Origin of the sequence: Streptomyces sp. F63 (assembly GCF_018070345.1) — a bacterium.
Taxonomy (GTDB): domain Bacteria; phylum Actinomycetota; class Actinomycetes; order Streptomycetales; family Streptomycetaceae; genus Streptomyces.
Map to the genome: position 1 here is coordinate 230,687 of NZ_JAGPXX010000002.1, position 115,343 is coordinate 346,029.

Here is a 115,343-nt window from a genome sequence, read left to right on the forward strand (position 1 = left end):
AGGGAATGTGACTGGTGGCTGAGACGAGGTCGCCGCCCACGCCGTTGTAGGTGGCGGTCTCACGGGTCATCCCGGCGAACGCCTCGTGGTCGGTGGCCTCGTTGCCCTCGCCGTCGGGGACCTTGGCACCGGTGGTGCCGCGGAAGTAACGGGTCTCACTCAGCGTCTGGGTACCCTGCGCGGGGTCGCCGGCGCGCGTCTGGACGCGCTCGTATCCCTTGCGGTCTCCATAGGTCCGGTGCTTCGCCTTGGTGAACTCGTCGTCGCCCTTGGCCCAGGCGAGTCCGCCGAGGTAGGAGTAGTCGGTGCGCTTGACGGGCGCTCCCGCGGTGTTGTCGGACTCCAGGATCTGGGTGACCACATAGGAGTGGAACCAGTCCTGGTACGGCTCGTAGCCCGCGGCCGGGGCGTCCGGCGGGGACCAGATCACGGGGTAGCAGCGCTTGGTGTTCGAGGACGGTGTGGGCAGGTTGTCCGCCGCGCACTGCCGGGCCGAGTAGGTGACGCCGACGGTGCCTCCCGTCTCGGTGTCGACTCCGTACACGCGGTAGCGGTTGTACGGCGGTATCTCGTCGACCGCGCCTTCCACCCGGTTGGGGAGCTGCTGTCCGCGGAAGGAGACGGCAGGCAGTGTGACAGCGCTGTCCGCTGTATGGCCGGTGCGGGTGATCGACTTCAGCCACAGCGCCGGGTCGGTGCCGTCTCCCGCAGCGGGGAAGTCGTGCTTCAGCTCCCAGGAATCGACCTTCTTGTAGGCGCCGCCGTTCAACGCCGACGTGGTGACGCCGGTCAGGCGCTTGCGGGTGAAGTAAGAGGGCGACGAATTGCCTTCGCAGGTGGCGCCGGAAGCGCAGTACTGGTCGAACGGGACATCCGGCCACTTCTTGGCGTTGGCTTCGGTGAACTTGTCCGTAGCGCAGTCAAAGGTGTCCGTGGGCAGGCAGCGTTCGGCCACGGTGAACTCGGCCTTGGCCACTGCCTGGTCCGCGTACATGCGGTTGGACCGCAGGCCGTACTCGATCCGCTTGAGATAGCCGCCCCGGGTGTAGTCGGTCGGGGTGCCCTCGTACGAGGCGTTGATGTTGCGCTGGTAGCGGTTGCTCTCCTTGGACCAGTAGTACGCCATGGCGTTGGAGTGAGGGTCGACGACGTAGTCGAGGTGCCAGCGCCATGCCTGCTGGCACCAGGAGTCCTTGAACGTTTCGGCATGGCAGGCCTCGCCGGAGTGGTTGCCGAACACCGGAACGGTCCAAACGGAGTTGGTCTCCGGCTTGCCGTCGGCCCAGCCGGGCAGCCGGTTGTAGCCGAAGTAGTAGCGGGTGCCGTCAGGCGCGGTCACCCGCCAGTACTCTCCGTCGTTGTCCCCGTTGCCGCGGTTACTGCTCTTCAGCTGGGCGATCTTGGTGCCGTCGTCGTTCTTCTTCCGCCACTCGCCGGTGTCATCGTCCTTGACGAGCTCACTGGAGGAACCGCCGAGCGAGAGGGTGGCGTTCTCCTTCTTCCAGCACTGATCGCCTACCTTGTGGGAGGGGTTGTTGCCGTCCTTCTTGTCGTCCTCACAGGACACATAGCGGCGCTCGATGGACCCCGGCGAGAGCGACCAGCCGTCACCGATCCAGTTGGCCTGGTTGTTGGTGGTGGCGGTGCGGCCGTCGATCGCCTGGGAGGAGTACGACAGCCCGAGGTCCGGCTCCAGGCCGCCGGGCACCGCGGGGGTTTCCATGTCGTACGTCCACGAGAAGCCGCCCGAGGAGCCGCCGGCCTCCCACTTGCCCGAGGGAGCCAGCGAAGTGGCGGTGAAGTCGCCGGTAGCACCCGAGGGCGCTGCGGTCACGGCGAACAGTGTGGTGCCGGACGACACGGCGCCGCTGAGGGAACGGGCGCCGGCAGAGGATGACGCCACCGGGGCGTCCGGAGCCTGGGCTCCGGCCTTGACGACATCCGTCTCGACCTCAGCCGAAAGGGTGCCCTTCTCGCGGTCGTTACGGGTGCTGAGGATCTCCCCCGGCGCGCAGTCCTTGCTGCGGGGGGTGCTGAGCACGCAGTCGGGCATCTTGCGCAGGACGAGCCGGGAGGCCCAGTCACCGCCGTACATCCCGGCGAAGCCCGAATAGTCCAGTTCGATCCCGAAATCATCCGTGCCCTTCTTCGCACCCTGGGCCCGGACCGCGATCAGGACACCATCGGTCCCGACCCTGTCGGCGGCCTTGCGGTCCAGCACTTGGACCTGCACCCGTTCTGCGATGGCCCCACCCTTGCTCCGGGGCTTGTCCTCAGCGGCCGCCAGGGCCAACGGCAGTGAGCCGGCCTTGACCCGCTTGCCCTTCCCCGCGCCCGGCACTGCGGTCGTCACCGTGCCCGGCGCAGGCCACGCAGCCTTGCTGTCCGGCTTCCAGTCGTCCTTCGCGACCTCGTCCGGTTTGTTCAGGCGGCGCGCGTCAACCTCGGAGACGGGTACCGGGTCTGGCTGCTGAAGCTTCCGCAGCTGCAGCTCGGCGGCTACGGCCACCGGACCGGCGAGCAAACCGGCCAGAAGGTATGCCACAAGGGTCGCAGCGATCAGCCGTATACCACGCCAGGAATTCCGGGCAGTACGTGATACCGACTTCGGCGCGCCGGACACGTGACCGATCACCGTTCCCCCCACAGGGTCTTCATTAAATGCAAAGGAATCGTGAACGTAGCACCGCGGGTGACGCCTTCCAAGGGGCCAGAAGCACCTTGATCACTCCGTTACCGAGAAGCGTTGACCGAATACCCCTTTTCGGGCTCATTGAGGTTGGTCCGCACCCTTTGACGCTCCATCAGTCTTGTTGTTAGCCAAGCAGGTTGAAACAAGACCGCCCTGCCGGCCGACCGGTCGGCAGGGCGACCCCAAGGGTGATCAAGGGGACTTTTTGGGCATCTAGCTTTCCGGGCATTTCCGTCTAGGGTGGCTTCCCGATGGCCCACTCTGCTTCCATGTGGAAGAAAAGGAAATGAAAAGGATCTGCGATGAGGACACTTAAGAGAGGGCTCCCCGGCGATCCGCGAAGACGTCGTGGAGTCATCAGTTCGGCATTGGGGCTCGCACTGTGCGCGCCGCTTTTCGCCGTGCTGCCTGCCACAGCCGCCGAGGAGCAGGAGCCGGCCGTGGAGCGGTCCCTCACCGAGGAGGCGCAGGCTCTGGAACAGGCTTCCGACACCGGCGAACCGGCGGAGGTCCTGTCCCTGCGGACCGAGACCTCCCAGGTGTTCGCGAACCCCTCGGGAACCTTCACGCAGGACAGCTACGCCCTGCCGCAGTGGGTCAGGAAGGGCGGCAGACTCGTCGGCGTCGACACGACGCTGCACGAGAACGAGGACGGTACCTACTCGCCCAAGGCCACAGAAGTGGACGTGCGGTTCTCGGGTGGAGGCGGCGGACCGCTCGTGACCGTCATGCGTGACGGTCGAAGCATGGCATGGAGCTGGCCGCACGACCTGCCCGAGCCGGTGGTCGAGGATGACACCGTCACCTACCGCGATGTCCTGACCGATGTGGATCTGAAGCTCAAAGCCGGGTCCGCCGGTTTCGGTCAACTGCTGGTCGTCAAGACGGCGGATGCCGCCGCCGACCCCGCACTGGACCGGATCGACTTCGGTCTCGCCACAGACGGGCTCAGTGCCGAGGCCGACAACCACGGCAACCTCACCGCAATCAACCCGGCCGGCCAGGAGATCTTCACCGCGCCCACGCCTCTGATGTGGGACAGCACCACCACCGAGCAGGTCTCGGCATCCGGGACGGCAAGCCTGCGTACGGCAGCTTCCGCACCGCCCATTGACGAGTTCGAGGTTCCCCACGGTGCCCGTGACGCCGCCCTGGGCATCAAAATCAACGATGACACCCTCTCCCTGACTCCCGATCAGAGCGTGCTGAGAGGTGAGGAAACCCAGTACCCCGTCTACATCGACCCGTCTGTCTCCGGGTCGCGCTACGCGTGGACCATTGCCTACAAGAAGTACCCCAGCACCTCGTACTACAACGGCAACGGCTGGAAGAACTCAAACGGTTCGTATGGCACCACGACCGCGCGGGCCGGCTACGAGAACCACACCAACGGGCTGGCGCGCTCCTACTTCCGCATGAACACCAAGAATCTGTGGAGTACTGACAAGGTCGTCTCCAAGTCGACCTTCCGGATCAAGAACACCTGGTCCTGGTCGTGCACGGCCAAGCCGATCGAGCTGTGGCGTACTGCGGCGATCGGTTCGTCGACCACGTGGAACAACCGGCCGACCCGCCGCGAGAAGATGGCCACGGTCACCGACGCCAAAGGCTGGAGCAGCAGCTGCCCTGCGGGCAACCTCGCCTTCAACGTGACACAGGCGGCCAAGGACGCGGCAGCCAGTCACTGGAACACCGTCACCTTTGAGCTCGCGGCGTCCAACGAGTCCGACGTGTACGGCTGGAAGAAGTTCGACGCCAAGTCCGCCGTCTTCTCCACCGAGTACAACACCCGTCCGGGAGCACCCACAGGGCTGGACACCAGCCCCAGCACCAGGAACGACGAGGGTTGCGGAGACACGCCTCCGCACGGGTTGATCGGCAACACCGACATCTACCTGAAGGCCAAGGCCACGGACAAGGACGGTGGGACGGTCAACATCAAGTTCCATCTCTGGGCCACCGGACACCACCCCAACAGTGATCCGAACGGTGTCCTGATCGTCGACAAGACGGTCGCCGTGACGTCCGGCACCGTGGCGAAACTCAAAGTCACGAAGGGCACGCTCTCCCCGCATATCGCCACGGCGAGCGGCAACTTCTCCTGGAAGGCACAGGCCAGCGATGGCAAGCTGTCCTCCGACTGGACGCCGACCCTTGGTGCCCCGGGCTGCCGCTTCGTCTTCGATCCCGACCGGCCCAGCACCCCGCCCGGCGTCACCTCCACACAGTTCCCCGACGGCAGCGACGGCTGGCCCTCCGTGACGGGCTCCGTGCGGACGGAGGGTTCCTTTACGCTCTCCAGTGGTGGAGTGGCGGACGTCGCGAAGTATGAGTACTGGACCGACTCCGAGCCGGCTGTGCGCAGCGCATCGCCGAGCACTGCGGGCGGGAGCGTCACCGTCAAGATCACTCCGTCCAGTGCCGGGGCCAACGTCCTGTACGCCCGCAGCCTGGACAAGGTGGGCAACAGATCCGACCAGGTCGGCTATCTCTTCTACGCGAACGGACTCGCGGAAGCGGACAAACCTGGAGACATCAACGGCGACGGGAACCCGGACTTGTGGGCCGTGGACAAGGACGGCGTCCTGCACCGGTACTACGGCGCGGGGGACGGCACCGTCACGGACAACGCCAAAACCGCGTCCAACTTCCTGTGGAACGAGACAGGGATCACCCACCGCGGAGACTGGACCGGTGACGGCTACGAGGACCTCATCGCACTGCGCAGCGAGTCCGACGGGACCAGTCGTCTGTGGCTCCACCCGAACAACGGCTACGGTTTTGCCTGCACCAACTGCTCGGGCGAGGACAGCGACCGCAGGGAACTCACCGTCTACGAGGACGAGAACGACCACTGGCAGAACGCCGACCAGATCCTGGCCATCGGGGACGTCGACGGACCGCTCGACATCGACGGTGACGGCACAGCCGATCAACCCGGCTACCCCGACCTGCTCGTGAAGGAAGGCGACCGGGTCTGGCTGTACTTCGGCGCTCCCGACACCCGCCTGGACTCCGATCGCGAGCCCGTGCTGCTCGCCTCCGAAGCCTGGGCGGAACAGGACCTCATCGCTCCTGGTGACACCGATGGAGACGGCCGGGTGGATCTCGCCACACGTGACCGCGCCACTGGCGATCTCTTCGTTCATCGCGGTGTCGACGAGTACGGAGACTGGCTCACCGACGAGTCGCACAAGGTGCAGGCGGGCACCAGCTTCACTGTGGCGGCCAACCCGCTGATCACATCGCCCGGCGATGCCGATCACAGCGGGGAGTTCGACCTCTGGTACACGCGCAGCAGCACCAACATCCTCGTCGCCTATCTGGATCCCGGCACTGACCACAAGCGAAAGGTTGAGCTGGCGGGGGACTGGACGGGCTACCAGGCCATCAGCTGACGGCCCTCGCACAGCGCGCCGTGGGTTCCTGTCCGCATCGGGCGGGAGCCCACGGCGTCGGCATGCTCCGGTGCGGTTCAGCGTTCCACTACGCGTCGTCCCCGGACAACCCGCACGTCCTGCGCTCGGTGACCACCGCCGACGGCCCCGAGGACGGGACCACGGAAACCTTCACCTACGACGAGGCCGGCAACACCGAAAGCCGCACCGACGGCCCCCGGAACCAGCAGCTCACCTGGAGCCCGGAGGGCAGGCTCGCCACCCTCACCGAGAACGGCAAGACCACCGAATACCTCTACGACGAGACCCACCCGGTGACGCGCCGGGTGGAGGCGGCGCTGCTCGCCCGCTTCGGGGACCGGCGCATCCTGCTGACGACGAAGGACGGCCGGATCGTCCTGGTGGCACCCGGCAACCACGAGGAGGCGCTCACCGCCCTCGAACTGGCCGACCGCATGGACCTCCCGGGCCCCCTGCTGCGCGCCGCCGACCTGCTGGTGTACCCGGTGCTGAGCCGCGACCGGCAGGCGATGGCCGACCTGGTCCGCACCACCCTCGGCCCGCTGGAGAAGGCCCGCGGCGGCGCCGGGCCCATGCTGCGCACGCTCTCCGCCTACTTCGACGCGGGCTGCGTGGCGGCCGAGACGGCCCGCCGCCTCTCCCTCAGCGTCCGCGCCCTCACCTACCGCCTGGCCCGCATCCACGAACTCACCGGCTCGGACCCCTCCGACCCGATGCACCGCTACACCCTCCAGACGGCGGTGATCGGCGCCCGCCTCCTGGACTGGCCGGCGCAGAAACTCTGAGTCGGGCGCCCGGCGACGAACACCGGGAACTCGCTGTCGTCCGGGCACCGGACTGTGCCAGGATCCGGCGCATGCCCGTTCGATACCCGCGCCCCCTGCGTCCCGGTGACCGTGTCGGTGTTTCCGCTCCGTCCAGCGGAGTCGCGACGGAACTGCGTGAGCGGCTGAACGTCGCCGTGCGTCATGTGGAGGCGCACGGGTACGAGGTCGTCCTCGGCCGGTGCTTGGACGGCTCCGGCCACGTCAGCGCCTCGGCCGCCGACCGCGCGGGCGAACTGATGTCGATGCTGACCGATCCCGCGATCAGGGCCGTCGTGCCGCCGTGGGGCGGAGAGACCGCGATCGACCTGATCCCGTTGCTCGACTGGAACAGGCTGCGCGAGGCGGAGCCGACCTGGCTCGTCGGCTTCTCCGACATCTCGACCCTCATGACACCGCTGACGCTGCTCACCGGCACGGCGACCCTCCACGGCAACAACCTCCTGGAGACGCCCTATCGCGTACCCGAAGGGCTGCTGTCGTGGCTGGACATCGTCGCCGCACCCCCGGGCCACCGGTTCACCCAGACCCCGCCCGGCCGTCACCGGGCCGCGGGCTTCGACGACTTCGCCGTCTTCCCGGACGCCCGCGAGTACAAGCTCGACGCGCGGGGCACGTGGGTCCGGCTCGACGGCGGTGGCGCCGTGGAGGCCGAGGGGAGGCTGATCGGGGGCTGCATCGAGACGCTGTGCAATCTCGCGGGGTCGCCCTGGCTCGATGTCACGGCTTTCGCCCGGGACACGTCCCCGGAAGGGCTCCTCGTGTACGTAGAGGCAGCCGAGCATGACGCCTTCACCATCTGCCGGAACCTGCACGGCATGAGACTCGCCGGCTTCTTCGACCGCGCGAACGCGGTTCTCGTCGGCCGGACCGGCGCGCCCGACAGCAGCTCCCTCAGCCAGCACGAAGCCGTCCTCGACGCCCTCGGCTCCCTGGGCGTGCCGATCATCGCCGACCTCGAGTGTGGCCACGTCCCGCCCTACATGCCGATCGTCAACGGAGCCCGCGGCCGCGTCGTTCACTCATCGAGCCGGAGCGAGCTGACACAGACGCTGGACTGACGTACCCGTGCCCGTTCACCGAGGTGGACCGGGGCCCCGGCCCGCAGCGCCGCCCGTGCCGCGGCCCCGGCCAGGTTCCCCGGTCGGCGTCACCGGAACACCAGTGCGCCGCAGCTCTTGGATCGCTACCGTCAGCTTGCATGACTCCTCCTCGTCAGCGCCCTCCCTTCGCGGCGGATGAACGGACCCAGCTTCTCGGCTGGTTCGACATGCAGCGCGCGATCGTCCACCTGAAGTGCGAAGGGCTGTCGGACGACGACGCCCATCGCTCGCTGCTGCCGTCCTCACCGCTGATGACGATGGCCGGGATCGTCTCCCATCTGCGCTGGGCCGAGCAGACCTGGTTCGAGGTGCTGTTCCTCGGCCGCCCCGCCGACGGGCCGCAGTTCTCCGAGGACCCGGAGGACGCCGACATGATGGCCGAGGGCATTCCCCTGGCACGGCTCCTCGCCGACTACGAGCGGCAGTGCCGGATCTCCGACGAGATCATCGCCGCCCACTCCCTCGACGAGACCGGCCGCCACCCCGACTTCGCCTCGGCCCGGGCCAGCCTGCGCTGGATGCTCCTCCACATGACCGAGGAAACCGCCCGCCACGCCGGCCACATGGACATCATCCGCGAGCTGCTGGACGGCGGTAAGGGCTACTACTGACCGACGCCGGCCTGTCCGTCCGGCCCGGTGCCGCGGTCGTCCGGCACGGCGGTCAGCCGGCCCGCTGCACTCACCCGGGCTCGCCCGGGGCCACCGAGCGGCCCCGAGGAGCCGGCGACCGGGCCGGTCGGCGCGGGGCCTCGGCTCCCCGTCCGTGGCGGATCCGCCGCAGGACGTCGGCGTGGAGCGCGTCCAGACCGCCGGGCGGCAGCGGGGCGGGGCTGCCGGTGAGGGAGTACCACTCCTCCGCGCCGGTGTACTGGATCCGGACGTCGGCGAGACCGTCCGGCCGCAGGCCGGTGACCACGGTCAGATCACCCGTGATGACACCGACCTCGTCGGTCATGGCGCCGCCGCGCCCGGCGGTCACGTCGCTCCGGAGCCGCTCGGGCGCCGGCCCGCTGTCGGAAGGGGTCATGGGGTACAGGTATCCAGCATGTCGGTCAGCATGTCCTTCTCCTCCGCGGTGACCGACAGGCCGTACTCCGTCTTGACCGCGGTCCAGGCCCGGGAGTAGGTGCACCAGTAGGTCTTGGCCGGCGGCTGCCACTCGTCGGGGCCCTGGTCGCCCTTGGACCGGTTGGACGCCGCGGACACGGCGATCAGCTGCGGGCCGCTCAGGTCGTTCGCGAACTCTTCGCGCTTGTCCTGCGTCCATGAGCCGGCGCCGGAGCGCCAGGCGTTGGCCAGCGGCACCATGTGGTCGATGTCGAGATCCGAGGCGTCCGTGAACGTCTCCTCGTCGTACGCGCTGACCCACCGGCCGGACACCGCACGGCACTCGTCGTCCCGCTTCACCTCGGTGCCGTCGCGCTCCAGCACGGCCTCCCGGGTGTTGCAGCGCTCCCCCTGCGCGGACCAGTGCGGGAACTTCGAGCGGGAGTAGCCGGACATCGAGCGGTGCGGGGCCACCTCCAGGCCGGCGAGTTGCGTCCGCGCCTCCGCGGCGGACGGCACGCCCGGCAGCGTGCCCTCACCGGCGGCCCCGTCCTCCCCCGCGCGCGGAGGTGCCGAGGAGGCACCGCTCGGCGCGGAGGGCGTCCCGCCCGGTACACCGCCGGACGCTTCGCCGTCGAGGGTGCCCGAGCAGCCCGTCAACGCGAATATGGTCACCGCCGCCAGGCTCCGCCCCCACCACTGGTACCCCATGAGCTGCTGCATTCCCCTCACTCGACGGCCTGCGCGCGCAGCGTATCCGTCCCCGGCGGCCCGGCGGACCGGCCGGTACGACAATATCGGGGGCATCCGGAGCGGTTGCGGACGTCCGCCCGGCGCAGAGCCGGCACACCTGGGCCTGCCCGGGCCGCCGGGATCCGTTCCGGCGGCTGCCGTCCACGATCAGCGGGGTGCCCGGCCGCCGGCCACCGGGCGGTTCCGTACCGGCTCTCCCAACGGGTACCGGCCGGGCTCGGTGACCCGCGCGGCCCCGCCCCGCGGCCCCGTCAGGACACCACGTCCTTCGCGCGGAAGTGGCGGAAGGCCAGGGCGAACAGAACCAGGGCGTAGGCCGTGGAGACGGCGGCGCCGCGGGCCATGCCGCCCCACTCCAGTTGCGGCTGGAGGGCGTCGGCCCAGGCGAACTGCCAGTGCGCGGGCAGGAACTGGCGCCAGTCGCCGAGGGCCGTCACCGCGTCGAGGACGTTGCCCACGATGGTCAGGCCGACCGCGCCGCCCACCGCGCCCAGTGGGGCGTCGGTGACCGTGGAGAGCCAGAACGCCAGGCCGGCGGTGACCAGTTGGCCGACGAAGACGAACGCGACGACGATCCCCAGGCGGACCAGCGCCGTTCCCGGATCGAGCGAGCCCCCGGTCGGCAGCTCCAGGCCGCCCCAGCCGTACACCGCCGTGCCCGCCACCAGGCCGACCAGCGGCAGCAGGACCATCGCCGCCGCGCTGAAGGCGAGGGCCACGGTGAGCTTGCTCAGCAGCAGACGCGAGCGCGGCACCGGTGACGCCAGCAGATAGCGCAGCGACGACCAGCTCGCCTCGGACGCCACCGTGTCCCCGCAGAACAGCGCCACCGGCACCACCAGCAGAAAGCCCGCCGAGACGAAGACGCACGCCATGGCGAAGTTGAGGCCGGAGGCGGTGGCCGTGTCGATCAGGGAGATGCGGCCGTTGCCGCCGCGCTCGTCCGGGTCGCCGCCGATGGCGAAGGCGGCGATGAGGATGAACGGCAGGGCGGCCAGGATGCCGTAGACGACGAGCGTCCGGCGGCGGCGCAGTTGCCGTACGGCCTCCACCCGCAGGGGCAGGGTGTGGCGGGGGCGGTAGCCGGGGGCCGTCTCCGGGGCGGTGTCGCCGGTCCCGGGGGTCCCGGTTGCGGCGGGCCGCCGTTCCGCGGTGGCGGTGGCGGTGGCCCCGGCAGCCGTGGCCGTGGTTCCCTTCGCCTTCGCGTCGCCTGCCGTACCGGGCTTCGCCGTACCGGGCTTCGCCGGGCCGGAGCCCGGCGCCCCGGCGCGCGTCCCGCCGTTCGCCGTTCCCGTGTGCGGCGCTCCGCTGCCGTTCGCCGCCCCGGCGGGCGGCTTGCCGGCGTTCCCGGCCCCGGCGCCGTTCGCGCCGCCGTCGCCGTTCGCTGCGGTGGGGTCCGGAACCCCGCCGGACGGTCGTTCCGTGGGGCCGGTCACGCGGCACCTCCGATCAGAGTGAGGAAGGCGTCCTCCAGGCGGCGGTGCGGGCCGATCCGGTCGACGGGGACACCGAGGCGTACGAGTTCGGGGAGGAGCTGGGATGCGGTCATGCCGTCGAGCCGGACCAGCAGTCCCTCCTCGGCGCGGACCACGGAGCCGACGCCCGTGAGGGCCGCCACCTCGTCCACGCGCTCGTCGGACACCGGTCCGCCCGCGACGCCCACCAGCAGGGTGTCGCCCGAGCCGGTGATCTCCGCGACGGGTCCGGCGCTGACGAGCCGGCCCCGGTCCATGACGACCAGGTGGGTGCAGGTCTGCTCGACCTCGGCCAGGAGGTGACTGGAGACGATCACGGTCCGGCCGCCGGAGGCATAACGAACCATGACGTTCCGCATCTCCCGGATCTGTGGCGGGTCCAGGCCGTTGGTCGGTTCGTCGAGGATCAGCAGATCCGGCAGGCCGAGCATGGCCTGGGCGATGGCGAGCCGCTGCCGCATGCCCTGCGAGTACGTGCGGACGGCGCGCTCCAGGGCGTCGCCGAGCCCGGCGATCTCCAGGGCCTCGTCCAGGTGCGCCTCGTCGGCGGGGCGGCCGGTGGCCTGCCAGTACAGCTCCAGATTGGCGCGGCCGGAGAGGTGCGGCAGGAAGCCGGGACCCTCGACGAACGCGCCGACCCGGGAGAGCACGGGCGCGCCGGGCCGGATCGCGTGCCCGAAGACGCGGATCTCGCCCGCGTCGGGGGTGATGAGCCCCATGAGCATCCGGAGGGTGGTGGTCTTGCCGGCGCCGTTGGGGCCGAGGAGGCCGAGCACCTGGCCGCGTTCGACCCGGAAGGAGAGGTCCTGGACGGCGTACCGGTCGGCCGATTTGGCGTAGCGCTTGCCGAGTCCGGTGATCGTCAGCGGGACGCCGGCGAGCGCCGGGTCGGGCGCGGGGGTGGTGACGCGGCGGCGGCCGGTGAGCAGCAGGACGGCGCCGAGGGCGGCACCCGCGAGCGGCAGGCCCCAGACCCAGGCGGGCAGGCCGCTGTTCTCGCTCGCCAGACCGGGGGCGGTGGGCACGGTGAGACCGGTGTCCGCCAGGGAGACGCGGTACTCGGCGGGCTCCAGGGGCGAGGCATAGCCCATGTCGGTGGCGGAGAGGACGAGCCGCATCCGGTGCCCGGCCTCGAACTTGTGGTCGATGACGGGGAGGCGCAGCTCCACGGTGCGGCCGCCGTCCTCCCCCGCTCCCCCGACCCGTACGGGGGCGACGAGCTGGGAGGGCAGCAACTGGCTGCCGCTCGGGCCGACGTCGTACACCTTGGCGAAGAGCACCGCGTCCTCCGTGTCGGAGGCGACGCGCACCCGGGCCGTCGGAGCGCCGGTGACGCGAACGGCGGAGGCGAGCGGTTCCGAGTCGAACGCCGCCGACTGACCGGGGAAGTCCAGGGCCACGCCGGCGCCGAAGGCCGTCAGCTGGGCCGCCGCGCCGGAGAGGCCGGGGACGGAGGAGACGGCGGCCGGGGTGCCGCCCGCCGGACTGGTCACGGTCTGCGCGCGGCCGGCGAGGCGGACGGTGCGGGTCTTGTCGCCGTCGAGGCCGGGGTAGTGGTCGCCGACGGCGCCGCTCAGCTGCACCCGGCCGTTGGTGGAGTCGAAGCCGCCGGTGCGGCTGACGCGGAAGGCGGCCCCGGTGTCCGTCTCCTCGTCGCCCTTGAGGTGCCGGTCGAACCAGGCGCCGACGCGCTGCCGGACGCGTTCGGTCTCCTGGTCGCCGCCGTCGTGCCCGCCCGCGATCCAGTCGACGGAGACGGGCGCGCCGTTCTCCTTGATCTGGCGGGCCATGGCGTCGGCGTGGCTCAGCGGGAAGAGGGAGTCGGCCTGTCCGCCGATGACGAGGGTGGGGGCCTTGATGCGGTCGCCGACGGCGACGGGGCTGCGCTCCCGCAGCAGTTCCACGGCCTCGGCGTCCGGCTTCCCGGCGACGGCGACCCGTTCGTACATCTCGCACAGCGCCGTCTCGAAGCGCCCGCAGGAGCGGTCCCCCGTGAGCGGCTCCGGCCGGAAGGGCGCCTCGGGGGCCCGGCCCCCGCCGCCTCCGCCGCCGGTGGCGCCGCCCGTGTCACCCGCGCCGCCCGTGCCCCGGCCGGCTCCGCCGCCGTCCGGCGCGTCCTCGGGGGACGGGCCCATGTCGGTGGGGAAGGGGGTGGAGCCGGTGGTGAAGAAGATGCCGGACCAGAGCTTCTTGAAGACGCCGTTCGGGAAGAGCGCCTCGGAGAGGTCCCAGTAGGTGTTCTGGGCGGCGATGGCGTCGATGCGCCGGTCGTGGCCGGCCGTCAGCAGCGAGATCGCGCCGCCGTACGAGGCTCCGGCGATGCCGACGCGCGGGTCGCCGTCGGCGTCGAGCTTCACCTCGGGGCGCTTCGCCAGCCAGTCCACGAGCCGCCGCACGTCGGCGACCTCGTTCTCCCTGTCGTTGAGCCCGATCCGGCCGGTGGACTTCCCGAAACCGCGCGCCGACCAGGTGAGGACGGCGTAACCGTCGCGGGCCAGGCCCTCCGCCTGCTCGTGCAGATCCTTCTTGCTGCCGCCGAAGCCGTGCGCCAGCAGCACCGCCGGGCGCCGTCCGGAGGCGGGGCCCGCGGTGTAGAAGGAGGTGTCGATCCGCACGCTGCGGCGGGCCGCGGGCCCCTCGCCGTCGCCGTCCGTGTCACCGCCGGGGGCCGGCATCGTCAGATACCGGTCCTCGCGGTGCACGCCGGCCGGCTCGTCCGCGACGGCGGCCCAGGTGCCCGCGCCCGCGACGAGGGCCACCGCCACCGCCCCGGCGGCCAGCCGGCCCCGTCCGCGGGGCAGGGCGCGGGGCAGCCTGAGCCGCCCGGGGGTCCGGGGCTGTCGAGAATCCATGCCCCTGAGCCTACGCAGCACCGCCGGCTTCACACCTGTCCCGGGTAGGACCCGCGACCCCTCTCAGGGGCGTACATCCTGGACGCCGTGTACAGCGGACGCGGTATACGCAGCCCCCGAATGGGAACGTCCGTTCGGGCGGAAGAGGTACTTCCCCGCCCCTTCGGCGACCGCGCCACGCAAGCGGTGGGCCGGCAAAGACCAACCAAAGGTGCATCATGGGATGAATTTCACGAAACGGTACTGCCATCCGGTGGGCTGACGAGACCGTCCCCGGGCACCCCGCAGCAGCCCAGCGCGCCGAGACGCTCTCCCGGCGGCCCGGCCGGGTGCCGGTTCCGTTGTCCTCCGCAGAGCCGTGGGGCCGCACATGAACTGGTTGTCGTCACCGTTCCTCACGCAGTGGGCCCTGCCCGCCGGGCTGAGCGCGCTGGTGGCCTGGATCTGCCTGGTACGGCAGTACCACGGCAAGGGGCGGCTGCTGGGAACCTGGCGGTCCGCTCTGCTGTCGGCCGCCGTGGTCGGGGTCATGGCCGCGATCGCCCTGCTGGCGGTCGCCCTGCTCCCGCTGCTCGCCGAGGTGCCGGCCGCCGCCGTCGGAGTGGCCACCGGCGCCGGAGTGCTGCGCCGCGGACGGGCCGTGCAGCAGGACACCACCAAGCCGTTCCTGACCTTCCTCACCCTCGGCACCACGCATCTCCTGGAGCTGCTGGAGGCCCGGATGGAGACCGACTGCGCCGACTGGTGCGACGACATGGTGAGCGGGGTCGCTGACCCCCACCAGATGCGGATCTTCGTCCACGCCGTGCGGCTGCACCTGCTGGCCCGCCATGCGGACAAGGCGGGCCGCAAACTCGCGGAAGAGCGGTTCGCCGAGGCCGAAGCCGCGCTCCAGCGGGCCATCGAAACCGAAGCCCGGACCGGCGGACCCTGCCGGCCACCCGGCCGCGACGGCCTTCCCGAGCCGCGCCGCGACCGCCGCGACCGCCGCGACCACGGCGACCGCGGCGACCGCGGCGACCGCGGCGACCGCGGCGACCGCGATGACTGCGGCGAGGCGGAGCGGGTGGAGTGCCTGCGGGCCCGGGGAGAGGCGCTGCACAGCTGCAAGCTGCTGCTGCGGGTCGCCTATCTGCTCGGCCGGCGCTCCGACCGGTGGCGGCTGCTCGACCTGCTGGACGGGGCGGCACCCGCCGGTCGCCGCCGGGACGCCCCGCTGCCCACCCAGCGGCACCCCCACCGGCGGTGGTTCGGCCGGTCCGGCCGGGTCCGGAACGGCCTGGGCAGGCGTACGGCGCCGGGAGCGGAAACGGGACCGGGAGCGTCAGAGCCGCGACCGGACGACGCCACCGCGCAGGCTTGACGCGCCGTCGCCCCCGGTCTCGTCCGACCGCCTGGCGCTCTGCGGGCGCGGCGTATCGGTGAACCGGATCTCCACACGGGCGCCCATCGCGGCGGCGGCGCCCGCCAGGGACCGGACGGTGAGGTTGGCGTCCCCGGAGAGAATCTGGCTGACCCGGCCCGGGCTGACGCCCATGAGCCTCGCCAGGTCCGACCGGGAGAGCCCGCGGGCGGCCAGCTCGCCGGCCAGCGCGGTCGCCGCCTGCCGTGCCAGCTTCGCGGCGGCCGCGTCGGTCTCGCTCTCGCCACGCGCCATGAATGGCATGGTGTCAACCCCCCAGATCGGCATGTTCCTTGGGACGGCGAGGTCTCTGCCGCCAGCATGCCACCTTTAGCTCCGGCTGAACGGCGCTGCGAGGTGTTCCGACACGCGGACCGCCCGGTGTGGCCCTGGTGCACCGCGGGGCCACACCGCCTTTGAGCTGGAGAGATCACGGGTGGGTGAACCACCGCGCGGGGCCGGGGATTCACCCCGGCGCGGGCCCGCCATCCGCAGGCGCCGGTACGGCATCCGTGCGGTGTCCGGGCGGTTCCGGTGCCACGCGCGGCTCCGAACCGCGTCCGCCACCACGGCGGGGGACGGAGGCGGGATGTCCTGTGCCGCCGTGCTGTGAGCGCGTGCCATTGACGTCCGAGCGAGGGCGGGACGGCACGGCGACGGCGGTCCGCCTGCGTCAACGGCTCCAGTAGTCGCGGCGGGGCAGTTCCACCCACACATCCGGAGGTCCCACCACGGCACGGCTGTCGGCCGGACGCAGTCCCGCATAGGCGCAGGAAAAAGCCACGGCGTTGTACAGGTAGAGGTACGAGGCCAGCACCTCCTCGGAGGTGTCGTCCTCGCGCGGCCCCCCGCCCGGGTGCAGGTCCCAGCCCTCGACGACGCCATGCCGGGCGATGCTGCCCTGATTGCCGCTCTTGGGGTTGGCGTACAGGCCGTAGCAGAGCGTGCCGGCGGACAACCGGGTCAGCACACCCGGCATCTGCGGCGCGTATCCCCAGGGCTGTGTCACGACGCAACCGCCCGGCACGGACGTCACGCCGATGATCCGCAAGCTCTCGTCCATGTCGTACTCGTACGGATCCTCCAGCAGCTCTTCGATGACGTCGCCCTCCACCGGCGCCGCCTCCAGACGGCGCACCGCCTCGGCCGCGTCGATGCCGGCCACGCAGGCCAGCCCCATACCGTCGTGGTGGAATGCGCCCAGTGCCGTGATGAGCCGACCGGCCTCTTCCGCTGCCGCCCGCTCCGTGTCGGTCAGGCGTATCCCTTCCGGCACCGGGAACAGGTCAGGCGTCGGTCCGGCCAGACTCAGCCTCCCCGGTGACCAGCCGCCGATCGACGGCCGCCAGGGGTCGGCCCCGGCAGCGGCGAGGGCTCGTGCGTTGTCCGGCTTCCTGGACACGACGGCCTCCCAGAGCGCCGTCGCCCCGTTCTCCAGCGCGTCCACATCCGCAACCCGGGCGGCCAACTCCGCGACGACCGCCGGGGACCCGAACACCGCCGCGCGGTGCAGCGGCCGGCCTCCGCTCCATTTCTCCGGGTCGGCGCCTTCGTCGAGACGCCGGCGAATCTCGTCGGCATCCGTCCAGTCCCAGCCCATGCCGGTCCAGCCGTGGCCCTCTGCTGCCACCGATCCCCCTCCACCATGTCGTGTGTTCTCGCGCTACACGCTCGCACACGGGTCTGACAGCGGACACGGGAGACGGGGCGCGGAGCAGCGCCCCCGGGGGGACGAACTCGACCGACAGGAACGCGTTCGCGGGGACCGGCAGTTCGAGGTCCGGTGCCTCCGGCGACGCGAATCCGCGGCGCGGGCGGCTGGTGGCGGCCCGCGTCACAGGTACCGCCTGCGCGCCGCCGCGTGACGCTCGTACTCCTCGCGGGCTCTGCGGGCGGCCGGGCGGGTGGCGGTCCCGGCCACCGGTACGTCCCACCAGGCCTGCGCGCCCGGCACCCCGCTCTCCGTTTCCGTGCCCGCAGCCGCTTCCCTCTCCGGTACCGCCGCTTCCGGTTCCGCCGCGAGCTCCACATGGACGCAGACCGGCCGGTCGCACGCGCGGGCCACCGCCAGAGCCTCCCGCAGCTCCCCCGCCGTCCCCGCGCGCAGCACGTCCATGCCGAGGCTGGCGGCGTTGGCGGCGAGGTCGACGGGCAGCGGGTCGCCGGTGTAGCTCCCGTCGGCGGCCCGGAAGCGGTAGGCGGTGCCGAAGCGTTCGGCGCCGGTCGCCTCGGAGAGCCCGCCGATGGAGGCGTAGCCGTGGTTCTGGAGCAGCACGAGCTTGACCGGGATGCCCTCCTGGACCGCCGTGACGATCTCCGTCGGCATCATCAGATACGTGCCGTCGCCGACCAGCGCCCAGACGGGCCGGCCGGGCGCGGCCAGGGCCACCCCGATGGCGGCCGGGATCTCGTATCCCATGCAGGAGTAGCCGTACTCGACGTGGTACTGGCGCGGGGAACGGGCCCGCCACAGCTTGTGCAGATCGCCGGGGAGGGAACCGGCCGCGTTGATGACGATGTCCTCGTCCCCCACCAGCGCGTCGAGGGCGCCGAGGACCCGGGCCTGGGTGGGACGGGCGGCGGGATCGCCGTTCCCCGCGAAGGCGCGGTCGACGCGCTCCTCCCAGCGGGCCCTGGCGCGCCCGTACGCGTCCTCGTACGCGCGCTCCACGCGATGGCCGGCGAGGGCGTCCGTCAGCGCGCCGAGTCCCGCACGGGCGTCGGCGACCAGCGGCAGACCGCTCATCTTGTGGCCGTCGAACGCGGTGATGTTCAGGTTGACGAAGCGGACGCCGGGGGCGGCGAACAGGGTGCCGGAGGCCGTGGTGAAGTCGCTCCACCGGGTGCCGACGCCCAGGACCGCGTCCGCGGTACGGGCGAGATCGTCGGCGGTGGCGGTGCCGGTGTGCCCGATGCCGCCGACGTCGGCCGGGTGGTCGTGGCGGAGCGAGCCCTTGCCGGCCTGGGTGGAGGCCACGGGAATGCCGGTGGCGTCGGCGAGCGCCGCGAGCGCCTGCTCGGCCTCGCTGTGGTGAACGCCGCCACCCGCGACGATCAGCGGGCGGCGGGCGGCGCGCAGGACGGCGGCCGCCTCGGCCAGGGCCTCGGCGTCGGGCGCAGGACGGCGGACCCGCCACACCCGCTCGGCGAAGAACTCCTCCGGCCAGTCGTACGCCTCGGCCTGCACGTCCTGCGGGAGCGCGAGGGTGACGGCACCGGTCTCCGCCGGGTCGGCGAGCACCCGCACGGCCTGCAGCGCGGCGGGGATCAGCGCCTCGGGGCGCGTCACCCGGTCGAAGTACCGGGACACCGGCCGCAGGCAGTCGTTGACGGACACATCACCCGCGGACACCGCTTCGAGCTGCTGGAGCACCGGGTCGGCGGGGCGGGTGGCGAAGGTGTCACCGGGCAGCAGCAGGACGGGCAGCCGATTGACGGTCGCGAGGGCGGCGCCGGTGACGAGGTTGGTGGCGCCGGGGCCGATGGAGGTGGTGACGGCCTGCGCGGAGAGCCGGGCGGTCTGGCGGGCGTGGGCCACCGCGGCGTGCACCATGGCCTGCTCGTTGCGGCCCTGGAAGTACGGCATACGGTCGGCGCCGGTCTCCAGCAGCGCCTGGCCGAGGCCGGCGACGTTGCCGTGGCCGAAGATGCCCCAGCAGGCGCGGATGAGGCGGTGCCGCTCGCCGTCGCGTTCGGTGAACTGCCGCGCGAGGAAGGCGACCAGGGCCTGCGCGACGGTGAGACGGCGGGTCCGGCCGCTGCCGGTGGCGGTGCCGGTGCTCACGGGCGGTCTCCTTCGAGGGACGGGGACGGGGACGGGGACGGGGACGGGGAAGGGGCGCCGGCGCCGGGGAGGCCGGTGCCCGCGGGCCCGGGTCGCGCGCCGCCCGTTCCGGCGCCGGCGGTGGCGGTGGCGGTGGCGGTGGCGGCTCCGGCGGCGCTCGGCGCGGCGCCCGCGGGCGGGACCTCGGGCGCCCGGTGGAAGGGCAGCCGGGGGTCCGCGGGCTGTTCCGGCCACGTGGCGCGGACCCAGGCGTGGTCCGGGTGGTCGCTGATCAGCCAGGCCCGCTCGTCGGCCGGGCCCGCCATGACGTTGAGGTAGTACATGTCGTGGCCCGGGGCCGCGATGGACGGACCGTGCCAGCCGTCCGGGACGAGCACGGTGTCGCCGCCGCGGACCTCGGCGAGGAGGTCGCTGCCCCGGCCGCGCCCGGACGGACTGACCCGCTGATAGCCGAGCCCCGGGGTGCCGCGGGGCGCGGCCGCGATCTCGAAGTAGTAGATCTCCTCCAGCTCGGACTCCCGGCCGGGCAGATGCTCGTCGTGCTTGTGCGGTGGATACGAGGACCAGTTGCCCCCCGGGGTGAGCACCTCCACCGCGATCAGCTTGTCGGCCTCGAAGGCCCCGGCGGCGGCGAAGTTGTTGACCTGGCGCGAGCAGGTGCCGCCGCCCCGCAGCTCGACGCCGACGCCGGAGGCGGGCCCGTAGCGGGCGGGCAGCCGGCGTCCGCAGCGCGCGCCGGGCAGTGCGAAACGGCCGCCGGTGGGCGTGGTGATACGCGCCCAGGACTCACGGGGCACATAGGCGAAGTCGGTGACACCGCTGAACACATCGTCCCGGCCGTGCAGTTCGAACGTCTCGTCGAAACTCTCGCCGCCCGGGGTGACGGTGAGGATCTCGACGGTGCAGCCGCCGCTGAGCGGCAGGACGATCCACTCGCTGCCGCCCGCGTCGAACCCGTGGGAGCCGCCGGGCGGCAGATCGAGTACGCGCAGGCCGGCGAAGCCCCAGCCGGCCCGCTCCGGTTCGACGACGGTCGTGTACGGGCCGGTGGCCGTGACCCCGGCGGGGAGATGGAGACCGCCGGGAGGCCCGGGGCGGCGCCCGGGGTGGTCGGGATGGCCGGGGTGGTCCGGGTGGCCGGGGTGGTCCGGGTGGCCGGGATGCTTGAGGTGATCGGACGTCATGGTGCGAGTCTCCCCACGAGCGCGGGAGTATCCCGGACGGCCGGGACGCCCTGGATGCTCCGGATGGCCGGGGAGGCCCGGGACGGCCGCGACGGCTTCGGGCGCGGGATCTCCCGCGAAGCCCGTCACGGGGTGAGGGCCGCTTCGACCTCGGCGGCCGTCGGCATGGCCGCGGAGCAGGCCAGCCGGGAGGCGACGATCGCACCGGCCGCGTTGGCGTGGCGCATGGTGCGCTCCAGATCCCAGCCGGCGAGCAGTCCGTGGCAGAGCGAGCCGCCGAACGCGTCTCCCGCGCCGAGGCCGTTGACCACCTCCACGGGCACGGGGGGCACTTCGGCCGTGGTGCCGTCGCGGTGCATCGCGAGCACACCGCGCGGGCCCTGCTTGACGACGGCGAGTTCCACGCCGGCGTCGAGCAGCGCGCGGGCGCAGTCCTTCGGCTCCCGCAGCCCGGTGGCGATCTCGCACTCGTCGAGGTTGCCGACGGCGACGGTGGCGTGCGCCAGGGCCCGCGCGTAGTGGGGGCGCGCGGCGGCCGCGCGGGCCGCGCGTGCGGCCGGGCCCTCTCCCCCCGGGTCCGCGGCGGGGGCACCGGCGGGGCTTGCGCCGGGTGGGGGCCAGAACACCGGGCGCCAGTCGAGGTCGAAGACGGTGGCTCTCCCGGCGGTGCCGCCGGAGGTCCGGTCCGGGCCGCCGGCCGTCCCGGACGGGCCCCCGGCCGGCGAGGGCCCGGAGGCCGGGGGCCCGGAGCCGGCGAGCCCGGAGCAGGAGCGGGCCTCCAGTGCCGCCAGCGTCGCCGAGCGGCTCGGCTCCTCACACAGCCCGGTGCCCGTCACCCAGAACACCCGTGCGGTCCGGATCGCGTCGAGGTCCAGCTCACCGGCCACGATCTCCAGATCCGGGGCCTTCGGCTGCCGGTAGAAGTAGAGCGGGAAGTGGTCCGGCGGAAAGATCTCGCAGAAGGTCACCGGCGTCGGCAGCCGCGGCACGGCCGTCACCCACCGGTCGTCCACCCCGAACTCCCGCAGCGCGCGGTGGACGTACTCCCCGAACGGGTCGGACCCGGTGCGGCTGATGACGGCGGTGCGCCGGCCCAGCCGGGCGGCCGCCACCGCGACATTGGTGGCCGAGCCGCCGAGGAACTTCCCGAAGGTCTCCACCTCCGCCAGTCCCGCCCCGGTCTGCAGCGGATAGAGGTCCACCCCGGTCCGGCCCATCGTGATCAGCTCATAGGGGGCGTCGTCCGGGTCGGACGGTGTGCCGGTGGCCTCCGGCTCGGTGCGCTCCGGCATGGTGATCCCCTCGGCTCGGTGCGGGTCCGTCGCGGTCGCGCCCTCGTGTCCGGTTCCGGCCGCGCAGCGTGTCCATGTTCTGTCCTGACATGCAGTCGCCACCCCTCTGGGGGATTTGACCGTACGTCCGTATGTCCGGACCTTGTCTTGACACGCCTCCCGTCGGGCAGGAGGCTACCGGGCATCCCTGCCCGTCCCCTGTGCCGCCGACACGGGAGACACCGCCTTCTCCGGTCACCCCGCGACCGATGAGAGGAGAGCACGTCACATGACCGCAGGACCCCCCGCCTCCGCCACGCGCTCCGCCTCGTCCGCCCTGCCCCTCGACCGGCTCCGGATCGGCTCCGCCCCCGACTCCTGGGGGGTGTGGTTCCCCGAGGACGACCGCCAGGTGCCGTGGCGGCGCTTTCTCGACGAAGTGGCGGACGCCGGCTACTCCTGGATCGAACTCGGCCCCTACGGCTATCTCCCCACCGATCCCGTCCGCTTGCGGGACGAGACCCGGCGCCGCGGCCTGCGGGTCTCCGCCGGCACCGTCTTCACCGCGCTGCACCGTGGTCCGGCCGTCTGGGACGCCACCTGGGCCCATGTCTCCCAGGTCGCCGAACTGACCCGGGCGATGGGCGCCGGGCACCTCGTGGTCATCCCCTCCTTCTGGCGGGACGACAAGACCGCCGAGATCACCGAGGACCGGGAGCTGACCCCCGATCAGTGGCGGGACCTCACCAGCGGCATGGAACGCCTGGGCCGCGAGGTCCGCGACCGCTACGGCCTGGAGATCGCCGTCCACCCGCACGCCGACACCCACATCGACGGCGAGGAGAACGTCACCCGCTTCCTCGACGCCACGGATCCCGCCCTGGTCCGGCTCTGCCTGGACACCGGCCATTACGCCTACTGCGGCGGTGACAGCGTGCGTCTCATCAAGACCTACGGGGAGCGGATCGGCTACCTCCACCTCAAGCAGGTGGACCCGGAGGTCCTGGCCCGGGTGGTCGCGGAGGGCGTGCCGTTCGGGCCCGCGGTGGCCCAGGGCGTGATGTGCGAGCCCCCCGGCGGCGTACCGGCCCTCGAACCGGTGCTGAAGGCCGCACAGGGACTCGGCGTCGACCTCTTCGCCATCGTCGAGCAGGACATGTACCCCTGCGAGCCGGACCGCCCGTTCCCCATCGCGGAACGGACCCGCAGATTCCTGCGGAGCTGCGGGGCCCGGTAGTACGGCAGCCCCGCAGCCCGACCGCTCGGCAACCGGCGGCGCGGCAGCCGGCGTTGCCGCACCCGGAGCACCCGAACACCCGGCCGTCATCACCGGGAGGGCGGAGGACACATGACCGACCAGGGAACACTCGGCGTCGCCGTCATCGGCGCGGGGCGCATGGGCGCCGACCACATCCGGCGGCTGGACCGGACCGTCAGCGGCGCCCGGGTCGCCGCCGTCGTCGATGTCGACGCCGAGCGCGCCAAGCGGCTCGCCGACGGGATCGACGGCTGCGCCGCCCACACCGATCCGGCGGCCGCGCTGGTCTCCGAGGGCGTCGACGCGGTGCTGATCGCCTCCCCGGGGCCGGTGCACGAGGAGCAGGTGCTGCTGGCCCTGGAGCACGGCCTGCCGGTGCTCTGCGAGAAACCGCTGACCCCGGACGCCTCCTCCGCGCTACGGGTCCTGCGGGCCGAGAGCGCCCTCGGCCGGCGCCGGGTGCAGGTGGCCTTCATGCGCCGTTACGACAGCGAGTACGTACGGCTCAAGGCGCTGCTCGACACCGGCGAACTCGGGCGGCCGCGGATGCTGCACTGCCGGCACCGGAATGTCGCCAGCCCGCCCGGCTTCACCGAGCAGATGATGATCAGCGACTCGGTGGCGCACGAGATCGACGCGACCCGCTGGCTGCTCGGACAGGAGATCACCGCGGTGACCGTACTGCGTCCCGGCTCGGGCGGAGTGCACGAGCCGCACCTGGTGCTGTTCGAGACGGACGGCGGCGTGGTGGTCGATGTGGAGATCTTCGTCAACTGCGGTTTCGGCTACCAGGTGCAGTGCGAGGCCGTGTGCGAGGCAGGCAGCGCGCGGATCGGCGACGGGCACGCCATGGTGACCCATACCGCCGGCCGCTGGGGCGGGGAGATCGCCCAGGACTACGTGGTGCGCTTCGAGGACGCCTACGACCGCGAGGTGCAGCAGTGGGTGGACGCGAGCCGCCGCGGCGAGGTCACCGGCCCGAGTGCCTGGGACGGCTACGCGGTCGCAGCGGTCTGCGAGGCCGGGGTACGGGCGCAGTCCGGCGGAGGACGGCAGCCCGTCGCCCTCGCCGAACGGCCTGGGCTCTACCGCTGAGCCCCCGAGCCCTCCCGGGCGGGCCCGGTCCTCCCGGTCTCCTCCGCCCCGGCGGCTCCCTCGGCCCGGTCGGTTCCCGCATCCCCGCCGCTTCTCCCGGTCCTGTCCGCCCCTCCGGCCCCGGCGGCTCCCTCGGCCCGGTCGCCTTTCTCCTCCCCGGCGGCCGCCGCATCGGGGCCCGCCGTGGCGTCCCCCGCCGCCTTCCGCTCCGGGCGAGGGGCGCTCTCCCCCTCGCTCAGGCCGAAACGGGCGTGCAGTCGGCGCAGCGGGCGCGGAGCCCACCAGGTGGCCCTGCCGGTGAGCCCCATGACCGCCGGGACCAGCAGGGTGCGCACCACCATCGCGTCCATCAGCACGGCCAGGGCGATTCCGAAGCCGAGCATCTTGGTGTTGGTGACCCGGGAGGCTCCGATGGCGATCATCACCACGGCAAGGATCAGCGCCGCGGCGGTGATGAGCCCGCCGGTGCGGCTGAGGCCGAAGACCACCGCGTTCCGGTGGTCGCCGCTGCGGTCGTACTCCTCCTTGATCCGGGAGAGCAGGAAGACCCCGTAGTCCATGGAGAGGCCGAAGGCGACACAGAACATCAGCACGGGGAGTGTGGTCTCCATGTCACCCGTCGCGGTGAAGTCCAGCAGCCCGGAGAGATGCCCTTCCTGGAAGACCCATACCAGGGCACCGAACATCGCCGTCAGGCTGAGGGCGTTGAGCACCACGGCCTGGATCGGTATCAGCACACTCCCGGTGAGGAGGAAGACCAGCAGCAGCGTGGTGAGCACGATGATCGCCAGGGCCCACGGCAACCGGTCGGCTATGGCGTCCTTGGTGTCGACGAGGACGGCGGCGGTGCCGGTGACCGAGGCGTCGAACGGCGCCTTACCATTCTCGGCCCGCACCTCGCGCACCAGCTCCTGACTGGCGGTGTCCACCGCCTCGCCGCGCGGCAGCACGCTGATCTGGGCGGAGCTCCCGGCGGTGCGCGCCGCCTCGGCCGGGCCCGGCTCGCGGACCCTCTCCCCGCCGGCGTACTGCCCGGTGGGGCCGTCCACCCGCAGCACGTCGGGAAGCCGGGAGATCCGCGCGCTGTACGCGTCCAGCTCCCGGGCCGAGGGGCCGCCCTCGGCCAGCACCTCGACCGCCCCGCCGGGCGTGCCGGGGAAGCCGTTCCGCAGCTGGTCCTGTACAACGCGGGACTCGGCGGTGACGGGCAGCTGGCGGTCGTCGACCGTGCCGAACGTCGCCCCGGCGAAGGGGGCACCGAGCAGCACCAGGACGGCGGTGGTGCCGATCGCGAAGAACGGCGCCCGGCGCATCACCAGCCGGCCGGTACGCGCCCAGCCCTCGCCGGTCTCGGGTGCGGCCGGCCGGCCGCGGCGCAGCAGCCTGCGCAGGTCCAGGGCGTTCACCCGGTGGCCGAGCAGCACGAGCGCGGCGGGCAGCACGGAGAGGGCGGCCAGCGCGGCCAGCAGCACCACGGCGATACCGGCGTAGGCGAAGGAGCGCAGGAAGTACTGCGGGAAGACCAGCATCGCGGCCAGTGAGACGGCGACGGTGAGTGCGGAGAAGAGGACGGTGCGCCCGGCGGTGCGCAGGGTCCTGCCCATCGCGGGCCGGGGACCCGCGCCGCCGGCCAGCTCCTCCCGGTACCGCCGGACGATGAAGAGGGCGTAGTCGATGGCGAGTCCGAGACCCAGCGCCGTGGTGAGATTCTGCGCGAAGACGGAGACATCGGTGAGTTCGGTGAGCCCGCGCAGCACCGCGTTGGTGCCCAGGATCGCGACGACCCCGATGAGCAGCGGGAGCAGGGCGGCCACAGCGCTGCCGAAGACGATGATCAGCAGCACCAGGGTGACGGGCAGGGCGATGAGCTCCGCCCGGAGCAGGTCCTCCTGGACGGTGGTCTGCAGTTCGTTCTGCAGGGCGGCCCGGCCGCCGATCGACACCTCGACGGGGCCGTGCTCCCCGCGGAGTCCCGGAGCGATCCGCTCCAGGGTGCGATGGACGGCGTTCTCGTCGCCCTCGATCCGGGCGGTGATCAGAGCCTGCCGGCCGTCCTCGGCACGCAGCCCGGGCGAGCGGGTGGCCCAGTAGGAGGTGACGCCGGTGACGGACTTCTCCCCGCTCAGCCGCTCGGCGAGTTTCCGGCCCTCCGCGGCGACGGCCGGGGCGTCGACGGAGGCCCCGCCGCCGTCGACGAGCAGGAGCAGATTGGGCCCGGAGGCAGGGAAGCTCCGGTCGAGCGCCTCGGTGGCGGCGGTGGACTCGGCGTGCGGCGCCTCGAAGCCGCCGCTGCCCATCCGGTCCGCGACACCGCTCCCCGCGAACACGGCCAGGGCCGTGAAGAGAAGGGCGGCCAGCAGGGACAGCCTCGGCCTGGCCGTGACGAACCGGGTCCAGCCGCCGGTACGGCCGTTGTCAGCAGACATGAAGCAGGTGCCCCTTCCCCCCGATTGCCAATAGACTTGGCAAAGACGAGCGATCGCTCGCGTTCCCTAGAATGCGAGTGGGCGCTCGCATTTGTCAACCGCCGCCAGACAGGCAGAGAGTCCGGGGAAGACGCGCGTGTCCGAGAAGCAGCCGACGGCGCCGGGGGCAGCCGGCGAGGAGACCCCCGCCGGGCAGCGGCGCGACGGGGCCCGGCCCCCGGAGCGGCCCGGCACGGAGCGCCCGCCGGCCGCGGCCAGGCGACCGCGGCGCCGGCAGGCCCGCGGGGAGCGCCGCATCGAGCAGCTCCTGGAGGCGGCCGCCCGGGTCTTCTGCGACCACGGCTACAGCGGGGCCAGCACCAACGCCATCGCCCGCGAGGCGGGCGTCTCCCCGGGCACCCTCTACCAGTTCTTCCCGAACAAGGAGGCCATCGCCGTCGAGCTGGGCGGCCGCCTGCTGCACCGGATGCGCGAGGCCCACGGCCAGGTCTTCACCACGGAGAACGCCATGCTGCCGCTGCCCGAGGCCCTGGACCGGATCATCGACCCGCTGATCGGCTTCATCCGCCGCAACCCCGCCTCCCTCGCACTGATGCACGCCCCCGGACTGCCCCAGGACATCGCCGACGAGCACGAGGCCCTCGACGGCGCCTTCCGGGCCCGCACCGCCGAGCTGATCGCCCTGCGCGCCCCCGGCCTGCCCGCCGGACAGTGCGAACGCGCCGCCACCCTGGCCTTCACCTTCTTCACCGCGGGGATGGAGCTGGCCATGAGCCACGAGGGCGTGGAGCGCGAGGCCTACTTCGCCGAGCTGAAGGCCGCGCTGCACCGCTATCTCGCCCCGGTCGTCGGCGCGGGGGCGCCCGCCTCCCCCTGAGTGCCGACCTCCCCCTGAGAGCCCGCCGCCCCCTGAGCTCCGCCTCCCGTCGGCCACAGGAAACAGTTACCCCCTAGGGGTATAGGGTATGATGCCGGTGGAGCCCCCGGCGGGCATGGAAAGCGATCAACGATCACCCCTGCCGGCCTCCACCCCGCAGACGCCTACCCGAGGAGAAGACCATGAGCGCCACCGCCACGTACCGGGTGACCGGAATGACCTGCGGTCACTGCGAGGGAGCGGTGACCGAGGAACTGTCCGCGCTCGACGGCGTCAGCTCCGTCAAGGCCGTCGCCGCCACCGGCCTGGTCACCGTCACCTCCGAGGCCCCGCTGGACCACGAGGCCGTCCGCGCCGCCGTCGACGAGGCCGGTTACGAACTGGCCGGCCAGGCCTGACGGGCCCGGCCGCCCTTCCCTCGCCGGGCCGTGCCCCTCCGCCACCGCGGTCCCCGCACGGCCCGGCCCTCCCTCCCGGAGACCTTCATGACCAGCACGGCTCACCAGACCCCGCCGGAAGCCCCCGAGGAGCCCCGGCAGCGGGTCGAACTCTCCATCGGCGGTATGACCTGCGCCTCCTGCGCGGCCCGGGTCGAGAAGAAGCTCAACCGCATGGACGGCGTCTCCGCCACGGTGAACTACGCCACCGAGAAGGCGCGGATCGAGTTCGCCGACGGCATCGTCGTCGGCGACCTCATCGCCACCGTCGAGAAGACCGGCTACACCGCCGAGCGCAAGCCGGAGCCGCCCCCCGCGCCGGAGCCCTCGCTGCCCGCGGCCGCGAGCGGGCCCGCCGCGTCCCCCGGCGGCCCGCCCGCCCCGGCCGGCGGCGCGGCGGACCGGCACCGCGCCGAGCTCGAAACCCTGCACGAGCGCCTGCTCGTCTCCCTCGTCCTGTCGGTTCCCGTGGTGCTGATGGCGATGGTGCCCGCCCTCCAGTTCGACAACTGGCAGTGGCTGTCGCTCACCCTCGCCGCTCCCGTCATCGTGTGGGGCGCGCTCCCCTTCCACCGCGCCGCCTGGACGAACCTGCGGCACGGCGCCGCCACCATGGACACCCTGGTGTCCATCGGCACCCTGGCCGCCTTCGGCTGGTCGCTGTGGGCGCTGTTCCTGGGCGACGCCGGGATGCACGGGATGCGGCACGAGTTCAGCCTCGCCGTCTCCCGCTCGGACGCCTCCTCCGCCATCTATCTCGAAGTGGCCGCCGGGGTGACGACCTTCATCCTGCTCGGCCGCTATCTGGAGGCGCGTTCCAAGCGCAGCGCGGGTGCGGCCCTGCGGGCCCTGCTGGAGCTCGGCGCCAAGGAAGTGGCCGTGCTCCACCCGGACGGGCGGGAGGAGCTGATGGCGGCCGACCGGCTCACGGTCGGCACCCGCTTCGTGGTCCGCCCGGGCGAGAAGATCGCCACCGACGGTCTCGTGGTGGAGGGCAGTTCCGCCGTGGACGCCTCCATGCTCACCGGCGAGTCGGTTCCGGTGGACGTGACGGCCGGCGACACCGTGACCGGGGCGACGGTCAACGCGGGCGGCCGGCTGGTCGTGGAGGCGACCCGGGTCGGCGCCGACACCCAGTTGTCCCGGATGGCGGCACTGGTCGAGGAGGCGCAGAGCGGCAAGGCCGAGGTGCAGCGGCTCGCCGACCGGATCTCCGCCGTCTTCGTACCGGTCGTCATCCTGATCGCGCTCGGCACCCTGGCCGCCTGGCTCCTCGCGGGCGGCGGCGCCACCGCCGCCTTCACGGCCGCCGTCGCCGTACTGATCATCGCCTGCCCGTGCGCGCTGGGCCTGGCCACCCCGACGGCCCTGCTGGTCGGTACGGGGCGCGGCGCCCAGCTCGGCATCCTGATCAAGGGACCGGAGGTGCTGGAGTCCACCCGGCGGGTGGACACCGTGGTCCTCGACAAGACCGGCACCGTCACCACCGGGCGGATGACGCTGCACGAGGCCGTCCCGGCCGACGGCGTGACCGAGGAGGAACTGCTGCGCCTGGCCGGCGCGGTGGAGAACGCCTCGGAGCACCCGATCGCGCGGGCCGTGGCCGCCGGAGCCGTCGAGCGGGCCGGCACCCTGCCCGCCGTGACGGACTTCGAGAACGTTCCCGGCCTCGGTGTCCGCGGACGGGTCGGCGGCCGCGCCGTGCTCGTCGGCCGGGAGCCGCTGCCGGGCCGCGGCGGGGACGGGGACGGCGCGCTCCCGGCGTCCCTCGCCGCGGCGAGGGACGCCGCCGGGGCCGCGGGGCGCACGGCCGTCACGGTCACCGTGGACGGCCGGCCGGCCGGGGTGCTGACGGTCGCGGACACCGTCAAGGACAGCAGCGCCGGGGCCGTCGCGGAGCTGCGCGCCCTGGGGCTCACTCCCGTCCTGCTGACCGGCGACCACCCGGCGGTGGCCGAGGCCGTGGCCCGCGCCGTCGGCATCGACGAGGTGATCGCCGGGGTGCTGCCGCAGGACAAGGTGGCGGTCGTGCGGCGGCTCCGGGAAGAGGGCCGGACGGTCGCCATGGTCGGTGACGGGGTCAATGACGCGGCGGCACTGGCGACCGCGGATCTGGGGCTGGCGATGGGCACGGGCACCGACGCGGCCATCGAGGCCGCCGATCTGACTCTGGTCCGCGGGGATCCGCGGGTGGCGGCGGACGCGATCCGGCTCTCGCGCCGGACCCTGCGCACCATCAAGGGCAATCTCTTCTGGGCCTTCGGCTACAACGTGGCGGCGCTGCCGCTCGCCGCGGCCGGACTCCTCAGCCCGATGATCGCCGGGGCCGCGATGGCCTTCTCGTCCGTTTTCGTCGTCACCAACAGCCTGAGATTGCGTTCCTTCACAGCATCACCAGAAGCTGCATGAGACTCTCACCCCGGCGTCCGGATCTCCTTATCGGAGCCCTTGCCCTCATTGGCCCCTTATGGCATGAGACCCAGATCACATTCTTCGGGGGTAACCATTGAGGCGGGTCGTGAGTCTAACCGTGCGATGCAACACCTCCGGCGGGGTGCGGCATCCGCCTGGCGGACCCGTCTTGGGGGACGGATCCCGTCGTGCGTGGCCGGGGCGCGTGCCCGGGGAGCTTTGAGCGGCCCTCCCGTACGTGCTCGTCCCGGCAGGCACCAACCGGCCCCGGCCGGACAACCGAAGACAACCAGAGACCATCGAACAGAGCAGCACGAGCCGAAGCTTCCGGCCGCGGGATCCCGCGGCGGGCAGACCCCCGGCCGGATCCCGTGGGGGGAATCCGATCCGGGATTGGAGAGCGCTTCGCCGGCCGACCCGTGGGGGGATCGGCCGCGGGGCGCTCTCCACCTTTTCCGGGGCCGGTCAGCACTCCGGAGCACACCGCCGGCCGCCGGGCCCTCCCCGCGGCCCCCGCGCGCACGACCGGGGGCCGCCCCGCGACGGCTGCGGGCGGCCCCCGGTCCGGAACCCCCGGGACGCCCCGGGTCCGGTCGAACGGTCAAGCGGTAAAGCGGTAACCGCGGTCAGCGCTTCTCCAGCGGAACGAAGTCCCGTTCCACGACGCCCGTGTAGATCTGGCGCGGGCGGCCGATCCGGGACCCCGGCTCCTTGATCATCTCGTGCCACTGGGCGATCCAGCCGGGCAGCCGGCCGAGCGCGAAGAGCACGGTGAACATCTCGGTCGGGAAGCCCATGGCCCGGTAGATCAGACCGGTGTAGAAGTCCACGTTGGGGTAGAGCTTGCGCTCGACGAAGTAGTCGTCGGCCAGCGCGTGCTCCTCCAGCTTGAGCGCGATGTCCAGCAGCTCGTCGGACTTGCCGAGGGAGGCGAGCACATCGTGGGCCGCGGCCTTGATGATCTTCGCCCGGGGGTCGAAGTTCTTGTAGACACGGTGTCCGAAGCCCATGAGCTTCACACCGTCTTCCTTGTTCTTCACCTTGCGGATGAAGGTGTCGACATCGTTGCCGGAGTCCCGGATCCCCTCCAGCATCTCCAGCACCGACTGGTTGGCCCCGCCGTGCAGCGGACCCCACAGCGCGCAGATGCCCGCCGAGATCGAGGCGAACATGTTGGCCTGCGAGGAGCCGACGAGGCGCACCGTCGAGGTCGAGCAGTTCTGCTCGTGGTCGGCGTGCAGGATCAGCAGCTTCTCCAGCGCGCTGACCATGACCGGGTTCAGCTCGTACTCGGCGGCCGGCACGGAGAAGGTCATCCGCAGGAAGTTCTCGACGTAGCCGAGATCGTTGCGCGGGTAGACGACCGGGTGGCCGATCGACTTCTTGTACGCGTACGCGGCGATCGTGGGCAGCTTGGCCAGCAGCCGGATCGTCGAGAGATGGCGCTGCTCCGGATGGAACGGGTTGTGGCTGTCCTGGTAGAACGTGGACAGCGCGCTGACCACGGAGGACAGCATCGCCATCGGGTGCGCGTCGCGCGGGAAGCCGTCGTAGAAGCGTTTGACGTCCTCGTGCAGCAGCGTGTGCTGGGTGATCTCGTTCTGGAAGCCGGCGAGCTGGTCGGCCGTCGGGAGTTCACCGTTGATCAGCAGATACGCGGTCTCGAGGAAGGTGCTGTGCTCGGCGAGCTGCTCGATCGGGTAACCGCGGTAGCGCAGGATGCCCTGCTCACCGTCGAGATAGGTGATCGCCGACTGATACGCCGCGGTGTTGCCGTAACCGCTGTCCAGGGTCACCAGACCGGTTTGGTTGCGGAGCTTCGCGATGTCGAAGCCCTTGTTACCGACAGTGCTGTCGGCAATGGGGAACCGGTATTCGCCGTCCCCGTACCGCAGTACTACTGAGTTGTCGCTCACGTCATCCCTCACCGACGTTGTGCCTCTTCTTCGAGGTGCCCTGACTGCCTCTACCTTCCCCCATATGGCCAGAAGCCGTGCACTCGGGGTCGGCCGTCAGGCCTATTGGTGGCACGGCGTGCCGCGTGCGGGCCCATCCTGCTCCTCCCGGCACGACCGCGAAAGGCGGTGTCCAGGATTCAGATCGCGCCACTGAGCCGGTGGTCCAGAGCCGTGCAGCGCCGGCCGGCCGAGACGGTGCGGACCGCCTGGCCCAGGGCCCGCCGGGAACCGACCAGTACCACCAGTTTCTTGGCCCGGGTGACCGCCGTATAGAGCAGATTGCGCTGGAGCATCATCCAGGCGCTGGTGGTCACCGGGATCACCACGGCCGGGTACTCGCTGCCCTGCGAGCGGTGGATCGTCACGGCGTAGGCGTGCGCCAGCTCGTCGAGCTCGTCGAAGTCGTAGGGGATGTCCTCGTCCTCGTCGGTGCGGACGGTGAGCCGCTGGTCGTCCTGGCTGAGTGAGGTGACCACGCCGACCGTGCCGTTGAAGACGCCGTTCTCCCCCTTCTCGTAGTTGTTGCGGATCTGGGTGACCTTGTCGCCGACCCGGAAGATCCGGCCGCCGAAGCGCCGCTCCGGCAGATCGGGCCGGGCCGGGGTGACGGCCTGCTGGAGCAGGCCGTTGAGCGTGCCCGCCCCCGCCGGGCCCCGGTGCATGGGGGTGAGCACCTGGACGTCCCGGCGCGGGTCCAGCCCGAACTTCGCGGGGATGCGCCGCGCCACCACATCGACGGTGAGGCGGCCGGCCTCCTCCGCATCCTCCTCGGGGAAGAGGAAGAAGTCGGGCAGGCCCTGCGTGACCGGCGGAACGCCGGAGTTGATGCGGTGCGCGTTGGTCACCACCCCCGACTGCTGCGCCTGGCGGAAGATCCGGGTGAGCCGTACCGCGGGCACCGGGCTGCCGGGGGCGAGCAGATCCCGCAGCACCTCCCCCGCCCCCACCGAGGGCAGCTGGTCCACATCGCCCACCATCAGCAGGTGGGCGCCCGGCGGGACCGCCTTGACCAGTTTGTTGGCCAACAGCAGATCCAGCATCGAGGCCTCGTCGACGACGACCAGATCGGCGTCCAGCGGCCGGTCCCGGTCGTAGGCGGCGTCCCCGCCCGGCTTCAGTTCCAGCAGCCGGTGCACCGTGGAGGCCTCGGCGCCCGTCAGCTCCGACAGCCGCTTCGCCGCCCGGCCGGTCGGCGCCGCCAGCACCACCTTCGCCCGCTTCGCCCGGGCCAGCTCCACCACGGAGCGCACGGTGAAGGACTTGCCGCAGCCGGGCCCGCCGGTCAGCACCGCGACCTTCTCCGTCAGCGCCAGCCGCACCGCCTGCTCCTGCTCGGGGGCGAGCTCCGCCCCCGTCCGCTCCCCCAGCCAGGCCAGCGCCTTCCGCCAGTCGACGCCGCGGAAGGCCGGCATCCGGTCCTCCCCGGTGCGCAGCAGCCGCAGCACCTGGCCGGCCAGGGAGATCTCGGCCCGGTGGAACGGCACCAGATAGACCGCCGACACCGGCTGCCCGTCCTCCGGCCCCGGCACGGTCTGCCGGACGACGCCCTCCGCCTCGCCCGCCAGCTCCCCCAGGCAGTCGATGACCAGCCCGGTGTCCACCTGGAGCAGTTTCACCGCGTCCGAGATGAGCTGTTCCTCGGGGAGGTAGCAGTGGCCCTGGTCGGAGGACTGCGACAGGGCGTACTGGAGCCCGGCCTTGACGCGGTCCGGGCTGTCGTGCGGTATCCCGACCGCCTGGGCGATGCGGTCGGCGGTGAGGAAGCCGATGCCCCAGACATCGGCCGCGAGCCGGTAGGGCTGGTTGCGCACCACGGAGATCGAGGCGTCGCCGTACTTCTTGTAGATCCGTACGGCGATGGAGGTGGAGACCCCGACGCCCTGGAGGAAGACCATCACCTCCTTGATCGCCTTCTGCTCCTCCCAGGCGGCGCCGATCAGCTTGGTGCGCTTGGGGCCCAGCCCCGGCACCTCGATCAGGCGCCCCGGCTCCTTCTCGATGACGTCGAGGGTGTCGATCCCGAAGTGGTCGACGATCCGCTCGGCGATCCGCGGCCCGATCCCCTTGATCAGCCCGGAGCCCAGATAGCGGCGGATGCCCTGAACGGTGGCGGGGAGCACGGTGGTGTAGTTCTCGACGGTGAACTGCTTGCCGTACTGCGGGTGGGAGCCCCAGCGGCCCTCCATGCGCAGTGACTCGCCGGGCTGCGCGCCGAGCAGCGAACCGACGACCGTCAGCAGATCGCCGGCGCCGCGCCCGGTGTCGACCCGGGCGACCGTGTAGCCGTTCTCCTCGTTCGCGTAGGTGATCCGCTCCAGGACCCCCTCGACCACCGACAGCTGTGCCATGCCGTGACGGTACCGCCGACCTCCGACACGGCGGACGGCCTGTGGACAACCGGGACCACTCCGCCGGACGCGTCCGGACGGCGCGGAACGGGCCCGTTCCCGGCGACTTGCCCCCAACGGCCCCCGGAATCGGTCAAGCTGACCGTACCGACGAACCGACGGACCGGCAGAACGCAGCCGTCCCACCCGCCCGGGCGGCCTCCGGCAGAGGGGGAGACAACGCATGCATGGCTACGACCTGCTGGTCGTGGGCTCGGCCAACGCCGATCTCGTGATCGGAGTCGACCGGCGCCCGGCGGCGGGGGAGACGGTGCTCGGCTCCGACCTGGCCGTCCACCCCGGTGGCAAGGGCGCCAACCAGGCCGTCGCCGCCGCGCGCCTCGGAGCGCGCACCGCCCTGCTGGCCCGGGTCGGCGGCGACGCGTACGGGCGGTTGCTGCTCGATGCGCAGCGGGCGGCGGGCGTCGACACGGTGGGGGTCCTCGTCGGCGGGGAACCGACGGGGGTCGCGGTCATCACGGTGGACGGAGCGGGCGACAACAGCATCATTGTCTCCCCGGGCGCCAACGCCCGTCTGGGTCCGGGGGACATCCGGGCGGCCGGCAGCCTGCTGGCCTCGGCCCGGGTCGTCTCGGCGCAACTGGAGATCCCCATGGCGGCCGTGGCGGAGGCGGTGCGCTCGCGCGCCCCGGGCGCCCGGCTGGTGCTCAACGCCTCACCTCCCGCGCAGATGCCGCCGCAGGTCCTCGCCGCCTGCGATCCCCTCGTCGTCAATGAGCACGAGGCGCTGGCCCTGCTCTCCGGCCACCCGTCCGCCGAGGCGGACGAGCCGGCCGTCTGGGCCTCCGCGCTGCTCTCCCGCGGGCCGCGTTCGGTGGTGGTCACCCTGGGCCCGGCCGGCGCGCTGGCCGCCGACCGGCACGGCGTGGTGACGGTGCCCGCGCCGCGGGTGCCGGTGGTGGACACCACCGGGGCGGGCGACGCGTTCACGGGGGCCCTGGCCTGGCGGCTCGGTAGGGGCGACGGGCTGGAGACGGCCGTGCGGTACGCGGTCCGGGTCGGCTCCGCCGCCTGCACCCGCGCCGGGGCGCAGAGTTCCTTCCCGCGGGCCGCGGATCTGGCCGTACTGCCCGAGGCGCCGCGGGGTGCCGCACCCCCGGACGCCCCGCCGCCGTACGAGGGGTGACGGGCGAGAGGTGACGGGCGAGAGGTGACGGCCCGGGCCGGAAAGGCCGGTGAACCATATCGAGGGTGCCCGGTCGACGGACCGGGCACCCTCGGATCCCCCCCACGACGGTCCCCCCTGCAAATCCCCCCAGATCTCCCCCCGGGAAGCCCGACACCGAGTACGACAGCCCGGGCCCGGAAAGGGTTGCACAGCTTTTCATAGCTATTCCCCCCTTCTTCCGGCGCCGGTCCCCGCGCCCGCTGTGAGCTGCCCGTATGCCCGTGGTCGCGGCCGGACGTACCGTGGAGGACATGATGTTTCTCCGGAAGATCACCGATCCCGTGGCCCGGGCCGTCTCCAAGAAGACCGGCATTCCCGCCTCCCGGGTCACCCGCGCCCTCAACACCGGGATCCCCGTAGCGGCGGCGGCACTCGCCCGGCGGCGGGGCAGGCGGCGCTAGCGCTGTGACCGGGACGGCGAGCCGGTGAACCTTCCCGGTCACGGCACTAGCGACTCCGGCTCCCGGTACCGGCGTCCGCGGCCGGCCCCGGTCTCCCGGGTGCGGCCGGGTGCCGGGAAAGGGTCCGGACGGAGGCCGGGACGGTCACGGGCCGGGGGCCGCCCGCCAGTTCGAGCAACGCCCAGACGCACTTGCCGACGCCCTCGCGGGGCCGAATGCCCCAGTCGTACGACAGCGCCGCCACCAGGGCCAGTCCCCGGCCGCCCTCCGCGTCCGCCCCCGCCTGCGCGGGAACGGGCAGCCGGTCGCTCGCGTCCGAGACCTCCAGCCGCAGCAGTCGTCCGGTCAGCTCGAAGCGCGCCTCGATCTCCCGTCCGTGCGGCACGCGCGCGTGCCGCACGGCGTTGGTCATCAGTTCGGAGATCAGCAGTTCCGCGCTGTCCGCCGCGTCCCCTTTCACGCCCCAGGCCGACAACTGGGTCCGCAAGGCGGCGCGGGCCCGCCCCACACTGCGGGGGTGGCGCGGGAAACGGTTCTCTACGCCGCCGGTCCGGTCGCTTGTCTCCGTCATGCAGGTGGCACCTTTCCGAATACCGTCGCTCTGCGCGATCAGTTCGCTACCTGCTGTACCCAGCGAGCGCCCGGAAGATCCCTCCGGACGGCTGTGTCGCCCCGGGCGGAGGTTGACGAGCCGTCATAAACGGCCACCCGGACCGGCCTCGGGCCCACGCCCGCACGGGGCGCCGGCCCGGCCCTACCCCACCAGCCGGCGATAGCGCTCCGCGGTCTCCGCCAGCACCTCCGCGCCGTCGCGCGCCCACAGCGCCGGGTTGAAGATCTCCACCTCCACGGGACCGCCGTAGCCCGCCGCGTCCACCCGTGCGCGAAATCCGCGGAGATCGACACAGCCGTCGCCGAGTTGGCCCCGGCCGAGCAGCGCGCCCTCGGGCAGGGGCGTCACCCAGTCGGCGAGCTGAAAGGCGGCGATGCGGCCCGACGCGCCCGCGCGGTCGATCAGTTCGGGCACGGTGTCGTCCCACCACAGGTGGTACGTGTCCACCACGACGCCCATCCGGTCGGCGGGGAAGCGCTCGGCCAGGTCGAGCGCCTGGGCCAGGGTGGAGACCACGCACCGGTCCGAGGCGAACATGGGGTGCAGGGGTTCGATGGCCGGCCGCACCCCGCGTTCGGCGGCGTAGGGCACCAGTTCGGCCAGCGCGTCGGCGATCCGTTCCCGCGCCGCGCGCAGATCACGGTTCCCCTCCGGCAGTCCGCCGCACACCAGGACGAGGGTGCCGGTGCCCAGGGCGGCGGCCTCGTCCACGGCGGCGCGGTTGTCGGCGAGCGCCGCGGCCCGTTCCGCCGGGTCGGTGGCGGTGAGGAAGCCGCCCCGGCAGAGGCTGCTGACCGTCAGGCCCGCCTCGCGCATGAGCCGCGCCGCGCGCTCCACTCCGTACGCCCGCACCGGCGCGCGCCACAGCCCCACGCTCCGTACGCCCGCCTCGGCGCACCCCGCGGCCAGTTCGGGGAGCGACCACTGGCGGATGGTCTCCTGGTTGAGGCTGAAGCGGTCCAGGCCGTTCACGGGGCGACTCCGTGGAGGGTGAGGAGAGTGCGCATCCGGTGCTCCGCCAGCTCCGGGTCCGGGAACAGGCCGAGCCCGTCCGCCAGTTCGTAGGCCCGGGCCAGGTGCGGCAGCGAGCGGGCCGACTGGAGGCCGCCGACCATGGTGAAGTGCGCCTGGTGGCCCGCGAGCCAGGCCAGCAGGACCACACCGGTCTTGTAGTGGCGGGTCGGAGCGGTGAAGAGGTGGCGGGAGAGCGGGACGGTGGGGTCGAGGAGAGCGCGGAAACCGGCGGTGTCCCCGGTGTCCAGGACGCGCACCGCCTCGGCGGCGAGCGGGGCGAGGGGGTCGAAGACGCCCAGCAGCGCGTGGCTGAAGCCGTGTCCGTCACCGGCGATGAGTCCGGGGTAGTGGAAGTCGTCGCCGGTGTAGCAGCGGACGCCGTCCGGCAGCCGCCGGCGCAGGGCGGTCTCGCGGCCGGCGTCCAGCAGGGACACCTTCACCCCGTCCACCTTGTCCGGATGGGCGGCGATCACGTCGAGGAAGGTGTCCGTCGCGGTGTCGAGGTCCGCGCTGCCCCAGTAACCCTCCAGCGCCGGGTCGAACATGGGGCCGAGCCAGTGCAGGATGACCGGCTCCCGGGCCTGCCGCAGCAGCTGCCCGTAGAGCTCCAGGTAGTCCTCCGGGCCGCGGGCGGCGGCGGCCAGGGCGCGGGACGCCATCAGCACGGCTCCCGCGCCCGATGCCTCGACCACCGCGAGCTGTTCCTCGTATGCGGCGCGCACGGCGGCCGGGCCGGCACCGGGCGCGGTGAGCTGGTCGGTGCCCGCGCCGCAGACGATCCGGCCGCCCGCGGCCCGCGCCTCGGCGGCGGAGCGGCGGATCAGCTCGGCGGCGCGCGGCCAGTCCAGGCCCATGCCGCGCTGTGCGGTGTCCATGGCCTCGGCGACCCCGAGGCCGTGCGACCAGAGGTGGCGCCGGAAGGCGAGGGTGGCCTCCCAGTCGACGGCCGCCGGGCCGTCCGGCGCGGTGTCCGCGAAGGGGTCGGCGACGACGTGCGCGGCGGCGTGGACGATACGGGACCGCGGGGCGCCCTGCGGGCTCCGCGCGCCCCGCGCGTGCACGGCCGGGGCGGGCTCGCGGCGCGGCTCGTACGCCCGGAGCGCGCCCCCGGCGGCGGGCAGGCGGAGGGTCACAGCGTCAGCTCCGGCACGTCGAGGCGGCGGCCCTGGGCAGCCGACCGCAGGCCGAGTTCGGCGAGCTGCACCCCGCGCGCCCCGGCGAGGAGGTCCCAGCTCCAGGGCTCGTCCAGCACCACATGGCGCAGGAACAGCTCCCACTGGGTCCTGAAGCCGTTGCCGAACTCCTCGTTGTCCGGCACCTCCTGCCACTGCGCCCGGAAGGGCTCGGCCGCCGGCAGATCGGGGTTCCACACGGGCTTCGGGGTGGCCGACCGGTGCTGCGCGCGGCAGCCGCGCAGCCCGGCGACGGCCGAGCCCTCCGTGCCGTCGACCTGGAACTCGACCAGTTCGTCGCGGTGAACGCGCACCGCCCAGGAGGAGTTGATCTGCGCGACGGCGCCGCCGGCCAGGCGGAAGATGCCGTAGGCGGCGTCGTCGGCCGTCGCCTCGTAGGGCTTGCCGCGCTCGTCCCAGCGGCGCGGGATGTGCGTGACCACCTCGGCCTGCACACTGCGCACCGGCCCGAACAGCTCGTGCAGCACGTACTCCCAGTGCGGGAACATGTCCATGACGATTCCGCCCCCGTCCTGCACGCGGTAGTTCCAGGAGGGGCGCTGCGCGGGCTGCCAGTCGCCCTCGAACACCCAGTAGCCGAACTCGCCCCGGACCGAGAGGATCTCGCCGAAGAATCCGCCGTCGGCCAGCCGCTTCAGCTTGCGCAGGCCGGGGAGGAAGATCTTGTCCTGGACGACGCCGTGCTTGACCCCGGCGTCCCGCGCGAGCCGTGCCAGCTCCAGGGCCCCGCCGAGGTCCCCGGCGGCCGGCTTCTCGCAGTAGACGTGCTTGCCGGCGGCGATCGCCTTCCGTACGGCCGCCTCGCGGGCGGAGGTGAGCTGCGCGTCGAAGTAGACGTCGGTGGCCGGGTCGGCGAGGACGCCGTCGAGGTCGGTGGTCCAGTGCTCCAGGCCGTGCCGCTCGGCGATGGCCCGCAGAGCGTGCTCGCGGCGGCCGACGAGCACGGGTTCCGGCCAGATGACCGTCCCGTCGTCCAGTTCCAGGCCGCCCTGCTCGCGGAGAGCGAGCACCGAGCGCAGCAGGTGCTGCCGGTAGCCCATCCGGCCGGTCACCCCGTTCATGGCGATGCGTACCGTCGTGCGTGTCACTCGACCGTCCTCTCTCCCGCCCCTGCCCCACCGCCCCGCGCGGCCCGCCCCTGTGCGGCGTCATCCTGCACGGGAGCGACAGCAAGCGCTTACTACGCCTGACGCTAACCGGCCCGCACGGCCTCCCACAAGACAGCCGACCGGCACGGCCACCGCGATCGGACACCTGTTCCCCATCAGCGGGACTTCGGCGGCCTCCCCGCGCCCGCTCACCAGTCCAGCGCCGCCAGGTGCTCCTCGACGCGGCCCCGGCCCCACGCCCCGTCGGCGATCAGCAGCCGGTAGCGGTAGCCGAAGCTCTCCCCCGGCGGCAGGGTGAACTCCTCGAAGAATGCCCAGGAGAAGGCGACGCTCGGGGCCGGCTCGGAGCGGACGAACCAGTGCGAGGCGTGGATCGCCCGGTCGTTCTCCGGCGCGTGCGCGAAGACCAGCGTGCTGTGCGCGTCGACGGCGTCGTGCTCGCCGGTGAAGGCCAGCCAGGGCGCGGCGGTGCCCATCATGGCGGCGGCCCCGGCCTCCCCTCGGCCGCCGCGACCGTCCGGGCCGAGCACGTCACCGCCGGTGAGGTCCCGCGGGCCGCGCCAGTGCAGACCGGTGTAGCCCGCCATGTCCCGGCCGGCCGTGGTCGGCGAACCGAACTCCAGGGGTGCCGTGCGGATATTGGTGAGCCGGGTCGACCAGTCGAGCGCCCAGCAGCCCGCGGCCGGGTCGGCGGAGTGCGCGGCGACGGTCCGCGATTCCCGCGCCCACTCCTCTCCCCCGTGCGCGACCCAGGTCAGCCGCTCGGTGAAGGACATCCGGCCGCCGTCCGCCCCGACGCGGTCGAAGCCGTCGTGCCGCATGGACCCGACCCGCTCGGGGATGCGCCGGTAACCGCGGCCCCGGAGGTAGGAGTTGCCACCCCAGAAGTTCTGGTGGGAGAGATGGCTGGCCGTCATCTGGAGGCCCTTGTGCCAGCGGTGGTCGTTGGGCCGGTAGCCGGTGACGGCGCGCCCGGCGAGGGTGCGCAGCGGGTGGACGTACGGTTTGGGCGACTCGTACGGCTCGGGGTCGGGGCGGTAGACGTAGGCCATCAGTTCGACGCCACCGCAGGCGACGGAGATCCGTTCGCCGTGGACGTGCGTCACGGTGAGGGGCGCGCTCATCGTTCTCCGAGGGGTGTGACGCCGGGGCGACCGGCGGGGCTGCGGACGGAAGCGACGGAAAGACGCTCGGGAAAGCATCTGAGAAAGCGCTTTCCGCAGAAGGGACCCTAGGCAGAGCGCACAGCGGTGGACAAGACTGCGGGCGGCAGCCCACCGGCCCGGTGCTCCGCGGCACGCGCGGGTGAGAACATGCCCGGGGGGATCGAACGGAAGGTCCCGCACCGTCCGGCGGCGACACGGAGGAACAGATGGCAGTGACTCTGGCGGATGTGGCGGCGCACGCCAAGGTCTCCTCGGCCACGGTCTCCAGAGTGCTCAGCGGCAACTACCCGGTCTCCGAGGCCACCCGGGCACGGGTGCTGCGGGCGGTGAACGAGCTGGACTACGTGGTGAACGGGCCGGCCAGCGCCCTCGCCGCGGCCACCTCCGACCTGGTCGGCATCCTCGTCAACGACATCGCCGACCCCTTCTTCGGGATCATCGCCGGGGCCGTGCAGTCGGAGATCGCCGGTCTCCCCGGGGCCGGGGGGAAGCTCGCCGTCGTGTGCAACACCGGCGGCTCCCCGGAACGGGAGCTCACGTATCTCACGCTGCTCCAGCGCCAGCGGGCCGCCGCCGTGGTCGTCACCGGCGGCGCCGCCGAGGGCGCGGACCACACCGCCGCCGTGGCGGCCAAGCTCGGACGGCTGACCGCCGCGGGCACCCGCGTCGTCCTCTGCGGCCGGCCGCCGCTGCCGCACAGCGGGGACGGAGAGCCGGCCGTGACCACCCTGGCCTTCGACAACCGGGGCGGCGCCCAGCGGCTGACCGAACACCTGCTCGCCCTGGGCCACCGCCGCATCGGCTACGTGACCGGGCCACCGGACCGGACGACCACCCGGCACCGGCTGGAGGGCCACCGCGCCGCCCTCGCCGCCGCCGGACTCACCGAGGGATCGGAGCGGCTGACCGTGCACGGGTCCTTCGACCGCGCCTCCGGCTACGACGCCACCCTCGAACTGCTGCGCAGGGAGCCGGATATGACGGCCGTCGTGGCCGCGAACGACACCATCGCCCTCGGAGCCTTCGCCGCGCTGCGCGACCGGGGACTGCGGATCCCCGAGGACGTCTCCGTGGCCGGCTTCGACGACCTCCCCTTCAGCGCGGACGCCGTGCCCGCGCTGACGACCGTACGCCTGCCGCTCCAGGACGCCGGGGCCCGCGCGGGGCGGCTGGCGATGGACCGCGAGACGGCCCCGCCCGGCGGTGTGGCCACCGTCCGGGCCGAGCTCATGGCCCGGGCCTCGACCGCCCCGCCGCGCTGACCGGGCCGGACCGGCGCCCTGGGCGGTGCGGGTCCGGGCGCCCCTCGGCTCCGTGAGGTGCGGGCCTCCGGCCGGGGCGGCCGGCCGCCCTCCCGGCCGCGCGCGCCGTCGCCCCGGCCGCGCACGCGTCCCGTACCGGTCCGTACCGGTCCGTCCCGTGCCGTACTACCCGGCCGGCGGGCGGTCCGACCGCCGCGCGGTCCCTCGGCCGGGGCCCGCGACGGTCCCGTACGGGCCCCTTCGGCATGTCCGCGCCGACTTTGGGCACTCGGCTGGTGTCCGTGCGAACCCGGCAGGGTGGCGGTACGGACGCAGACGGCCCGCCGGCACCGCCCCACGCGGCACCGGCGGGGACCCACCCGACCGACACACCCCAGGAGCCCTCCCGTGCGACTCGCCTTCTCGACCCTCGGTGTCCCCGGCATGGAGATCCCCGAGGTGGCGCGGCTCGCCGCGGACAACGGCTTCCATGGCGTGGAACTGCGCGTCCACCCCGACGAGCCGGTGCACCCCGGAGTGGGCGCCGACGTCCGCAAGGAGGTCGTGCGCCGCTTCCAGGACGCCGGGGTGCGCGTGCTGAGCGCCGCCGGCTACAGCCGCGTCGCGGCGCCCGGTGACGACGAGACGGTCGTCGACGAACTGCACGGTCTGCTCGCCCTCGCGCACGACCTGGGTGCCCCCTACGTACGGGTGTTCCCCGGTGGGGTGGACCAGCCCACGACGGAGGAGGCCGACGCGGCCGCCGCCCGCCGGCTCGGGGCCGCCGCCCCGCGCGCCGCCGACCTGGGCGTCAGCCTCCTCCTGGAGACCCACGACTCGCACCGCCGGGGCGCCGACGCGGCGCGTGTGCTGGGCCTGGTCGGGCATGCGTCCGTCGGCGCGGTCTGGGACGTGATGCACCCCTGGCTGGCCGGCGAGGACCCGGAGACGACGTACGCCGTGCTCGCCCCGCACCTCCGTTACGTCCAGGTCAAGGACATCGCGTCGGTCGAGGACACCAGCCCGCTGCCGCTCGGCGCGGGCGCGCTGCCCCTCGCCGAGTGCGTGGACCTGCTCACCCGGCAGGACTCGGCGGAGACCCGTCCGGACGCGGGCGAGGGCTGGCTGTGCTGGGAGTACGAGAAGCGCTGGTACCCGCGGGCTCCGGACCTGCCGGGGCTGCTGGCGCCGGCCCGCGATCACCTGCTGGGGCTGCTGACCCAGTCCGCCTGAGGAGACCGCCGCTCCGGCCGCCGCGGCTCCGGCCGCCACTCCGCCGATCCGGCCCGGCGCGCCCGCCGAACGAGGTGACGGCCAGTCCGCCGACCAGCAGCACAGCGGCACACCACCGCAGCGCGCTGACGTCCTCGTCGAGCAGCAGTGCCGCGGAGGACATCCCGAAGACCGGCACCAGCAGGGAGAACGGGGCGACGGACGAGGCGGGATACCGGCGGAGCAGGAAGCCCCGGGCCCCGAAACCGAACACGGTGGCGCACCAGGCGACGTAGAGGATCGCCCCGGCGCCGCGGTCCTCGCCGCGCGCGTGCCGCGACCCGTACGGGCCCATGGGGCGCACGGCCCATTGACTGGCGGAAACTTTCCGGATATCCGTTGACAGCTGGAAGTTTCCTTCACCTGTCGTGCCGTCAGTCCGCCGGACCGTCAGCCGTCCCACCCTTCTGCCCGCCCGCTCCGGCACCGGCCCCGTCCCGCCTCTCGCACCGGCCGCTCTCCCGGGCACGCCCCCGCCGGCCACCGGGGACCGCGGCGGCCACGGGCCTTCCCGCACCGGCACCCCACCTCCGTACGGAAGGAGCGCACCGTGCACCACTCCCCGTCCCGCCGCACCCTGCTCACCGCCGCCGCCGTGGCGGCGGCACTCACCGCCACCGGCGCCGGCGAGGTCTCCGCCGCCGGCCCGGCCGGCGAAGCCGCCCGCCGGCCGGGGCACCACCCGGTCGACCGGACGAGACTCCGCCGCCTCATCTCCGGGATGAGCCTGCGGGAGAAGGTCGGCCAGCTGTTCGTCATGCGGGTCCACGGGCACTCCGCGACCGACCCGGACCCGGCCGACGCCGCCGCCAACCGCAAGGAGATCGGGGTCTCCACCGCGGCCGAACTGATCTCCGAGTACCACGTCGGCGGCATCATCTACTTCGCCTGGGCGCACAACGTCCGCGACCCGCACCAGATCGCCCGCCTCTCCAACGGCATCCAGCGCGCCGGCCTCGCCCAGCCCACCCCGGTCCCCCTGCTCATCTCCACCGACCAGGAACACGGCCTCGTGGCCCGCGTGGGCGCACCCGCCACGCTGCTGCCCGGCGCGATGGCGCTGGGCGCGGACGGCTCGCGCGAGGACGCCCGGAAGGCCGCGTTCATCTCCGGTTCGGAACTGGCCGCCATGGGCATCCGCCAGGACTACGCGCCGGTCGCCGACGTCAACGTCAACCCGGCCAACCCGGTCATCGGCGTACGGTCCTTCGGCGCCGATCCGGAGGCCGTCGCCCGGCTGGTCGCCGCCCAGGTGAGGGGCTACCAGAGCGCCTGCGTCGCGGCCACCGCCAAGCACTTCCCGGGCCACGGCGACACCCACACGGACAGTCACACCGGCCTGCCGGTCATCACCCACAGCGAGGAGGAGTGGCAGCGGCTCGACGCGCCGCCGTTCCGCGCCGCCATCGCCGCCGGCGTCGACTCGATCATGACGGCGCACCTGGTCGTCCCCGCCCTCGACCCGGCGGAGGACCCGGCGACCCTCTCCCGTCCGATCCTCACCGGCATCCTGCGGGAGCGCCTCGGCTACGACGGGGTGGTGGTGACCGATGCCCTCGACATGGCGGGCGTCCGGCAGAAGTACGGCGACGACCGGGTGCCGGTGCTCGCCCTCCAGGCCGGAGCCGACCAGCTCCTCAACCCGCCGGACTTCCGGCTCGCCTACAACGCCGTGCTGGCGGCCGTGGAGAGCGGCGACATCAGCGAGGAGCGCGTCGACACCTCGCTGCTGCGCATCCTGGAGCTCAAGCAGCGCCGCGGCCTGTTCGACCGGCCCTACGTGACCTCCTCGGGCGTCGACCGCACCGTCGGCATCCCGCCCCACCAGCGGGCGGCGCAGCGGATCGCCGACCGCACCACCACGCTGCTCCTCAACCGGCGGACCGGCGGCCGCCGCACCCTGCCCCTCGACCCCCGCAGGAGGAACGACCTGCTGGTGGTGGGCGCCGACCCGTCCGCCCCTTCCGGCACCGGCGGGCCGCCCACCGCCGTCCTCGCCCGGACCCTCGACGGGCTGGGCTTCTCCGCCACCGCCCTCTCCACCGGCATCACGCCCACCCGCGAGCTGATCGACCGGGCCGTGGCCGCCGCGGCCGGCCGGGACGCCGTGGTGGTGGCCACGTACAACGTGACCGCCGCGTCCCCGCAGCGCACCCTGGTCTCCGAACTCGTGGCGACCGGCGTGCCCGTCGTCCAGCTGGCCATCCGCAACCCGTACGACATCGCCCGGCTCGACGGGGTCGCGGCCTCCCTGGCGAGCTATTCCTGGACGGACGGGGAGATGCGCGCCGCCGCCCGGGTGATCGCCGGCCGGGTCGATCCCACCGGGCGGCTGCCCGTGCCGGTCACCGCCGCGGACGACCCGGACCGGGTGCTGTACCCCATCGGCCACGGCTTGTCGTACTGATCCCGGCGCCAGCCGGGGCACATTCCCGGGCAAGACCTCGTAAAAGCCCCGCTCCCGCCGGGAGTGTGCCCGTCCCCGCGGGCCACACCCGGCGGACGGGGGATGATGAGCCCATGCGCGCGAGACGACAGAGCGGGACACCGGCGGCGGCACGGACGGCGCGAGGGACGCGCCGTGCCGCGGCGGGTGTCCTGCTCGCCCTTCCGCTCGTCCTCGCCGCCGCCTGCGGGCAGCCGGACCCCTCCGGCGGCGGCCGCACCGCCGGCCCCGGGGACGGGGCCGGGGCCGGCCCGAGCCCGTCCCTGCTGAACGTGGTCTTCCTGGCCGAGGGCGAGTGCAGCACCCGCGGCCGTCAGTCCTTCGACGAGGTGCCGTGCGGCAGCGAGCGCGCCGTGGCCAAGGTGCTGCTCCGCTTCCACGGCGGGACCGAGGACGGGCCGGTCTGCCCGGCCCGTACGGACTTCCTGCTGCACATCACCGAGCGCCCGGACGGCGTCGGCGATACCGGCGACGGCGGCTCCGATGCCCGGCGCGGCTACGCCTGCATGCGCAACCTGGAGCCGCCGCACCCCGGCGACCCGGGCGGCGGTGGCGGCCCGCGCACGATCGCGGGCGACTGCGTCCGGCTGACCCGGAAGAACGAGGTCCGGGAGGTCTCCTGTGCCGAATCCGCCGTGCCCGCACCGGAGTTCAAGGTAATCAAGGCGGTCGCCAAGCGCTCCGCCTGCCCCACGTCCACGGACCTGTACGTCCGGCTGGGCGGCGACAAGCCCACCGGCTGCGCCCGGCGTCTCTGAGCCCCGGGCGGGAGATTCCCGTCCCGGCGGGCCCCGGGCGGGCGCCGCCGTCAGCCCGGCGCCCACCCGTGCCGTACGGCCGCTCCGTGGACCGCGGTGCCGTACGGCCGTTCCGGGCCGCGCCTACGGCCGCAGGGCGTTCCGCGCTTCGACGGGTTTCCGGTCGAGCCGCGCGTCCCGCTCGGCCAGCGGTTCGGCCTTCGAGGCGTCGCGGCGGACGGCGGCGGGCGCCACGCCCGCCCACTCCAGGACTTCGGCGGTGGCCTTGTCCCGTTCCTCCTCCGCCAGTCCGGCGATGTTCGCCCCGTGGTTGGCACCGGGCGCGGTGAAGACGTACGCGTCGCGCGCGCCCTTGCCGGGGCGGAACCGCTCCGCGCCCCACGGGTCGTTCTCGCCGTAGACGAAGAGCATCCGCTCCGCACGGTGGCGCACCCAGCGGTCGATGTCGTCCATCACCCGGCCCCGCCAGCGCATCGGGATGTCGCGGGGAACGTAGCTGCGCGGCTGGTAGATGCCCGGGTGGCGGAGCAGGCCGTCCAGGTGCGGGGTGCGAAAGGAGGGCCAGCCCAGTTCGGTCCCGGCCTGGTAGAAGTACGGCGCGTAGTCGGCGAGGACCTGGTCGGTGTAGAAGGAGAAGCCGGACACCTCGTCGACGAAGGTGTAGAGGGTGCCGGTGGAGGCCGTGGGCTCGGGCACCTCGGCGCAGTCCGCCTCCGTCCGGTACTGCCAGAAGGCCCAGACCAGGTCGAGGACGACGTTCTCGTACGCCTTGTCGGCGCTGCCGACCGTGGTGAAGGTGGCTCCGTTCTCGCGGGCCCAGTCCTCATAGCGCCGGACGATCTCGTCGCGGCGGACGAGGACCTCGCGCTGGACGGCGTTCAGCGCGGCCCGGCACTCCGGTGTGGAGACCTGTTCGAAGAAGCGGTCGTAGGCGGAGTCCTCGCGGTTGCGGACGTCGTTGGGTGCGACGTAGGCGATGGTGCCGTCCATGTCGTCCGGGTGGAAGCGGCGGTAGTAGGTGGCGGTCATGCCGCCCTTGCTGCCGCCGGTGGACAGCCAGTTGGCGCGGTAGATCCGCTTGAGGGCCCGGAAGAGGCGGTGCTGGTCGTCGGCGGCCTGCCGGATGTCCAGCCTGGACCAGTCGGCCGGATCGGGACGGGAGGGGCTGAAGTAGCGGTACTCCAGGGAGACCTGGTTGCCGTCCACGATGCGGGTGGGCTCGCTGCGGCCCGGCCGGGGGGAGACGTGGTAGCCGGAGGTGTGGAAGACCACCGGCCGGCTGGTGTCCTTGTGCAGCAGCGTGAGCCGCTGCCGGAAGGTGCCGAGGTACGGGCGGCGGTGGTCCACCGGCTGGGTGTACCGCAGGACGAAGAACCGGTAGCCGTCGACCGGCTTCTCCTCCACCAGGCTCATGCCCCGGATCGCGAGGATCCGGTCCTTGATGTCGGCCGGTTCGGTGCGTTCGGTGCCGCGGGCGCCGTCGGTGCCGCCGGTGCCGCCGGGGGTGCCCGCGGCGCGCGTCGTGCCCGTGCCGGCGGCCTCCGTGGCCGTGTTCGCGGCGGCCGGCGCCGTTCCGGTGCCCAGGGTGCCCAGGAACACCGCCAGCGCCGGCAGCCACGTCAACGCCTTGCGCATCCGCCCTCCCCGAGTTCGCGTGAGCCTGCGAACCTAGCGGGCAGGGCGGCCGTCCGCCAGACCGCCGTGCCGGTGCGGCCCGAACGGGCACCGGGCCGGGGCGCGCGGCGGCACCCCGGCCCGGGACGGGGACGGCAGCGGCACCGGCACCGCCCGTGCCGGTGCCGCCGGTGCCGCCGGTGTCAGTTGGCGTTCTCCGTGGCCTCGGCCTCCCGCTGGAGCGTCTGCAGCACGCTCCCCGGGTTGCCGCCCTCCTCCACCGTGGTGCCGATCTCCCGGCGCAGGGTGCGGACGGTGGGGGCCCAGGACACCTTGTCGACCGGGTACAGCTGGGCGGTGCGCAACTGGTCCAGGAACTCCCAGACGTTCCGGTGCGACTCGTCGGCGCGCATCTCGTCGAAGGCGGAGTTGGTCACCGGCAGCAGGTCGTACTGCGCGGCGAACTTGAGGACGTTCTCCTTCTCGTAGACGAAGTTGAGGAAGGCGCTGATCTCCTTGCGGTGCCCGTTCTGCTTGAAGGCCGTCATCCAGTCGGCGACTCCGGTGGTGGCCGTGGACGGCTTCTGCTGACCGGGCAGCGGTGCCATGCCGAAGTCGATGCCGCCCTCCTGGGCGCGTTCCATCAGCGTCGGGTGCCCGTTGAGCATGGCGATCTCGCCGCGGATGAAGGCGTCGTAGACGTCCTGGCGGTTCGTCTTGGACGGGGAGCGGTTGGTGAGCTCCTTGGCGACCATCTCGTCGCGCAGCCATTCGAAGGCCCGGACGTTCTCGGGGGCGTCGAAGATGTAGCTGCCGGTGTTGTCGGTGTAGCCGCCGCCGGCGCTGAGCATCCAGTTGAGCGTTTCGGCCTGCGCCTCCTCCGGGCCCAGCGGCAGTCCGTACGGGGTCTCGACGCCGGACTGCTTGAGCGCGACGGCGTCCGCCTGGAGCTCGTCCCAGGTCTTCGGCGGGCTGTCGATGCCGGCCTGCTTCAGCAGCTTCTTGTTGTAGAAGAACACCCGGGTGCTGGCGGTGAACGGCAGGCCGTACTGCTTGCGGTTGGCGGTGCCCGCTTCGGAGACGGCGCGCACGAAGTCGGCCTGGGCGGGGATGGAGAGCAGCTCGTCGGCGCTGTAGAGCCTGCCCTCGGCCGCGTAGTCGGCGTAGGTGGCGATCTGGGCCATGTCCGGCGCCTTGCCGGCCTTCACCAGGTCGGCGACCTTGCGGTCGACCTCGCCGCGTTCGTAGACGTCGACATCGACCGCTATCTCCGGGTGCTCGAACTGGAATTCGCCGATGAGCTGGTCCCAGTATCTCTTGGAACTGGTGCCGGATCTGTCGCCGTATTCGGTCACGATCAGCTTGAGCTGGGCATCACCGCTCTCCGCGGTGGCACTGTCGCCGCACGCCGAGAGGGTCAGGACCAGACCGGCCGAGAGACCCGCCGCCATCGGACCGAGGAAACGCCGCTGCACTGCACTACCGCCTTCTGCTCACGATGCGAAACCGCCGCACCGATCAAAACCGGACACGGCGCGACTTATGAGTTTCCATCGCGGGACGTTCCCGGTCTACGCCACGGTGCGTATCGCTTAGGTATCGAAGCGGAACCGCCGGGTGTCACACCCCCGCGGTTTCCGGCTCTCCGGCGAAGGTGCGCCACAGCCGGGCGTAGTGCCCGTCCGCGGCGAGCAGTTCGGCGTGGGTGCCGTCCTCGACGACCCGGCCGTGGTCCATGACGACCACCCGGTCGGCGCGGGCGGCGGTGGTCAGGCGATGGGCGACCACGAGGGTCGTCCGCCGGCCCGCCAGCCGGTCCGTGGCCTGGTTGACCAGGGCCTCCGTCGCCAGGTCCAGCGCGGCCGTCGCCTCGTCGAGCAGCAGGACGTCCGGGTCGACGAGCTCGGCGCGGGCCAGTGCGATCAACTGCCGCTGACCGGCGGACAGATTGCGGCCCCGCTCGGAGACCTCGTGCAGATAGCCGCCGTCGAGCGAGGCGACCATCTCGTGCGCGCCGACGGCCCGTGCGGCGGCCTCCACTTCGGCGTCGGTGGCGTCCGGACGCCCGTAGGCGATGGCGTCCCGCACAGTGCCCGGGAAGAGATACGACTCCTGCGGCACGACCCCCAGCCGGTGGCGGTATCCGGCCAGATCCAGTGCGCGCAGATCGGTGCCGTCGACCAGCACGGCACCCTCGGTCGGATCGTAGAAACGGGCGACGAGCTTGACGAGCGTGGACTTGCCCGCGCCGGTCTCACCGACGAACGCCACCGTCTGCCCGGGCGGGATCCGCAGATCCACCCCGGCCAGCGCCTCCTCCGGGACACCGTCCCCCGCGGCGGCCCCGTAGCGGAACCGGACACCGTCGAAGACGATCTCCCCGCGCAGCTCCCGCACCTCGCGCGGGTGTTCGGCCGGCGCCGTGCTGGTCGGCTCCCGCAGCAGCTCCTGGATGCGGCGGAGCGACACCGCCGCCTGCTGGTAGCCGTCGAACACCTGCGAGAGCTGCTGCACCGGCGCGAAGAACAGATCAATGTAGAGCAGATAGGCGACGAGCGCGCCCGCCGTCAGCGTCCCCTCGCTCACCCGCCCCGCGCCCACGATCAGCACGGCCGCCGCCGCGACGGACGCGAGCAGCTGCACGAACGGGAAGTAGACGGAAATCAGCCACTGCCCGCGCACCCGCGCCTGCCGGTAGCCGTCGCTGCGCCGGGTGAAGCGCTCGATGCCGTCCCGCTCGCGGCGGAACGCCTGGACGATGCGGAGCCCGGCCACGCTCTCCTGGAGGTCGCCGTTGACGACGCTGACCCGCTCCCGCGCCAGCTCGTACGCCTTGACGCTCTGGCGCCGGAAGAAGACGGTCCCCGCGATCAGCACCGGCAGGGTGCTGAAGACGACCAGCGCCAGTTCGACGTCGATGACGACCAGGACGACCAGGATGCCGGAGAAGGTGAGGAGTGAGACCAGCGCGGTGACGAGCCCGGTCTGCAGGAAGGTGGAGAGCGCGTCCACGTCCGTGGTCATCCGGGTCATGATGCGGCCGGTCAGCTCGCGCTCGTAGTAGTCCAGACCGAGCCGCTGGAGCTGCGCGAAGATCTTCACGCGGAGGCTGTAGAGGATGCGCTCACCGGTGCGGCCCGTCATCCGCGTCTCGCCGATCTGCGCGGCCCACTGGGCGAGGACCACCAGCAGGGCCACGCCGGAGGCCGCCCACACCGCGCCGAGCGCCAGCCGCTGCACGCCCTCGTCGATGCCGTGCCGGATGAGGACGGGGAGCAGCAGTCCGGCTCCCGCGTCGACGGCCACCAGCAGCAGGGCCAGCAGCAGGGGCCGGCCGAAGCCGTGCAGCAGCCGCCGCAGCCCGTAGTCCCGCTCGGGCCGGCGGGCCCGTTCCTCGTCGATGCCGGGGACGTCGGTGGCGGGCGGCAGCGCGGCCACCTTGGCCAGCAGCTCCGGGGTGGCGGGCATCCCGGCCAGTGCTCCGGCGATGCCGGGGCCGGCCGCCGCGCCGGCCGCGGCCGGGCGGGCGGCGGCGGACGCGGACGCGGCCGCGGCGGAACCCGTCGCGCCCGGCGACTCCCCGGCGCGGCGCCACAGTTCGGGGGTGACGCGCTCGGCCACCCGGCGGCGGGAACTGACGGGCTCGGCCGCCATCTCGGCCTCGGCGTCGAGCTCGGCCTCGAAGTCCTCGAAGTCCTCGAAGTCGCCCGGCTCCCCGGCGTCCCGCCGGCCGTGTCCCGGCCGCCGGTCCCCGTCCCGTTCCCGGGCCCGCTCGCGCTCCGCCTCCCGTTCGCGGTCCGCGAGCCGGGCCACCGGGTCCCGTTCGACGCCGCCGAGTTCGTCCGGGTCGGTCAGCAGACGGCGGTAGAGCGCGGAGCGCCGCTCCAGCTCCTCGTGGGTTCCGGTGTCCGACAGCCGGCCCCGGTCGAGGACGGCGATGCGGTCGGCGAGGGCCAGGGTGGAGCGCCGGTGGGCGATCAGCAGGGTGGTCCGGCCAGCCATCACGCCGCGCAGCGCCGCGTGGATCTCGTGCTCCACGCGGGCGTCGACGGCCGAGGTGGCGTCGTCGAGGAGCAGCAGCCGGGGGTCGGTGAGGATGGCGCGGGCGAGGGCGATGCGCTGGCGCTGGCCGCCGGAGAGGGTGAGGCCCTGCTCGCCGACCCTGGTGTCGTAGCCGTCGGGCAGGGCCTCGATGAAGCCCTCGGCCTGGGCGGCGCGGGCGGCGGCCCGCACCTGCTCCTCGGAGGCGGTGGGGTTGCCGTAGGCGATGTTGGCGCGGACGGTGTCGGAGAAGAGGAAGCTGTCCTCCGGTACGAGGCCGATGGCGGCCCGCAACGAGTCGAACGTCAGATCGCGGACGTCGTGCCCGCCGACCCGGACGGCGCCCTCCGACGCGTCGTAGAAGCGGGGCAGCAGCAGGGAGACGGTGGACTTGCCGCTGCCGGAGGCCCCGACGACGGCCACGGTCTCCCCCTGTGCGATGGAGAGCGAGAAGTCCTTCAGGACGGGACGCTCGGGGTCGTAGCCGAAGGTCACCCGGTCGAACTCGACGGTCGCGGGCGCGTCGGCGGGCAGCTCCCGGGCGCCGGGCCGCTCGTCGAGGGCCGGCTCGGTGTCGATCAGCTCCAGGACGCGCTCCACGCCGGCGCGGGCCTGCTGGCCGACGGTGAGCACCATGGTCAGCATCCGGACCGGGCCGACGAGCTGGGCGAGGTAGGTGGAGAAGGCGACGAAGGTGCCCAGGGTGATCTGCCCGCGGGTGGCCATCCAGCCACCGAGCGCCAGCATCGCCACCTGGGCGAGGGACGGCACGGCCTGCAGGGCGGGGGTGTAGCGGGAGTTGAGGCGGACGGTCCGCATCCGCCCGGCGAACAGCCTGCGGCTGACCTCGCGGAGCTTCCCGCTCTCCTGCTCCTCCTGGCCGAACCCCTTGACGACGCGGACGCCGGTGACGGCGCCGTCCACGATCCCGGCGACGGCCGCCGCCTGCCCCTGGGCGTACCAGGTGGCGGGGAACAGCCGCTTGCGGCTGCGGTCGGCCAGGAACCACAGCGCGGGCGCCATCGCCAGGGCGACCAGGGTGAGCAGCGGCGACAGCCACAGCATCACGGCGAGCGAGATGACGAACAGCAGGACGTTGCCGATCGTCATCGGCAGCATGAACAGCAGGCCCTGGATGAGCTGGAGGTCGCTGGTGGCGCGGCCGACCACCTGGCCGGTGGAGAGCTCGCCCTGCCGCCGCCCGTCGAGCCGGACCAGGGAGCGGTACATGTCGGTGCGCAGGTCGTGCTGGACGTCGAGGGCCAGCCGCCCGCCGTAGTAGCGGCGGACGTAGGTGAAGGCGTAGACGGCGAGGGCCGCGCCGACCAGGGCGCCGGCCCAGGGGGCCATCGGGCGGCTGTGCTCGACCACCACGTCGTCGATGATGAGCTTGGTGACCAGCGGGACGAGCGCCATCACGGCCATACCGCCGAGCGAGGAGCCCAGGGCCAGGAGGGTGTTCCGCCGGTACCGCCAGGCGTAGCCGGTCAGCCGCCGGGCCCAGCCCTGCGGCGGCCGCTGCTCCTTCTCCCGGCCCGGCCCGCCGGACGGGGCGCCGCCGCCGGGGCCGCCCTGGCCGCCGGGGCCGCCCTGGCCGCCGGGTCCGCCGGAGCCGCCGTGTTCGCCCGAGCCGCCGTGTTCGCCGGAGCCGCCGGAGCCGCCGTGTTCGCCGGAGCCGCCCGGCTCTCCGGAACCCCCGGCGCCGCCCGGCTCCCCGGCCGCCCCGCGCCCGCCGCTCCCGGTCCCCTTCTCCGGTCCCGCTCCGGGCCGATCAGCCGCCTCCGTCGCCGTGCCGCCCACCGATGACCTCCGTCGTCCCCGCTCGTGCGGTGCCGTGGCCGTCCCACGGCACCACGATCGAGAACACCTCGGGCGGCCGTTTTTGTTTCGCCCGCGCGTTCCCACTTTGGTCGGGAGTCCGCCCGGTCGCAGGTCCCGGTCCTCCGGTCGGAGCACGCCCGGGACCGCGGGACGAGGGCGGGCGCGCCTCATGTCCGCACGCCAGTGGCCGACCCGGCCGGGGCTGTCCGGGCGGCCGAGCGCGCACAGGATCACTTCCCGGCGGTCGTCTCCCATGCCGTCGCGGACCCCGGCGGCGGCCGGCGCGGTACAGAGGTCTCCTCCGGACACCGCCCCTGGACCGGGCGACTTGGGTTCACCTCCGCTGGACGCCCGCGCGGAGCCGGAAGACGCCGGGCTCACCCTGCGGAAGGAGCGGCGGGAATGCGGAGCCGAGCACGGCGGTTCCCCTGGTCACAAGGGCGGTACCGCTGGTTCCGGCACCCGGCGCGGACGGCGGCGGCCCGCCGTGGCGCACCGGCCGGACGCGAGCCCGGACGGATACCGAAGGAGCAGACGCCGTGCCCGACCCGACCACGCGGCCCGCCGACGACGCCCGCGAGGGCGCGCCCCGTGACCGCGCCGTCCCCGCGGCCCCTGTCCCCGCCGTGCTCCCGGAACCCCGGCCGGACCCGGACGGCCGGCGCGGTCCGCAGGGCCCGTACGGTGCTCCGCATCCCGCGCACAGCCCGGACGACCGGACCGGCCGGGAGGACCGGACCGGCCGGGAGGACCGGACCGGTCCGTACGCCCCGGACGGCGCCGGAGCCCCGGACACCCCTCGGCCCCCGACCGACCGCCTCCCCCGCTGGCGTTCGGTTCTGGCGGTCGTCGCCCACCCCGACGACGAGTCCTTCGCCCTCGGCGCCCTCCTCGACGCCTTCGCGGCGGACGGCGCGACGGTCTCCGTCCTCTGCCTGACCCACGGCGAGGCGTCCACGCTGCACGGCGTCGAGGGAGACCTGGACCGGTTGCGCGCGGAGGAACTGGCCGGAGCAGCGTCCGTCCTCGGGGCCGGCGACGTGCGGCTGCTGGCCTACCCGGACGGCCGCCTCTCTGCCACCGACCCGGAAGAACTCGCCGACCGCGTCGAGGCCGTGGCCCGGGAAACCGGCCCGGACGGGCTCCTGGTCTTCGACCCCACCGGCGTCACCGGCCATCCCGACCACGCCGCCGCCACGGCCGCCGCCCTGCGCGCGGCCGACGGCCTCGGCCTGCCCGTCCTGGGCTGGACGATCCCCGAGGCGGTGGCCGGCCGGCTCCGCCGGGAGCACGGCGCCGCGTTCGACGGCCACCCGCCCGAGGCCGTCGACCTCACCGTCACGGTGGACCGCGCCCGGCAGCTGAAGGCCGTCGCCTGCCACCGCAGCCAGGCCGTCCCCGGCAGCGTCCTCTGGCGCCGCCTCGAACTCCTCGGCGACCGCGAACACCTGCGCCTGCTCCGCCCGACGGGTACTGCCACCGGCGCACCGTCACCTCGCTGACGGTCCCCCAGGGGGCCGCTTCCCTCGCCGGTGCGCAGGAGACGTCGGTGTCCGGCCTCGCCTGGCCGTCAACCGGCTGTCACGTGGCCCTGCCGAAGCCCCGGTACCGCACTTCAGCCCTTGTCGGCCTCCAGCAGCCCTTGGGCCATGGCCAGTGCGTACGCGGACAGGGTGTACGCGTCGGAGATCCGCCGGTTCGCGACCATGGAGCGGAATTCCGCCTGCGACAGGGCCTGGTACCCGTCGATCCCCTCCACCCTGGCACCCGGTGCAGGACCGTCCGCCAACTGCGCCGCGTCGAGACGCGCCAGGTACGCGTGGTCCGTTCCCGCGCGCAGGCCGGTGTCGGGAGAAACAGGGCCGAGGTACGTGAGATCCACGACGGGGATCCCCAGCTCTTCCCGGAGTTCCCGGGCGGCCGTACCGGTCCCGTCCTCCCCCGGGTCACCGAATCCACGGGGGATCTCCCAGTGCCAGCCCCGGTCGGCATGGCGGAAGTGGCGGAGCAGGACAAGACGTCCGTCGGCGAGCATGGGCAGCACCGCGGCCCCTCCGGAACCGGACGCGGGCACGACGCGGATGTACGTGCCCAGCCTGTCGTCCGCGAACTGTACGGCGTCACGTACCAGGCAGAAGTAGGCATCGCGGTAGACGACGCCGATGTCCCCGGCGCTCTGGGGCAGCCCGGCCGCGACCGCCGCCCGTGACATCTCGTCGGACACCCGTTCCTGCTCGGCGCGGTCGAGAAGAATCCTGAAGGCCGCGCCGGACGGGTTCGCGAAGAGCTCCGGGCGACGCTCACGCAGCGCCTCGTAGTCCGCGAGCGCGGCCCGCCTCCTGGTGGCCCGGTCGTGAGCGCTCATGGTGTCCCCCATCTCTGCGCGCCACGCCAGGCCCTCCGAAGGGGGTCCGACGCGCGCTGGTCACAGGTACAAGGCGAGCGGGAGACGATCGACTCGCGCCTCCAGCGACGTGAACGTCTCCATGCCTTCCCGGTAATGATCGTGCAATGCCTGGACCACATCGAACACCCCGGTGGAAGACGACCCCAGAGCCGCCCGGCTCCCGCGCAGCAGCGCACCGACCGTCGACACCATCGCCGAGTCCTGCACGGACCACAGCGGCACGCCGATGGCACCGGCACCGCTGGTGATCAGAGAGCGCATGAACCCCAGAACGTCACCGCCGTCGGACCGCATACCCTGTCCGGCCAGACAGGCGCCCAGCACGGTGAGCTTGTTCCTCGGCAGACTGACACGCAGAGCGAGGTCGAACTGGGACAGCATGTCCGTCCTTCCCAGGTAGATCAGCGGGCCTGACACCTCGGGCTCGTCGACGTACAGACCGTGGCCGGCGTACACGAAGAACTCCGGTCTCATCGCCACGAGTCGCTCAAGTCCGTCCCAGTCCGCGCCGAAGGCGCTCCCGACCCCGCCCACGAGGGCGTCCGGAACCCCGCCGGCCACATGGACATGCCCGGCGCGCCAGCCGGCATCGACGATTTCCCCGCCCGTCGCCTCGTCGTCGGTCGACAGCAGAGCCGCGAGGTCGTCGTCGTCCTCCATGAGCTGTTTCTTGAGCAGATGCCGGCCACGGGTGACAAAGGCGGCGACGCTCACCGAATGCGAAAGGGGGACCCGAGCGGCGAGCGGCCGGTTGTCGCCCCGCTCAGTGGCGACGTGCAGGGGCATCGCGAAAATGTCGTCGGTCGGGATCAGAGTGAGATGGGTCGGCGGACCGCCCCGGTTGACGCTCTCCCACACCGGGCCGACGAGAACGTCCCACATGCGATGGCAGGTCTCTTCCCTCGGCACCGGATACTCCGGATCACCGAGGTTCTCGAAGACCTGACGCGCGAGCTCGGCCACGTCCCCGTAGGGAATGGCCGGTACCAGCGTCAGCACCCCGTCCCGGCAGACCATGATGCCGAGGGAGTCGGGCACAGGCGTCTCCTCGCCCTCCAGGGCCGCATCCGACGTGCCGAAACGGAAGTACCGCACGACGCAGGAACCCTGGTGGTTGAGGGTGTACTGCACCAGCTGGTGAGCGATGTCCTCGTCGTGGGTCGCCGATGTCAGCGGGTGGTGGAGGAAGTGGTCCTCGTACTGCTGTGCCCGCTCGACGAGCATCTCCCTCATCTCTCTCATCATCGCCGGGTCGGGGGGCTGTACCCGCATGGCCGGCAGACGGCTCCGCCGAGAGCCCTCCTCGGTTTCGCCACGGGTGGGAAGCGGATGAGCGGGGCGGTCGAGAACCGGCGGGCGGGACGAGGCGAGGAGGTCCAGGAGTTCCCGGCCCGAGGACTCCTCCACCAGGGACACGATCTTCTCCAGGTCCTCCTGCCGGTGACCGCCCCGGGACACCTGCACGCCGATGGCCCGCAGATACGCGGGCCGCACGTGGTTGGCGTAGGCCCGCTTGTACACGGGAAGAGCGATGGCCTCCCGCACCGACTCGGCCATCCTCAGCCGCCGGTCCAGCACATCGTCCGGACGATCGGACGCAGGAAGGGCGGCGGCCGTCTCCCGGTAGAAGCGCACGGTGTAGGCGTAGAAGTCGACGTCGAGCCCGGCGCGGCGGCCCGTACCGGCCGCGTCGTCCTCCAGCTCGTCCAGCAGTCGTCCCAGCTCGGCCAAGCCCTCGGGACCGCCGCTGCGCCGCGCGAGGTTCTGGCGGGCGATGCGCCGGCCGCGCTCCCACACCGGTCCCACCGATTTCCCTCCGCGGCGCCCCATGTCACGCAGAGTCTCGAAGCGCTCCACGGGACGATCGCCGCAGAAGGCCTGGTTCAGAAGCGACTGTGAAACCCGGTACGTGTCGTTCAGGCCCTCGGAGATGGCCTTGGAGCGCGCGGTGACACGGAGTGACTGCTCGATGTCGCCGGCCTGCCGCAGTGCGGTGGCGAGGTTGTGCAGGGCGTTGGAGTAGCCGCGCAGGAACTCCCGGTGCCGCAGGGGAGTCGCCTTGCCGGGAACGGCCGTGGTGTCGACACCGCAGTGGTTCGCCTGCTCCAGGACCCTGTCGTGCATCTCACGCATCAGGGGGACGAACGCGTCGGCCTCTGTGTCGCCGTCTCTCTCCCGCGCGGCCTGGCTGCGTTCCTCGAACTCCGCGCGGGTGTAGTTGCTGAGCAAGTCGGGCAGTGCCCACCACAGCCGTGCCCTTTCGGCCACCTGCACGGCGATCCCGAAGACACGCCGGGAGGCGGTGTAGCTGCCCAGGCGGTACCGGATCCGGCCGACTCCGTCGTGCCAACGGGCGAGGGCGTAGGCGGGGAAGACGTCAGCGAGGTCGGGGGAACTGCCGGTGTGCCATGCCATCAGTCGTTCCGCGTCCTGCTGCGATGCCTCGATCAGTTGCAGCGCGGAGAGCAATTCGTAGTCGACATCGGCTTGGACGATGTCGCACCAGTGGGCGCCGACCCGGCGGGCGATGCCCCGCGGACCCGCCGCCGGGTCCTTGGTGTGCGCCCGGGCCAGTCGCAGCATGCCGGTGGCGTCCGCCTGCCGCATCGGGGCGTCGAAGTCGACATCGAATCTCATGATCAGATCCTCGATGTCCAGTGCCTCGACGAGGGCCCTGATCGCGGAGCCGGGGTTCTGCGGGTGGTGTCCGTTGGCCTGCGGCATACGGAGAACTCCTCGGTGATGTCGTCGGGTTCGTGACTCCCAGACCGCAGTCGCAGCGCCGGGTCGCGGACGGAAGCAGAGGGCCGGAGGCCTGGAGGGCGTCCCGTCATCCCTGGTGGACCGGCGCGCGGCGTCGGACGCGGTGCATCGCACGGCGAAGGATCCTTCGCGTACTGGGGGCGTGCGGACGTTCCCGCAACGCGGTGTGAGAGCCCCTCGGCCGAAGGCCGGGTGCCGTGGCCGGCGTCACGCGCCCGCCGGGGATGCCGGGACATCCCTCAGCCCGGCCGAGCCGCGTGGTACGTCCAGAGGAACGTGATCAGGCCGAACACCAAGGCGGCGGAGACCGTCCACGGAGCGGCGAGCAGTCCCCCTCCCCGGCCACCCGCCAGGGCGGCGACGGCCAGCCACCCCAGGGCGGCGCCGAAGAGCCCCGCAGCGCCCGAGTCGAGCCACCTGTACCGCCTGGTCGTCGGCGAGACGCCCGCCAGGCGCAGCACGGCCAGGGGCAGGGCAAGAGCGAAAGCGGCCACAGCGGCGATGAGCGGGGACTGGAGTGATCCGCGTATCGGTATCTCGTACCCCATCGCCTGCACTGCCGTCAGCGCAGTGAGGACGGACCCCAGGACGGAGGTCTGAATGAGCGTCAGCCAGTTCTGATGGCGGGATCTTTCCCGCTCGACCAGCGCCGAGACCGCCGCACGCGCACCCTCGGCCCGCTCGCGCACGGCTTCCAGATGCAGCCGGTCTTCCTCCACCTGTCCGATGAGCCATTCGGCCTCGGCAAGGTCCGTCACGGTCCAGGAGGCTCCCTTGCCGCGCCTTCGTACATGGGGGGTGTGCAGGCGCATGTTGCCAACGGCGATCGAGAGACTGCGGCTCAGCTGGCGCAGCCGGGTGATGGTCCACAGCAGTCCCTGAGGACCGAATTGCGCCTCGTCCACAAGAGCCGACGCCTTCAGGACGCGTTCCAGGGGCACAGGGCCCCTCATCGCGTACTTCAGCTCCCGTAGCAGTTCCGTCGTCCGCTCGTCGCTCTCGGCGATCTGCGCGTTCGACGTCCCCGAAGCCGCGTACCGCTGATGCTGGTAGCGGATCTTCGACAGCTGGATCACATAGCGTGTGAGCGGCCTCAGCCCGTGCCGGCCCGCCACAGCCCAGGCCCACTCGTCGAGGTCGGTCTCCCGGCGGGCCGGTGCGAGGATGTAGAGGTCGCTGACGGCTCCCGGCCCGGTGTCGTCGGAGCGCCACACGGCGAATCCATGCTCTGTGCGGTCGAAGCCGGTCCACCAGGATTCCCTCCCTCTCCGGGGCGCATGCCGGCGTACGAGATCGCACATCGCGCGGTCCCCGAATCCGAGCCCACGGTCGTAGAGCGCCTCGAAAACACGGAATTCGCCGAGCATCCCCCGGGACGGTGGCGGCCGGCCCGCAGCCGCCACCGCCGCACTCCACTCGGCGTCGAGGTGGCCCCACTGGCTGAGATCCGTCGTCGTGTCGTTGGGTGCGAGCAGGGCGACGACTCCGACGACGTCGTGGTCGGCGAAGGCGAAGGCGGAATAGAGGGAGTCGGCTGCCGCCCGCTCCGCGGCTGCCAGCAGTGTGAATTCCGAGGTGGTCGAGCGAGCCGAGTCGAAATCGATGTGATCCGCGGGAACGGAGATTCCCGCAATCGACTCGGTCATGCCCAGCGAACGACATGCCCGCCACAGGGATTCGAGATGCTCCTGTGAATGGCCGGCGGCTTCCGGGTCGGCCGGCGTGAACGCCATGACGAGCAGAGCCGGCTTGGTGATCCTAGCCATACCGCGCCGCCCACTTCCCAGGATGCGGAAGGAGCGGCCAAGACGGTACGGAGACTTCCCCGAGCTGTGTTCCTGCATACCCGCGCCGCACGCCGGCGGCTCCGCTACGGCCTGTCATTCGGCCGCCCCTCGATCCCCACGGCCATCCCCACGGGCGTTCCGGGATCGATCCGGCGGACTGCCCAGGTCCACGGTCAGCCGCTCGATCAGGTGGTTGCGCTGCTCCTGCTGCTGCGGCGGAATCGGCGTGCGTTCCGCACCCAAGCGGGCCTGTGCCCGGCGGACCGCCCCTGCCCGCTCCAAGGGCTCCAGCCGGGCGAGGACAGAGGTGACCTCAGCGTCCTTCCGTTCGGCAAGCACGGCTTCGAGACGGTCAAGCACCTCGCCGACGTCGATCCATTCTTCTGCGGTGAGCCGCCAGTCCTTGATCCCCTTGAGACGATCAATAACCTGCTGTGGCGTCATATTTCCCCCCGGACACGCTACCCGGACACCTGTTCGCGAATGCCCCCTGCATCCACGAGTGCATTCGCAGCCTACGCCAAGAGGCCGTTTCGGAGTCGGGGATTTCCCGAAAAGACGTCTTGATCGGATTCGCTCTCAATCCATCAATTGGTGTCACGCCATGCGCGCATCCAGATCGTCTTCGCTCATAGCGGGGTCCTTCGAGCACACAGGGAAAAGGGTCCACCTCTTCTCACCCGATCGGGGACAGCGCCTCCGCGATCACCCTGTGCACCGGATCGAGGGCCGTCTCCCCGCTCTCCGTCTCTCCGCTCTCCGTCTCCCACAGGCAGGTCTCAGGCAGGTCTGGAGGACCCGCCCCAGCGTCCACCCCCGGGCACGGGCGCGGTCCAGGCCGAGGATGTCCGTCAGCAGGTCGAAGCGGCGGCGGACCGCCCGCGGAATGTCGCCGGTGGCCGTGACACCGTCCCAGCGGGTGCGCAGAGCGGGCAGCAGGTCGAAACCGGGGTCGCCCGCGAGGGGTTTGGGGTCGATGGCCGGCCGGGGTTCGCGGCCGGAGCCGGGGAGGGGGGCGAGGACGTTCTCGTAGTGCAGGTCCCAGTACAGCAGCCGGTCACCGGACTCACCGGCCAGCTCCCGTACGGCGCCGCCACAGGCGGCGAGCAGCCGCCGCTCGGCCGGGCCGGTCTGTGCGCCCCCGGCAGCGGGCAGCCGGCGGAGCATCCCGGCGGCTACGTCACCCAGCCGCCGCATACCGGGCGGCGCGGCGGTCCACGCCCGCCCGGCCTCGCCCTCGTACCGGACGTACGCGGCGGCCAGCGCCTCCGGCACCTCCACGGGCGCCGGACCGCCGCCGCTGATTCCCGTACCGGTCATGGGGCAGCCCCCGGGGCGCCGGGTGCGCCGCCGGCGAACGGGGCCATCGCCTCTGCCTCCCTCGGCGCACTCCTTCGCGAGCCCGGCCGGTTCGGCCGCCTCAGTACACGCTCAGACCGTACGCCGACAGCCCTTCGGCCACCGGCTGGTAATAGGTGACCCCTCCCGAACTGCAGTTCCCGCTGCCGCCGACGATGATGCCGACAGCCGTGCCGCCCGAGAAGGCCGGGCCTCCGGCGTCCCTGGGCTCGGAGCAGATGTTCGACCGGAACAGCCCGTATACGGTTCCCCCGCCGTAGTTGACGGTGACGTTCACGGCCTGGACGGCCCCGCACCGGTGTCCGGTGGTCCGCCCGACGTGGCAGATCGTCTGCCCGACGACGGGATTCGCCGCCCTGGTGATGTCGTGGGTGCCGGCACCGCCGCCCAGCGAGATCTCGCCCGGGTAGGCGACATCCGTGTTGGTGTACCGAATGCTCGCGTAGTCGTTGCCCGGGAAACTCACTCCCGCGGTGACGCCGACCCGGACGGTCAGGGCGGAGTCGGCGTACCAGGTCTGCACGCCCTGGGCGCACCGCCCGGAGACAAGGGCGTACGACGTGGAGCCGGAGCGGGCGTTGAAGCCCACGGTGCAGCGGGTGGCGCCGGTGCCGTAGAGGGTGTCTCCCCCGCGCACCGCGACGGCCGCCTGCCGCCCCGCTCGCTCCCCGGCCTGGGCCGCCGCCGATCCGGTGGCTGCGGACCAGCCGATGAGCAGTGCCAGTGCGGCGACGGCCCGGACGATGGTTCGGAAAGGTCTCTCGGAACGCAGGGGACTCACGGGGGCTCCTTTGGCATGGGCCTGCCATTCTTCCCCCACCGGACCCGTACGGTCAGGCCGAAAGCCGCCAATCACAGCGCCCCGGCCCGGGCGCCCAGAGACCGGGCCCAGCCGTCCGGGTCCCCGGGCAAGGCGTCAGCTCATCGCTTGCCAGGTACGTTCAGCGGGTCGAACTCGCCCGCCTTGACGGCCGCGACGAGCCCGGCGAACTCCGCGCGGCTCGCCGCGAGGACAGTTCCGGGCACATCGCTCTCCCGCATCAGGAGGCGGTCGGGGACGCCGGCGATCTCCAGGCAGTTCGGGCCCTCCGCTCCGGAGAACGAGGACTTCTGCCAGTGCACCGGTATCTCCATGGACCGTTCCTCACAGTTCTCGTGCGACGTCGGCGATGAGCTGCCGGGACCGTCCGACATCGAGCGACACGCTCTCGGCGATGTCCAACAACGCCCGATGCTTTTCGAGTTCGGCTTCGGCGTCAAGGTGGTGGCTGCCGGAAGGACTGTCCTTCTGCACCGTGTCCAGTTGCGGTACGACGCCGGCCGCGTAGAGCAGAGGTTGGGTGACTTCAATGAACTGCTCGTTGCTGAAGGGGAGCACGCGCAACGTGACAGCGGGCCACTCCGACATTTCCAGCACATGCCGCAACTGAGCCCTGGCGACCTTCCTTCCGCCGAACCGCATCCTCAGCGCAGCCTCGTGGATGATCGCCTCGTACGGTGGCGGGTCGTCACGTTCGAGGACGGCACGCCGCCTCATCCTGTGCTCGACCCGTGCCTCGATCTCGTCACCGGGCACACGCCACTGGTCGAGCTGGCGCGGTTGCTCGTCTCGGAGGTTGTCTCGAACGTCCACCTGCACACGAAGGTGCACCGGCTGGCGCTCGAAGCGACGGTTCAGGCCGATCAGTTGAGGGTCTCCGTGCGGGACGACGATCCCTGCGGCATGCCCTGGCCACAGGCGGCGCAAAGGGACGGCACGGCGCTCGTCCCCGTGCCCGCGCCCGAGACGGCAGAGCACGGGCGCGGGCTGCTGCTCGTCCAGGCGTGCGCCGACGCCTGGGGCACCGTCTGGCACGGTGGGCGGCCGCCCACCGGCAAGAGCGTGTGGTTCGAGCTCGTCAACCGGTGCGGGCGGTGAGGAGGGGGAGACGGCACCGCCGGTGGCCGTGGCACCGCCAACCGGCGGGTGTTACGGAGCCCGGGCGGCGGCCCTGTTCCGTCCCGCCCCCGCGGCGGCGTCAGCCGCGGGCCGCCGCGATCTGGCGGGCCATGATCGTGGTCAGTTCGTAGGCCGTGTGGGAGGCCGCGACCGAGGTGATCTCCGCGTGGTCGTAGGCCGGGGCGACCTCCACCAGGTCGGCCGAGACCAGACGGCAGTCCGCCAGGCCGCGCAGGATCTCCAGCAGTTCGCGGGAGGTCAGGCCGCCGGCCTCCGGGGTGCCGGTGCCGGGGGCGTGGGCCGGGTCGAGGACGTCGATGTCGATGGAGATGTAGAGCGGGCGGTCGCCGATGCGCTCGCGGAGCTGCTGGGCCACCTCGTCCACACCGCGCCGCATCACATCGGCGGAGGTGACGATGCCGAAGCCCATCTTCTCGTCGTCGTCCAGGTCCTTGCGGCCGTACAGCGGGCCGCGGATGCCGACGTGCGAGAGGGCCGAGGTGTCGAGGACGCCCTCCTCGACGGCCCGCCGGAACGGGGTGCCGTGGGTGTACTCGGCGCCGAAGTAGGTGTCCCAGGTATCCAGGTGGGCGTCGAAGTGCAGCAGGGCGACCGGGCCGTGCCGGCGGGCGACCGCGCGCAGCAGCGGGAGGGCGATGGTGTGGTCGCCGCCGAGGGTCATCATGCGGGCGCCGGTGGCGAGGATGCCGTCGGCCGCGGCCTCGACCGTCTCGACGGCCTCGTTGATGTTGAACGGGTTGGCGGCGATGTCACCCGCGTCGGCCACCTGTGCCAGCGCGAAGGGGGAGGCGTCCTGCGCCGGGTTGTACGGGCGCAGCAGCCGGGACGCCTCGCGGATGGCGTTGCCGCCGAAGCGGGCGCCGGGCCGGTAGGAGACGCCGCTGTCGAAGGGCACGCCGACGACCGCGACGTCGGCCGTGCCGCCGACCTCGTCGATCCGGGGCAGCCGCGCGAAGGTGGCGGGCCCGGCGTAGCGCGGGACGCGGGAGGAGTCGACGGGGCCCCGCGGCCGCCCGGCGGGCTCCCCGGCCCCGTCCCCGGCGGTCCGGGCTCCGGCTCCGGCTCCGGCGTCCCGGCCCCGGGCCTCGTCCTGGTGGCTGCGGTCGGCTGGGGTCATGCGGGGGCCTCTGCTCTCGGCGGTCGGGTGCGGGCGCGGTCCCTCCGAGCCTAGGCAGAACGACGGATTCCGCACATGTACGTTTGGCAGTGACTCCGCGCGCTATGTGGACACGGCGTCCAGCCTGTTTCCGTACGGGTCACAATGGCCGTATGCCGATACCCAGCCCCGCCCCCGGCCGCGCCGAGCTGATCGACCACCTCGTCCGTACGCGGATCGCGGGCAATGTGGCCACGCCCCGGGACAACAACCTGTCCCACTACCGCAAGCTCGCCAACGGCGACCGCCATTACTGGCTGGGGCTGGAGCTCGGCGACCGGTGGACCGACGAGCAGGACGTGCTGGCGGTGATGGCGGAGCGCTGCGGTGTCGTGGACGACCCGGAGCACCGCGCCGGCCAGGACACGATCGACCCGGCGCTGACGGTGGACGCGCTGGACCGGATGGCCGCCGTGCTGCGGAAGTCCGCCGGCGAGGGGCACCGGGTGCTCTTCGCGACCGGGCACCCCGGCGGGCTGCTGGACGTGCACCGCGCCGTCGCGGCCGGGATGCGGGCAGCCGGCTGCGAGGTCATGGAGATCCCGGGCGGGCTGCGGGCCGACGAGGGCTTCGTCGTCCAGTTCGCCGACGTGGCGGTGCTGGAGCGCGGTGCCACCCTCTGGCACACCCACTCCCCCGCGCCGATGGCCGCGATCCTCGACGCCCTGGAGCGGGCGGGGCGGCCGCTGCCGGACCTGGTGGTGGCGGACCACGGCTGGGCGGGCTGCGCGGGGCAGCGCGGCGTCACCGCGGTGGGCTTCGCCGACTGCAACGACCCGGCGCTGTTCCTGGGCGAGGCGGAGGGCACCCTCGCCGTCACGGTCCCGCTGGACGATCACGTCCTCGACCCGCGCTTCTACGACCCGATGACCGCGTATCTGCTGGACGCGGCCGGTCTGTAGGGGAAGCCCGGGGAGGGAGAGAGCAGAAGCGCGGGAGCGGTGGAACGGGAGGGCCGCCGCCCCATGGTCCAGGGCATCGGCCCTCCCGCACCGGTACGGCCCGGACGGGGCCGCCGTCCGTCTCCACGGCGGCCCCGCCGGACCCGGTCGCGGGACACCTCACACCCGAGGCACCCGGACCAGCCCTTCTTGGATGACGGTCACCGCGAGGCGGCCGTCGGCGGTGTAGATACGGGCCTGTCCCAGTCCCCGTCCGCCGGAGGACGAGGGGCTGCTCTGGTCATACAGCAACCATTCGTCTGCCCGAAAGGGGCGGTGGAACCACATCGCGTGGTCCAGGCTGGCGCCGACCACGTCGCCGACCGCCCAGCCGCCGCGCCCGTGGGCGAGGAGGACCGAGTCGAGCAGCGTCATGTCGGAGACGTAGGTGGCGAGGCAGACGTGCAGGAGCGGTGCGTCGATCTCGCCGCCGAGCTTGCCGTTCGTGCGGAACCACACCTGCGAGCGGGGCTCGCGCGGGCCCTGGGCGGCGGTGGCGTACGGCGGCTCGTCGACGTAGCGCAGATCGACGGCCGAGCGGGCCTCCAGCATCCGGTCCACGACGCCCGGGCTGAGGAGGTGCGCGTACGTGGGCAGCAGCTCGCCGGCGGTCGGCAGGGTCTCCGGGTCGGGCGCGGCGGGCATCGGCTCCTGGTGGTCCAGCCCTTCCTCGTGGAGCTGGAAGGAGGCGGAGAGGTGGAAGATCGGCTTGCCGTGCTGCACCGCCACCACCCGGCGGGTGGTGAAGGAGCGGCCGTCGCGGATGCGGTCGACGGTGTAGACGATCGGCGCACCGGGATCGCCGGGCCGCAGGAAGTACGCGTGCAGCGAGTGCGCCGGACGGTCGGGCTCCACCGTGCGGCCCGCGGCGACCAGCGCCTGGGCGGCCACCTGGCCGCCGAAGACGCGGGGGATCACCGCGGGCCGGCTGGCGCCGCGGAAGATGTTCTCCTCGATCCGTTCCAGATCGAGCAGGTCGAGGAGACTCCGAAGTGCTTCGCTCATGTCGGTGCGCTCATGTCGCTGTGCGGTCGGCTCGTGTGAGGGAGGGGTGCCCGCCCTCACAGTCCCATCGACTTGGCGACGATGGTGCGCATGACCTCGCTGGTGCCGCCGTAGATGCGGTTGACGCGGTTGTCCGCGTAGAGGCGGGCGATCGGGTACTCCATCATGTAACCGTAGCCGCCGTGCAGCTGGAGGCACTTGTCGATGACCTCGGCGGCCTTCTCGGTGCAGAACAGCTTGGCGGAGGCGGCGTCGGCCGCGGTGAGCTCGCCGGCGTCGTGGGCGTCGAGGGCGCGGTCGACCACGGCCTCCATGGCGTCCACGTCGGCCTTGCAGTCGGCCAGGACGAACTTGGTGTTCTGGAAGGCGGCCACGGGCTTGCCGAAGACCGTGCGGTCCCGGACGTACTCCTGGGCGAAGTTGATGGCGGCCGCCGCCTGGGCGTAGGCGCCCATGGCGATGGCCAGGCGCTCCTGCGGCAGGTTCTGGCCGAGGTAGGAGAAGCCCTTGCCCTCCTCGCCGAGCAGGTCCTCGGCGGGCACCTTGACGTCCGTGAAGGACAGCTCGGCGGTGTCGGAGGTCTTCAGGCCCAGCTTCTCCAGCTTGCGGCCGACCGCGTAGCCCTCGGACGTGGTGTCGACGACGAAGAGGGAGATGCCGGCGCGGCGGTCCTCGGGGTTCAGCGGGGAGGTGCGGGCGCAGACGATGACGCGGTCGGCGTGGACACCTCCGGTGATGAAGGTCTTGGCGCCGTTGAGGACGTAGTGGCTGCCGTCCTCGGAGAGCTTGGCGGTGGTCTTCATGCCGGCCAGGTCGGAGCCGGTGCCCGGCTCGGTCATGGCGATGGCGAACATCATCTCGCCGGTGACGAACTTCGGCAGCCAGCGCTTCTTCTGCTCGTCGGTGGCGTACGCCTGCAGGTACGGCAGGCACAGGCCGACGTGCACGCTGCTGCCGCCGAAGCTGACGCCGGCGCGGGCGCACTCCTCGGCGATGATCGCCTGGAACTTGAAGCTGTGCTCGCCGGCGCCGCCGAACTCCTCGGGCACCTCGATTCCGAAGATGCCCAGCTCACCGAGCTTGTAGTAGAAGTCGCGCGGGGCCTGGCCGGCCTCCAGCCACTGGTCGTAGACGGGCACGACCTCGGCGGCGATGAAATCGCGAATGGTCTCCCGGAACGCTTCCTGGTCCTCGTTGAACACCGTGCGACGCATCTCCGCGCGCCTCCCTCTGCTGAACCCGCTGAAACCCGGTGGATGGGCGGACCGATGCCGGTCCGGGCAAGCCTCACCCGCATGAATGTCTAAGCGCTTGCTCAGGGAAAGCTACCCGGCAGTTACCCGCACTGTCCAGAGACGTCCGTCACGGCGCGCGGTCCACCACCGCCCGTGCGCGGAGGCGGAACGGGGCGGGAGCCGGGGAAGGAGAGCGGAGGAGGAGAGGAAAAGGCGGGTTCCCGCCGCTCACAGGGCGGGCACGGCCGCGTCGAAGGCACCCCGCGCCAGCCGGTGCAGCAGGGCCGCCATCGGCTCGCGGCCCGAGAGCGCGCCGGGACTGCCGAGGTGCGGGGTGGAGTTGAGCAGCCCGAAGACGGCGTGGACGGAGGCACGGGCCTCGTCCTCGGTGATGTCCGGATAGGCGTCACGGACGACACCGACCCACAGCTCGACGTACTGCCGCTGGAACTGCCGGACCAGCTTGCGGTCGCTCTCCCGCAGCCGGTCCAGCTCCCGGTCGTGGAGGACGATCAGCGCCCGGTCGTCGAGCGCGAAGTCGATGTGGCCGTCGATGAGCGAGTCCAGCACGGCCCCGGGCGGCCCGGCCGTCTCGGCGGCCCGGCGCCGCCCGCCGTGCAGCAGCCGGCTGCTGATGCCGACCAGCAGTTCGGCGAGCATCGCCTCCTTGCCGGGGAAGTGGCGGTACAGACCGGGGCCGCTGATACCGACGGCCGCCCCTATCTCGTCCACACCGACGCCGTGGAAGCCGCGCTCGGCGAAGAGGCGTGCGGCCTCCCTGAGGATCTGCTCGCGGCGGGTGGGAGCCGCGCCCGGGGCGGCAGCGGAGGGAGTCATGAAGGCATTCTAGACAAGCGGGGTTAGCGGTCGTTAACCTGAACCGGAAAGTTAACGCTCATTAACCCGCCGCGACCCACGGCCGGGGCGACGCACCGCACCCGGCACAGAGCCGTCCGTGAGCAGCCGCTGTGCAGCCCACGAGCAGCCCATGAACGCAGAGGACCGACCGAGCAAGGGAGCTCGACCATGCAGCAGGCACCGGTGCTGGGGAGCACCGCCGATCCGGGGTCCGCCACCTGGCGGGCCAACGAGGCGGCGCACCGCGAGCTGGCGGCGGAGCTGCGGGAGCGGCTGGCCGCCGCCCGGCTGGGCGGGGGCGAGAGGGCCCGCGCCCGGCACACCGCCCGCGGCAAGCTGCTCCCCCGGGACCGGGTGGACGCGCTGCTCGACCCGGGTTCGCCGTTCCTGGAGCTGGCCCCGCTGGCCGCCGAGGGCCTGTACGGCGGCGCGGCCCCGGCTGCCGGGGTGATCGCGGGCATCGGGCGGGTCTCCGGCCGGGAGGTGGTGATCGTCGCCAACGACGCCACCGTCAAGGGCGGCACGTACTACCCGATGACGGTGAAGAAGCACCTCCGCGCCCAGGAGGTGGCGCTGGAGAACCGGCTGCCCTGCCTCTACCTGGTCGATTCCGGCGGCGCCTTCCTGCCCCTGCAGGACGAGGTCTTCCCGGACCGTGAGCACTTCGGCCGGATCTTCTACAACCAGGCCCGGATGTCCGGGGCCGGCATCCCGCAGATCGCGGCGGTGCTGGGCTCCTGCACGGCCGGCGGGGCCTACGTCCCGGCGATGAGCGACGAGGCCGTCATCGTGCGCGGGCAGGGCACGATCTTCCTCGGCGGCCCGCCGCTGGTGAAGGCCGCCACCGGTGAGGTCGTCACGGCCGAGGAACTGGGCGGCGGCGAGGTCCACTCCCGGGTCTCCGGGGTCACCGACCATCTCGCGGAGGACGACGCCCACGCCCTGCGCATCACCCGCACCATCGTCTCCACGCTCCCGGAGCGCGGGCCGCTGCCCTGGTCCGTGGAGCCGGTCGAGAAGCCGGCGGTGGACCCGGCCGGGCTCTACGGCGCCGTGCCCGCCGACTCCCGCACCCCGTACGACGTCCGTGAGGTGATCGCGCGGATCACGGACGGCTCGCGCTTCGCCGAGTTCAAGGCGGAGTACGGCCAGACCCTGGTCACCGGCTTCGCCCGGATCCACGGCCACCCGGTCGGCATCGTCGCCAACAACGGCATCCTGTTCTCCGAATCCGCCCAGAAGGGCGCCCACTTCATCGAGCTGTGCGACCAGCGCGGCATCCCGCTGCTCTTCCTGCAGAACATCTCCGGCTTCATGGTCGGCCGGGACTACGAGGCCGGCGGCATCGCCAAGCACGGCGCCAAGATGGTCACCGCCGTCGCCTGCACCCGGGTGCCCAAGCTCACGGTGGTGATAGGCGGTTCCTACGGCGCCGGGAACTACTCCATGTGCGGCCGCGCCTATTCACCGCGGTTCCTGTGGATGTGGCCCAACGCCAAGATCTCCGTGATGGGCGGCGAGCAGGCGGCCTCGGTGCTGGCCACCGTCAAGCGCGACCAGCTGGAGGCGCGCGGCGAGAAGTGGTCCGCGGAGGACGAGGAGGCGTTCCGCGCCCCCGTCCGCGAGCAGTACGACACCCAGGGCAACGCCTACTACGCCACCGCCCGGCTCTGGGACGACGGCGTGATCGACCCACTGGAGACCCGCCAGGTCCTGGGCCTCGCCCTCACCGCCTGTGCCAACGCGCCGCTGCCGCAGCGGGACCCGGCCGCCCCCGGCTACGGCGTCTTCCGGATGTGACGGGACGACGGACGAGATGACGACGGAGATGACGATGTTCGAGTCCGTACTGGTCGCCAACCGGGGCGAGATCGCGGTCCGCGTGATCCGCACCCTGCGCCGGCTGGGGGTGCGGTCGGTCGCCGTGTTCAGCGACGCCGACGCGGGCGCCCGCCATGTGCGGGAGGCCGACACGGCCGTCCGGATCGGTCCCACGGCCGCCGCCGAGAGCTATCTGTCGGTGGAGCGGCTGCTCGACGCCGCCGCCCGCAGCGGAGCGCGGGCGGTCCACCCCGGCTACGGCTTCCTCGCCGAGAACGCCGCCTTCGCCCGCGCCTGCGAGGAGGCGGGCCTGGTCTTCATCGGCCCGCCCCCGGGCGCGATCGAGCTGATGGGCGACAAGATCCGCGCCAAGGAGACCGTCAGGTCCGCCGGGGTCCCGGTCGTCCCCGGCTCCTCCGGCAGCGGCCTCACCGACGCCGAACTGGCTGCGGCGGCCCGGGAGATCGGCATGCCCGTGCTGCTCAAGCCCTCGGCGGGCGGCGGCGGCAAGGGCATGCGGCTGGTCCGCTCCGAGGAGGTGCTCGCCGAGGAGATCGCCGCCGCCCGGCGCGAGGCGCGCGGCTCCTTCGGGGACGGCACCCTGCTGGTGGAACGGTGGATCGACCGGCCCCGGCACATCGAGATCCAGCTGCTGGCCGACGGCCACGGCAACGTCGTGCACCTGGGCGAGCGCGAGTGTTCCCTCCAGCGCCGTCATCAGAAGATCGTCGAAGAGGCCCCGAGCCCACTGCTCGACGAGGCCATCCGGGCGGCCATGGGTGAGGCCGCCGTGCAGGCCGCGCGCTCGTGCGGCTACCGGGGAGCGGGCACGGTCGAGTTCATCGTCCCGGGCAACGACCCCTCCGCGTACTACTTCATGGAGATGAACACCCGCCTCCAGGTCGAGCACCCGGTGACCGAACTCGTCACGGGCCTGGACCTGGTGGAATGGCAGCTGCGGGCCGCCGCCGGCGAACCGCTCGGCTTCACCCAGCGGGACATACGGCTCACCGGGCACGCCGTGGAGGCCCGGCTCTGCGCGGAGACCGCCCGCGCGGCGGACGGCGGCCGGGTGGACTTCCTGCCGTCGGCCGGCACGGTCCGCCTGCTCCGCGAACCGGCGGGCGAGGGCGTCCGCGTCGACTCCGGTCTCTCCGCCGGCACCGAGGTCGGCACGGCCTACGACCCGATGCTCGCCAAGATCATCGCCCATGGCCCGGACCGGGCCACCGCCCTGCGGCGGCTGCGGGCCGCGCTCGCCGGGACGGACGTCCTGGGAGTCGACACCAACGCCGGCTTCCTGCGCCGGCTGCTGGCCCACCCGGAGGTCGTCTCCGGCGAGATGGACACCGGTCTCGTCGACCGCGACGCGGCCTCGCTGCTGCGGCCCTCCGTACCGGCGGAGGTGTACGCGGCGGCGGCGCTGCTCCGCCACGCGGCCCTGGCCGGGCGCGGCACCGCGGAAACGGGCGGCGGCCCGGAAAGCCCCGCGAACCCCGCATCCCCCGGCGGCCGTCCGAGCTGGACGGACCCGTTCTCCGAACCGAGCGGCTGGCGGCTGGGCGGCGTACCGGCCTGGACACCGCATCACGTCAGGGTCCCCGGCCACGAGCCGGTGACCGTCCACGTCCGGGGACCGCTGCACGACGCGGAGGTCCGTATCGAGGAACAGGCCGCCGCCCCGGCGGGGGCTGTACCCGCACCCGCCGGAGCCGGGTCCACGGGGACTGGCCCCACCGCGGGGCCGACCGGTGCCGTCCGGGCCCGGCTCGTCCCCGCGGAGGGCGGACCGTCAGCCTCCGGCGCCCGGCTGCTGCTGGAGTACGCGGGCGTCACCCACGCCCTCCACCACACGCCGGACGGCTCCGGCGGGCACTGGCTGGGCCGGGACGGCGACGCCTGGCACACCACCGCGTACGACCCCGTGGCCGCGGCCCTGCGCGGCGGCGCGGGCGCCGGGTACGCCGGGACGCTCACCGCGCCCATGCCGGGCACCGTCACCGTCGTCAAGGCGGCCGTCGGTGACACGGTGACCGCCGGGCAGAGCCTGCTGGTCGTGGAGGCGATGAAGATGGAGCACGTCATCGCCGCCCCGCACGACGGCACCGTCGCCGAACTGGACGTGACCCCCGGCAGCACCGTCGCCATGGACCAGGTCCTGGCCGTCGTCGCACCGCACGAGCCGGCCGGACCGGCCGGACCGGCCGCCGTGATCACCGAGGAGGCGAGCGATGTCCCTTCCTGACGGACTCCCCATGACCGTCCCGGCCCCCGGCCTGCCCGCACGGGTCCGGATCCACGAAGTGGGCCCCCGGGACGGCCTGCAGAACGAGCAGGCCGTCGTCCCCGTCGAGATCAAGGCCGAGTTCATCAAGCGGCTGGCCGCGGCCGGGCTGGACACCATCGAGGCGACGAGCTTCGTCCACCCCCGGTGGGTCCCCCAACTGGCCGACGCCGAGCAGCTGATGCCCCTGCTCGGCGGCCCGGAGCTGCCGGCCGGGACACGGCTGCCTGTCCTCGTCCCCAACGACCGCGGGCTGGAGCGGGCGCTGACGCTCGGGGTGCGGGAGATCGCCGTCTTCGGCAGTGCCACCGAGTCGTTCGCCAAGGCCAACCTCAACCGGACGGTGGAGGAGTCCCTCGCCATGTTCGAGCCGGTGGTCGCCAGGGCCGCGGCGGCGGGCCTGCGCGTGCGCGGCTATCTCTCGATGTGTTTCGGAGACCCCTGGGAAGGCGCCGTTCCGGTCGAACAGGTGGTCGCGGTCAGCCGCCGGCTGCTGGATCTGGGCTGTGACGAGCTGAGCCTCGGCGACACCATCGGCGTCGCCACCCCCGGCCATGTGGCGGCGCTGCTGACGGCGCTCGACGCGGCCGGGGTGCCCGCCGGCCGGCTCGCCGTCCACTTCCACGACACCTACGGCCAGGCCCTCGCCAACACCCTCGCCGCCCTCCAGCAGGGCGTCACCACCGTCGACGCCTCCGCGGGCGGTCTCGGCGGCTGCCCCTACGCGAAGAGCGCCACCGGAAACCTCGCCACCGAGGACCTGGTCTGGATGCTGCACGGCCTCGGCATCGAGACCGGGGTCGATCTCGGCCGCCTCACCGCCACCAGCGTGTGGATGGCCGCCCACCTGGGCCGACCCAGCCCGTCCCGCACCGTCCGTGCCCTCGCCGGCACCCCCTCCCAGCAGGAGAACTGAAACCATGCCGATCGACCACCGCCTCTCCCCCGAGCACGAGGAACTCCGGCGCACCGTCGAGGAGTTCGCTCACGACGTCATCGCCCCGAAGATCGGCGAGTTCTACGAGAACCACGAGTTCCCCTACGAGATCGTCCGCGAGATGGGCCGGATGGGCCTCTTCGGCCTGCCCTTCCCCGAGGAGTACGGCGGGATGGGCGGCGACTACCTCGCCCTCGGCCTGGTCCTGGAGGAGCTGGCCCGGGTGGACTCCTCGATCGCCATCACCCTCGAAGCCGGGGTCTCCCTCGGCGCCATGCCCGTCTACCGCTTCGGCACCGAGGAGCAGAAGCGGGAGTGGCTGCCCCGGATGTGCTCCGGCGAGATCCTGGGCGCCTTCGGCCTCACCGAGCCGGACTGCGGCTCGGACGCCGGGGGCACCCGCACCACGGCGGTCCGCGACGGCGACGCGTGGGTGATCAACGGTTCCAAGTCCTTCATCACCAACTCCGGCACCGACATCACCGGCCTCGTCACGGTCACCGCCGTCACCGGCCGCAAGCCCGACGGCCGCCCCGAGATCTCCTCGATCATCGTGCCCTCCGGCACCCCCGGTTTCACCGTCGCGCCCGCGTACTCCAAGGTCGGCTGGAACGCCTCGGACACCCGTGAGCTGTCCTTCTCCGATGTCCGGGTCCCGGCCGCCAACCTCCTCGGCGAGGAGGGCCGCGGCTACGCCCAGTTCCTGCGGATACTCGACGAGGGCCGCATCGCGATCTCCGCCCTGGCCACCGGTCTCGCCCAGGGCTGCGTGGACGAGTCCGTGTCCTACGCCAAGACCCGCAGGGCCTTCGGGAAACCGATCGGCGACAACCAGGCGATCCAGTTCAAACTGGCCGACATGGAGATGCGCGCCCACACCGCCCGGCTGGCCTGGCGCGACGCGGCCTCCCGGCTGCTGGCGGGCGAACCGTTCAAGAAGGAGGCGGCCCTGGCCAAGCTGTACTCCTCGGAGATCGCCGTCACCAACGCCCGGGAGGCCACCCAGATCCACGGCGGCTACGGCTTCATGAACGAGTACCCGGTGGCCCGGATGTGGCGCGACTCCAAGATCCTGGAGATCGGCGAGGGCACGAGCGAGGTCCAGCGCATGCTGATCGCCCGCGAACTGGGCTTCGCCTCCTGAGCCGGGGCCGGCCGCCGGCACCGCCGGCACCGCCGGCACCGCCGGCACCGCCGGCACAACGCGCTCGGTCCGGGCCCGCCCGGGCCCCGGGCCGAGCGTGCCGGGCCCCGTCGCCCTGAACGGCGGGGTGCACGGCGATCCGGGCACGACGCGGCCGTTCGCGGCGGCACCGCCCGGATCGCCAACCTCCCCGATCCGTCATGCAGTTGCCAGGCCGGGACATGGGTGCCACCATGCGCCCATGACCAACAGAAACGAGACCCCTTCCCGCTGGTGAGCGAGGTCGGCGAGCGCACGGCGCTCGATCCCCGGACATCGCTGTACGACCACGCACTGCGCCTGCACCGGCAGACGCCCGATGGGCCCCTGACGGACGGCGGACGGCCCCTCCCGGACGAGGCGCACAGGCCCAGCAAGTCGGCACGGCACTGGACACAGCACGGCAAAGCCCTCCGGAAGGTCCTGCTGCAGCACTTCGACCGTGACGGCGCCTCCGGAACCGCCCCGGTGCTCACGTCGCGGTTGCGCCGCCTGAACGTCCGCGCCGAACACGTCGCATCGGTGCTGGAGAAGCTGCCGCTTCCGGACGGTCCCGGCCCGCTCGCCCTCGGCAGAGAGCTGGTACGCCACGGAACCGACCGCCGCGCCGTATGGGTGGGCCTCGGCCTGCTGGCCCGCCGGGGCGGGCCGGGCGACGCCGCCCTGATCAGGACGGTCGGACTGCTGTCATGCTGCACGGCTCCGGCCATCGAGGCCCTGAGGGCCGTCGGCTGCGCCACCCCGGACCTCATATGGCTCGCCGAACGCATCCCCGGACGGCTCCGCGGCACGGTGTTCCCGGCGCTCTGCGAACGGGACGATCCGGCCGCCCGCAGCTGGCTGCTCTCTGCTCCGCTGGACCGGCGCCGCACCTCGCCCTCCCGGGCACGGGAGATCGCCGAGAAGGCCCATCTCGCCGAGGCTCTGGAGGCCCACTCCGCCGGCGCGGCCGGGACAGCCGTCACGGCCCGGGCCCTGAGCCTCCTGACAGCCATGACCGGGCCCAACGACTACCGGGCCGAACTCCCCCACTACACCGACGCCACGCGCGTCTACACCGCTCTTCTCCCCCGGCTCGCCGAACTGTCCCCGTCCCTCGACCACTTCGCCGATCTGCTCTCACTGCTCCTCGAACTGCACAGCGGACACAGCGCCCTGCTGGACTGGCGGCCCGGGGAGCGGGAACGGGTCGCGGCCGGAATCGGAGCGGTGCTCCGCCGCCGCGAGTGGACGGCCGTCGCCTCCGCCGCCGAGGCCTCCACCGACGTGACCGAGCGCCGCAGGGGTCAGTGGATACGGCGCACCGGCGTCCCGGAACCACCGATCCCGCCGGACGCCGGAGAAGGCGCCGCCAACCGGCTGTCCGTCCACGTCGTCGTCCCCGATCCGGCCGGGCCACCGGGTGTGCAGACCCGTGTCCTGGTGGACGGCAGACCGCTGATCGCCGCCGCCTTCGCCGACGGGCCCCCGAACCCGCCGGAGTACCTGCTCGGCCGGGGGCTCCTCCGCGCGTCCGGGGAACCGCGGAGGGTCCAGCTGGCGGAGGCCTGGTGCACAGAGGGCTGTTGCGGCGCCCTGTACGTCACCATCAGCCGGCAGGGCGACACGGTCGTATGGCGCAACTGGGAGGCCCCCGCCGGTTCGCCTTCCGAACCGGACCGCCCCGAGCCGCCCGAACTGCGCTTCCACGTCGCCCATTACGACGCCGAGATCACCCGAGCGCAGAACGACCACGGCTGGGAGTGGCCGGCCCGGACCCTGGCCCGGCTGCTGACCGAGCGCCTGCGCGCCGAGCCGGACCTCCTCGGACGCTGGGACTGTGCGCAGGGCTGGATCAGCACGCACTACGCCGACCACGACCGGGTCCAGGTCGCGTTCACCCACCCGGCACCGTCCTCCTCCGAGCCGGAGCGGAGGACGGACCCCGACCGTCCCTGGCTCCAGTTCATCTGGGACATCCCGGACGACGGCAGCCCTCCGGAGGAACAGGCGCGGGCCGCCCTGCGGCACTTGGCTGCGGACGACCCGAAGACATATGCCGAGATCGCCGGAGGCAGCCAGGAGTCCGCGCAGGCACTCGGCTTCCCCTGGCCGGACTGAGGACCGTTGCGGCGGCAGCGAGCGGGGCCCGGACGACCCGCGGTGGCGACCGGGCCCGGGCGACCGGGCCCGGGCGACCGGGGCCGTATGCCGCGTCCGGGGCCGGCCGGGCCCGGGTGCCTACGGACGGCCGGTGTTCTTGTGAAAGACCAGCAGATACCTCCAGAAGAGCAGCCTGCGGAGGGTGGCACCGGGCAGCAGTTCGGATGCCTCCTGCCGGATCTCGGCCAGCGACATCGACGGCTGCTGCACCGGCGCCCGGACGGCCGGGGCGGCCCCGCTCCCACCGGGGCCACCGGGTCCGGGGCCACCGGGTCCGGGGGCGCCGGGTCCGGGGGCGCCGGGTCCGGGGGCGCCGGCGGCCGGGCGGAGCGTCTCCGCCACGCGGACCGCGAGCCGGGCGGCCGCGTTGGCCGGGACGGCCGCCAGGCTCCATGCGCGGTCCGCCGGTGACGCCGCCCGGTAGCAGCCGAGGATCAGCAGCACACCGCGGGGGGCCAGCGCGTCACGCAGCGCCGCGACGGTGCCGAAGGGCACGTGGTGGATGCTCGCCAGGCAGGAGATGACGTCGTAGTGTCCGGCGGGGAGCGGGGCGCGGGTGATGTCCGCCCGGCGGAACCGGGGTTCGGGACGCCCGTCCCCGTGGCCCGGCCGCGCCCGGGCGGCTTCGATCACCTCCGCCGCCGGGTCCACCGCGTCCACGGCGATCCCCCGGGCCGCGAGCCTGCGTGCGAACCTCCCGGTTCCGCACCCGACGTCCAGCGCGGTACGGCAGTCGTCGGGCACGTGGCGGAGCAGCAGGCGATGGTAGTGGTCGTTGTGATCGAACGGCATAGGCCCAGAATGCCGTCACTGTCACTGTCCCGGCCTCCGGCCTCCGTCCCCCGTCCCGGGGCGGATCAGCCGGCCAGGAGGAGGTAGAGCAGCACCGAGAACGCCACCGCCAAGCCGCCGACCACACTGAGCACCAGCACCCGGGCGTCCTTGTCCTCCGCTTCGCCGCTGCCGTTTCCCGGGCGCCGGAGTCCCGGGCCGGGGATCACGGTGTCCGGCGGTGAGGCGGGCGGCCGGGAGCCGTGCGTCCCGGCCCGGAGGTGTCCAGGGTTCCGTGCGGCGGGTTCGTGGGGTGGTGGTGAACCGTGGGCCCGCGGGGGCCCGGGTACGGCGACGGCCCCGGGACCGGGCGCGGGACCGGAGAGGGAGCCGGGACCGGGCGCTTCCGTTCCGCCGTGGTCCTGCCGGAACGCCTGGAGGAGGGCCAGCCAGACCGCGTCCCCGAGCCCCGGGCCGTTCCGCTGCTCCAGGATCCGGTCGACCGCGGCCCGGCCCGCGAGGTCGGCGCCGGCGGCCAGCCGGGGCAGCACCGCGGCGAGCCGGCCGCTGATCCGCTCGTCCCTGGCCAGCGGCCGCACGGCCCAGTGATAGAGCGCGGCTGCGTTGGCGGCGCGGGTTTCGTCTGCGGGAGGCGGGCCGGCCGACGGACGGGGCCGGCTGGTCACGAACAGCCCCATCTCCAGCACGGTTTCGCACAGATCCCGGCGTAGCGCGCGGCCCCACTCGCTGTACCGCTCGGCGATCTCCCGCACCAGCAGACCGACGGCCGCATACGGGATGTGGTCCTGCCGCAGCGCCGCCACCAGGTTCCTGTCCGTGGTGCCCGCGACCGCGGCCCCGGCCGGCCCGGGTCCGGCGGGCTCCTCCTCCATCGTCCGCAGGGCGGTGAGGAGTTCCGGGTAGTCCACCGTCCGCTTGCGGCGGCGGTGGATCAGATGCCCGGGCCGGGGCGCCGCCGGCCACTCGGGACGGACGCGCGGCAGCGCGGCGGGACCGCCGGCGGGGGGTGCCGCGGGTGCGGACGGGGGGTCCGCCGGTCCGGCCGTACGCGGTCCGGTCCCGGCGGTCCCGTGCGGTCCCGTCCTGTCCGTCGCGTGCGGTCCGGCCCCGTGCGGTCCCGTCCTGCCGGCCCCGTGCGGTCCGGCCCCGTGCGGTCCGGCCCCGTGCGGTCCCGTCCTGCCGGCCCCGTGCGGTCCGGCCCCGTGCGGTCCCGTCCTGCCGGTCCCGTGCGGTCCGGCCGTGGGCGGCTCGGGCACAACGGGCTGTCCGGGCACGGGCCGTTGCAGGGAGTTCGCGGCGGGCGCGGAGATCTCCGACGGGGCAGCCTTCCGCCGGGCCGGGTCCCTCCGTCCGGGGGCCGGGCCGCCGGTTTCCCGCCACACGGTCCCCGGGCCGGCGGAGGCCGTCCCGGCGGAGGCCGGCGGGGCGGTCCGCTCCCCTCCCACGCGTTCGAGTCCGGCGGGCTGATCCGGCCGCCGGGATTCCGCCCGGGCCGGGCCCGGATGCACCGGGCGCGGCTCCCCGGACCCCGGCTCCCCGGGGCCCCGTCGCCGGCCGGACGGGTGCGGATCGGCGGGCTCGCGGCGCACCGCTCCGGGCCGCCCGGTCTGTCCCGGGCGCGCCGGGCCCGGGCCCGTGGCGTCCCCGCGTGGTCCGTACGGGCGCGGCGCGCCGCCCGTGGCCGGGGACAGCAGGGTCAGCGCCTGCTCGGCGGAGGCCAGGAGTCCCCGGCCGTCCCCGGCTCCCGCGCCCCGCCGGTCCCGCGCACCCGCCGCGGCCGCCAGCGCCTTCGCGACCTCGTACTCGTGCCCCTCCCCTGCCTCGACCCGGCGCAGATAGTGGTCCACCAGCCCGGCCGCCAGCCGTTCGGCCCGGTCCCCGAGCCGTTCCCGGGGGTCCATCCGGATCCGGTCGGTGCCCTGGGAGACCGTGCCCGGCCAGCTCCGGACGAAGAGGAAGCGGATGGCCCGGTCCTCCGCGGTGTCGTGGGTGGCGAACGTCCAGTCCCGGGGGTGGAGTTCGCTGAAGATGCCGTGCAGCCCCCACAGCACCCGGCAGGCGCTGTCCCCGCCCTCCCGGTCCAGCACGGTGAACGCCTGCCCGGGGTTGCGCAGGAACTCCGCGGCCACGGCCGTCAGTGTCTCCCCGGCCTCCGGGAGTCCGGCCAGCAGCCTCCGGCCCCCCTCGTCGGCGGACGGTTCCAGCACCGAGCGGTGGACCGCTTCCAGGCTGCCGCGGACATCGCCGAGCGGGAGCCCGCTGCCGGCCCACGTCCAGCGGCTCAGCCCCAGGCACAGCTCGGGGTAGAGGATGCCGGACGGCCCCAGCAGCGCATGGCAGACCGTGCTCGACCGCTGCCCCTCCGCGCCGGGCCAGGGGAACCGGTGGACGAGCAGGGCCTGCCCGGCCTTCTCCAGCCTGATCACCGCCGGGACGGTCTCCGCCGCCGTGCTGCGCAGGAGGGCGGCGGCTCTGTGGAAGAACTCCTCGGCCGCCCGCTGGTCGCAGGACCAGGCGACCGGGCCGAAGCCGGTCGTCCCCAGGGTGTTGCCGGCGTCCCAGCGGAAGACGATCTGGTCCACCGCCTGCTCATGACGGCCCATCAGGTCCCCACCTCTCTCCATCGTGCCCCGGGGAGGAGCCCGCTCATGGCGAAGACCGACAGCAGGGGGGTCAGCACCCGTCGCGGTCTGATGCCGTGCGGATAGACGTCGCCGCGGACCTGGGCCCCGGTCGCCGCGACGAAGTGCAGCGTGCAGCGGACGCAGTCGTCGAACGGTTTGAGCCAGGACGCACTGCCGTGGTGGGCCACGAAGGCGTAGGCGTCGCGGCTCTCGGCGAGCAGGGCCTCCTCATCGAGGTCCGCCGCCGTCCCACGGCTCAGCCAGCGGTCCACCGCCGGGTCGAACCGGACGAGGTCGCTCTTGTTCACCGCGACCGCCGCCGGTGCCTCGATGCGGGGACCCGTCCGCGGGACCCGGTTGAGGACGGTGGTGAACGCCTCGTCGCCCAGTTCGCGCCACTGGACTCCGGCCGCGGCGCGGGCGGGGTCCAGCGCCGGGAGCCGCAGGGCCCGCAGCGGGTCGAGGACGAAGATGAAGGCGCCCACGCCCATCAGGAAGCTGGTCACCTCGCCGTTCTGCGCCAGATCCTCGCCGGCGAGGTCGAAGAACAGCACGGGCCGCGTCACCCCGCCGCCGGTGACCAGCAGTCCGTCCGCGAAGTGGGCGAAGGACGTCTGGCCGGTGCTTTCGAGCATCTTGCCCCGGTGCAGGCGCTGGACCCATTCCCGGATGAACTCCCGGTGGGTGTCCGGGTTGAGGGGCAGGCATTTCAGTCCGTACGGCTCCAGCCCGCCCTTCTCGATCTCCCCCAGCATCGCGGCGAGCAGATGCGTCTTGCCGGCCCTGGAGCTGCCCACCAGCGCGACGGTGAGCGGCTCCCCGTTGGTGAGGAACGGGACGGGCAGGTGGTGCGGCGCTTCCGCCGGCGCGTGCGGGCAGGACTGGTACGCCTGCCGCAGCGCGTCCTGCCGGTGCATCGGGCGCAGTTCCCGACTGAGGTCCAGCGGCCGGAAGACCCGCTTGGCGTCCAGCGTGAACAGCCGGTTCTCGTCGTACGCGACCGGCAGCAGGCAGTACGGGCAGAGAGCGGGCCGTTCCACCGCGGGCGGGGGCACAGGCGGGGGCGGGGGCGGCGGATCCGCGGGCCCGGGCACGGCGGCCCGGGAGCCGCGCGGCAGCCAGAAGCGCCAGGAGCGGCGCGGGACCGGGTACTCGTAGCACTCCTCCTGCGGAGGCTCCCCCGTGCCGAGGGCCTCCCGCTTCTTGGCGCGCTGGGCGTCGAACTCGGCCCGGCCAGCATCGAGCGGATCGGCCGGGGCGGGCGCCGCGAGCGGGTCGGGCACCTGGAGCAGGCGCATGAGCTCGGACGGCGCGGGGCGGTCCGCCGCGCGGGGGTCGAACAGACCGCTGTCGGCCGGCGCCGCGAGCCGGCGGAACTCCCGCAGGTCGCGGGGCGCTGCACCGGCGGGGCCGGGGCGGCCGGACAGCAGGAAGTAGACGAGCCGGCCGACGGCCCACAGGTCGTCGCGGGTGTCGGCGGTTCCCGTGCCGTCGCGCTGTTCGGGCGCTGCCCAGGGCGCTTCGCCGAAGGGCTCCCGGGGCTCGCCGATGCGCTGCGCGGCGTACGGCTCGGCGAGCCGGACGTGGCTGCCGTCCCACCGGACCGTTTCGGGGGTGATCTCCCGGTGGACCAGCCCCGCTCCCTCCAGCAGGCGTACGGCGAGCACGAGTTGGGCGAGCAGCTGCTGCTGCTCGGCGACCGTCAGCGTGCCCTGCCGGCCCGCGACGGGCTCCCCGTCCGGGGCGCGGTAGAGCACATGGGGCTCCGCCGCGTCGAGGTCGAAGCCGGCCAGTCGGGTGAACACCTCCCCGAACCCCTCGGAGCCGTACCGCCGTTCGAGCGCGACGCCGGCGCCGACCTGGCGCTCCAGCGCCCCGTACGCGGCGTTGTCGCCCTGCGCGGAGAGGGGCAGCCGGTACTGGAGGAGGCGCCGGCCGTCGCCGAGGGTCACCATGCGGGCCGTCAGCGGCTCGCGCCGGGGAATCCGCAGGTCGGCGTGGAGACGGGCGGTGGTGCGGTACGTGTCGCCGCCGGGCGTGAGGAAGTGCAGCTCCGTGCTCTCCCCCGCGGCGGCACGGGAGCGGGCCCCGGATTCCGTGCCGTCGTCGGTCGTTCTCATCCGGCCTCTCCCTCCTGCGACCTGACGGTGCGGACGATCTCGGCGCGCGGCGGCACGAGACGCAGCACGCCCGCGTGGCGTCCGCCCGGCGTCCAGACGATGTCCTCGCCCGCGGCCTGCCAGCCGTCGCGCGGCGGATCCGGTTCCGCGCCGCGGCGCATGGCCTCCGCGGCGAACCGCACCTGCCGTACCGCCGCCGGGTCCTTGGAGAGGATCCGGCGGTGCTCGGCGCGGCAGAGCGGCACGGCTTCGTCCGCGCCGCCGTGCGGGCCGAGCAGCTGCCCGGCGCGGTCGGCGGAGACTCCCAGCAGTTCGGCGGCTCCCGGGCGCCGTCCGGGATCGGCGGAGAAGCCGGGGGGTGAGGTGGCGCCGTCGCGCCACAGCCGCGCCTGCTCCTCCGCCAGCAGTTCGGTCATCGGCCGCCGCACGGAAGCCCGTCCCGCCTCGGCCGGATCCCGTTCGACGGCGGCCCAGCGCGTGGCGAGTATCCGGGTGGCGCCACCGGCCAGATCGCCGAGCAGGGTGGGCACGAGGGCGGGGCCGCCGTCTCCCCGCTCCCGCTCCAGCCAGGGCGGATCGGCCGGGGCCCCGGAGAGCGGGGCGTCCCCGGCGGTCTCCTTCTCGCCGCCGTCGCCCTCCCCGTTACCGTTCACATCCCCCGGCAGGCCGTCCCCTCCGCGGAGAGCGCCGGTGTACGCGTCCGCCGTACCGGCCGAGAAGGGGGATCCGCTGCCGCCACCGCCACTTGTGCCCCAGTGGTCCCAGTTCCAGGGAGCGTTCGACGGATCCGCGGCGGCCCCGGTGCCGGGCGGCGTGCCGCCCGCGGCCGCGGACCTCCCCGCGCCGCCGGACGCGGCGGGGTCCTGCGCCGCGAGCCGCTCCTCGGCGGTCTCGGCGAGCCCCCGCACGAGCCGGGCGACGGCGCGCGCACCGTCCGAGCAGTGGTAGCGGGCGTCGGCGAACAGCCAGTCCTGCACGGCCGTTTCGGCCAGCAGGCCGTCGATGCCGGTGAGGCTCCGCGCCGCGGACCGCACATCCGTCCGGTCCCACCAGTCGTCGACAGCCGCCGTCCAGTCCCGCAGGACCAGCACCACCGAGCCGGTGACGGCCAGGCCGAGCGCCGCCGCCCCCGCCCAGACCGGCGGGCCCAGCAGCGCTCCCGCCAGCGCTCCCACCACCCCGCCCGCGAGGCCCGCGACCAGCCGCAGCACCGAGCGGGTGCTCCCGCCGCCGTCCAGCGGGTACGCGGACGACCGGTTGGGCCTGCGCCGCAGCATCAGCAGGGTCAGCAGCGCCAGGACGAGGCCCGTCAGCGGCCCGGACACCCAGCCGGGCCCCGGCCACAGTCCGGCGGTGAACGCGAGGAGCAGCACGGGCGCGGCATGGAGGAACGCCGGGCCGTCCGGTCCGAACGGAAGCGGCGAGGCGAGCTCCTCCGGCATGCGCTCGGGGCAGATCTCGTCCAGCCGGGCCAGCCGTGCCGCACTGCCCGCCGGGGCGGACCGGTCGGACAGCGCGCCCAGCCGGGCGGCGACCGAGCGCAGCGGCAGCCCCGCGGCGATCAGCCGCTCGGTGTACGTGCGGAGCCCCGGGCCGACCGGGCTCCGCGACGCCTCGGGAAGCTCCGGCAGGTCGATGCCTCGCTGCAGCAGGCCGCTGCGCTGCTCCGGACTGAGCCGGTCGCCCCCGCCCTCGCTCAGCGCCTCGGCCACACACCCGCGGTACGCGCCGAGCGCGTCGGCGAAGCCGGCGATCCGCGCGGGCAGATCGACGGTCCGGCCGCGCCGGCCGAACAACCCGGCCGGACCGCGCACCTGTTCGTATCCGTCCTCGGCGTCCCCCAGCGCCCGGTCACAGGCGAGCCGCCGCGCCTCGGCCGGTCCGCCGGGGACCAGCCAGCCGCGGCCGGCCAGCGCACGGGGGACCGCGGCGCCGATGAGGTGCCCCAGCGCGGCGGGGACGGTGTCCGCGGCGGCGGAGCCCGGTTCGGAACCCGCGCCCGCCACCCCCTCGACGACGAGGGCGGGGGCGGGGACGTCCTGGCCGGTCAGCTCCTCCAGCGCCTGGCGCCAGGCGCGCGCCTTGGCCTCCTCCGCCAGATCGTGTTCGAGCACACGGGCCGCGGGGACGGCCACGCCGTGCGGGATCTCGGCCATCCGGCGGAGCACGGCCTGAAAGACGGAAGGCTCGGAGAGCAGTTCGGCCAGCGGACGCAGGGCCTCGTCGACGGTGTCCGGGCCCGGTCCGGCGGCGGCGCCGCGCGCGCCTTCCCCGCCGGACCACCCACCGTGGCCGGTGCCGTGGCCGTTGCCGTGACCGTCTCCGCCGGGGCCCGGCCCCGCACCGTCCGCCCCGGCGAACACGTCGGGGATCCACAGCACGCCCGCGGTGGGCGGTTGCAGGACGTGCGGGCGGAGCAGTTCCCGGGAGTCCGCTCCGCCGCAGGCCAGGCAGAGCACCTGGGCGGGGCCGTGGGAGTAGAGCCGCTCGTAGTGGACCTGATGGGCCAGCAGGTGGGTGGCGTCGTCGAGGACGAGGAAGCACCGGGGCCCGGCCGTCCGCGTCCGGGCCAGGGCCTCGCGCACCCGGTCGTCCGGGTCCGGTGAAGCGCCGGCCCGGCCGCCGTGGTGACGCAGGTCGACGCGGACCACCGGCTCCGGGGCGGACCGGCGTTCCGTGCTCACAGCCGCGTCTCCTCGTCCCGGTCGTTCCGGCTGTCCCAGCCACCGCGGGGCGGGCCGTCACCACGGGACCGGTCGTCGCCGTGGTCCCGGCCGTCCGGCGGGGGCGGATCGTCCCAGTCGCCGCTGTCCCAGGGCTCCTCCTTCAGATCCGGCTCCGGGGCACGGCGCGCCACGCCCTCATCGCGGTACGGCTCCTCCGCGCGGTACGGCTCCTCCGGGCGGTACGCATCCGCTGAACGGTACGGCTCCCCCGCCCGGCGCGGCTCGTCCCAGCCGTCCCGGTCCTCCCGGTCCCGGTCCTCCCGGTCCGGGTACGGTTCGCCCCGGCTTCCGGAGCCCGGCTCCGTCCGGCCGGGGAACGGCTCCACCCGGCCGGGGTACGGCCCGTGCCCGCTTCCGGCGTGCGGCTCCGCGCGGCCCGCAGGGGCCCCGCCACGGTCCGCGGAGATCTGCTCCCGGCTTCCGTGTGGCTCCGCGTCCCACCCGGCGCCCGGCTCCTGCCGGCCTTCCGTGTAGGGCTCGGCACGGCTTCCGGCGTGCGGCTCCCCCCGGCCGGGGGCCCCCGCACCCGGGTACGGCTCCGCTCCGGGATACCGGTCCCCCGCACCGGGGTACGGTTCGCCCCGGTCGCCGTGCGGCTCCGCCCGGTCCCTCCACCGCTCGCCCCGGTGCGCGTACGGCTCGGCGCCCTCGTACCGGCCCCCCGTCCCGTACGGCTCGCCCGCCCCGTACGGCTCGCCGTCCCCGTACCGTCCCGCCGGCTCCCCGGCCGGCCGGGGTGGCGCGGGCGGTTCGTGGGGGGAGCCGTTGTGGCGGCGGTGCGGCACCGCCGGTTCGGGCCGCGGCCCCGCCGCCCCGTCGCGGGACCGGCCGCCGGGCGGTCCCGGCGGCCCGGTGCGGGGGCCGGCCGGCGCGGTCCGCGGACCCGGCGGCCGGGAGGCCGCCGCTTCCCGGCCGTACCGCTCGTCGAGGGCCCGCAGGGTCGGCCGGGTGGGCCGCATCACTCCGGGGAAGCGCAGGTCGAGCGCGCCGTCGAAGGTCTTGTCCCAGAAGTCCCGCAGGGGCACGAGCCATTCCTCGTCCTCGGCGGCGAACTCGTGGAACAACTCGTCCAGCAGGGCCCGCTGCCGCGGCGCCACCTCGTGCACCAGTCGCCGGAAGAGCGCCGACGGAGCGGCGTTACGGGTGGTCAGACCGTGGGGCTGGGCGCGCATCAGCCGGTCGCAGACGTCCTCGATGATCTGGCCCTCCTCGTCCAGCAGGGCCCACTGCTCGTAGGCGCGCAGCAGCCCGGCCCAGCTGGACAGGCCCTCGTCGAAGGACTCCAGCCGCAGGGTCATCGTGGCGGAGTCGCCCTCCTGGAGCCGGATCCGGATCCGGTCGGGGGAGGCGGGGTCGCCCTGGACGTCCACCTGCCCGTTCCACACCGCGCACAGGATGCGGTGCAGGATGCGTCGCCGGTCGTCCTCCGTGCTGGCCAGCCAGTCGTCGCGGTATCCCAGCCGCTGCCGCCAGTGCAGGAAGTCACCGCCGCCGGCCGCGTCGCGCGCCTCGGCCCAGAGCCGCAGCGAGTGCCGCACCTCGGAGACGTCGGTGAGGCTCATCCCGCTGCGGAACAGGACAACGGTGATGGCCTCCGCCTCCACCGCCCGGCACTCCGGCTCCCCCACGGTGTCGCGGGGCAGGTTGAGCTCCTGCTTGAGGTACTCCCCGGCGCGCTGGTCCGCCTCGCTGCGCGGATGGACGATGAGGGCCTGCAGCGGGCCGCTGCCGTCGGGGGTGAAGCCGACCGGCAGCAGCCCGGCCAGCTGGGAGCGGAACTGTTCCAGCCAGCGGCCGTCCACGGCCGCCGCCGCGTCCTCGTCCCCGGCCGCCGCCCGCAGCAGTACACCCAGGGACGGGAGCAGCGGACGGTCGTCCAGGTCGCTGGTCTCTCCGAAGAGGGACTTGACGCGCCGTTCGAGGACCTGCTTGATCTCCTTGACGGCGGCGCGCGGGGAGCGGCGCACGGCGTCCAGGGCCCGCTGCCAGTCCTCGGGCCGCACCAGCCTGGCCAGCAGGGTGGCCGGGTCGGGGTTCTCCGGCAGGCCGCCGTGCCGGACCAGCCGGTCGAAGACGTCGTCGTAGAAGGCCCGCAGGTTGTTCTGCGGGGGCAGCAGATAGGACACGCCCGTGCGGTCGTCGCGGTAGAGCTCCTTGCGGCGCTCCGCGAAGAGCTTCCGCTCGTCCTCCTCGTGGGCGCGCAGGGCCCGGACCAGTTCGCCGGTCTCCTTCAGCGCGCGCACCAGCGGGGGCCGCCAGCGGGATTCGTGCTCCTTCCAGGCGCGGTGCCACTGCCGGTTGCCCCGCCACCGGTACCAGGCGTCCTGCTCGTCGATCGCCTCCTGGACGTCGGGGTCGCCCCAGCGGGCCGGGACGAGGCCGCCGACCCCGCCCTTGATCCGGGGAATGAGCGGGGCGGAGACGCCGACTCCCTCCGGCCGCTCCGGGTCGTTCTTGCGGTTCTCCAGCATCCCGGTGAATCCGGCCTCGGCCGTCCGCCGGGGGTGGCCGGGGAGGCCGGTGAGGATGCGTTCCAGCCGGAACGGGCCGAGCCGGCCGAGCAGTTCGCGGGCTCCGGTGCCGGGTTTGAAGTCGTCGACGAGCCGGGAGATGTCCCGGTCGAGTTCGCGGTCGAGCCGGGCGAGCCCGTCCTCCATGTCGCCGATCCGGTCCCGCAGGGCCTGGGCGATGGGCTTGCCGCCCTTGGGCAGCGGGTCGGGCGCGGGAATCCCGGGCGCCTCCCTGCTCCACAGCCGGTCGATGCCGGACCGCAGGAACATGTCCCGGACCAGCTCCGCGTCGTCGTCGCGGGGCCGCCGGGCGTCCTCCGCCATGCCGCGCACGGCCTGGGCCAGCAGCCGGCCCGCGACGATCTCCGCCAGATCGTCGACGGGGACGGTGAGGGAGGCCGCGAGGCTGGTGGACATGCCCCGGTAGCCGATGCCGGAGTGGGACGGCGTCGAGCGTTCCACGCTCTTGTTGACGAAACTGGCGGCGAACGACTGGTAGTCGCCCTCGGTGCGCCCCTGGCTGTTCTCGTCGCCCAGCTCCGTGCCGATCAGCGACATCACCATCGCGGTGATGGACCTCCGCAGGTCCTCCGGCCGGATCACGGAGGGCCGGCTGAAGAGGAACGCGGTCTGCACGGTCGAGGAGCGCAGCTTCACCATGCCCTCCACCGGGTAACGCACCCCGGCCTCGGCGGGCGGTTCGACATCGCCGAAGTCGGCCTGCGCGTCGGGCACGTTCTGATGGTCGACCAGCCGGGACAGGTCCACCAGGGCCCGGGCGGAGTTGAGCTCCGCCTCCCGTCCGCCGCCGGCCTCCGGGGTGAAGGCGGAGGGCATCACCACCAGCGGGTAGATCTTCACCCCGGGCACCTTGGACCGGCCGAACTCGTGCCCGATGAGGTGGATGAAGTCGTAGAAGATGCCGGCCCCGGTGCCGCCGGCCACGGAGAACGCCACGAACACGTCGCAGCCGCGGATCTGCCGGCCGCCCATCTCCCGCAGATCTCCCGCCGAGTTGCCGATGGCGCCGACGGCCGCGCGGAGCTGCCGCAGCACGGGCTCCAGACCGCTGCGCAGCGTCGCGAAGAGCGCGGCCCGGCCCACGGTGGGCAGCTGACCCGCGCCGTTGTGCAGGGGCGCGACCCGCGGCTGCCGTGCTTCCGGCGGCAGCCAGGAGCGGGTCTCCTCGTGCAGGGCGACCCGCAGCATGCGGGTCACCTCCGGGGAGGTGTCGTAGCCGGCGGGCAGCAGGTCGTGGACGGCTCGCGAGGTGCGGGTGTACGCGGCGGCCTCGGTGCCCTTGGCGCTGAGGTGCGGCAGCTGGTCGAGCTCGGACTCGCTGAAGTCGGCGTAGACGAACTGGAGGCAGTCCGGCAGCTGGAACGGGGCCCGGCGGCCGTCCGCGACGAGCCTGGTGCCGTCGGGTCCGCACAGCTCGCGGCGCAGGCCGCGCTCCAGCTCGGCGCCGATCCGGCCACCGGTGCCGCCCAGGCCGACGAAGAGCATGGGCTGGTAGATCTTCATGGGGTCTCCCGTGGGGCCGCCGGGGTGGCAGCGGCCCGTCGTGGCTCAGAAATTCGGGTCGAAGCGGCTCGCGCCGGCTCTCCGCTCGCCGGCGGACGGGGGCGGGACGCGCCCCGCCTCGTCCCCGGGCCGTGGGGTGCGGCCGCCGCGGCCACCGGCGTCCGTGTCTCCGGCGTGGCCGCCGCCCCGGCTCCACCACCGGCTGCCGCCGCTCCCGGAGCCCCGGGAGGTCCGGGAGCCGCCGGAGGTGCGGGACGTACGGGCGGTCCGGGACGTGCCGGAGCCACGGCTGCCGTCGGAGCCGCCCCGCCGGCCGGCTGCGGACCGCCGGTCGTGGAAGACGATCTCCAGTCCGTCGCCGGCGGAGGCCGAGCCACCGGGGGACAGCTGCTGCTCCCGCCCCCCGTCCGGCCGGAACAGGAACTGCCCGGCGGCGGAGCGCCGCAGTCTGTGCACGGCGGCCGCTCCCGGCCCCGCGCGCCGCAGCGCGGGCGCCGAGCCCCGGGCGCGGTCCACGGTGAAGCGGAACTCGCCGCCGGTGCTCTGCCCCGAGCGGACGGTCAGCTCGTCGTTCCGCACCCCGTCCGCGCGCAACTCCAGCCGGACGCCGGTGAGATCGCGCCGTTTGCGCGCGGCCCGCAGCCGCACGGCCACGAAGGCGGCCAGCCCGAGCAGCAGAAGGGCACCGGCGAGGAAGGCGCCCCACCAGTCGTCCCAGAGGGTCGGCACCGGTTCGACGACGACACCGATGAAGCCGTTGGCGAGGACCCGGCCGTCGTCGTCCGCGTCCGCGACCGTGATGCGGCCGCCGATCTCGCCCGGCGCGATACCGGGGTCCAGGGAGAGGGTGAGCGGTACCGTCCGGCCGTCCTCCGCGGGCACCTCCACCGTGGCGGGGGAGATCCGCACCCCGCCGCCCGGCGGGCGGTCGGCGAGGGCCAGCCGCAGGGTGTGCGCGGTGGAGTCGCTGTTGCGGACCTCCAGCGTGCCCCGCACCTCGTCGCCGGGATGGACGGTGCCCCGCTCCACGGTCAGGGCCGCCGTGACCGGCGGTGTGCCGACGGTGACGCGGGCGTTGAGCGGCCGCTGGTCGCCCGTGACCCCCGGCGCGGACATCTCCGCCCGCAGGGCGAGGTCGCCGTCGGCGTCCTCCGGCACGGTGAGGGTGCCGGTGAAGCGGACGTCCCCGGCCTTCCGGTCGGGGCCCTTTCCGTCGTCGGCGAGGGGAACGGAGAGCGGCTCGAAACCGCTGCCCGACAGCAGCGCCGAGACCTTGATGCCCTCCAGTTGCTCCGGATCGTCGATGACCACACCGCGCCGGGTCTGCATCCGCACCTCGACGACGGTCTTCTCCCCCGGGCGCGGCGAGGCCGGGTCGAGGGTGACGGCGGAGCGCAGTTTGCCCTGCCAGATGGCCCGCACGGCCACCTCGCGGTCCCGGTGCCCCTCGGGCGCCTCCAGGTGGACGCGCCAGGTGCCGGGGCGGGGGTTCTTCACCCGCAGCGCCTCGACCGGGCCGTTCTGACCGGTGGCCTCGAAGACGGAGCCGTCGAACGAGCCCCGGGTGGGGACCTTGCGGCCGCGCGGGTCGTAGTAGGTCGCCGTCACTTTCGGATCGTGTTTGCTGACGGTGATGGAGCCGTCGGTGGCGATCTCGGGGATGGTGACGGTGAGATCGGCGGGCGGTCTGCCCACCGTGCCCTGGGCGACGCGGGCGCAGCGCGCGGCGGCGAACGTCTCCTGGAGGGCCTTGCCGATCTCCGCCGAGCCGTCGAGCACGCGCATCCGGGGCCGCGCCGAGGGCAGGTCGGCGCAGCCGTTGCGGTAGCCGCCGGCGGCCATGCCGGTGAGCATCTTCCGGTCGACGTCACCGAAGCCGAGCGGCCAGATCTGCACGGACTCCTCGCGGGCCCGGGCCAGTTGCTCGGCCAGCTGCCCCTCGGCCTCCTCGGTGCGGCTCTTCGGGTCGTCGCCGTAGGCCGGGCTGTCGCTGACGTCGAGCCGGCCGTCGGTGAGCAGGAAGACCACCTTCGGGGTGGCGGGCTCGCCGTCCTCGGTGAGCCGGTCCAGGGCCTGCCGCAGGGCGGCGGGGAAGTCCGTGCCGGGGCCCATGCGCCGCGCGTCCCGGCGGGAGAGCTGCTTGACGCAGTCGCTCAGGTGGTTGCGTCCCACGGCGTCGGCCACCGTGAGCCGGCAGACCTCGCGCACCGCCGACTGGCCGCGCTTCTCGGAACTGCCGAAGCCGATCACGGCGGCCCGCGAGCGCTCCGAGATCTCCCCCTGGGCGATCAGCGCGGCGGCCTCGACCTCGCGGGCCAGGTCGTCGGCGGAGAGGCTCTTCGACTGGTCGACCACCACGGCGAAGTCGATCGGATCGGCTCCGTCCGCGGCGTCCGCGGTCTTCCCGGTCTCCGCGGCGCGGACGCCGGCGGGTGCGGGTGCCGCGACCGGGGCGGGGGACGCGGGCGCGGCGGCCACGGTGGCCACGGTGACCAGGGCGGTCAGGGCCAGCAGGGTCCGGGCCGGGGTTGTCGTCCTTGACGTGCTTCTCATGTGAACCGTCTCTCACCACAGCCATGGGGAAGGACCGGCGCCGCGGCGGGCGCCGGAGGGTGGCCGCTCGCGGGCGGCCGCGGATGCGCGCCGGAGGGCACGGTCTGCGCCGCGGAGGGTGCCGCGGGCTCGCCCGCCGGCCTCGTCCGGGTGCTCATGTGTCGTCCCAGTCGTCGAAGTCGGCGCTGGGCGGGGTGTGGCGGCGGGCGCCGCCCCACTGCTCCTCGCGTTCGCGCTGCTCCTCGCGCGCGCGGCGTTCCTCCCGGGCCCGTTCGGCGGAGGACTCGACGCGCGTCGGGCGGTGGACCCGCGGTTCCTCGTCCCACGGCGGCAGCTCCGGCTCGGGCGGGAGGTACCGGCCCCCGGGGTGGCGGTCGTCGGGGTACGGGCCGTCGGAGTACGGGACGCGGGGCGCGTCCTGGTCGCCGTATCCGTCCCGGTCCCGGTGCCCGGCGCGGCCCCGGCGGCCGTCGCGGTCCCCGCCGCCGTCGCGGTCGCGGCTCCCGCCGCCGGCCCCGGCCCGGGCCTCGTCCTCGTCCTCGTCCTCGTCCGGGAAGTGACTCGGCAGCTCCTCCCGGTACCGGCCCCGGCGCCCGGGGCGCGGGCCGTCCTCCGGCTCCCGCCGGCCGCGCCCGGGGGACAGCACCCGGTCGGTGACCCCGCCGAGCACCCCGCCGGTGCTCTCCCGCAGATGCTGGAGCACCTCGTACATGCCGTCGTCGATGTCGTGGCGCTCCAGGATCCCCCGGTCGATCAGCCGGTTGAAGAGCTGGATGAAGTCGGCCTGGCCCTGCCGTTTCTCCTCCCGGATCGCCTGGCGGATCTCCCACTCCTTCTCGGGATTCCGGGCCATGTGATAGATGATCTCGGCCTCTTCGCCCCGCCTCAGCACGGATTCCAGCTCGGCGGCCCGGTCCCGGGCGAGCCAGCGCTGGTGTGCCTCCCGGCGGCGTTCGGCCTCCGCCTGCGCCTCCTCCGTCGTCATGTCGAGGTGGATCGCGTCGCGCTCGCCGAGCCGCTGCCGGATCGGATCGCTGAGGTCGATGAACACCCGGGTCCTGATCCGCAGTCCGAGGTCGTGGCCGAGCTCCAGGTGGCCCGCCGCCAGCTCCGCCTGCACCGCCTCGTCGGCCCGCTGGGCCTCCGTCAGCCGGAACCGGCGCGACACCTGGCGCAGTCCGTGGAGCAGTTCCCCCTCCAGCAGTTCGCGCAGGTCCCAGACGCGTTTGCCGACGACGGTGTACGGGTCCTCCACCTCCCAGTGCACCTCGGCCCGGGCGTCGAAGAACTGCGCGTCGCCGGCGGCCGGGAGCCGCAGCTCGAACACCGTCACATTGCGGCCGAGGAGCACCTCGAAGACGGTGAACGGCTCGCGGAACCAGGGCTTGTCCCGGTCCTCCCGGTGGTCCGGCCACAGCACGCTGTGCCCGCCGTTGCCGTACAGCAGCACGGCGGCGATCTGGCCGCTCCGCCGCGTGTAGGGCGGCCGGCACTCCCGCACCAGCGGGCCTGCCTGACGCCCCTTCAGCTGCCCGTCCTCCGCCCCGCCCGTGCCGGCGGCAGGCTCTGCCGTGGTCATCTCCCGCCTCCTTCTCCCACCGCGTCCCACATCAGACGGGCGTCGTCCTTGTCCAGGGGTTCGTCGCGGTCGCGGACCAGGCCGGCCAGGAGATGGCGCAGCCGGTCGCGGTCCCTGCGCTCCACCGCGATGCGGCGCAGCAGATCGCAGGCGAGTTCGCACTGCTCCGCGTCACCGGCCGAGCGGCGCAGCAGGGTGCCGAGGGTGTCGAGCGCCGCCTGTCCGGAGCGGGCGGTCGACAGGGTGTGCCGCACCAGGGCCGCGATGGCGCCGGCGAGCTCCGGATGGGCCGCCGGCACCGCGAGGGCCAGCGGTTTCCGGTCGTGGCGGGCGGCCCGTTCGGCCGTGTCGTGCAGGCCCCACAGGAAGGTGGCGCGGGTTCCGAGGGCCTTGATGACGGTCAGCAGGACGAGGTCGGCCGTCTCCGTCCGTCCGCTCAGCAGCCAGTCGGCGAGGCGCCGCACGACGGTGTCCGGCTCGGGCCCCGCCAGCAGCCGGGCGGCGCTGAAGGCGGCCAGGGCCGTCAGCTCCGGGTCCTCCTCGGTGCGCACCAGCTGCGCCAGCGCGTCGAGCGAGGCGGAGACGGAACCGGCGGCCATGCCGTAGCCGTGCGCCATGACGGCGGTGCTCACCAGCGCCGCTTCTCCGCCGGCCGCCCACTCCTTGAGGAGGGCGTGGACGGCGGGCCGCACGGCGGGTTCGCGGGCGGCCTCGGCCAGCGCGGTGGCCGCCGCCATCCGCCGCACCGCGCCGTCGGACCGGGCCAGCGGGCCGATCAGCTCGCCCGCCCCGTGGACCCAGTCCCAGGAGCAGAGCACGCCCGCGGCGACGGACGCCCGCACCCAGAGCTGGGGGCGGGGGTCGCCGCAGAGGGACCGCAGCCAGCGCACGAGGGGGCCGCGGACGTTGAGGTGGCCGTGCCACACTTCCCGCAGCACCGCGGTGGGCAGGGCGTCGCCCTGGAAGCCGATGGTCCGCACCGGCACCCGGGCGTCGCCGAGGTCCAGCTCGGCCTCCTCCACCACGGCCCGGGCGGCGGCCGGGCGGACCTCGGCGTGGGTGCCGAACAGCCGCCGTCCGACGGCGGCTTCGGGGTCGAGGGTGGCCGCCATCTCCGCGGCGAGCCGCTCACCGGCCTCGGCGGTCAGGCTGTGCGCGGATCCGTTGAAGACGGCGACGGCGATGCGGAACGCGGCGGTGCCGAGAGAGGGCAGGGCCTCGGGCAGCGTGCCCGGGTTGTCGGCTCCGGCGAACCAGGACCGCGCCTGAGCCCGGACGAAGGTCGCGCAGTCCTCCAGCAGCTGCCCGTGTGTCAGCTCACCGCGCAGGCGGCGCGCGAGGTGGTCGGCGAGGCGCGCCGCCTCCGCGGGGCGCAGCTCGGCCAGGCCGAGGGCCTCCTTGACGTCCGGCGCGGCGGCCAGCTCCAGGGCCCGGCCGAGGGCTTCCGGTGGCTCGTGCTTCAGCAGGACCCTCAAGTGCCGCAGCAGGACCTGTTCAGCGGGCGGCGGCGGGCAGTACACGCCGTAGCGGCCGCGGAGCATGCGGTCCGCGAGATCCCCGCTCCCGACGAGGACGACGCCGCAGGCGCCGGCGTCGGCGAGCTTGCCCCGGAGGCGGTCCAGGTGGAGTTCGGTGAGGACGGCGCCGGTGCGCCGCGGGCGGGAGCGCCCTCCGGCTCCACCGTCCCGCTCCGGGCGGGCGTCTCCGGCGCTCTCGCTCCCGTTCTCGTCCTCGGGCGTGATCTCCAGCAGATGGCCGTGGCCGCCGGTCACCTCCTCGATCTCGTGGACCCTGCTGCTGGGGTCCAGCCGGATCACGCGGTTGCCGGTCAGCTCGGACAGCAGGGCCAGCGCCGTGGCCGTACGGCCGCTGCCGCACTCCCCGCACAGCACCAGCAGACCGCGCTCGCGCAGGCGGCGCTTCATCCGCTGGTAGCCGGCGGTCTCGCAGTAGACGCTCGTGAGACGGTCCAGCTCCTCGGCGTGGACGGGCCCCTGGAGCAGGGCCGGTGCGCCGCCGGACTGGCTGATGAAGTAATTGCCCTCGAAGTACTGGCCGTCGGTGGCGAAGCTGATGCTCCGCCCCGTCCGGCCGGCCGCGAAGGTGCGGCGCGCCGCGTGCGCCGTACCGGAGCCGCCGGTGCCGCCCGAACCGCCGAGCGGATCGCGCCCGGCCCGGTCGAAGCGCCGGTCCTCGGGCTGCTCCGGGGCGTCCTCCGGGGGCCGGTTCTCCTCCGGTGCCTCCCGGGAGGACTCCGGGCGTGAGCCGTCCCGCGGGGTGTCGCGGGGAGCGTCGCGGGCCGGGGCGTCCCCGGCGGGAGCGTCCCGGACGGGGGCCCCGTCCTGGTCGTTCATGCGCCGTCACCGGCGTTCCGCGCGGTGCCTCTCCCGGGGCCCGGAACGTCCGGGCCCGGTACGGCGTCCGCCTCGTGTCCCCGCGCAGGCCCCTGCGACGGCTCCGCCTCCCGCTCCGGCGCGGCGGCCTCGGCTCCTTTGCGGATACCGGTGAATCCCCCGTGGATCACGTTCTTCTCGAAGTACTGGAGGTCGCCCTGGGCCGTGATCCGCCGGCCGCCGTCCGGGGACGGCGAGCCCCCGTCACGCTCCGGCGGGCCGCCGGAGGCGCCGCCCGCGGCCCCCGGAGCGCCGGCCCCGGCGCGCCCCCGCGCCCGCCCCCCTCCCCCGCCGCCTCCGCCGGACTGCTCCGGCGCCGTCCCCGCCAACGGCGTGCCGGCGGCAACCGGTTCGGCCGGCGCGGGGCGGGACGGCGCGGGCGGCCGGGGTGGGATCCGGGGCGCGGGCGACCGGGGGATGTGGAACCAGGCGGTCTCGTCGGTCTCCTTGGACCGCACCCGGGCGCTGCGGTAGTGCTCGGGCTCGACGTACCGGCCGCCCTCGGACACCACGTTCTCGTACAGCCAGTCGGAGACGACCAGCAGCAGGTCCGCGCCGGGCTCACCGGCCATGATGTCCTTGGCCACCGGGCTGTCGCAGAGCCGGCAGGCGAGGTCCACGGCCCGGCCGACCAGCCCGCGGCCGTCGTTCATCACCGGCCCGGCGTTCATGCCGACCCGCAGCCGCAGCCGCTCCGCGCTGCCCGCGTTGTGCTCGCGCAGGCACTGGTAGAGGGTGTCCAGCCAGCGCCCGACCATGAGCGCCGGCGGTACGGCCGGGTCGAGGGCGGTGAGGATGCCGTCCCCCCGGTCCTCCTGGTGGAGGCGTCCGGGTTCGACGTCCACCGAGGCGTACGCCTCGCCGAACGCGGCGTACATCCCGTCGCGCATCCGTCTCTTCGCGTGCATGCCGAGCTTGCCCGAGCCGCAGGCGTCACCGAAGACGACGAGCCTGTTGACCGCTCCCGCTGTGTTCACCCGATCCCCCTGTGCCGTGGTGCCGCATACCAACGTGGCCGTGAACCGCGCACGGCGATGTAGTCGTTTACACAGTCGGCGCGGAAAACTTCGCCCGCGCTCCGGGGCGCGCTCCGCGCCGTGCCCGGTTCCGCCCTCCGCGCGCCGGTGCGGGCGGCCGCCCGTCCGCGGGGGCGGGCACCGGCCGGGGCACGCCGGGGGCGGGGGCGGGGGCGGGGGTCACGGGCCCGTCCCCTCGGGCGGTGCCTCGCTCCTGGCGTCCCGGACGGAGCGGTTCTCGCGGGGAGGCGGCACGCCGCGGCTGGCCGCGCCGGCAACAACCGGCGCGTTACGGAATGGGTGATTCCGTTCGAGTGCATTCACTTTCGGCCCCCCCGTGCGCAGCCTTCCGACCGCTGAGGGCGCACCCTCGCGGTGTGGCCACTCTCAGCAGCACCGGGGTTGCACAACAAGGAAGTTGAGGGTTACTCACACGATGGAGTGAAATTCCGGGCAGGACCTCGAACCACAGCCGTCTCAACCGCTAAGGGTCTGCGGCGGGATGATGCCGGGGCCCCCGGCGCGGCCCAGGCCGACGTGCCGGAGGTCGTCGCGAAGCCGGCGGAACACACGGAGGGGCAGGCGCCCCGAGGACCCCTGCCCCTCCGCCGGCCCCACGAGCCGGTGGGCGCCCCGCGCGAACCGCGGGGCGCCCACCGAGCGGGGACAGTCGCTCAGTCCGCCCAGGGGATCTGCGGGGAGCGGTAGTAGTCGATGCCCAGGGCGTCCCAGCGGGGGCCGTGGGCGGCGATGCGCTGCCGGTAGTCCGCCCAGTCGTGCGTGGCGGCCGGGGACCAGCCCAGCTCCGCGATGCCCGGGAGGCGGGGGAAGGCCATGAACTCGATGTGGTCGTTGGTCTCCAGCGTCTCGGACCACATCGGCGCCTCGACGCCGAGGATCTTGTCCTCCGCCACACCCTGGAGGTAGCTGCCCGGGTCCCAGTCGTAGGACTGCCGCGCCTCGACGTAACCGGCCCAGCTCAGGCCGAGCGGGGTGTTCTCGTCGTACTTCATGTCGAGGTAGGCGCGGTTGGCGGGCGAAAGGATCACGGGAGTGCCGTTGTTGGCCGCCTCGGCGACCTCCGGCTCGGTGCCGGTCGTGCCCCAGTACTGGGCGACGGCGCCCTCGACCGGGTTCGCCCCGGTGATCTGGTGCCAGCCGACGACGGTCTTGCCGTACCGGCCCACGATCTCCTGCGCGCGGTCCATGAACGCCACGTAGTCCTCGTGCGGGGTGGCGTGGGCCTCGTCGCCGCCGATGTGGAGGTAGCGGCCGGGCGTCAGCTCGGCGAGTTCGCGCACCACGTCGTCGACGAAGTCGTAGGTGATCTCCTTGTCCACGCAGAGCGAACTGAAGCCGACCTCGATGCCGGTGTAGAGCGGCGGGGCGACGCCGTCGCAGTTCAGCTCCGCGTAGGAGGCCAGGGCGGCGTTGGTGTGGCCCGGCATGTCGATCTCCGGGACGACCTCCAGATACCGCTCGGCCGCATACGCGAGGATCTCGCGGTAGTCGTCCTTGGTGTAGTAGCCGCCGGTGCCGCCGCCGACCTCCGTGGTGCCGCCGTAGGTGGCCAGCCGGGGCCAGGAGTCGATGGCGATCCGCCAGCCCTGGTCGTCGGAGAGGTGCAGATGCAGCTTGTTGATCTTGTAGAGCGCCATCTGGTCGATGTAGCGCTTGACCTGCTCGACGGTGAAGAAGTGCCGGGAGACGTCCAGCATCGCGCCCCGGTACGCGAAGCGCGGCGCGTCGGTGACGGTACCGCCGGGGACCGTCCACGGGCCGGGCTGCCGGCTGTCCGCCTCCACCCGCCCGGGGAGCAGCTGACGGAGCGTCTGCACGCCCCGGAACAGGCCCGCGTGGCGCGGGGCGGTGATGGTGACGCCGGCGGGCGTGGAGCGCAGCCGGTAGCCCTCGGCAGCGGCCGCGCCCTTCCCCTCGGCGCCCTTCGCCTCCGCACCGTCCCGGGCGGCCTTCCCGGCCCCGCCCGCGGCGCCGAGCCGCAGGTCGATGCCGCCGCGCCCGGGCCGCGTGGTGACCGGCAGCCGGTAGCCGGTGGACGGGCGCAGCACCGAGGCGAGCTGCTCGCCGATCTTCCGGCTCTCGCGCGAACGGTCCACCCGGATCAGGGTCTTGGGGCCGATCCGGTACGGCTTGCCGCCGGCCCGCACGGAGGCGGGCGCGGGCACGAGCCGGTCGAAGCCGGCGGCCGGGGCGGCCTCGGTGCCGCGCTCCGGCGCGGCCGAGGCGGTTCCGGTGGCCACGGCTCCGCCCGTGGCCACGAGCAGGAACGCGCAGAGGACTCTCGCGATGCTTCGGGGTTGTTTGCTGGGTGCGCCAGTTCGTCGCACGACGATCCCTTTCGACGGTGTCTGTCCGTGTGGGTGGAGCGACCGACGGGTCCCATGAGACCGGCGCACCCGAGCGAGGTCAAGGGTGTAGACCAATTTAGGTGTAGACCAATTCCGCGCCGCCGCTCCCGGTCGCCCGGGCGCGGTCCCACCGCCCCGGGGCCCGGGCCCGCGGGACCCCGCACCCCCGCGGAGGGGAGGCGAACGGCGCCCTGGCGCGGCGCAGTTGGGCAACAGCGCCGGGGCGGCACCCGGCGGCGGAGCCACACACGGGGACCCGGCGCGGGAACCGGACGCGGGAACCGGACGCGGGAACCGGACGCGGGAACCGGACGGCGGCGGAACCCCGCGCGGGAGCCCGACGCGAGAGCCGAGCGCGGGAACCGGGCAGCGGAGTCCGGCCGAACCACCGCCTCCCGCTCGCCATTTGACAGAATCGGCCCATGGCGGAAATCACCCAGCGGGACGGCACCTGGACCTTCGACGGCGAGACCGTGCGGATCGTGCCCGGGCACGAGAAGAGCGTCAGCCTGCTGCGCCGGACCCTCGGTGAACTGGCCGTCCCCCTCGCGGCCGTGGCCGGGGTCTCGCACGAGCCGGGACGCAAGGGCGGCCGGCTGCGGCTGCGGCTCCGCCACGGCGCCGACCCGCTGCTCCAGGTCACCGGCGGCAAGCTGGACGGCGCCAACGACCCCTACCAGCTGGCCGTGGAGTCCGGACGCGCCGACCTCGCCGGGTACTTCGTCGACGAGGTGCGCAACGCCCTCCTCCTGGAGCAGGTGCCCTCCGGCCCCACCGACCGCTATCTGCTGCCCGGCCCCTCCGTGCCGCTGTCCGCGAGCGCCGGGGACGGCACGGCCTCCTTCGACGGCGAGCAGATCCGGCTGGAGTGGAACTGGAAGACGGACGAGTCCAAGAAGTCCGGCGGACCCCGCGCCCTCGCCCTGCGCGATGTGGAGGCGGTGGAGTGGTCACCGTCCGCCGGGCTGGAGAACGGCTACCTCCGCTTCCTGCCGAAGGGCTCGGGCGCCGTGGCGGGCGGCAGCCGCATGCCGGCCAAGCACGACCCGTACGCCGTCGATCTGTACGGCTTCCGCAAGGACCCGCTGATGGCCCTGGTCGCCGCGGCCGTGGCCGCCCGGCTGCCCCATCCGGCCGCGCCCGGGACCGCCGCCGGGCAGGGGCGGAGCGGGGACGGGGCCGGCACGCTCGGCTCCCCTCGCGCCGTGGCCCTGACCAAGACGCCGGAGCCCGCCGCGGCGCCGGGACCCGCCCCAGCGCCGGCTCCCCGGAGCCCGGGCGGCGAGGACCACGACGCACTGCTGCGGCGACTCCGGGAGCTGGGCGAACTGCGTCAGGCGGGAGTCCTCACCGACGAGGAGTTCACGGCGGCCAAGAAGGCGGTACTCGACCGCTTTTAACGTTTCCCCGACCCCATTCCGGCAACCCCTGCCCGATTCCGGGCAGATTTCTTGCGAAATCATGGCGTGCGCGGCCACTATCGACGCATGCTCGAACGCCCCGCGTCCCACGACGACCTCGTCGATCACCTGGTCCGCTCCACGCCGCTCCGGCGCGGCGAAGCGGTCCGGGTGGTGCTGGACGTGCTGGCGTACTTCGACGAGACGGTCGAGGACTTCGTCCGCCGCCGCCACCGCGAACTGCGGTCCGCCGGGCTGGCCAACGCGGCGATCTACGACCGGATCGCGGCGGAACTGCCGCACCGCGCGGTGGCGCCCCCCGAACTCTCCCTGAGGCAGCTCCGCCGCGTGATCTACGGCTGAGCCGACGGTCTCCGCCGCCTCTGCCCCCCGGCATCGCGAGCGGAGCGGGCGGACGGGCAGTCGCACGGACGGGCGGAGCCGAGCACTTCGGAAGCGGTGCGGGCCGGGCCGGGCCGGGGCACAGCGGAACAGCCCGCCACCGGACCGGAACGCACCCCGCGGCCGGCAGCCGCGGCACGCGCACGACAACGAGGGTCTGAGGTACATCCATGTGTGGAATCGTCGGTTACATCGGTCAGCGAGACGCGGCCCCGCTGCTGCTGGAAGGACTGCAGCGGCTGGAGTACCGGGGCTACGACTCGGCGGGCATCGCCATCGGCGCCAAGGCCGGGAAGGCCGGCGGGTCCGGGAAGGCGGGCGGGCCCGCACAAGCCGGCGCCCTGAAGACCGCCAAGGCCAAGGGCCGGGTACGCGATCTGGAGGCCCGCCTCCCCAAGCGCTTCTCCGGCACCACCGGCATCGCCCACACCCGCTGGGCCACCCACGGCGCCCCGAACGACGAGAACGCGCACCCGCACCTGGACGCCACCGGCCAGGTCGCCCTCGTCCACAACGGCATCATCGACAACGCTTCCGAACTGCGCGCCAAACTCATCGCCGACGGCGTCGAGTTCAGCTCCGAGACGGACTCCGAGGTCCTCGCCCACCTCATCGGCCGCGATCCCTCCGAGACCCTGGAGGAGAAGGTCCGCGGCGCCCTCCGGATGGTCGACGGCACCTACGGCATCGCCGTGCTGCACGCCGCCTTCCCGGACCGGATCGTCGTCGCCCGCAACGGCTCCCCCGTCGTCCTCGGCATCGGCGAGAAGGAGATGTTCGTCTCCTCGGACGTGGCCGCGCTGGTCAGGCACACCCGTCAGGTCGTCACCCTGGACGACGGCGAGATGGCCACCGTCAAGGCCGACGACTACCGCACCTGCACCACCGAGGGCAGCCGCACCTCCGCCGCCCCGACCACCGTGGAGTGGGAGGCGGAGTCCTACGACATGGGCGGCCACGACACCTACATGCACAAGGAGATCACCGAGCAGGCCGACGCCGTCGACCGGGTGCTGCGCGGCCGGATCGACGACCGTTTCGCCACCGTCCACCTCGGCGGTCTCAACCTCGACGCCCGCGAAGCCCGCGCCGTCCGCCGGGTCAAGATCCTCGGCTGCGGCTCGGCGTACCACGCGGGGCAGATCGGCGCCCAGCTGATCGAGGAGCTGGCCCGCGTCCCGGCGGACGCCGAGCCGGCCAGCGAGTTCCGCTACCGCAACGCCGTGGTGGACCCGGACACCCTCTACATCGCCGTCAGCCAGTCCGGCGAGACCTACGACACCCTCGCCGCCGTGCAGGAGCTGAAGCGCAAGGGCGCCCGGGTGCTCGGGGTCGTCAACGTCGTGGGCAGCGCCATCGCCCGGGAGACGGACGGCGGCGTCTACGTCCACGCCGGCCCGGAGGTCTGCGTCGTCTCCACCAAGTGCTTCACCAACACGGCCGTGGCCTTCGCCCTGCTCGCCCTCCACCTCGGCCGCATCCGCGACCTCTCCGTCGCCGACGGCAAGCGGATCATCGCCGGCTTGCGCCGCCTCCCCGAGCAGATCGCGGAGATCCTGCGCGGCGAGGAGCGGATCGCGGGGCTGGCCGCGGAGTACGCGAACGCGAAGAGCATGATGTTCGTCGGCCGCGTGCGGGGCTTCCCGGTGGCCCGCGAGGCCTCCCTGAAGCTCAAGGAGGTCAGTTACGTCCACGCCGAGGCGTATCCGGCGTCCGAGCTCAAGCACGGCCCGCTGGCCCTGATCGAGCCGGCCGTGCCGACGGTCGCGATCGTCCCGGACGACGACCTGCTGGAGAAGAACCGCGCCACGCTGGAGGAGATCAAGGCCCGCAGCGGCCGTATCCTCGCGGTGGCGCACCAGGAGCAGGAGAAGGCCGATCACACGATCGTGGTGCCCAAGAACGAGGACGAGCTGGACCCGGTCCTGATGGGCATCCCGCTCCAGCTCCTGGCCTACCACTCGGCGCTGGCCCTGGGCCGGGACATCGACAAGCCGCGCAACCTGGCCAAGTCCGTGACGGTGGAGTGAGGCGGAGTGAGGCGGCCGTCCACGGCGGAGTGACGCCACCGGTTCGGGCGGTTGACGGCCCCCGCGCTCGGACGGGGCCGGCCCCCGCGCGTGCCACCGTACGCGCGGGGGCGGTCTCCCCCGGGGCCCGCGCTGCCCTCCGCGCCGGCCCGGATGCCGCCCACCGGTGACCGTCACGTCCGGAAGGCGGCAGTACTTCACCGGTCAAGTACCCGCCACCGGGGCCGATTTCACTCATACGTGCGAGTAGTTTCCGCATGTCCGCGCGGTACGCGCTCCGCTCCCCGGCCGCCGTTCACGGTGCGGGAGCCCGGCGCCGGTTCCGGAACGGGAGGCCCGCCGGGCGGCCCCGCGGCAGGTGACGGAAACCGGCCGCGACGGCGGCGGCACCCGAGGCGCGAAAGGGGCGCTGGGAGGCAGGGGGGCGCGGCGGGTTCCGGACATTCCCCGTCGCGCACCGCGTCCCGGCCGGCACACCGCGTACGCGACCGCGGTTCCGGACGCCCCGCGCCGGGTGCGCCCCCGCCGCGGGGCAGAGGAGGACACCGGTCGCGGCTCCGGACCGGGGCGGACGGGAAGCCGTCGCGGCCGGGGCCGGAGCGGGGCGGGGGACCGGGCGAGGGGACCCGGCGAGGGACCGGGCGCAGCCCCGGGACCGGGCCGGCGAGGGCCGTCGCGGCCCCCGGCCGGAGCGGTGGCGGGAACCGGTCCCCGCCCCGGTCAGGGCACGGTGACGACGGGCCGCCGGGCGCGGCGTGTCAGCCGCCCGGCGACCGAGCCGAAGATCCGGCCGGCCAGCCCGTGTGTGGTCCCCACCACGATGGCGTCGGCCGCGTACTCCCGGCCGACCTCCTCCAGTTCGTGGCAGATGTCGCCGCCCCGTTCGACGAGGATCCACGGCACCTCGGCGAGGTGGTCCGCGCAGGCCAGCTCCAGGCCGAGGACCTCGGTGCGGTGGTCCGGCACATCGACGAAGACCGGGGGCTCGCAGCCCGCCCAGACGGTGGTCGGCAGCCGGTTGGCCACATGAACGATGATCAGACCGCTGCCGGTGCGCCGGGCCATGCCGATGGCGTAGGCCAGGGCCCGCTCACTGGAGGTGGAGCCGTCGAAGCCGACCACGACACCGTGCCGGAAGGCGGGATCGCAGGACTGGCGCGTCTCGTCCGCCGCTTCCAGGTCCGCCAGGGGATCGGCGACCTGCTTGCGGTCGGCGGGTTCGGGGATCTCGTGACCGGCCATCGGTATCTCGGCGAAGAACGTCCTCTGCGGAGGGAGCGGCGGTTGGCGGCCGAGCGGTCGCGGGGGCGGATAGTCCGGGAATCTACTTCCCAAGCCCTTGCCCCAAGGGTACGGCGAGTTCCCCCGCCTGCCCAGGCCCTGCCACCCGGCGGCCCGGGACCGGCAACCGGCGCAGCCGCTGGTTGCGGCTTGCCGGGAGCATGCCGGAGGCGGGCCCGTAGCGCAATGCCTGCTGGTCGGCGGCGTACCCGGCCCGGCCGGTCCGGCGCGGCGGCGGGACCGCGCGAGGCCGGCGGACGGCCTGGAAAGGCGGCGCGCCCGACTCCGCGGCGGACTCCGTGTCCGGTCGCACGGAAACGCCCGGACGGCGGCGGACGGAGAGCCGGCGCCGCACGGCGAGGGGGCGCACGGCGGGCGCACACGCGCGCGCCCGGCGCGTCCCGTACACCCACCTGACTCGAACTCCTGATCCCAGTTCTTTTCGGCCAACTTGGCGCTGCGGTGCACCCTTCGCCGAACCCCGCCCCCAACCCCCTTCCCACCTGCGAAGAAAGAGCCGCGAACCGCTCTCGCCCCGTACGGCGGCGGCGTGTTGGCCACAGGGCCCACTTCCCACCGGCGCCATCGAGTGCGACGCTTCGTGATCGAATGCTTTACGCCAAGTTGCCATGTCGACTTAGCGGTGGGTGGTGAACTTGTCTCGCCGACCACATGGGACACAGTAGATTCGATCTTGGCCATTCACGGCGGGGGACTCGTGCAGGACCGAGGGGAAACGTGCAGGTTCGACACCATCGAGGAGCCGCGACCACCGAGGGGGGCTTAGTGCCATGAGCCAGGACTCCACGACCGTACCGGAGGCTGCCCGGAAGCTTTCCGGCCGCCGCCGCCGGGAGATCGTCGCAGTGCTGCTCTTCAGCGGCGGCCCCATATTCGAAAGCTCCATCCCGCTTTCCGTATTCGGTATCGACCGCCAGGACGCCGGCGTCCCCCGCTACCGGCTTCTGGTGTGCGCCGGTGAAGAGGCCCCGCTGCGGACGACCGGCGGACTCGAGCTGACCGCGCCGTACGGCCTGGAGGCGCTCGCGCGCGCCGGGACCGTCGTCGTGCCGGCTTGGCGGTCCATCACCTCGCCACCGCCCCAGGAGGCGCTGCAGGGGCTGCGCAGGGCCCATGAGGAGGGCGCCCGGATCGTCGGGCTGTGCACGGGCGCCTTCGTCCTGGCCGCGGCCGGGCTGCTCGACGGCCGGCCCGCCACGACGCACTGGATGTACGCACCGACGCTCGCCAAGCGGTACCCGTCGGTCCATGTGGACCCGCGGGAGCTGTTCGTCGACGACGGGGACGTCCTCACCTCCGCCGGAACGGCGGCGGGCATCGATCTCTGTCTGCACATCGTGCGGACCGACCACGGGGCCGAGGCCGCCGGAGCGCTCGCGCGGCGCCTGGTGGTGCCACCCCGGCGCACCGGCGGGCAGGAGCGCTACCTCGACAGGTCTTTACCGGAGGAGATCGGCGCCGACCCGCTCGCGGAGGTCGTCGCCTGGGCGCTGGAGCATCTCCACGAGCAGTTCGACGTGGAGACCCTCGCCGCGCGCGCCTACATGAGCCGGCGGACCTTCGACCGGCGGTTCCGGTCGCTCACCGGGAGCGCCCCGCTGCAGTGGCTGATCACGCAGCGGGTGCTCCAGGCGCAGCGGCTCCTGGAGACGTCCGACTACTCCGTGGACGAGGTCGCGGGCCGGTGCGGCTTCCGCTCACCCGTCGCGCTGCGCGGGCACTTCCGCCGCCAGCTCGGGTCCTCCCCCGCGGCGTACCGGGCGGCCTACCGGGCCCGGCGGCCCCAGTCCGCGGCCGAGCGGGCGGAGCGCCCCGACCGGCCGGAGCGCCTGGAGCGTCCCGACAGACCCGACCGTCCGGACCGGCCCGACCGGCCCGACCGGCCGATGGGGGCCGACCCGCGTCCGGACGGGCCGGCGTCCGCCGCCGCCTCGCTGGCGGCCCTGCGCCGCGCGAACGCCGCGCAGCAGGGCGGCCACGGCTCACCGGCCGGGGAACCCTCCCTGCCGGAGGCGGAGACGTACGCGGGGCGGCTCGCCGAGCAGGGCGGACGGGCGGTGGGACGGTCCTCCGTGCCCGGTCAGCGCGACCGCCCCGTAGGGTGAGGCGCATGAACGACCGCATGGTGTGGATCGACTGCGAGATGACCGGCCTCTCGCTGGCCGACGACGCTCTGATCGAGGTGGCCGCGCTGGTCACCGACTCGGAGCTGAACGTGCTGGGCGAGGGGGTGGACATCGTGATCCGTCCGCCGGCGGAGGCGCTGACCACCATGCCGGAGGTGGTGCGCGAGATGCACACCGCCTCCGGCCTGCTCGCCGAGCTCGACGGCGGGACGACGCTGGAGGAGGCGCAGCGGCAGGTGCTCCGCTATGTCCGCGAGCACGTGCCGGAGCGCGGCCGGGCCCCGCTGTGCGGCAACTCCGTCGGCACCGACCGGGGCTTCCTCTCCCGGGACATGCCGGACCTGGAGAGCTATCTCCACTACCGGATCGTGGACGTGTCCTCCGTGAAGGAGCTGGCCCGGCGCTGGTTCCCCCGGGCGTACTTCAACAGCCCGGAGAAGAGCGGCAACCACCGGGCGCTGGCGGACATCCGGGAGAGCATCGCCGAGCTCCGCTACTACCGGGAGGCGGTCTTCGTGCCGCCACCCGGCCCGGACTCGGCAACCGCCAAGACCATCGCGGCGAAGCACCGGCTCCCGGCGGGCTGAGCCGTCCCGCGGGAGCCCCCGGGGCCCCGGGGGCTCCCGCGCAAAGCCTGGCGCGAGCGCCCCTGCGGAACGTGTACACTTTTTCTCGGCCGGTGCACAGCCGGTCGTGGTGGGTATAGCTCAGCTGGTAGAGCACCTGGTTGTGGTCCAGGATGTCGCGGGTTCGAGTCCCGTTACTCACCCTGATGATCAAGGCCCGGTCCGCGGAAGCAGTCCGGGCCTTCGTCATGCCCGGGGTCCGGCGGGGACACGGCGCGCCGCTGCCCCCGGTCCCGCGGCGGCACGGCGGGGCGGGCGCACGGCCCACGGCCCACGGCCCACGGCCCAGGGCCCACGGCACCAGGGCGATTGGCGGGCACACCGGCCGTCCGTCACGGGAGGCGCCCTCTTCCCGGTCCGGCAGGCCCGCCGCGGGAGCGTCCGCGAGGCCTCTCCCGGAGTTCCACCGGCGAGCCCTTCCCGGCAGGGCCGTGCGCCGCACGAGCGTGACCGGCTCCCGGCCGCCTTCGGTGGGGGCTGCGCATCGCCAGGATCATGCGTGCCTCATCCGACCGGTCCACGCGCTCCTGGGGGACAGCCGCTCACCTTGCCGCCATTGACGAGACCCAGAGCAGAACCTGGGAGCGCTCCCAGATTTCTGGCGACCCCCGGAAGGGGGGCCCACCGCCAACCACCCGCCGTTTAACAGGCACTTAAAGGAAAGATCCGTCCGTTCCCTTGTTGACCCGGGGAGGGCGGGGCTATGGTCTGGCTCAGTAAATGGGAGCGCTTCCACAGTCTTGGGAGGGCGTCGCACGACGCGGCCGACGACCGAGGAGCCCTCCGGAACCCCCCGCCCCCGTCCCGTCCGCCACGGATGCCCCCACCTCCGCAGCGGTCGCGGGCATCCACACCCCACACTCCACTCCGGCCGCCGGCCGCACCCGCGAGCGAGCGGGCACCACCCCCCGCCAGCCGCCCGCGCCATGCCCGGCTCCGCTTCCGAAGAGCGCCATCCGCCGTCCCGCACGGACGGCTCCGTTCCTCTCCCCACCGACACCCGCCTGCGTGGCGGCGGGTGCGGCGAGGAGGCGTGCCCGCACCGCTGCCGCCCCGGACCACTCCACCCGGCCCGGACGGCAGCCGTGGGAGGCACAGCGAGTGCCCCGGCACCCGCGACCGCGCACCATCGCACGATCTACAGGAGGATCGCTGATGAGCCGCACCATCTCACCGACGGGCCGCCGCAAGCGCCCGAGACGCACCGCACTCACGGCCTGCGCCCTCATGCTGGCGGCCGCCGGTACCGGCACCGCGCTGACCGGCACCGCCTCGGCGGCTCCGGCCGCCGCGGGCTGCACGGCCGACTACGCGGTGCAGAACCAGTGGGACACCGGCTTCACCGCCAACGTCACCGTCACCAACACCGGTGACGCCCTGAGCTCGTGGAACGTCGGGTGGACGTTCTCCGGCAACCAGAAGGTGACCCAGGGCTGGAACGCCGACATCACGCAGAGCGGCGCGACCGTCACGGCCGCCAGCCCGTCATGGGGCGGCGCCCTGGGCTCCGGCGGCACGGCGTCCTTCGGCTTCCAGGCCACGTTCAGCGGCACGAACGCCGTCCCGGGAACCATCACGCTCAACGGCGTCACCTGCACGACCGACGGCGGCGGCCCCGGTGACCCCGGTGACCCGGGCGATCCCGGTGAACCGTCCGACCCGCCCGGCGACCGCGTGGACAACCCCTTCGAGGGTGCCAAGGTCTATGTGAACCCGGACTGGTCGGCACAGGCCGCCAGGAGCGGAGGCGAGGCGATCGCCGACCAGCCGACGGCCGTGTGGCTGGACCGCATCTCCGCGATCGAGTCGGGCTCCGCGGGTGAGAACACCATGGGCCTGCGGGACCACCTCGACGCGGCCCTGGAGCAGGACGCCGACGTGTTCCAGATGGTCACGTACAACCTGCCCGGGCGGGACTGCGCGGCGCTGGCCTCCCAGGGCGAACTCGGCCCGACGGAGATCGACCGCTACAAGAACGAGTTCATCGACCCGATCGCCGAGATCCTGGCGGACCCGAAGTACGCCGGCATCCGGATCGTCAACACCATCGAGATCGACTCGCTGCCCAACCTCATCACCAACGTCGGCGGCCGCGCCACGGCCACCGAGAACTGCGATGTGATGAAGGAGAACGGCAACTACGTCAAGGGCGTCGGCTACGCGCTGGCGACCTTCGGTGACATCGGGAACGTCTACAACTACATCGACATCGGCCACCACGGCTGGATCGGTTGGGACGACAACTTCGGGGCCACCGCCGAGCTGCTGCACGAGGCGGCGACCACCGAGGGTGCCACCGTCGACGACGTGGCCGGCTTCGCCGCCAACGTCGCCAACTACGGTGCCATCGAGGAGCCGTACTTCTCCATCGACGAGTCGGTGAACGGCCAGATGGTGCGCCAGTCGGCGTGGGTGGACTGGAACCGCTACGTGGACATCCAGACCTTCTCGCAGGCCTTCCGCGAGGAGGCGGTCTCCGCCGGCTTCAACGCGGAGGTCGGTGTCGTCATCGACACCTCCCGCAACGGCTGGGGCGGCCCCGACCGGCCCACCGGCCCGGCGGAGAAGACCACCGTCGACGAGTACGTGAACGGCAGCCGCGTCGACCGCCGCATCCACCAGGGCAACTGGTGCAACCAGGCCGGTGCCGGCCTCGGTGAGCGGCCCACCGCCGCGCCCGCCCCGGGCATCGACGCCTACGCGTGGATCAAGCCCCCGGGCGAGTCGGACGGCGCCAGCCAGGAGATCGACAACGACGAGGGCAAGGGCTTCGACCGGATGTGCGACCCCACCTACGAGGGGAACGCGCGCAACCTGAACAACCCGTCGGGTGCCCTGCCGGACGCGCCGGTCTCCGGTCACTGGTTCCAGGCACAGTTCGAAGAGCTGCTGGCGAACGCCTATCCGCCGCTGTAGCGGTCCGGCGGGGCGGCCGGTGACCGGCCGCTCCGCCCCCGCACCGGGACGGAACGCGTGACACGCGCTCTCCCCGGGAGGGGGCCGGCGGCCTGCCGGCCCCCTCTTCCGCGTCCGCCGCCCGGCCGGACCGGCGCGCCCCGCTCAGGAGGAGCCGCGGCGCACCAGTTCGGTGGGCAGGACGACTTGCCGGCTGCCGGAGTCGGGCTGTCCGATCTCCCGGAGCAGGACCCGGGCCATCGTCCGGCCCATCTCCTCGATCGGCTGGCGGACGCTGGTCAGCGGCGGGTCCATGTGGCGGGCGACCGGTGAGTCGTCGAAGCCGACGAGGGCCACGTCCTCCGGGATGCGGCGGCCCGCCTCCCGCAGCACCTGGCGGGCGCCGGAGGCCATCACGTCGGAGGCGCAGAACACCGCGTCGAGGTCCGGCCGCCGCTCCAGCAGCCGGCGCATGGCGCGGCGGCCGCCCTCCTCGGTGAAGTCGGCGGGTTCGACCAGCGCCTCGTCCGGTGCGTGCCCGGCGGCGGCGATGGCCTGGTGGTAGCCGTCGAGGCGGCACTGGGCCACGTACATGTCCAGCGGGCCGGTGATCGTCGCGACCCGGCGGCGGCCGCGGCCGATCAAGTGCTCGACGGCCGCGGCCGCGCCGCCGACGTTGTCGGAGTCGACGTACGGCACGGATTCCCCGGCGGCGCGGCGGCCGCTGAGGACCGCGGGCATCTCGATCTCCTCCAGGAGGTCGGGCAGCGGATCGTCCGCGTGGACGGAGACGAGCAGGACGCCGTCCACCCGGTGCGCCCCGAGGAACTGGGTCAGCCGGTGGCGTTCCTTGGGGGTGCGGATGAGGGTGAGCAGCAGCTGGATCTCCGTCTCGGCGAGTTCGGTGGAGATGCCGCGGATGATGTCGGAGAAGTACGGCTCGGCGAAGAGCCGGGTCTCGGTCTCGGGGATCACCAGGGCGACGGCGTCGGTGCGGTTGGCGGCCAGCGCCCGCGCCGCCCGGTTGGGTACGTAGCCGAGCTCGGCGATGGCGTGTTCCACCGCGGTCCGGGTGCGGTCGCTCACCCGGGGCGATCCGTTGATCACACGGGAGACGGTGCCGCGTCCGACCCCCGCGCGCGCCGCGACCTCCTCCAGGGTGGGCCTGCCACCGTGTTTTCTCGTCACCGGCATGGTCCGCCTCCCGCTCCCAGCCTGCGTCCGTGGCTGTTGGACCATTCAACATCACTCCCCCGTCAGCACGTTCCGTCCCACGGCCTTGACACTCTCCCGGTGAGCCGTGAACCTTCAAGACGTCACGGATGAGAGCGCTCTCAAGAAGGGGGCGCCTACATCTCTCGTACGTCCCTCCACCATGCCCACCGACATGGTTTTCCGTTGCACTACTTCGGCAGGGGGACGATACGCAGGGAGCAGGAGGATGTCATGCGCGGATCAGCCCACATCTCCCGGCGCACGGCGGCCTTGGCGACCACCGCCGCCCTCGTCACCGGCCTGCTGGCAGGTTGCGCCGACGACAGTGGCGGAAGTGGCCGGAGAGGCTCAGGGGGAAGCGCCGACGGCAAGAAGACCGTCACCGTCGGGGTCTTCGGCGTCTTCGGCTACAAGCAGGCCGGGCTCTACGACGAGTATCAGAAGATGAACCCGGACGTCGTCATCAAGGAGACGTCCATCGAGCGGGCCGACCAGTACTACCCGCAGCTCCTCACCCACCTCGGGACCGGCAGCGGGCTCCAGGACATCCAGGCGATCGAGGTCGGCAACATCGCCGAGACGGTCAACCGGCACGCCGGCAAGTTCGTCGACCTGGGCCGCGCCGACGGCGTCGACCGGAAGAACTGGCTCGACTGGAAGTGGGACCAGGCCACCGCCGAGGACGGCCGGACCATCGGCCTCGGCACCGACATCGGCCCCATGGCCATCTGCTACCGCAAGGACCTCTTCGAGAAGGCGGGACTGCCCACCGACCGCGAGAAGGTCGGCGCCCTCTGGGCCGGAGACTGGGAGAAGTACGTCGAGACCGGCGAGAAGTACATGAAGAAGGCGCCCTCCGGCACCGTCTACATGGACACCGCCATCGGCCTCTTCAACGCGTCGGTCTCCGGCCGTGTGGAGCGCTACTACGACCGCGACGGCGAGCTGATCTACCGGAAGAGCCCGGCGGTCAAGGACTCCTGGGAGCTGGCGATGCGCGCCGTCGAGGGGAAGATGACGGCCCGGCTCAAGCAGTTCGACAAGCCGTGGGACCAGGCGTACGCCAACGGCCGGTTCGCCACCGTCTCCTGCCCCGCCTGGATGCTCGGGTACATCAAGGAGAAGGCCGGTCCCCAGGCGGCCGACCAGTGGGACATCGCGCCGGCACCGGCGCCCGCCAACTGGGGCGGCTCCTTCCTCTCCGTGCCGGAGGCCGCGAAGAACAAGGAGGAGGCGGTCAAGCTCGCCACCTGGCTGACGGCGCCCGAGCAGCAGGCCAAACTCTTCCGGGAGCAGGCCTCCTTCCCCAGCTCGCCCAAGACGTACGCGATGCCGGAGGTCGCCGGCGCGAAGCACGGGTACTTCGGTGACGCGCCCATCGGCGAGATCTTCAGCCAGGCCGCGGAGGACATGCCCACCCTCGTCCTCGGCGAGAAGGACCTGGCGATCCAGACGGCGTTCACCGACGTCGGCGTCCTCCAGGTCGAGCAGCAGGGCAAGTCGCCCGAAGCGGGGTGGGCCGCCGCGCTGAAGAACATCGACAACCTGCTGGACCGGTGAGCCGGTTGACTGCCGACTCCTCTGCGGCCGCGTCCCCCGGAACACCCGGTTCCGGGGCGCCGGGGGACGCGGCCCCCCGCACGATGCCCCGCGCGGCGGGCGGGAAGCCGGACGGAAGGACGGACCGGAAGGCCGAGCCGAGGGCCGAGCGGAAGGCCGAACGCCGGGCCGAACGCCGCAGCCGCCGCTACCGCCGCGACGTCCGCTGGAGCCCGTACCTCTTCATCTCGCCCTTCTTCCTCTTCTTCACCGCCTTCGGGCTCTTCCCGCTGCTCTACACCGGCTGGGCCTCCCTGCACCGGGTGTCGCTGCACGAGCCGACCACCATGGAGTGGGCCGGGCTGCACAACTACACCCGGCTGCTGGAGGACGAGTTCTTCTGGAACGCCCTGCGGAACACCTTCACCATCGGTGTGATCTCCACCGTCCCGCAGCTCCTGATGGCCCTCGGCCTCGCCCACATCCTCAACTACCGGCTGCGCGGTGCGATGTTCTTCCGGGTCGCGATGCTCGCCCCCTACGCGACGTCCGTGGCGGCCGCCACGCTCGTCTTCGTGCTGCTGTTCGGGCGCGACTACGGGATGATCAACTGGGCGCTGGGCTTCCTCGGCATCGAGAACATCAACTGGCAGACCGGGCACTGGACCTCGCAGCTGGCCGTGTCCTCCATCGTCATCTGGCGCTGGACCGGATACAACACCCTGATCTACCTCGCGGCCATGCAGGCCGTACCGCGCGATCTGTACGAGTCGGCGGCGCTGGACGGGGCGACGCGCTGGCAGCAGTTCCGCCACGTGACCATCCCCTCGCTGCGGCCGACGATCCTCTTCACGGTCGTCGTCTCCACCATCGGGGCCACCCAGCTCTTCGGTGAGCCGCTGCTCTTCGGGGGTGCGGGCGGGCAGAAGGGCGGGCCGGACCACGCGTACCAGACGCTCGGGCTCTATATGTACGAGCAGGGCTGGTTCAACTTCCATCTCGGCCGGGCCTCGGCGATCGCCTGGGCGATGTTCCTGATCCTGCTGTTGATCGCCCTGGTCAACTGGCTGATCGCCCGACGGCTGCGGAGGAGCTGAGATGACGACCCTCGTACCGGCCGGCACGGCCGGCGGGACCGGAGGAGCCGGAGGAGCCGGAGGAGCCGGCACGGCCGGCGGGAACGGCGGGAACGGCGGGAACGGCGGGAACGCCAAGCCGCCCGGGGCCG

The 115,343-nt window shown here is 73.3% G+C and carries 77 protein-coding genes, 1 tRNA gene and 2 pseudogenes (2 of these 80 running past the window's edge); 34 read left to right on the top strand and 46 right to left on the bottom strand.

The window, feature by feature from the left end; genetic code table 11:
* On the bottom strand, window positions 1-2,545 hold the start of the coding sequence (locus KBZ10_RS03115) for an RHS repeat-associated core domain-containing protein (protein WP_307847162.1). Its footprint begins 3,746 nt before the window's first position; 2,545 of the gene's 6,291 nt are visible here — the first part of the coding sequence; the start codon lies at window positions 2,543-2,545; its stop codon lies beyond the left edge, outside the window.
* A gap of 449 nt (window positions 2,546-2,994) precedes the next feature.
* Here KBZ10_RS03115 and KBZ10_RS03120 point away from each other — a divergent pair, with 449 nt between their 5' ends.
* From KBZ10_RS03120 to KBZ10_RS03135, 4 genes are all read left to right on the top strand, one after another.
* Window positions 2,995-6,090 carry an FG-GAP-like repeat-containing protein gene (locus tag KBZ10_RS03120; RefSeq protein WP_210985900.1) on the top strand — a complete coding sequence of 1,032 codons (3,096 nt, stop codon included), beginning with the start codon at window positions 2,995-2,997 and terminating at the stop codon, window positions 6,088-6,090.
* Window positions 6,091-6,152: 62 nt separating this feature from the next.
* Window positions 6,153-6,896: a CdaR family transcriptional regulator gene (locus tag KBZ10_RS03125; protein ID WP_247701719.1), complete on the top strand. Its 744-nt coding sequence runs from the start codon at window positions 6,153-6,155 to the stop codon at window positions 6,894-6,896.
* Window positions 6,897-6,967: 71 nt separating this feature from the next.
* The gene (locus KBZ10_RS03130; RefSeq protein WP_210985901.1) at window positions 6,968-7,996 is read left to right on the top strand and encodes a S66 peptidase family protein; all 1,029 of its coding nucleotides are present in this window, start codon (window positions 6,968-6,970) and stop codon (window positions 7,994-7,996) included.
* Window positions 7,997-8,136: 140 nt separating this feature from the next.
* Window positions 8,137-8,649 (top strand): DinB family protein, encoded by a 513-nt coding sequence (locus KBZ10_RS03135; RefSeq protein WP_210985902.1) that lies wholly within the window; start codon window positions 8,137-8,139, stop codon window positions 8,647-8,649.
* Between the two features lie 70 nt (window positions 8,650-8,719).
* Here the strand turns inward: KBZ10_RS03135 and KBZ10_RS03140 are convergent, their stop codons facing one another.
* From KBZ10_RS03140 to KBZ10_RS03155, 4 genes are all read right to left on the bottom strand, one after another.
* A complete protein-coding gene (locus tag KBZ10_RS03140) occupies window positions 8,720-9,067 on the bottom strand; it encodes a hypothetical protein (RefSeq protein WP_210985903.1) in 348 nt (115 codons plus the stop codon).
* Window positions 9,064-9,810 (bottom strand): HNH endonuclease family protein, encoded by a 747-nt coding sequence (locus KBZ10_RS03145; protein ID WP_210985904.1) that lies wholly within the window; start codon window positions 9,808-9,810, stop codon window positions 9,064-9,066. Before KBZ10_RS03145 ends, KBZ10_RS03140 begins: the two co-directional genes overlap by 4 nt.
* A 281-nt stretch (window positions 9,811-10,091) precedes the next feature.
* Window positions 10,092-10,904 (bottom strand): ABC transporter permease, encoded by an 813-nt coding sequence (locus tag KBZ10_RS03150; RefSeq protein WP_210986076.1) that lies wholly within the window; start codon window positions 10,902-10,904, stop codon window positions 10,092-10,094.
* Between the two features lie 368 nt (window positions 10,905-11,272).
* Window positions 11,273-14,167, bottom strand: coding sequence for an alpha/beta fold hydrolase (locus KBZ10_RS03155; RefSeq protein ID WP_210985905.1), 2,895 nt, complete (start codon window positions 14,165-14,167; stop codon window positions 11,273-11,275).
* A 370-nt stretch (window positions 14,168-14,537) separates the two neighbouring features.
* On the opposite strand from KBZ10_RS03155, the gene KBZ10_RS03160 reads away from it, so the two are divergent.
* Window positions 14,538-15,530, top strand: coding sequence for a hypothetical protein (locus KBZ10_RS03160; protein WP_210985906.1), 993 nt, complete (start codon window positions 14,538-14,540; stop codon window positions 15,528-15,530).
* Here the strand turns inward: KBZ10_RS03160 and KBZ10_RS03165 are convergent.
* The 5 genes from KBZ10_RS03165 to iolC all read right to left on the bottom strand — a co-directional run bounded on the left by KBZ10_RS03165 (window position 15,492) and on the right by iolC (window position 21,829).
* Complete coding sequence (locus tag KBZ10_RS03165; protein ID WP_210985907.1) at window positions 15,492-15,824, bottom strand: helix-turn-helix transcriptional regulator; 333 nt, start codon at window positions 15,822-15,824, stop codon at window positions 15,492-15,494. The genes KBZ10_RS03160 and KBZ10_RS03165 overlap by 39 nt on opposite strands.
* 418 nt (window positions 15,825-16,242) lie before the next feature.
* On the bottom strand, window positions 16,243-17,199 hold the full coding sequence (locus KBZ10_RS03170) for an ankyrin repeat domain-containing protein (protein WP_210985908.1): 957 nt from the start codon (window positions 17,197-17,199) through the stop codon (window positions 16,243-16,245).
* Window positions 17,200-17,403: 204 nt separating this feature from the next.
* Window positions 17,404-19,353, bottom strand: coding sequence for a 3D-(3,5/4)-trihydroxycyclohexane-1,2-dione acylhydrolase (decyclizing) (iolD, locus tag KBZ10_RS03175; protein WP_210985909.1), 1,950 nt, complete (start codon window positions 19,351-19,353; stop codon window positions 17,404-17,406).
* On the bottom strand, window positions 19,350-20,537 hold the full coding sequence (gene iolB, locus KBZ10_RS03180) for a 5-deoxy-glucuronate isomerase (protein ID WP_210985910.1): 1,188 nt from the start codon (window positions 20,535-20,537) through the stop codon (window positions 19,350-19,352). The genes iolD and iolB overlap by 4 nt, the downstream gene beginning before the upstream one ends.
* 125 nt (window positions 20,538-20,662) lie before the next feature.
* The gene (iolC, locus tag KBZ10_RS03185) at window positions 20,663-21,829 is read right to left on the bottom strand and encodes a 5-dehydro-2-deoxygluconokinase (RefSeq protein WP_210985911.1); all 1,167 of its coding nucleotides are present in this window, start codon (window positions 21,827-21,829) and stop codon (window positions 20,663-20,665) included.
* 268 nt (window positions 21,830-22,097) lie between these two features.
* Here iolC and KBZ10_RS03190 point away from each other — a divergent pair, with 268 nt between their 5' ends.
* Window positions 22,098-23,045, top strand: coding sequence for a sugar phosphate isomerase/epimerase (locus KBZ10_RS03190; protein ID WP_210985912.1), 948 nt, complete (start codon window positions 22,098-22,100; stop codon window positions 23,043-23,045).
* Between the two features lie 111 nt (window positions 23,046-23,156).
* Window positions 23,157-24,161 (top strand): Gfo/Idh/MocA family protein, encoded by a 1,005-nt coding sequence (locus KBZ10_RS03195; RefSeq protein WP_210985913.1) that lies wholly within the window; start codon window positions 23,157-23,159, stop codon window positions 24,159-24,161.
* On the opposite strand, the gene KBZ10_RS03200 is transcribed toward KBZ10_RS03195, so the two are convergent.
* A complete protein-coding gene (locus tag KBZ10_RS03200) occupies window positions 24,152-26,587 on the bottom strand; it encodes an MMPL family transporter (RefSeq protein ID WP_210985914.1) in 2,436 nt (811 codons plus the stop codon). The two genes, KBZ10_RS03195 and KBZ10_RS03200, sit on opposite strands and share 10 nt — an antisense overlap.
* A gap of 136 nt (window positions 26,588-26,723) precedes the next feature.
* Between KBZ10_RS03200 and KBZ10_RS03205 the strand changes: the two genes are divergently transcribed.
* From KBZ10_RS03205 to KBZ10_RS03215, 3 genes are all read left to right on the top strand, one after another.
* Complete coding sequence (locus tag KBZ10_RS03205) at window positions 26,724-27,464, top strand: TetR/AcrR family transcriptional regulator (protein ID WP_210985915.1); 741 nt, start codon at window positions 26,724-26,726, stop codon at window positions 27,462-27,464.
* Window positions 27,465-27,646: 182 nt separating this feature from the next.
* On the top strand, window positions 27,647-27,862 hold the full coding sequence (locus KBZ10_RS03210; RefSeq protein ID WP_210985916.1) for a heavy-metal-associated domain-containing protein: 216 nt from the start codon (window positions 27,647-27,649) through the stop codon (window positions 27,860-27,862).
* A gap of 87 nt (window positions 27,863-27,949) precedes the next feature.
* Window positions 27,950-30,310: a cation-translocating P-type ATPase gene (locus KBZ10_RS03215; RefSeq protein ID WP_210985917.1), complete on the top strand. Its 2,361-nt coding sequence runs from the start codon at window positions 27,950-27,952 to the stop codon at window positions 30,308-30,310.
* 629 nt (window positions 30,311-30,939) lie between these two features.
* On the opposite strand, the gene KBZ10_RS03220 is transcribed toward KBZ10_RS03215, so the two are convergent.
* On the bottom strand, window positions 30,940-32,229 hold the full coding sequence (locus tag KBZ10_RS03220; RefSeq protein ID WP_210985918.1) for a citrate synthase: 1,290 nt from the start codon (window positions 32,227-32,229) through the stop codon (window positions 30,940-30,942).
* Between the two features lie 179 nt (window positions 32,230-32,408).
* Window positions 32,409-34,619: an ATP-dependent RecD-like DNA helicase gene (locus KBZ10_RS03225; RefSeq protein WP_210985919.1), complete on the bottom strand. Its 2,211-nt coding sequence runs from the start codon at window positions 34,617-34,619 to the stop codon at window positions 32,409-32,411.
* Window positions 34,620-34,842: 223 nt separating this feature from the next.
* Here KBZ10_RS03225 and KBZ10_RS03230 point away from each other — a divergent pair, with 223 nt between their 5' ends.
* Both KBZ10_RS03230 and KBZ10_RS03235 read left to right on the top strand, forming a co-directional pair.
* Entirely contained in the window at window positions 34,843-35,805 is a 963-nt protein-coding gene (locus tag KBZ10_RS03230) for a ribokinase (RefSeq protein ID WP_210985920.1), read from the top strand.
* 293 nt (window positions 35,806-36,098) lie between these two features.
* A complete protein-coding gene (locus KBZ10_RS03235) occupies window positions 36,099-36,248 on the top strand; it encodes a hypothetical protein (RefSeq protein ID WP_210985921.1) in 150 nt (49 codons plus the stop codon).
* Window positions 36,249-36,294: 46 nt separating this feature from the next.
* On the opposite strand, the gene KBZ10_RS03240 is transcribed toward KBZ10_RS03235, so the two are convergent.
* The 5 genes from KBZ10_RS03240 to KBZ10_RS03260 form a co-directional block, all read right to left on the bottom strand.
* Window positions 36,295-36,819, bottom strand: a complete 525-nt coding sequence (locus KBZ10_RS03240; protein ID WP_210985922.1) for an ATP-binding protein — start codon at window positions 36,817-36,819, stop codon at window positions 36,295-36,297.
* A 183-nt stretch (window positions 36,820-37,002) separates the two neighbouring features.
* The gene (locus KBZ10_RS03245) at window positions 37,003-37,833 is read right to left on the bottom strand and encodes a sugar phosphate isomerase/epimerase (RefSeq protein WP_210985923.1); all 831 of its coding nucleotides are present in this window, start codon (window positions 37,831-37,833) and stop codon (window positions 37,003-37,005) included.
* Window positions 37,830-39,008 carry a dihydrodipicolinate synthase family protein gene (locus KBZ10_RS03250; protein WP_210985924.1) on the bottom strand — a complete coding sequence of 393 codons (1,179 nt, stop codon included), beginning with the start codon at window positions 39,006-39,008 and terminating at the stop codon, window positions 37,830-37,832. Before KBZ10_RS03250 ends, KBZ10_RS03245 begins: the two co-directional genes overlap by 4 nt.
* On the bottom strand, window positions 39,005-40,156 hold the full coding sequence (locus KBZ10_RS03255; protein WP_210985925.1) for a Gfo/Idh/MocA family protein: 1,152 nt from the start codon (window positions 40,154-40,156) through the stop codon (window positions 39,005-39,007). The genes KBZ10_RS03250 and KBZ10_RS03255 overlap by 4 nt, the downstream gene beginning before the upstream one ends.
* A gap of 209 nt (window positions 40,157-40,365) precedes the next feature.
* Complete coding sequence (locus tag KBZ10_RS03260; protein ID WP_210985926.1) at window positions 40,366-41,301, bottom strand: PmoA family protein; 936 nt, start codon at window positions 41,299-41,301, stop codon at window positions 40,366-40,368.
* 248 nt (window positions 41,302-41,549) lie between these two features.
* Here KBZ10_RS03260 and KBZ10_RS03265 point away from each other — a divergent pair, with 248 nt between their 5' ends.
* Window positions 41,550-42,605 carry a LacI family DNA-binding transcriptional regulator gene (locus KBZ10_RS03265; protein WP_210985927.1) on the top strand — a complete coding sequence of 352 codons (1,056 nt, stop codon included), beginning with the start codon at window positions 41,550-41,552 and terminating at the stop codon, window positions 42,603-42,605.
* Window positions 42,606-42,992: 387 nt separating this feature from the next.
* The gene (locus KBZ10_RS29095; RefSeq protein WP_307847165.1) at window positions 42,993-43,817 is read left to right on the top strand and encodes a sugar phosphate isomerase/epimerase family protein; all 825 of its coding nucleotides are present in this window, start codon (window positions 42,993-42,995) and stop codon (window positions 43,815-43,817) included.
* A gap of 61 nt (window positions 43,818-43,878) precedes the next feature.
* Here KBZ10_RS29095 and KBZ10_RS29100 read toward each other — a convergent pair.
* A pseudogene (locus KBZ10_RS29100) lies at window positions 43,879-44,109 on the bottom strand (EamA family transporter); the annotation flags it as partial.
* Between the two features lie 297 nt (window positions 44,110-44,406).
* Here KBZ10_RS29100 and KBZ10_RS03275 point away from each other — a divergent pair.
* Together KBZ10_RS03275 and KBZ10_RS03280 are read left to right on the top strand one after the other, a co-directional pair.
* The gene (locus KBZ10_RS03275) at window positions 44,407-46,263 is read left to right on the top strand and encodes a glycoside hydrolase family 3 protein (protein ID WP_210985928.1); all 1,857 of its coding nucleotides are present in this window, start codon (window positions 44,407-44,409) and stop codon (window positions 46,261-46,263) included.
* Between the two features lie 113 nt (window positions 46,264-46,376).
* Window positions 46,377-47,060, top strand: a complete 684-nt coding sequence (locus KBZ10_RS03280) for a hypothetical protein (protein WP_210985929.1) — start codon at window positions 46,377-46,379, stop codon at window positions 47,058-47,060.
* Between the two features lie 123 nt (window positions 47,061-47,183).
* On the opposite strand, the gene KBZ10_RS03285 is transcribed toward KBZ10_RS03280, so the two are convergent.
* The 3 genes from KBZ10_RS03285 to KBZ10_RS03295 form a co-directional block, all read right to left on the bottom strand.
* Window positions 47,184-48,695, bottom strand: a complete 1,512-nt coding sequence (locus KBZ10_RS03285; protein ID WP_210985930.1) for a S28 family serine protease — start codon at window positions 48,693-48,695, stop codon at window positions 47,184-47,186.
* A 182-nt stretch (window positions 48,696-48,877) separates the two neighbouring features.
* Entirely contained in the window at window positions 48,878-50,149 is a 1,272-nt protein-coding gene (locus KBZ10_RS03290) for an ABC transporter substrate-binding protein (RefSeq protein WP_210985931.1), read from the bottom strand.
* A gap of 145 nt (window positions 50,150-50,294) precedes the next feature.
* Window positions 50,295-54,206, bottom strand: a complete 3,912-nt coding sequence (locus KBZ10_RS03295; protein ID WP_210986077.1) for an ABC transporter ATP-binding protein — start codon at window positions 54,204-54,206, stop codon at window positions 50,295-50,297.
* Between the two features lie 869 nt (window positions 54,207-55,075).
* On the opposite strand from KBZ10_RS03295, the gene KBZ10_RS30225 reads away from it, so the two are divergent.
* Window positions 55,076-56,038, top strand: coding sequence for a PIG-L deacetylase family protein (locus KBZ10_RS30225; RefSeq protein ID WP_210985932.1), 963 nt, complete (start codon window positions 55,076-55,078; stop codon window positions 56,036-56,038).
* Between the two features lie 113 nt (window positions 56,039-56,151).
* On the opposite strand, the gene KBZ10_RS03305 is transcribed toward KBZ10_RS30225, so the two are convergent.
* The 8 genes and pseudogenes from KBZ10_RS03305 to KBZ10_RS03340 all read right to left on the bottom strand — a co-directional run bounded on the left by KBZ10_RS03305 (window position 56,152) and on the right by KBZ10_RS03340 (window position 64,389).
* On the bottom strand, window positions 56,152-56,901 hold the full coding sequence (locus KBZ10_RS03305; protein ID WP_210985933.1) for an NUDIX hydrolase: 750 nt from the start codon (window positions 56,899-56,901) through the stop codon (window positions 56,152-56,154).
* Window positions 56,902-56,961: 60 nt separating this feature from the next.
* Window positions 56,962-59,667 carry a CHAT domain-containing protein gene (locus KBZ10_RS03310; protein ID WP_210985934.1) on the bottom strand — a complete coding sequence of 902 codons (2,706 nt, stop codon included), beginning with the start codon at window positions 59,665-59,667 and terminating at the stop codon, window positions 56,962-56,964.
* Between the two features lie 278 nt (window positions 59,668-59,945).
* A complete protein-coding gene (locus KBZ10_RS03315) occupies window positions 59,946-61,472 on the bottom strand; it encodes a CATRA conflict system CASPASE/TPR repeat-associated protein (RefSeq protein ID WP_210985935.1) in 1,527 nt (508 codons plus the stop codon).
* A gap of 114 nt (window positions 61,473-61,586) precedes the next feature.
* Complete coding sequence (locus KBZ10_RS03320) at window positions 61,587-61,937, bottom strand: CATRA system-associated protein (RefSeq protein WP_210985936.1); 351 nt, start codon at window positions 61,935-61,937, stop codon at window positions 61,587-61,589.
* A 336-nt stretch (window positions 61,938-62,273) separates the two neighbouring features.
* Window positions 62,274-62,702: pseudogene (locus tag KBZ10_RS03325) on the bottom strand (aminoglycoside phosphotransferase family protein); the annotation flags it as partial.
* Window positions 62,703-62,913: 211 nt separating this feature from the next.
* Window positions 62,914-63,633 (bottom strand): S1 family peptidase, encoded by a 720-nt coding sequence (locus tag KBZ10_RS03330; RefSeq protein WP_210985938.1) that lies wholly within the window; start codon window positions 63,631-63,633, stop codon window positions 62,914-62,916.
* A 140-nt stretch (window positions 63,634-63,773) separates the two neighbouring features.
* Window positions 63,774-63,986: a DUF397 domain-containing protein gene (locus tag KBZ10_RS03335; protein WP_210985939.1), complete on the bottom strand. Its 213-nt coding sequence runs from the start codon at window positions 63,984-63,986 to the stop codon at window positions 63,774-63,776.
* Window positions 63,987-63,996: 10 nt separating this feature from the next.
* A complete protein-coding gene (locus tag KBZ10_RS03340) occupies window positions 63,997-64,389 on the bottom strand; it encodes a DUF5753 domain-containing protein (RefSeq protein ID WP_247701785.1) in 393 nt (130 codons plus the stop codon).
* Here KBZ10_RS03340 and KBZ10_RS03345 point away from each other — a divergent pair.
* Window positions 64,330-64,770, top strand: a complete 441-nt coding sequence (locus tag KBZ10_RS03345; protein WP_210985941.1) for an ATP-binding protein — start codon at window positions 64,330-64,332, stop codon at window positions 64,768-64,770. The genes KBZ10_RS03340 and KBZ10_RS03345 overlap by 60 nt on opposite strands.
* Window positions 64,771-64,870: 100 nt before the next feature.
* On the opposite strand, the gene speB is transcribed toward KBZ10_RS03345, so the two are convergent.
* Window positions 64,871-65,929 (bottom strand): agmatinase, encoded by a 1,059-nt coding sequence (gene speB, locus KBZ10_RS03350; protein WP_247701722.1) that lies wholly within the window; start codon window positions 65,927-65,929, stop codon window positions 64,871-64,873.
* A 152-nt stretch (window positions 65,930-66,081) separates the two neighbouring features.
* Here speB and KBZ10_RS03355 point away from each other — a divergent pair, with 152 nt between their 5' ends.
* On the top strand, window positions 66,082-66,870 hold the full coding sequence (locus KBZ10_RS03355) for a phosphatase (RefSeq protein WP_210985942.1): 789 nt from the start codon (window positions 66,082-66,084) through the stop codon (window positions 66,868-66,870).
* Window positions 66,871-67,029: 159 nt separating this feature from the next.
* On the opposite strand, the gene KBZ10_RS03360 is transcribed toward KBZ10_RS03355, so the two are convergent.
* From KBZ10_RS03360 to KBZ10_RS03370, 3 genes are all read right to left on the bottom strand, one after another.
* Window positions 67,030-67,914, bottom strand: coding sequence for an acyl-CoA thioesterase II (locus KBZ10_RS03360; RefSeq protein ID WP_210985943.1), 885 nt, complete (start codon window positions 67,912-67,914; stop codon window positions 67,030-67,032).
* A 56-nt stretch (window positions 67,915-67,970) separates the two neighbouring features.
* On the bottom strand, window positions 67,971-69,128 hold the full coding sequence (locus KBZ10_RS03365; RefSeq protein WP_210985944.1) for an acyl-CoA dehydrogenase family protein: 1,158 nt from the start codon (window positions 69,126-69,128) through the stop codon (window positions 67,971-67,973).
* A gap of 249 nt (window positions 69,129-69,377) precedes the next feature.
* The gene (locus KBZ10_RS03370; protein WP_210985945.1) at window positions 69,378-69,986 is read right to left on the bottom strand and encodes a TetR/AcrR family transcriptional regulator; all 609 of its coding nucleotides are present in this window, start codon (window positions 69,984-69,986) and stop codon (window positions 69,378-69,380) included.
* Between the two features lie 189 nt (window positions 69,987-70,175).
* On the opposite strand from KBZ10_RS03370, the gene KBZ10_RS03375 reads away from it, so the two are divergent.
* The 5 genes from KBZ10_RS03375 to KBZ10_RS03395 all read left to right on the top strand — a co-directional run bounded on the left by KBZ10_RS03375 (window position 70,176) and on the right by KBZ10_RS03395 (window position 78,332).
* Window positions 70,176-71,807: a carboxyl transferase domain-containing protein gene (locus KBZ10_RS03375; protein WP_210985946.1), complete on the top strand. Its 1,632-nt coding sequence runs from the start codon at window positions 70,176-70,178 to the stop codon at window positions 71,805-71,807.
* A 34-nt stretch (window positions 71,808-71,841) separates the two neighbouring features.
* Window positions 71,842-74,073, top strand: a complete 2,232-nt coding sequence (locus KBZ10_RS03380) for a biotin carboxylase N-terminal domain-containing protein (protein WP_210986079.1) — start codon at window positions 71,842-71,844, stop codon at window positions 74,071-74,073.
* Window positions 74,060-75,028, top strand: a complete 969-nt coding sequence (locus tag KBZ10_RS03385) for a hydroxymethylglutaryl-CoA lyase (protein WP_210985947.1) — start codon at window positions 74,060-74,062, stop codon at window positions 75,026-75,028. The genes KBZ10_RS03380 and KBZ10_RS03385 overlap by 14 nt, the downstream gene beginning before the upstream one ends.
* A 4-nt stretch (window positions 75,029-75,032) precedes the next feature.
* On the top strand, window positions 75,033-76,193 hold the full coding sequence (locus KBZ10_RS03390; protein WP_043467076.1) for an acyl-CoA dehydrogenase family protein: 1,161 nt from the start codon (window positions 75,033-75,035) through the stop codon (window positions 76,191-76,193).
* A 273-nt stretch (window positions 76,194-76,466) separates the two neighbouring features.
* Complete coding sequence (locus KBZ10_RS03395) at window positions 76,467-78,332, top strand: hypothetical protein (protein WP_210985948.1); 1,866 nt, start codon at window positions 76,467-76,469, stop codon at window positions 78,330-78,332.
* Window positions 78,333-78,452: 120 nt separating this feature from the next.
* Here the strand turns inward: KBZ10_RS03395 and KBZ10_RS03400 are convergent, their stop codons facing one another.
* The 10 genes from KBZ10_RS03400 to KBZ10_RS03445 all read right to left on the bottom strand — a co-directional run bounded on the left by KBZ10_RS03400 (window position 78,453) and on the right by KBZ10_RS03445 (window position 100,559).
* The gene (locus KBZ10_RS03400; protein WP_210985949.1) at window positions 78,453-79,166 is read right to left on the bottom strand and encodes a bifunctional 2-polyprenyl-6-hydroxyphenol methylase/3-demethylubiquinol 3-O-methyltransferase UbiG; all 714 of its coding nucleotides are present in this window, start codon (window positions 79,164-79,166) and stop codon (window positions 78,453-78,455) included.
* A 65-nt stretch (window positions 79,167-79,231) separates the two neighbouring features.
* The gene (locus tag KBZ10_RS03405) at window positions 79,232-81,769 is read right to left on the bottom strand and encodes a hypothetical protein (protein WP_210985950.1); all 2,538 of its coding nucleotides are present in this window, start codon (window positions 81,767-81,769) and stop codon (window positions 79,232-79,234) included.
* A complete protein-coding gene (locus tag KBZ10_RS03410) occupies window positions 81,769-83,910 on the bottom strand; it encodes a hypothetical protein (RefSeq protein ID WP_210985951.1) in 2,142 nt (713 codons plus the stop codon). Before KBZ10_RS03410 ends, KBZ10_RS03405 begins: the two co-directional genes overlap by 1 nt.
* A complete protein-coding gene (locus KBZ10_RS03415) occupies window positions 83,907-86,594 on the bottom strand; it encodes a hypothetical protein (protein WP_210985952.1) in 2,688 nt (895 codons plus the stop codon). The genes KBZ10_RS03410 and KBZ10_RS03415 overlap by 4 nt, the downstream gene beginning before the upstream one ends.
* Window positions 86,591-90,670 carry a tubulin-like doman-containing protein gene (locus tag KBZ10_RS03420; protein ID WP_247701723.1) on the bottom strand — a complete coding sequence of 1,360 codons (4,080 nt, stop codon included), beginning with the start codon at window positions 90,668-90,670 and terminating at the stop codon, window positions 86,591-86,593. Before KBZ10_RS03420 ends, KBZ10_RS03415 begins: the two co-directional genes overlap by 4 nt.
* A 45-nt stretch (window positions 90,671-90,715) precedes the next feature.
* A complete protein-coding gene (locus KBZ10_RS03425; RefSeq protein WP_210985953.1) occupies window positions 90,716-93,223 on the bottom strand; it encodes a vWA domain-containing protein in 2,508 nt (835 codons plus the stop codon).
* Window positions 93,224-93,377: 154 nt separating this feature from the next.
* Entirely contained in the window at window positions 93,378-94,802 is a 1,425-nt protein-coding gene (locus KBZ10_RS03430; RefSeq protein ID WP_210985954.1) for a hypothetical protein, read from the bottom strand.
* Window positions 94,799-97,156 carry a hypothetical protein gene (locus tag KBZ10_RS03435; protein ID WP_247701724.1) on the bottom strand — a complete coding sequence of 786 codons (2,358 nt, stop codon included), beginning with the start codon at window positions 97,154-97,156 and terminating at the stop codon, window positions 94,799-94,801. Before KBZ10_RS03435 ends, KBZ10_RS03430 begins: the two co-directional genes overlap by 4 nt.
* Window positions 97,153-98,172 (bottom strand): hypothetical protein, encoded by a 1,020-nt coding sequence (locus KBZ10_RS03440; RefSeq protein WP_210985955.1) that lies wholly within the window; start codon window positions 98,170-98,172, stop codon window positions 97,153-97,155. The genes KBZ10_RS03435 and KBZ10_RS03440 overlap by 4 nt, the downstream gene beginning before the upstream one ends.
* Window positions 98,173-98,885: 713 nt before the next feature.
* Complete coding sequence (locus KBZ10_RS03445; RefSeq protein WP_210985956.1) at window positions 98,886-100,559, bottom strand: family 20 glycosylhydrolase; 1,674 nt, start codon at window positions 100,557-100,559, stop codon at window positions 98,886-98,888.
* A gap of 443 nt (window positions 100,560-101,002) precedes the next feature.
* Here KBZ10_RS03445 and KBZ10_RS03450 point away from each other — a divergent pair, with 443 nt between their 5' ends.
* The 3 genes from KBZ10_RS03450 to glmS all read left to right on the top strand — a co-directional run bounded on the left by KBZ10_RS03450 (window position 101,003) and on the right by glmS (window position 104,412).
* On the top strand, window positions 101,003-101,980 hold the full coding sequence (locus KBZ10_RS03450; protein WP_210985957.1) for a DUF4429 domain-containing protein: 978 nt from the start codon (window positions 101,003-101,005) through the stop codon (window positions 101,978-101,980).
* An 87-nt stretch (window positions 101,981-102,067) separates the two neighbouring features.
* Window positions 102,068-102,343: a hypothetical protein gene (locus KBZ10_RS03455; RefSeq protein ID WP_210985958.1), complete on the top strand. Its 276-nt coding sequence runs from the start codon at window positions 102,068-102,070 to the stop codon at window positions 102,341-102,343.
* Between the two features lie 209 nt (window positions 102,344-102,552).
* A complete protein-coding gene (glmS, locus tag KBZ10_RS03460) occupies window positions 102,553-104,412 on the top strand; it encodes a glutamine--fructose-6-phosphate transaminase (isomerizing) (protein ID WP_210985959.1) in 1,860 nt (619 codons plus the stop codon).
* Between the two features lie 720 nt (window positions 104,413-105,132).
* Here glmS and KBZ10_RS03465 read toward each other — a convergent pair.
* The gene (locus tag KBZ10_RS03465; protein WP_210985960.1) at window positions 105,133-105,654 is read right to left on the bottom strand and encodes a universal stress protein; all 522 of its coding nucleotides are present in this window, start codon (window positions 105,652-105,654) and stop codon (window positions 105,133-105,135) included.
* 830 nt (window positions 105,655-106,484) lie between these two features.
* On the opposite strand from KBZ10_RS03465, the gene KBZ10_RS03470 reads away from it, so the two are divergent.
* The 4 genes from KBZ10_RS03470 to KBZ10_RS03485 all read left to right on the top strand — a co-directional run bounded on the left by KBZ10_RS03470 (window position 106,485) and on the right by KBZ10_RS03485 (window position 111,382).
* Window positions 106,485-107,819, top strand: coding sequence for a helix-turn-helix domain-containing protein (locus tag KBZ10_RS03470; RefSeq protein WP_210985961.1), 1,335 nt, complete (start codon window positions 106,485-106,487; stop codon window positions 107,817-107,819).
* 5 nt (window positions 107,820-107,824) lie between these two features.
* The gene (gene orn, locus KBZ10_RS03475; protein WP_210985962.1) at window positions 107,825-108,427 is read left to right on the top strand and encodes an oligoribonuclease; all 603 of its coding nucleotides are present in this window, start codon (window positions 107,825-107,827) and stop codon (window positions 108,425-108,427) included.
* Window positions 108,428-108,536: 109 nt separating this feature from the next.
* A tRNA-His gene (locus tag KBZ10_RS03480) sits at window positions 108,537-108,609 on the top strand.
* A 1,012-nt stretch (window positions 108,610-109,621) separates the two neighbouring features.
* Window positions 109,622-111,382, top strand: coding sequence for a glycoside hydrolase family 6 protein (locus tag KBZ10_RS03485; RefSeq protein WP_210985963.1), 1,761 nt, complete (start codon window positions 109,622-109,624; stop codon window positions 111,380-111,382).
* Window positions 111,383-111,526: 144 nt separating this feature from the next.
* Here KBZ10_RS03485 and KBZ10_RS03490 read toward each other — a convergent pair whose 3' ends face one another.
* The gene (locus KBZ10_RS03490) at window positions 111,527-112,555 is read right to left on the bottom strand and encodes a LacI family DNA-binding transcriptional regulator (protein WP_210985964.1); all 1,029 of its coding nucleotides are present in this window, start codon (window positions 112,553-112,555) and stop codon (window positions 111,527-111,529) included.
* A gap of 252 nt (window positions 112,556-112,807) precedes the next feature.
* On the opposite strand from KBZ10_RS03490, the gene KBZ10_RS03495 reads away from it, so the two are divergent.
* The 3 genes in view from KBZ10_RS03495 to KBZ10_RS03505 are tightly spaced (at most 5 nt apart) and all read left to right on the top strand, a layout consistent with a single transcriptional unit that may run on beyond the window.
* Window positions 112,808-114,136, top strand: coding sequence for an extracellular solute-binding protein (locus KBZ10_RS03495; protein ID WP_210985965.1), 1,329 nt, complete (start codon window positions 112,808-112,810; stop codon window positions 114,134-114,136).
* Window positions 114,137-114,141: 5 nt separating this feature from the next.
* A complete protein-coding gene (locus KBZ10_RS03500; protein ID WP_374223298.1) occupies window positions 114,142-115,212 on the top strand; it encodes a carbohydrate ABC transporter permease in 1,071 nt (356 codons plus the stop codon).
* A gap of 1 nt (window position 115,213) precedes the next feature.
* Window positions 115,214-115,343, top strand: partial view of a carbohydrate ABC transporter permease gene (locus KBZ10_RS03505; protein WP_210985967.1) — the 5' end (the start) only. It continues 842 nt past the right edge of the window; the window shows 130 of its 972 coding nt (coding positions 1-130); its start codon is at window positions 115,214-115,216; its stop codon lies beyond the right edge, outside the window.

Excerpts from the sequence above, each read along its gene's own strand:
- KBZ10_RS03385 (WP_210985947.1), top strand. The coding sequence starts at position 74,060 with ATGTCCCTTCCTGACGGACTCCCCATGACCGTCCCGGCCCCCGGCCTG.
- KBZ10_RS03260 (WP_210985926.1), bottom strand. The coding sequence starts at position 41,301 with ATGAGCGCGCCCCTCACCGTGACGCACGTCCACGGCGAACGGATCTCC.
- KBZ10_RS03285 (WP_210985930.1), bottom strand. The coding sequence starts at position 48,695 with ATGCGCAAGGCGTTGACGTGGCTGCCGGCGCTGGCGGTGTTCCTGGGC.
- iolC (WP_210985911.1), bottom strand. The coding sequence starts at position 21,829 with ATGCCGGAGCGCACCGAGCCGGAGGCCACCGGCACACCGTCCGACCCG.
- KBZ10_RS03405 (WP_210985950.1), bottom strand. The coding sequence starts at position 81,769 with ATGGGCCGTCATGAGCAGGCGGTGGACCAGATCGTCTTCCGCTGGGAC.
- KBZ10_RS03165 (WP_210985907.1), bottom strand. The coding sequence starts at position 15,824 with ATGGCGCGTGGCGAGAGCGAGACCGACGCGGCCGCCGCGAAGCTGGCA.
- KBZ10_RS03240 (WP_210985922.1), bottom strand. The coding sequence starts at position 36,819 with ATGACGGAGACAAGCGACCGGACCGGCGGCGTAGAGAACCGTTTCCCG.
- KBZ10_RS03190 (WP_210985912.1), top strand. The coding sequence starts at position 22,098 with ATGACCGCAGGACCCCCCGCCTCCGCCACGCGCTCCGCCTCGTCCGCC.
- KBZ10_RS03230 (WP_210985920.1), top strand. The coding sequence starts at position 34,843 with ATGCATGGCTACGACCTGCTGGTCGTGGGCTCGGCCAACGCCGATCTC.
- KBZ10_RS03470 (WP_210985961.1), top strand. The coding sequence starts at position 106,485 with ATGAGCCAGGACTCCACGACCGTACCGGAGGCTGCCCGGAAGCTTTCC.
- KBZ10_RS03435 (WP_247701724.1), bottom strand. The coding sequence starts at position 97,156 with ATGAACGACCAGGACGGGGCCCCCGTCCGGGACGCTCCCGCCGGGGAC.
- glmS (WP_210985959.1), top strand. The coding sequence starts at position 102,553 with ATGTGTGGAATCGTCGGTTACATCGGTCAGCGAGACGCGGCCCCGCTG.
- KBZ10_RS03355 (WP_210985942.1), top strand. The coding sequence starts at position 66,082 with ATGCCGATACCCAGCCCCGCCCCCGGCCGCGCCGAGCTGATCGACCAC.
- KBZ10_RS03370 (WP_210985945.1), bottom strand. The coding sequence starts at position 69,986 with ATGACTCCCTCCGCTGCCGCCCCGGGCGCGGCTCCCACCCGCCGCGAG.
- KBZ10_RS03455 (WP_210985958.1), top strand. The coding sequence starts at position 102,068 with ATGCTCGAACGCCCCGCGTCCCACGACGACCTCGTCGATCACCTGGTC.
- KBZ10_RS03425 (WP_210985953.1), bottom strand. The coding sequence starts at position 93,223 with ATGAGAAGCACGTCAAGGACGACAACCCCGGCCCGGACCCTGCTGGCC.
- KBZ10_RS03135 (WP_210985902.1), top strand. The coding sequence starts at position 8,137 with ATGACTCCTCCTCGTCAGCGCCCTCCCTTCGCGGCGGATGAACGGACC.
- KBZ10_RS03200 (WP_210985914.1), bottom strand. The coding sequence starts at position 26,587 with ATGTCTGCTGACAACGGCCGTACCGGCGGCTGGACCCGGTTCGTCACG.
- KBZ10_RS03215 (WP_210985917.1), top strand. The coding sequence starts at position 27,950 with ATGACCAGCACGGCTCACCAGACCCCGCCGGAAGCCCCCGAGGAGCCC.
- KBZ10_RS03450 (WP_210985957.1), top strand. The coding sequence starts at position 101,003 with ATGGCGGAAATCACCCAGCGGGACGGCACCTGGACCTTCGACGGCGAG.
- KBZ10_RS03120 (WP_210985900.1), top strand. The coding sequence starts at position 2,995 with ATGAGGACACTTAAGAGAGGGCTCCCCGGCGATCCGCGAAGACGTCGT.
- KBZ10_RS03280 (WP_210985929.1), top strand. The coding sequence starts at position 46,377 with ATGCGCGCGAGACGACAGAGCGGGACACCGGCGGCGGCACGGACGGCG.
- KBZ10_RS03360 (WP_210985943.1), bottom strand. The coding sequence starts at position 67,914 with ATGAGCGAAGCACTTCGGAGTCTCCTCGACCTGCTCGATCTGGAACGG.
- KBZ10_RS03130 (WP_210985901.1), top strand. The coding sequence starts at position 6,968 with ATGCCCGTTCGATACCCGCGCCCCCTGCGTCCCGGTGACCGTGTCGGT.
- KBZ10_RS03235 (WP_210985921.1), top strand. The coding sequence starts at position 36,099 with ATGATGTTTCTCCGGAAGATCACCGATCCCGTGGCCCGGGCCGTCTCC.
- KBZ10_RS03145 (WP_210985904.1), bottom strand. The coding sequence starts at position 9,810 with ATGCAGCAGCTCATGGGGTACCAGTGGTGGGGGCGGAGCCTGGCGGCG.
- KBZ10_RS03335 (WP_210985939.1), bottom strand. The coding sequence starts at position 63,986 with ATGGAGATACCGGTGCACTGGCAGAAGTCCTCGTTCTCCGGAGCGGAG.
- KBZ10_RS03225 (WP_210985919.1), bottom strand. The coding sequence starts at position 34,619 with ATGGCACAGCTGTCGGTGGTCGAGGGGGTCCTGGAGCGGATCACCTAC.
- iolB (WP_210985910.1), bottom strand. The coding sequence starts at position 20,537 with ATGACGTCCGATCACCTCAAGCATCCCGGCCACCCGGACCACCCCGGC.
- KBZ10_RS03315 (WP_210985935.1), bottom strand. The coding sequence starts at position 61,472 with ATGGCTAGGATCACCAAGCCGGCTCTGCTCGTCATGGCGTTCACGCCG.
- KBZ10_RS03465 (WP_210985960.1), bottom strand. The coding sequence starts at position 105,654 with ATGGCCGGTCACGAGATCCCCGAACCCGCCGACCGCAAGCAGGTCGCC.
- KBZ10_RS03160 (WP_210985906.1), top strand. The coding sequence starts at position 14,538 with ATGAACTGGTTGTCGTCACCGTTCCTCACGCAGTGGGCCCTGCCCGCC.
- KBZ10_RS03340 (WP_247701785.1), bottom strand. The coding sequence starts at position 64,389 with ATGAGGCGGCGTGCCGTCCTCGAACGTGACGACCCGCCACCGTACGAG.
- KBZ10_RS03195 (WP_210985913.1), top strand. The coding sequence starts at position 23,157 with ATGACCGACCAGGGAACACTCGGCGTCGCCGTCATCGGCGCGGGGCGC.
- KBZ10_RS03495 (WP_210985965.1), top strand. The coding sequence starts at position 112,808 with ATGCGCGGATCAGCCCACATCTCCCGGCGCACGGCGGCCTTGGCGACC.
- KBZ10_RS03320 (WP_210985936.1), bottom strand. The coding sequence starts at position 61,937 with ATGACGCCACAGCAGGTTATTGATCGTCTCAAGGGGATCAAGGACTGG.
- KBZ10_RS03365 (WP_210985944.1), bottom strand. The coding sequence starts at position 69,128 with ATGCGTCGCACGGTGTTCAACGAGGACCAGGAAGCGTTCCGGGAGACC.
- KBZ10_RS03485 (WP_210985963.1), top strand. The coding sequence starts at position 109,622 with ATGAGCCGCACCATCTCACCGACGGGCCGCCGCAAGCGCCCGAGACGC.
- KBZ10_RS03155 (WP_210985905.1), bottom strand. The coding sequence starts at position 14,167 with ATGGATTCTCGACAGCCCCGGACCCCCGGGCGGCTCAGGCTGCCCCGC.
- KBZ10_RS03125 (WP_247701719.1), top strand. The coding sequence starts at position 6,153 with ATGCTCCGGTGCGGTTCAGCGTTCCACTACGCGTCGTCCCCGGACAAC.
- KBZ10_RS03390 (WP_043467076.1), top strand. The coding sequence starts at position 75,033 with ATGCCGATCGACCACCGCCTCTCCCCCGAGCACGAGGAACTCCGGCGC.
- KBZ10_RS03210 (WP_210985916.1), top strand. The coding sequence starts at position 27,647 with ATGAGCGCCACCGCCACGTACCGGGTGACCGGAATGACCTGCGGTCAC.
- orn (WP_210985962.1), top strand. The coding sequence starts at position 107,825 with ATGAACGACCGCATGGTGTGGATCGACTGCGAGATGACCGGCCTCTCG.
- speB (WP_247701722.1), bottom strand. The coding sequence starts at position 65,929 with ATGACCCCAGCCGACCGCAGCCACCAGGACGAGGCCCGGGGCCGGGAC.
- KBZ10_RS03375 (WP_210985946.1), top strand. The coding sequence starts at position 70,176 with ATGCAGCAGGCACCGGTGCTGGGGAGCACCGCCGATCCGGGGTCCGCC.
- KBZ10_RS03410 (WP_210985951.1), bottom strand. The coding sequence starts at position 83,910 with ATGAGAACGACCGACGACGGCACGGAATCCGGGGCCCGCTCCCGTGCC.
- KBZ10_RS03420 (WP_247701723.1), bottom strand. The coding sequence starts at position 90,670 with ATGAAGATCTACCAGCCCATGCTCTTCGTCGGCCTGGGCGGCACCGGT.
- KBZ10_RS03380 (WP_210986079.1), top strand. The coding sequence starts at position 71,842 with ATGTTCGAGTCCGTACTGGTCGCCAACCGGGGCGAGATCGCGGTCCGC.
- KBZ10_RS03140 (WP_210985903.1), bottom strand. The coding sequence starts at position 9,067 with ATGACCCCTTCCGACAGCGGGCCGGCGCCCGAGCGGCTCCGGAGCGAC.
- KBZ10_RS03265 (WP_210985927.1), top strand. The coding sequence starts at position 41,550 with ATGGCAGTGACTCTGGCGGATGTGGCGGCGCACGCCAAGGTCTCCTCG.
- KBZ10_RS03490 (WP_210985964.1), bottom strand. The coding sequence starts at position 112,555 with ATGCCGGTGACGAGAAAACACGGTGGCAGGCCCACCCTGGAGGAGGTC.
- KBZ10_RS03310 (WP_210985934.1), bottom strand. The coding sequence starts at position 59,667 with ATGCCGCAGGCCAACGGACACCACCCGCAGAACCCCGGCTCCGCGATC.
- KBZ10_RS03430 (WP_210985954.1), bottom strand. The coding sequence starts at position 94,802 with ATGACCACGGCAGAGCCTGCCGCCGGCACGGGCGGGGCGGAGGACGGG.
- KBZ10_RS03305 (WP_210985933.1), bottom strand. The coding sequence starts at position 56,901 with ATGAGCGCTCACGACCGGGCCACCAGGAGGCGGGCCGCGCTCGCGGAC.
- KBZ10_RS03400 (WP_210985949.1), bottom strand. The coding sequence starts at position 79,166 with ATGCCGTTCGATCACAACGACCACTACCATCGCCTGCTGCTCCGCCAC.